We start from the raw sequence: 114,608 nt of genomic DNA, 5'->3' as shown, positions 1-114,608 counted from the left end.
GGGCATCGCCCTGTCGGTCAACTCCAACATGCGTTACGACCAGTCGATCCGGGCGCTGAAATCGCTGCTCGATCGCGGCTGGCTAGGCGAGCCGGTGCTGGCCACCATTGAAATGCGGGCCATCCCCCACTGGCAGGATTTCCTGCACAAGTATCGCCGCGTGGAGCTCATCAACATGGGCATCCACCACATCGACGCCTTCCGCTTCCTGTTCGGCGACCCGGAAAAGATCACCTGCCTTGCCCGCCACGATCCCCGGACGAAGTTCGAGCACATCGACGGCATCACCCAGTATACCTTCCAGTATACGAACGGTCTGATGGCGACCAGCCTCGACGATGTCTGGACCGGCCCCAAGGGCGAAAGTGACGACGACATCTACATTCGTTGGCGTGTCGAGGGGACTGAAGGGCTGGCAAAAGGCAGCATCGGCTGGCCCAAATATCCGGCCCGCACCCCGTCGACCTTCGCTTTCACGACTACGCGCACACCGAAGGCCTGGATTGCACCGAGCTGGGATGCCGTCTGGTTCCCGGATGCCTTCGCTGGGCCTATGGCCCAGCTGATGCGCGCCATCGAGGAGGGCGTCGAACCCGAACTGTCGGGTCGTGACAACCTCAAAACGCTCGCCTGCGTCGAGGCCTGTTACCGGTCGATCGCCGAGGAACGGACCGTGCGCTTCGACGAATTCAGTCTCTGATCAACGACTGCGGCCCGCCCGGAGGAGGATCCGGACGGCGCTGTCAACCACGCGCGAAAGGGAGGAAACAACATGATCCCCGTTGGTATTTTCACCGGCTATTTCCCCTATGCCCTCGCTGAAACCATTGCCAAGCTCAAGGGGCATGGCTTCAGCACGGTTCAGCTCGATCTAGCCTTCAAGGACATCGATTTCGCGCCGGGAACGGTGACCAAGGACAAGTGCCACAAGGTGCGCGACGCTTTCCGCGACGCCAACCTGCCGATCGCCTGCATCTCCAGCTACACCAATATCATCCATCCCGACCTTGCCGAGCGAGGCCGCCGGGTGAGTGCGCTGAAGGAGATCATCCGCCACGCCCGCGATCTTGGCACGCCCTATGTCATCTCGGAAACAGGCACCTACAACACCGAGAGCGACTGGGTTCACGACCCGAAGAACAAGACGGAGGAAGGCTACGAGACCTGCGTCAAGGTGATCGAGGAACTCGCCCAGGAAGCCTATGATCACGGCGCCGTCTTTCTGGTCGAGAACTACGTCAACAACGTCATTGGCTCGGTGCGCGAGCTGCAACGGCTGTTCGCCGACGTGCCACATCCCGGCCTCGGCCTGCTGATGGACCCGACCAATTATTTCGACGACGCCCACATCGGCCACATCGACGAAACGCTGAACGAGATCTTCGACGCGCTCGGTCCACGCATCCGGATAGCCCACGCCAAGGACTGCAAGCGCGCCGAAAACGCCGCCGAAAAGCACGCCCATATCGACGCGTCGGAAGCACATACTTTCCGCGGCGCCGGCGCCGTCGAGCTACCAGCTCCTGGTCTTGGCTCGCTTAACTATGAACTCTATCTGAAGCGCCTCGCGGCATTGCATCCCAACATGCCCTTGATCATCGAGCATCTCGACGAGGCTGACGTGCCGCGTGCCAAGCGCTTCGTCGACGGCGTACTGCGCAAGATCGGCGCCTAAACCGAGTGATCACGCCGATCGGTCGAGCCAGCGACCGGTCGGCCTGAAATCCCCAAAAAGAGAAAGTGCCGGCCGATATGGCGACCGTCGGGAGGAGAACGACGGGCGCCAGAACGCGCCATGGTTCTCGGGAGGAGCTAGTGACCAACATGTCCGCTTTTGTGCAAACTCTGCGGGGACGGCGAGAAACAGCCGTCTTCCTGATGCTGATCCTGGTCTTTCTGGGCCTCAGTTTTGCCAGTGAATTCTTTCTTACCTCGCGCAATCTCGCCAACGTCGGTCGTCAGATCTCCGTGGTCGGCATCGTTTCGCTCGGGCAGGCTCTGGTGATCATTGCCGGCGGCATCGATCTCTCCGTTGGCTCGATCATCGGCCTCAGCGCCGTTCTGGCGGCGCTCGCTACCGCCGCCACCGGCTCTCCCCTCTTGGGGCTGATCACCGCGCTGGCAATCGGAACCGTGGTCGGCGCCGTCAACGGCCTGTTGGTTACCAGGGCGCGCATCAATCCCTTCATCACCACGCTCGGCACGCTATCGGTGGCGCGCGGCGCGGCGCTGCTCGCCACCAACGGATCGCCGGTGCGCTTCGACAACTGGGTGGCATGGCTGGGGTATGGCCGCATCGGCGGCGTTCCCGTGCAGTTCATTCTGCTGGTGTTGTTGTTCCTGGCCGTCTGGTTCTTCGCTGCCCGCACCCGCTGGGGCCGCAATATCTACGCGGTGGGCGACAACGCCCGCGCCGCTCGCCTTGCCGGCGTCGACGTCAAGGGAACCCGCGTCGCCGTGTTCGTCATCTGCGGTGCCCTGTCCGGTCTCGGCGGTCTTCTGCTCGGCGGCATGCTGACCAACGCTAACCCGAGCCTAGGGCTCGGTTACGAACTCGACGTCATCGCGGCTGTCATCCTTGGCGGAGTCGCCATGAGCGGTGGCCGTGGCTCGATCCCCGGAGTGGTAGTCGGCGCGGCGCTGATGGGGCTGCTGCGAAACGCCTTCGTGCTGCTCAACGTCTCCGGCTACTGGCAGACCATCACCATCGGTCTCGTGGTGATCCTCGCTGTCGGCGCCGACAGCTTCACCCGCCGCGGCACCGACGACTGAAACAGGCGCCACCTTGGCATCTCAATGAAATGCGAACCGGCGCTCTGAAGGGAGGAGCCCGAACGGACGCCGGTTCCAAGAGGCGGCACGCAAGCCGCCGCGGGACGTCCCGCACAACTGGAGGAATAGGAAATGACCGCTTTTCGCAAGGGAACGCTGATCGCCACGCTCGCCGGCGCAATGGCTTTGGCGACGGTGGCCTCGGCCAGCGCCGGCGACACCGATCTGCCCGCCGACGCCGTCGCTTTCGGTGCTTCGGTGAAGGCTGAGGGCGCAGCGCCCGAGCCGCTCAGGATCGCCGTTCTCAGCTATCAGGGCACCGCCTTCTGGGAGGCGGCGGACATCGGCATCGCCGCCGCGCAGGCTTATCTTAAGCCGCTCGGCACGACGGTCGACTACATTCAGCTCGGCACGTCGCTGACGCCGGAGATCATGGTGGCTGGCCTCGATGGCGCGCTCGCCAAGCAGTACCAGGGTATCGCCGCGCCGACCATTTTCGATGGTACCGTCTCCAAGGTCGACGAAGTGGTCAACGAGGGCATCCCGCTCATCGCCTTCATCGCCGACTCGGCTGAGCGTTCGAAGCGCACCGTGGGCATGGGCACGCTCGCCTACGATGCCGGCAAGTCGGCCGGCGAGTTCATGCTGAAGCAGTTGCAAGGCAAGGGCAAGATTGCCGTCATCACCGGCTATCTTGGCGCGGCCCAGCACAACGATCGCATGAACGGCGCCCTCGATCTCATCAAGAAGGAAGCGCCGGATGTCGCCATCATAGGTCCCTATGAGAACAAGGACGATGATGCCACCGCCTATACCATCACGTCGGATGCCATCACTTCCAACGCCGACCTGACCCTCGTCTACGTCACCGCCGGCGGATCGGAAGGTGCGGCCAAGGCGGTGCGCGACGCCGGCATGACCGGCAAGGTCGGCGTGGTCGCCTATGACGATCTGCCGTCCAAGCAGCAATACAAGGATGGTGGCGAAATGCTGGCCCTCGTCGATCAGTCGCCGGCCCGCCAGACCTTCGACAGCTTGGTGATGTTGCACAACATGCTGGCCTTCAAGACCGAGTATCCGACCGACGTGGTAGTGCCCTCGCGTGTCGCCCTCGGCAAGGGCGCTCGTCAGTGACGAGCTGGCCGGCGGCCCTCATAAGGTGGCCGCCGGCCCGCTTTTTCGGAGGAGGGAGAGGATGATGCAACAGATCGGCCACGACGCGGGGTCGGCACTATCGGCGGTGCTCGCCATTCACCATCTAGCCAAGGCTTTCGGCAGTGTTCAGGTGCTCGAGGACATCAACCTCGAACTCAATGGCGGCGAGATCGTTGCCTTGCTGGGGGAAAACGGCGCAGGCAAGTCAACGCTCCTCAACATCATCTCCGGCTCTTTTCCGGCCGACGCCGGCGAGATGGTCTTCGTTGGCTCCCCCTTGTCCTGGTCCGGTCCGAAGGCGGCGCTCGATGCCGGTATCGCTGTCGTCCATCAGGAACTGTCGGTGATCCGTGCCTTGACCGTCGCCGAGAACATGTTCCTGGGTGACTATTGCTGTCGGCACGGCATCGTCGACCGGAAGGAAATGCATCGGCGGGCGACCGCGCTGCTCGCCGAGATCGAAGCCTCCCATATCCACCCCGACGCGCCGATGGACAGCCTCCGGGTTGCCGATCAACAGGCCGTGGAAATCGCCAAGGCGTTGCGGTGCGACCTCAAGCTGTTGCTGCTCGACGAGCCGACCAGCTCGCTAACTCCGCACGAAGTGCGCGGTCTGTTCACACTGCTACGCCGCCTGCGCGACCGCGGCGTCGCCATCGTCTTCATCAGCCATCGCATCGAGGAAGCACTGGATCTTTGCGATCGCATCGTCGTGTTGCGCGACGGCCGGTTGATCAGCAATACGCCATCGTCCAAGACCGATCGCGGTCGTATCGTCGCCGACATGGCAGGCCGCCAAGTGCCAATCGGCGCCTCCCGTCCCGATGGCGGTACGGGCGAGGTTGTATTGAGGGCAACCGGCCTGGGCGACGGCGGTCTCGTTCGCGACGTTTCCTTTGATCTCCACCGGGGCGAAATTCTGGGCCTTTTCGGCCTCGTCGGCGCCGGTCGAACCGAAGTGCTCGAAATGATCTACGGTTTGCGACCCATCGTCGAAGGCAGCATCGAGCGTGACGGTGCGTCCTATCGGCCGAAATCCCCGCAAGCGTCGATCCGGGACGGCGTCTCGCTGCTCCCCGAGGGGCGCAAGTTCAATGGCATTCTGCCGTTCCGACCTATCAGGGAAAACGTCTCGGTCTCTGCTCTGCCAAGGCTCGGCCGTTTCGGAGTCCTTGATGTCGCCGCCGAGACCGACATGATGACAAGGGCGACGAGCGAATTCGGCATTGTCATGCGCGATGCCGAGCAGCCGATTTCGACGCTGTCGGGTGGCAACCAGCAGAAGTGCATTCTGGCTCGCTGTCTTTCAGTCGGCCCACGCATTCTCCTGCTCGACGAGCCGACGCATGGCGTCGATGTTCGCACCAAGGAGCAGGTCTATGAGATCATCCGGCGGCTGGCCGACGACGGGATGTCGATCATCGTCGCATCCTCGGACATGCTCGAATTGTTCCAGATCGCCTCACGCATTCTGGTGCTGTCGAACGGCCGGGTCGGTGGTCTTCACAAAGTTGCAGAAACCACGCCGGTCGATCTGATGCGCGACGCCTTCCGGCACCTGAATTGAGCGCGGATATTCTGATAAAGGATGAGTGAGGAGCACAGGCTATTCGCTGAAGTTGTTAGATCCCGATTCTTGACCTTCCGCCAAAGGCTGTCGCAACCATCTCCTATGTGACACTACGAAAAAGCCCGATACGCCCCTCTGCGCCCAGTAAATCTTTCACCGCGTGTACGAGATCGATACGTCGCAAGTTAAGATGAAATCCTGCCCCCGCAACCAAAACAAACGAAAAGCCCCAGCCAACTCAATGAGTTGCTGGGGTTTTGTTTATTTGAAAATCCAGCATCCTCAAAATCAATCACTTAACCCGCAGGTTCAAATCGCAGGGCTTGACCCTCGCAGCCAATATACGGGCTTGAAAAGCGGTCGCATCTCAAGGGCTGGCGACCGTCCTGTGCGCATATCCGGAGGGTCGAGCCTGCCGTCGTTATCCAATTTGTGAGGCAGTTGGTGGCTCTGCCGGCGCCCTCTGCCGACATGCTCCTTTGGATACCGAACCGCGTGGTGCTCGCCGATGACGAGGAAGCGCCGGAGATATGAAGCGCCGCTTCGTAATATGGCCGAGCCGATCTTTCGCGCCTGTGGAATTCTGTCTGAGCGTCAATCCAGACGGCTGCAGGTTGGCGGCGACGGAAATGCACTGAACGAATGGCAGTTCCGTGCCTTGTTTTTAATCATTTTAATTTCAAGGTGATTTATTTCTGTTAACCAGTCTTTGACTCTTTCGGGCAGCTCCGGACCGTTCATGATATTGGAACCGTTCGAAACGCACGCGTCACTTGTGGGTCGGTGCTATGAAAATTGTTGGGCCCGAGCAATCGGGCAGCCAATCCGGCGAGGCTAGCCTCGCCGAGGATTTGCGCACGCTTGTGCGTGCCTTCACTTGCCGTTGGCGGCTAGTGGCAGGCATAGCACTCCTGTGCGTTCTGGCTGGGTTTGCCTTCGTCTGGCTGGCACCCAAGGCCTATACCTCCACCGTCTCCATATTCATCGATCCGCGTGAGCGCAGCCTCGTCGACCTCGGCGTGGCGCCGACTGGTATGGGCTCGTCGTCGCAGGGAGCCGATGGCGCGCTGGTCGACAGCCAGATGGCGATTCTCACATCCCGATCGGTTCTCGGAACTCTGGTCGAACAAGAGAGGCTCGACACCGATCCCTCGTTCATAGCGGTTGCAACTGGGGTACTGGCGGACCTGCGTGGCTTGGCGGGTGCGGTTCTTTATGGACCGGACCGTACTCCCGCGGCCGACGTTCCGCCCTTTGATCGCGCCCTCACCGCCTTGCAGAAGGCCGTGGAAGTTAAGCGCGTGGACAACACCTACGTTCTCAATGTTTCCGTGACCACGAGCGCGCCGGCACGTTCCGCACTGTTGGCCAATGCATTGGCCGACATTTATGTCAACAACGGACAGACCGTTGTCGACGCAAGCGCCCGCGAGTCGGCAGCAAGTCTCGAGGCGCGTCTCGCCGAACTCGGTCGAGCCGCTGAGGAGTCTCAGCGAGCCGTTGAAGAGTATCGTCGCGAAAATGGTCTGCTCGATACCGATGGCGTTCCACTGGCCGAGCGGCAGTTAGGAGAACTGAGCAGCCAACTCGTCAGCGCGTCCGTTGCAACAGAGGCAGCCAGAGTTGCGCTTGAGACGTTGCGCAACAACGGCGCCGGGGCATCGGTGTCGGAGATAGCAAGCCAGTTGCGCGTGGAAATCGGCCAAGCACGCGCCGAGGAGAGCGTACTCTCCGATACCTACGGGCCCCGCTATCCCAAACTCCTTCGCGCGCAAAAGCAGCGAAAGGCCCTCGAAAAGGCGCTCGACGACGAACTCGCCCGCGTTTTTGCCAAGGCCGAAGCCGATTATCGCTCGGCTACCGGGCAGCAGGCCGCGCTCAAGGACATGCTGGCCAAGTCGCAGGAAAATCTCACGCGCTCAAACGCTGCTTCCGTGAAGCTCAAGGAACTCGAGCAGACCGCCAAGCAGAACCGTGAGCTCTTTGACAGCTTTACCACCAAGGCCAAGCAGGCCCGCGAGCAAATCTCGCTGCCGACAACGACGGCGCGCATCATTTCCCAGGCGCAGCCAGCGATGAACCCCAGCGCACCCAAAGCGCTGGTGGTGCTCGCCGCCAGCATCTTCCTCGGCTGCGTGGCTGGCTTTGGTACGGCCTGGCTTCTCTATTTGCTCGTCGGTCCTCCCAAACGACGGCGCCAGTCTTCCGTCTCGCCGTTGCGAAGGCGGAATCTCGCCGCCGCTGAGTAAGATCTCCGTTAGTAAGGTGTAGTCGACAAATGCGCTCATCCAATCAGAAGACGGTTCTCGTTACCGGTGGAGCTGGATTCCTGGGCAGTCATCTTTGTGATCGTCTGCTCCGGGACGGACATAAGGTCGTCAGCCTCGACAATTTTCATACCGGCAGTCGTTTGAACCATCTGCACCATGCCTCGAGGCCCGATCTCGAAGTGATCGAAGCGGATGTCGCCGATCCACTTCCCTACCTTCGGGTTGATGAGATCTATCATCTCGCCTGCCCAGCATCGCCTCCCCACTACCAGGAGAGCCCGATCCGCACGCTTAAGACCAATCTTCTCGGTGCGATCAACGTGCTGAATCTCTCGTTGCGATCGGGTGCCCGTGTATTGCTGGCCTCGACCAGCGAGGTCTATGGCGACCCGTTGGTCCATCCTCAACCCGAGGACTATTTCGGCAACGTCAACTCGTTTGGAGCGCGCGCCTGCTACGACGAGGGCAAACGGGCCGCCGAAGCACTATTCCATGCCTATGCCGCGGAGAAGGGCGCGGATATCCGCATCGCCCGCATCTTCAATACTTACGGACCGCGCATGCAGCCGGACGACGGCCGCGTCGTCTCCAATTTTGTCGTGGAAGCCCTGCGGGACCAGCCAATCACCATTTATGGCGATGGATCGCAGACCCGCTCCTTCTGCTATGTCGACGATCTTGTCGAGGGCTTTGTCCGCCTCATGGCAAGTAACGTCCGGACGCCGATCAACCTTGGCAATCCCGGCGAATTCAGCATGACCAAACTCGCTGCAATGGTCGTCGCAATGACCGGTTCGCATTCATCGGTCTCTTTTATGCCCTTACCGGCCGATGATCCGCGCCGTCGGCGACCTGATATCTCGAGGGCAGAGAGCCTGCTGGACTGGAGGCCTGCTGTTTCGCTGGAAGCAGGCCTCGGGCCAACCATCGCTTACTTCCGGGAGGTCGTCTCTGGACAGTCTCCCGGCGATCGATTCCTGCCTCTTCGGTCAGCCATTTGAATGCAGTCCCTCAGCCGTCGCTCTCTGCTTGCTGCCTGTGCCGGGCTCTCGCTCGCCGGACCGACGCTGTCCGCCGAGCGACGGGTTGCCCTCGGTGAGGTCGCCGCCCGGTCCGGGCGCTATTTCGGCTCGGCGGTGACGCGCGCCGATGTTGCTGTTGGCAGCGAGCATGTCCGTTTCTTCGCCGAGGAGTGTTCGGTCTGGGTGCCGGCTTGGGAAATGAAATGGGGTGCGCTCGTCCAGGCATTGGGGCAAGCATCCGATTATCGCGCGGCCGATGCGATCGTCGACAGTGCAAAGCGAAATGACAAGCGGCTGCGTGGTCACACTTTGATCTGGCATGAGCACTTGCCGGTAGGTGCCGAAGGTCTGTCCAGCGCCGCTGACTGGAAGCGTTTTCTCGCCCCGCACATAGCAGCCGTGGCAGGGCGCTATCGCGATGCGATCTTCGAATGGGACGTGGTCAATGAGGCAATCGAACCCTATGACAACGGTGCGGATCTCATGCGACGCACTCCCTTCTATGCCATGCTGGGCCCGGATTATGTCGCGGAGGCTTTTCGCATCGCCGCAGACGCGGCACCGGCCGCGCGCCTCTACCTCAACGACGATCATCTCTATTACGCCGAGGATTGGCAGGAACGTCGGCGCACCGGCGTGCTTCATCTTCTCGAGCGACTGATCAAGGCTGACGTTCCCATTCACGGCTTCGGCATGCAGTTTCACCTCGATACCCGCCTTCGCTTTAACGAGCAGATTTTCCGCCGCTTTCTTAAACATATTGAAGAGCTTGGTCTGACTATCGCCGTCACCGAGCTCGACGTTACCGAGGCACCTGACGCTGCTCGTCGGTCGATCGTTGCGCGCCGCCAACGAGCCGCGACCGAAGTTGCCAAAGTACTGTCCGTGGCGATCGATAGCTCGGCGCTTGCTGGCGTCGTCACTTGGGGGCTTTCGGACGCCGACAGCTGGCTGCGTGACCGTTCACCCGACATGGCCGACAACCAAGGCCTTCCTTTTGACGATGCCTATAGGCCGACGCCGATGCGCAATACGCTCGCTTCGCTTTTTGCTTCGACCAGGACGAGGCACCCGACATGACCGAATTCATCGACGATACAGCGCATGTTACGATCGACCGTCCGGCGGCCATCAAGTCATGGACCAAGCGTGCCCTAGACATCCTGGGGGCTGCCGCAAGTCTGGTACTGCTGGCGCCGCTCCTTGTCCTTGTTGCGGCTCTGATTCGGCTCGACAGCCCCGGACCAGTATTGTTTCCGCAGGATCGCTACGGTCTTGGTGGCCGGACCTTCCGCATCTACAAATTTCGCACGATGACTGCGACGGCGAGCCGTGAGGCCTTCCGCCAGGCCGCTGTTGGCGATGCCCGCATCACGCGCCTTGGCAACATCCTTCGCCTAACCAGCATTGATGAGTTGCCGCAGCTCTTCAACGTCCTCGTCGGTGACATGTCGCTGATCGGTCCCCGTCCGCATCCGCTCGCGCTTGACGAACACTATCGCCAGGTCATTCCCGGCTACATGAGCCGCTACGCCGTCCGACCCGGCATGAGCGGTCTCGCCCAAGTGACCGGTCATCGGGGCCCGACGCCGACTACCGAGTCCATGGCCGCCCGTGTCGCGCAGGATCTTCGCTATATCGATACTTGGTCCTTCGCTCTCGATCTCCTCATCGTTGTCGCGACGGTTTTGCCCTGGTGGTCGCCGTGGAGATCGGAGGTGCGCGGTGGTGCCTGAGCATGGCAGATCTCGATTCGAATTGATCGTTGGCGTGCACGATCTCTCCGAGGTGCCGGACGCCTGTGGTGACGAACTGAAATCCTGGATGCCGTTTTCGGCAGTGGAGCCGCTTCTCGGCAGTCTTCTCGATGTGAGCCGAAGCACTGGGGCAAAGCTTCGGATCACCAGCGACGATGCCTTCCGCTCCGATATCGATCTGCTCGCCCCCTGGCTCATCCGACACGGAGTTGACGGTATCTTCTTCGTGCCGACCAGCGTCCTCGGCCAGCCCGGCCGCTTGGCGCCCTCCGATCTCCGCGCTCTCGCCGCCCTCGGCATGGAGATAGGCGTTCATGGCGCCCGTCACATCGATTGGACGTCGATACCCGAGCGGGAATTTCTCGATGACGTTAGCGAAGGGCGCAATGTGATCGAGGACATTATCGGCCGGCCGGTCGACATCGTGGCGCCGCCCTTCGGTCGCTTCAATATTCGCATTCTCGATCGTCTGTTCGCCATGGGCTTTCGGGAGGTGCATACCTGCAGGCCCGGCCTCGCGCTGGTGTCGACGGCGATCAAGCCGCGCAACATGCTAAAATCCGGCAATATCCCGATAGTGCTGGCGGTCGCTGAGCGCCAGGGTGGTTGGTCTGACGTCGCCCGCTGCCGGCTGCGCCACTTGTCGACCCGCTTCAGATCACTCTTCGGTGTGTCATGAAGCAGGCCGTTTTTCTTTCCCTGGTCGATCAGGCATTAAACAGCGCTTTCAGCCTCCTGCTCAACCTCGCGTTCATCGCTTTCGCAACGCCCGACGAGTTCGGCCGCTTCGCTTTCCTGCTGGCTGGTAGCTTCTTCGCCGTCTCCGCGCAGAACGCGCTGATCGTCATGCCGCTCAATTACCTGCTTCCAGGCCGCGAGCCGCCTGAAGCCGATGCGAGCCTGTCGATGCTCACCTCGGCCAATCTGGCGCTGACGTTGCTTGTGCTGCCAGCAAGCCTTGGCCTTGCCGCCATTATCGGCGCCGATCCCCTTCTGTCGCTCGCCACCGCCAGCTATTTCCTGACGGGGATGGTCCGTGAATACGCGCGCAACCTCATGGTCGTGAAGGGCCGCATTCACCGCACGCTTATTTACGACGTGATCGCACTCGGCTCCGCGGCCGTGTTCGCGGTTGTATTCTGGCAGGTGCTGGCGCCGCCGGCGGCCGTCCTCGCAGCCCTGTCCGCCGGTAATTGTCTGTCCTTTGTGGTGTGTCGCTTCGACCTCAAGGCTGATTTTCGCCGACTGCCGGCTCACCTTTCTGCCTACCGGCAAGTCTGGAAGGACACGCGGTGGGCGCTGCAGGGGGCTCTTCAAAACGAGGTCATGGCGCGCAGCCACGTCTTTTTGGTGGAAAGGATGCGCGACGCGGCGGCGCTCGGCATGCTCAACGCCGGGCGGGTTGGCGTTTCGCCGCTGCTGCTTGTCGGCACGGCATGGTGCCGGGTCGCCCGTCCCAGAATGGTGGAGGATCTGAAGCGCGGTGAGATCGGAGCGGTGGTGCGTCTTTTCCGCACCGGAGCGGCGATCGTCGCTGGCGCCGCCATCCTCTACGGGCTGTTTCTCCTGTTAGCCTGGCCCTATATCGACGCCTATGCCTTCCGTGACCGCTACGGCGACATGGCGGGCACTCTTTTCTGCTGGTGGCTCTACGCGCTGGTCGCCGGTCAGACGTCGGTGATGGCAGCTCTGATGGAGGCTCGGCGGAAGTTTCGGGCGCTGGCCTTCGTCGGCTTTGTCGGCGCGGTTGTCGTACCGCTGCTGGTGCTCGCGCTGCTGGCCGCCGGCCTCAGCGCGTCGGCCGCCGTGCTCGGGCTTGCCGGCGTTTCCCTTGTCGAATGCGTGGTTTTTGGAGCGCTGACGCTACGGGACCTCAGATCGTCGGCCGCTAAGGGCCGCGAGAGGAACTTCCTATGAGTGATGCGATCACCTATGGCGCGATCGGAACAGGCTATCGTCGTCGGTTCGCCAGGCTGTTGCCTGCCATTGAGCTCGCCTATTTCATGCTGATCTGGCCGCTGATCTACTCCAGGGACTACGTGCCTGCCGATCTTTCCACCGGCCCGGTGGCAGAGGTGCAGCCGGGTATCCTGAACCGGCTTTTTTTCCCAGGTCTTGCCGTCCTCGCGGTGATCTTGCTGATCGCCGAACGTCATCGGATCGGTCGCTTCCGGCCGTTCGGGGCGTGCCTGTTGTTCGTCTTCTTCGGCTATCTGGCTCTTACCGCGGCCTGGGCGCTCGTCCCTGCCATGACGCTGGCCCGGTTGTCGCTCTACATTCTGCTGATCATTAGCCTCATGCCGGCATTACTGTTGTCCGATCGGTTGGATGATATTCTGAGACCGATGTTCTGGGTGACGGTCGTCGTGATCGCTGTCAACGTCGTCTCGATCGCCATCGTTCCCACAACATCGATCGGTTTCCCTGGTATTTATTCTCACAAGAATACGCTCGGGGCCAACGCTACGATCGCAGGCCTGTTCGCCATCTACGCGCTGACGCGTGCCGACCATCGCGTGCGAGTGGCAGGTTTCCTGTGTTTGCCTGCCATCGTCGGTCTGTTGCTCGTAAGTCAGTCCAAAACCTCCTTGGGCATGCTGCTGCTGGCGCCTTCGGCGGCCGTTCTTGCCGTGTCGGTTCGCCGTCGCCTTAGGATCGCGATGCCGATTTTGATGATTGTCCTCACCATACCCTCGGCCTTCCTGATGAGTGGTGGCGTACCAGGGTTTGACTATCGGGACGTGTCTTTGCTGGTGAGTGGAGATCCCACATTCACCGGGCGCACGGAAATCTGGAAGTTCTCGGCGGCCCACATCGCCGAACGCCCTTGGACCGGTTGGGGTTTCCAGTCTTTCTGGGGCATCGGGCCGGAGTCGCCAGCCGCGCGCATGACCGACACCTTCATCGCGCGGACGCCACACTCCCACAACGGCTATCTCGATCTGGCGCTCGAGGGGGGAATGATCGCGCTGTCTCTGCTGCTCGCGATCGTTCTGATGATCGCCTGGTGGATCGATCGGCTGATCGACCAGGACACCGGCGCCGGTATTCTGATGGCATCATGTCTGCTCTATACGCTATGGCAGAACCTGCTCGAGACCGATTGGCTGCACGGCATGACCACCGCGAACGTTCTTTTGGTGCTGATGATGCTGGCGGCCGTGACAATCCGAAATGGGAGGTCTCTGACATGATCTCCGTTTTGGTCGCCAGCATGGGCCGCCCTTTCCTGTTGTCGACGCTCGAAAGCGTGGCGAAAGCCCGCGTTCCCAAGGGGGAAAGTGTCGAGGTTATCGTTGCCGATGACAGCCCGGACGGCGCGGTGTTGCGGCTTATCGCCGGTCGCGACTTCGGGTTGTCGGTGCGTATCGTGGCTGTCGGCGCAGGGAACGTCTCACTCGCCCGCAATGCCTGTCTCGATGTGGGGGAGGGCGATTGGCTGATCTTCGTCGATGACGACGAAACGGTGGAATCGGACTGGCTCGAGGGCCATCTTTCCGCCGCCCGCGACTTTACCGCCGACGCGGTGTTCGGACCGGTGTTTCCCCGTTATCCGGAGGGGACACCGGCCTGGTTTGTCGCTGCCGATCCGCTGTTCCAGGACTGGAATTGGGACGATGACGGTCGCCGCCATCCACATGGGCGCACCGGCAATACGCTGATCCGTCGAACGGCTCTCGGTGGTCTGCGCTTCGATCCGACCTTCGGCCGATCGGGTGGCGAGGATCACGACTTCTTTCTCCGCTTTGCCGCTGCTGGTGGCCGCATGGTGGTGACCAATCGGGCGCGAGCGCACGAGGATATTCCGCCGACGCGTGCCACGCCGGCCTATGCGTTGCGGCGCGCCGTCCGTGGTGGTCAGATCTATGCCGAGACGCGCCTCAAGGATGATGGCAGGGCCGCAAAGCTGGCCTTTGCCCTCGACGCTGCCACAAAGCTTGCCGTTGGTATGGGGCTCTGGCTGGTGTTCAGGTCGTTCGATCGGCCGCGCGCCTTCCGTTACGGAAAGCGGGCCGCTACCAATTGGGGCAAGCTCAAGGGCGTCGTCGGTTCAAAGCCGATGGCGGCATGGGGATGACCCGCGATGCGCAGTCAGGCGGAGATGCTGTAGAGGGTAGCCACCTGCCGCTGATCCTCCACATCTCCTCGGACTATCTCGATCCCGTCCGCCCCCCACCGATCACCGATGCCGTGGTGCGGGTCGTCGACCGCATGACCGACCATCCCCAGGTCGTCATATCGCTGCAGCGCGTGGTTGATCCGCGGCTGGTCGAATGGCGCGATTTCGGAGATTTTAAAGGGCGGCGCTTGATTGTCTATCGCTATTTCGCGCCCCCTTTTGGCATTGGCATGGCAGCCTGCCAGTTCGTGGTGGCGCGGCGGATCGGCCGGTTCCTCACTGCCGAAGGGTTGCAGCCCGATATTGTGCACTGCCACCGCTTCACCTTCGAGGGGGTTGCCGGATGGTTTCTTGCCCGACGCTTTGGGGCCGCGTTGTTCTGCTCCATGCGCGGCGAGGTGGAGCGCAAGGTATTTCGGTCGAAGCCGACTTATCGGCCGTTGTTCCGCCGAATTGCCCGCGATGCCGCCCGTATCTTTTATGTGTCGGCCTGGTATCGGGAGAGTTTCGAACGCTACACGGGCATTGTTCCTCAGAAGACTGAGTTCCTGCCCAATATCGTCTTCAACGCCGCGCCGACCATCGAGCCGATTGCGCCGAATTCGGTGATCGTGTCGCCCATGTCATTACGGGCAATCGACAAAAAAGGACTGCCTGAGCTGCTGGCCGCCTTTGCGCGTGTTCGCGATCGGCTTCCCGGTATTAGCCTTGAGATAATCGGGGAAGGCCCAGAAGAGGCGGCTGCCCGCGTGCGAAGCCTTATAGCGGCTCATGATCTTGAAGAGCGCGTGCAAATCCGGGATTTCATGCCGCATTTGGCCTTGCTCGACCATCTGCGTGGGGCACTCGCCATGGCATTGCCTTCGCATCAGGAAACCTTCGGCATGGTTTATCCCGAGGCGCTGTTCGCCGGCACACCGATCCTTCACACACTGGGATCGGGCATTGATGGCTATCTCGACGGTCTCGACGTGGGTGTCGGTGTCCGCGCCGGCAATGTGTCCGATATTGCGGCCGGTCTGGTGATGCTGGTGGCTGACAACGCCGCCTACCGTGCGAGGATCGCCGCGGCTTCCGGTATTCTCCACGAGCGCCTCGCCCCGGACCGAACGATGAACCGCTACCGAGCGGCCGTGGCAGAAGCCGCTGAAGCGATCAGGGTTCGCCGGCTCGGACGCGCCGAAGATAGATGAGGAATACCTTCGGACCGTCCACGAGATAGCGGCGCCACAGGCGACGTGGCTCGGACAGCAGGCGGTGCAACCACTCAAGACCGAAACGCTGCCAGCTTTGCGGTGCGCGTGGCAGACTGCCGCTCAGGAAATCGACGGCGGCGCCAACGCAGAGAATGACGCCCCCTTTGTCAGGGCGCGCTGCCCGCACATCGGCCGCAAACAACTCCTGCTTTGGGAACGACAGGCACGAGAGCAGGATCTGCCACTCCGCCTGCGCCGCGGCCAGGACCGCGGCTTGCCATTCCGGCGTATCCCGGACGAGCCTTGCTGGAATATCGATCAGGCTGAAGCGCCAATCGGGGAAGCGGGCGGCCATCGCCTCGGCTTGCGCCGGTGTCGGGCCGGCCATCGCAATGACGAGGTCACGATTGCCAGGCGCCGCCAACACGTCGGCCACTCGGTCGGTGCCGGTGCGTGGCGTCAATTCGAGGTGACTCCAACGACCAAGGCGAGCGAGCACCTTGCTGTCACAGAGGAAAAGATCGGCGGAGCGGTAGACGGCAACGGTCTCCATGGGAAGTTGCTGGTCGAGCGCCACCACGTGATGGACATTCGGGGTCACCAGCACGGTGGTTCGATCCCCGCGCGCCGCGTCAACGATCAGGCGAACGATGTCGTCGATCGACCCGGCACTAATGGGAATGTCGAGGAAACGATGGATTTCGATCATGGCCGTTCTCCATCGCAGAGGTGTTCGGCTAGCCGCACCGCGAAGGCGGCAATGCTGAGCGTTGGATTGCATTGGCCCGATGTGGGGAATACGGCCGAGCTGGCGACATAGAGATTGTCGACGCCGAAGCAACGAAGATTCTCGTCGACGACACCGTCCTCCGGACGGGAAGCCATGCGGGCCGTGCCGATCTGGTGCGTTCCATGGGAGGCCAGCGCCAGGATGGCATCAACCGTCTCTTCTGGGGGCTGACGATACTCAAGGTGGCCAACGCCATTGCGCGACAGCCACCCGGCCAGGTGCTCATGAGCGCGCCACACTGCCTCGGCGTCGGCGCGCGCGAAGCGGTAGTCGATCCGGAGTTTTGGAACACCCAGCCGGTCGAAGTCGTCCGTGAGTGTGACACGGCTGTCGGGCTGAGGGCTCTGTTCGGCGTGATAGGACAAGCCATATCGCCGCGCAGCATTTCGAGCAAAGAAGCCGGGCGTCGGAGGCTTGGCGATGTAGCGCCGATAAAGAAAGCGCGTCAGGCTCAGTACAGTACGTGGCAAGTCACTGACAATGTTGACAATATGCGGCCAGATGGCCAGGTCGTCGGGTATGTGTCTCTTCCGGATCGCCTCGGCGATGACCAGTCTGCCAAGAGGCTTCAGAGCAAAAGCGAAGCACACCATCGACAGGAGGCCACTCTTGTGCCGGGAGTCGGCGACCGGAGGCACCACCGGCCAGAAGGAGACGTTGAGCAGGCGCTGCTCCCGTTGCGCCGCGTCGGACGGGATCAGCCGTCGGCGGGCATAGGAGCCGTATTCGTCAATGTAGAAGTCGTAGGCGGCATCAAAGGCGTCGGTGGAGAAGGTGACGTCAGCCACTTCACCAATGACATGGCCCATGTAATAGCGGCCGAGCGGTCCATCCATGCCACCCAACAAGTCAGGGTGCTTGCGCTGGAGAACCAATAACTGCCGGGTGCTTTCGAGGCCGCCGGCAGCCAACACGACGGTCCCCACTGGCAGGCTACGCCGCGTACCATCGCGGTCGGCCACTGTCAGACTGGTGATGCGGCCGCCTTCGAAGGTCATATCGACGACGGTGGCCCCGAGGCGAACGTCAATCAACGTCGAACGCTCGATCTCCCCGGCATGTGCTTTTTGGAAGGCGGCGACGCGCGAGAAACGTTCGAGGCGCGTGTAGTCGACGGCTTCGTCGCTAATGTCGATACCGGCGATCGGTGCCCGGAATACATTGGCGCCAGCCGTGAGGTAATCGACGGCTCGGTCGTAATAGGGAACGATATCCTCGTAGCGGATAGGCCAATTGGCATCGATAAGGCTGGGGCGCGCCTCGAAATCGATGGGATCAAACGGCTGGCAACGCACCGCCCAAAGATTTGAGGTGCCACCGAGTTGCCGGGCAACGGCGATCGACATGTCATCGTGCAGCGCAGGATTGACGATATCGGCGTCGGATAGGGCCTGCTGCAGCCGGTCAGGATGTACCGAACCGGATTCCAGCACCAATACCCGTTTGCCGCGTTGCGCCGCCTCGAGTGCCAAAACGAGTCCTGCTGGGCCGGACCCGACAACGCAGATGTCGTGTTCGGTGATTGGCGGAGTGGTTAAGGATGCAGAGATCAACGATTTCCCCTTTATTCCTTAGCTATCGGTAGCCGAATGGATGGCTTCAAGGGGTCAATAGGACTCTCTCGGCGAGTTGCGCGGCTGCTTTGTCGAGCGGCTCGGCAGCGAGTTTCACATTATCGGCTAGATGGCTTCCTGAGAACATCGAGGACAGCACCACGCCATCTGGATTGACAGCGAAAGCTCGCCGTATCAGGAGGGTCGCAGCGACCGCTGCCGGTGAACCACTGTAGCCGGCGGCGGTTACCTCGGCGGCCAGCGCGGGATGTTTTTTTAGCTGGCTTATCATTCGATCACGGGCGCCGCCGACGCCGAGCACTGAATGGGTAATGAAGCCAGCCGGGCGGTCGAGCGCATCCCGCAACGCCGGAAGCTGTCGGCCCTCCGGATCGTCGGCGATCTGGAAGAAGGTAAACACCGGCAGCGCAGCTGCTGAAAGAACCGCGTCGAGCGAACCGGCCATCGACACGTGGCGCGCATGGCCCCGCTCCACAATCCGCTCGAGCGCGCGGATGACGTCGTCCCGCTCCAAGTCGGCAGGATTGGGATCATGTAACGCGAAGACGTCGAGGTGGTCGGTACGGAGGCGTTTCAGCGAAGACGCGATGGACGTCTCTAGAAAGTCGCCAGAGAGAGATACGCGCCGGTTGCGTGTCGCCTTGATCGAGCGGAAGCGTCGCGACAGCCCGCGTGCAACTGCCACAACCGGCCGTCCAAGATCATAGGCAAGCCGCATCAGCCCGTTGTTTTTCGGCGGCACGAGGCCGGCCTTCGAGCAGAGGAATAGGCGGTCGCGATGAGCTGCTACGAAGGGAGCCAAGATTTCTTCCGCCCGACCAGCGCCATAGGATGGCGCGACGTCGTACCAGGTGACGCCTGTTTCGAAGGCTGCCTCCAGCATTCGCTGGCCTTGCGCTGGCGAGATACGAGAGCCAAGCGACGCGCAACCCATACCAATCGGCGATGTTCTGATGTCCGTTCCCGGAATGACAACCGTCCGCATCGCCTGAAATCTCCGTTCCGCGCAGATATCGAGATCTGCCGCGCAACGGAACGTGCGGCGGCGTTTCCAGCGCGTCAAGCAGCCTATGGGCTTTTTTTAATTGGCCTTTCCGCCTTGCCTGTTTCGGCATTAGTCTCGGCGATGGTCTTCATGCGGGCACGGAGGGCGATCTTGAGCCGCCAGAGGAGATAGTAAATCCGGCCTGTGAGCGTTTTGGCGAAGAGCGCATCGTAAAGCGCGACTTCCTCACAACCGAAACGTCGCTTGTAGTCCATATCGCCGATTGAAAGATCGAAGCAATCATAACCGGTTGCCCGGAAGTGCTCGATGGTGTCGGCAAATAGCTGGAGCCCTGGCGAATAGAGTTTCCAGGCCCCCAGTTTTGAGGCCGGCAATGTTGCCACGACGTGTCGCGCATCGCAGATGCCGAATAGATAAGCAATTGGTTCGCCGTCGGCTTCAAGCTTGGCGAGCCAGCCTTGGCACGTACCGCCTTCGCCTTTGAGAAGGCCGAGATAAAGATCCGACCAGTCATCCTGCGCGAGGATGTCGGTACGTCCCTTTTCTTCGGTGCTTGCTGCTCTCAGCTCCCTAAAAGCTGCGATGTCGGATTCATCTATCTCTGCGCCCATGGCCAGAGAGAATTTTCGCTGGTGTGCCTGGGCAAGCTTTTGTGTTCGGCGACGAAGATTGGCACGAAAATTAGTATGGCGGGCTGCGACGACATCATCAGTGCTACGACCAGCCAGATCGAGTATCCACGCCGAAAGCCGAAGGCGAGCCGCATTGGGGAGACGAACAAAGGGGTTTGGCCGCTGTCCAAACCGATCGGGCAGTCGGTTGCAATACAGAAGGTCGACGTCCGGGACAGCGGCAAGCACCGCCTTGACCACCCCAGGTAGGTCGTCGGCGGTAAGTGAGGGCGCAAGGATGGGGGCACAATAGTCGATAGGGCGGGCATCGGTATAAAGCCAGCGCAGCCCGTGCCGGCGCAATCGCATCATCGGGAAGAGGGCGACGGGGCGGCCGTCCTGCGACCGCACCAGCGCCACCACCGGTTCGCCGACATGGTTAGCCAAGAGCGCGCGAAAGACGAGGCGCATGAAGCCGTAGCTCTGGAATGGCGTGGCGTTGTCCGGGCCGGCGAGTGCCGACCAGTTGTCTTCGAGATGATCGACGCCGTCGTGGATATCGACGAGCCAGTTACCTTCTGAACGCGCCATTCCCATCTCGGTTCACGCATGAATGGAGTCACTATAGCCATATCCGGCACTATCCGGAATGGGTAATGCTAGCCAGCGCGCGCCGTGTTGACGAAATCGAGCAGCTTGACGATACGGCGCACCGCGTCGAGCCCGCCCGGCTCGGCGGCGATCACCGCCAACAGTTGAGTCCTACCTGCCGGGCGAAGTCGCGCCCGATCACGCCGGTTATTGGTTGCCCGTCGGAGCTGACGGGCGCGAGCCCCGACAGGAACAGAAGGTTTCCGCTGCGCACCGCCGGGGTGGCCGGCCGATCGGCGCTTGTGGCGCCGGCAGGACGATGCCGTGCGCCGCCAGCCTTGCCGAGGCGCTCGCCGTCATTTCAGGTCCGAGAAGGCGGTGGCGACGAACAACTCGGACTTGAGGGCTGTCAACTGGCCCGAGCCGCCCGGCGGCGGCCAGATGCCTTCCTTGCTCGCTTGCGCCCGCGCTTTTTGCCGCTCCTCGATCGTCTTGTAGGGCCAGATGTGCACCATTTTCTGCGGCCCCTCTTCGATCGACCCCATGATGGTGAGCAGCGGCGACATCTCGTGGCGGCGATCGATCACCTTGCTCCACGCCGTCTCGGTCTCGGCAAGCCCGCCGGGTGCCAACGTATAGCTGCGGATCTCGTAGAACGGGCCATAGTTTCCCGGCACCATCGGCTTGGCAAACGACAGCGGTTTGAAGGCGGTGGAGACGATGCCGCCGATATGACGGCCGATGCCGTAGGCGTCGTCGGTGGTCATCAGCCGCGCCCGCTCGGCAACCAGAGCCTCAACGCTGTCGTAGGCCGTCAGGAAGGCGAAGCGGTTGAGCTCGCCGAATTCACACGAGAAAGCGCCGAGCGCGACACCAGTCTTCGAGAATGTTCGATAGGTCTCCGGCAGGATCGGCAGGACGGCGCCGAGGGTGTTGGGAAGGAGCTGCAAGATCGTCAGGTCGTAAAGCATCGGGTGTCCCAGCAGGTGGTGGTCCCGGTCGGCACGGCCACCGGTCGGTGTCCCGCGCGGCGGCTCCGTTGCGAGGCGGAACCGTCGGAATGACGGCTATGCAAACGGGTCTCTGCTTGGTACACCAAAAGAATGCCAAGTGCACGCCATTTCAATGCCGCGCCAAACCGCGATGACCGGCCAGCCAAACGGGCGGAATACAAGGGGTGGAAACATGTTTGATCTCGTGGTCGCCGGACGTCTGGTAACGCCGGCCGGACTCATCGATGCCGGCTGGATCGCCGTGTCCGGCGGCAGCATCGCTGCCATCGGCTGTGGCGAGCGGCCGTCGGCGGCGGACGTGATCGATTATGGCGACGCCTTCGTGCTGCCCGGCATTGTCGATGGCCAGACCCATGCCGGCAGCCAGATCGGCTTTGCCGGTATGGCGCCAACGACGCGGGCGGCGGTCATTGGCGGCGTAACCACCATCGTCGACATGCCCTACGACCATCCGACGCCGGTGACGACCGCTGCCGTCCTCGCCGAAAAGGTAGCAGCGATCGATCGCCTCGCCGTCTGCGATGTTGCGCTCTACGGCACGGTCCCCAGGGAGCCGGACCTAGGCGACGTCCGTGACCTGATGGCCGGCGGCGTCGCCGCGTTCAAGATTTCCAGTTTCGAGGCGCACCCGGACCGCTTTCCCCGCATCGGCAACGCCGCGGCTCTGGTCCTGCTCGATGCGCTGGCGACCAGCGACCTGCCGCTCGGACTGCACAACGAGGACCAGGAGATCGTCGCCGCGACCACCACTCGCTTCAAGGCCGCTGGTCTGGTCGGCCCAGAGTTCCACGCGCCGTCGCGACCGCCGGTCGCCGAGCTGGCCGCCACCGCGACGTTCATGGAGCTTGGCGCTGCCAGTGGTGGCCACGCCCACATCGTCCACATATCACTGGCCGACGGCTTCGAGCTCGTCACCGACTACCGAGTACGCGGGCATCGGGCGACGGCGGAAATGTGCGTCCACTACCTCACCTTCGACGCCGAAGTCGATATGCAGCGCTGGGGCGGCCGGCTGAAGGTCAACCCGCCTATCCGCGCCGGCGAGCGGGAGCGCCTGTGGCAAGTGCTCGAAGACGGCGGTGTCGCCTTCGTGTCGTCCGATCACAGTGCCTGGCCGCTTGCCCGCAAGGATGTGACGTCGATCTTCGACGCCGCTGCCGGCATGCCCGGCCTCGAAACCCTGCTGCCGGCCTTCTTCACCGCGGCGGCAGCCCGCAAGGGTGTCGAGGCCGCGGCAGAGCTTACCGCCGACTATCTCTGCGACCGGCCGGCGCGCTTCTTTGGTCTGTCGCGCAAGGGGCGCCTTGCGCCGGGCTTTGATGCCGATCTGACGGTGCTCAAGCCCGGCGACCACGTGTTCGACGCGTCGACAGCGCCGGAAGGGGCGGGCTGGAGCTGCTATGACGGGGCGACTTTCACCGGCATGCCGACGGCGACCTATGTACGCGGCCGGCGCGTCTGGGACGGCAAACAGGTAGCCGCCGACGCCGTTGGCCATGGCCGCTTCGTGCGGCGAGGCTAACGGCGCGCGCTCAGCGGATGCCGGCGAGCTTGTCGATGATGGCAGTCTTGACGCCCTCGATGTGGCTGCGCATGGCGTCGTGGGCGCGCGCCTCGTCGCCGCTCGCCACCGCGTCGAGCAGGGCGGTGTTCTCCTCGGCGCTGAATTTCGGCCGCACCGGGTTGCGATAGGCGTTGAAGACGTGGGTGCGGCGCCGGAGTTCGCGGATCATTGCCGCCAGCAGCCGGTTGCCGGCGGCGTCGGCGATCTCGCCATGCAGCGCGTTGTCGACTTCCCAGATCTCCGCCAGCGTAGGCGATGGCAATTCACCCAAAGCGGCGATCGAAGCGCGAATGCTCGCCACGCGCTCGGAGGGAATGCGTCCGGCGGCCAGCCGTGCCGCTTCCGCCTCGAGGAGCTGGCGCACGTTGAGCAGTTCCACGAAAGCCTCGGTCGAGAACGGGCTTACCGTGACGCCGCGATTGGGCTGCTTGTAGATGAGGCCTTCCGCTTCCAGCCGGCCGAGAGCCTCGCGCACCGGCGTCCGCGACGCATTGAGACGCTCGGCCATCTTCCGTTCGACGATCACGTCGCCGGGCCGCAGCTCGCCACGGATCAGGATGTCGACGAGCTGCTCATAGACCTGCTCGGTCAGGTTCGGCTTGTCCGCCTGCAGCAGGCCCGTGTTCAGAATCGCGCTCATCTCGTCCCCCTTGCGTTCGGCCAATGTCATAGCCCGTGACGTGTGGCGTTGGAAGACATTTGGGATGGCTGCGGTATGCCATCCACGGCCGGTATTCCAGTGGCGGACGATGAAATTTGACATTCATTCGCAAGCGGGCTTGGCAAGGTTGCGCAAACACTTTATACCAATGGTATACCATTGGCGTGCAAATACAGCCGCCCGACGGAAGGAGATTTCGATGGCCATTCGACCCTGGCGGGCGACCGCCATTCAGATGCGTAGCGAAAGGGCGACCCAGGCCGCCGATGCCGCCGCCGCCAGGGCGGTCATCGCCGGCAATCTCGATCGGCTGATCCGCCTGATCGAGACCGCCTCAGCCTCTTCCGCCAAGCCGGACCTCGTGGTGTTTCCCGAATTCGCCTTGCAGGGCCCGCCGCTCGGCCGGCCGGTGGCCGAGTGGATCGATTGGGCCTGCGCCACCATTCCCGGCCCGCTCACCGAGCCGCTGCAGGCGCTGGCCCGGCGGCAGCGCATCTACATCGCCGGCAACCTGTTCGAGGCGCCGCCGGAATGGCCTGGCCGCTATTTCAACTCGTCCTTCCTCATCGATCGCAATGGCGAGGTGATTCTCAACTACCGCCGCGTCAACACCGCGGCCTTCCCGTCCGTGCACGACTTCATGACCGACTATCTGGCCGTGACGCCGTCCGATCAGGTCTTCCCTGTCGCCGACACCGAACTCGGCCGTCTGGCGCTCATCCCCTGCGGTGAGATCAACGTGCCGGAGGTGGCCCGTTGCATGATGATGCAGGGCGCCGAGGTGATCCTGCATCCCACCAATTCCAAGTTCACTGTTGGCCAGGAGGCGGCCAAGGTCGCCCGCGCGGCCGAGAACATGTGCTACCTGATCTCAGCCAACGTCGCCGGTCCGATCGGCTTTTCGCCGGACAATTCCATCCTCGGCGGCCGTTCGCACATCCTCGACCATTTCGGCGACACGGTCGCCTTTGAAGAAGAGGCCGGGGAGGGCGTCGGCGTCACCGGCTTGATCGACATCGAGCGGCTGCGCGCCGACCGCCGTGCCGACACCGGCACTCACAATCCGCTGCTGCGTGCCCGCTTCGAGATGTACCGGCCCTTCTACGGAGCGGCCGAATTCTATCCGCCGGACCAGTTCCTGACCGTTCCCATGGCGGGGGAGCAGGATACCCGGACCGCCGTCGAGATGGCGCGCGCCAACCTCGAGCGACAGCGTGTGCTCGAGCCGCTGACCAACGCCTGACCTATCCCGAATTCACAGGAGAACTTCCATGATCACCGCAGAAGAAAACGAACAGCTCTGCCGCGTCGGCAAGGGCACGCTGATGGGCGACCTGTTCCGCCAGTTCTGGCTGCCGGTCTGCAAGTCTTCGGAGCTGAAGGCCGATGGCGACCCCGTCCGTCTGATGATCCTGGGCGAGAAGCTGATCGCCTTCCGCGACACCGAGGGGCGCGTCGGCGTGTTCGATCACCGCTGTCCTCATCGCTGTGCCTCGCTGTTCTTCGGCCGGAACGAGTTGGGCGGCATCCGTTGCGCCTATCACGGCTGGAAGTTCGACGTGACGGGCAAGTGTCTCGATCAGCCGAACCTTGAGGACAAGAATCGCTATCCGGCCGGTACGCCTGCCTTTGCTTACCGCGTGCAGGAAAGTGGCGGCCTAGTGTTCGCCTATATGGGCGAACGCCAGGAAAACCCGCCGCCGCTGCCGGAGATCGAGGCGATCATGGGCGAGGGGGACGACCGTAACATCGCCCTCACTCATCGTGACTGCAACTACATGCAGGCGCTCGAGGGCGACATCGACACCTCTCATCTCGGCTTCCTGCACGCCGGCGGCATTGACGGCGAAAGGCTCGACTTGTCAGATCCCGAGGTCTTCACCGTCACCGAAAAGGCGCCCAAGATCAACGTCACCGTAGCGCCGTTCGGAACCATGTATTCAGCCCAGCGCGACGCCTATGAAGGCACCGAGCACCAGCGCTACGCCTCCTACATCTTTCCCTTCTGGGTCACTTATCCCGGTGGCGGCCATCTCGAGACCAGCCGCACGGTCAATGCCTGGGTACCGATCGACGACGAGAGCACGATGATCTTCAACATCGACCTCAGTCGCGCGACCGGTGGTGGCAAGAAGTCTCTGAAATACAAGGACGGCACGCCGGTCAATGGACTGGCGCGGCCCGTCGAGTATCTACCGACCACGACCGACTGGAAGGGGCGCTGGCGCCCGGCCAAGGATCGGAGCAACGACTACGGCATCGATCGCGAGTGGCAGCGCAATGGTGACAGCTATACCGGCATCGTCGGCATCCCGCTGCAAGACCAGGCCATCCAGGAGTCGATGGGGCCCGTCGTCGACCGCACCCTCGAACATCTGGCGGCGTCCGATCGCATGGTCATCCTGACGCGGCGCGTCATGCTCGACGCTGCCATCGACTGGCGCGACAATCGAAAGTTGCCCGAGGTGGTCGACCATCCGGAATACTGCCGCGACGCCCGTGGTGGCGACATCATCGTCCCCAAGGGTACGGACTGGCTTGACGGCTATGAAGAGAAGATGGCTGCCGTCAAGGGCTACCGGCCCAACATCCGGGCCGCCGAGTGACCTTCCGAGCCGAGTGTATTTCGATCCGGCGCGGCTGAAACGCGCCGGATTTTCCATGCCGCCAAGGGGCGAGGCCCTGGCGACCAAGTCAAGGACCCGACCCCATGACCGACCGCGTACCGCTGCGCCTTCGTATCGCAGCCATCCGCTACGAGGCCGACTCCGTCCGATCGTTCGAACTCGTCGCAGAGGACGGACGCGTCCTGCCGCCGGTGGAAGCAGGCGCCCACATCGATCTGGCGCTTCCCGGTGGATTCACTCGCAGCTACTCCATCATCAATACCACTGGACCGGCCGACCGCTATCTCATCGCCGTCAACCGCGAAGCCGACAGTCGCGGTGGTTCCGCCCATCTCTGCGATGTGGCGCGGGTGGGGGACCTCATTGACGTGACGCCGCCGCTGAACACTTTCCGCCTGGCAGAGGATGCAGAGGAAACCCTGTTGCTGGCTGGTGGCATCGGCATTACGCCGATATTGGGCATGGTGCGGCGCCTTAAGGCGCTCGGCCATTGCTGGCGCCTCGTTTACGCGGCGCGCAGCCGCGCCGCCGCCGCCTTCCTGCCGGAAATATTAGTTCTGGCCGCTGCCAATCCGGGTGGTGTCACGCTGCACTTCGACGACGAGGCCGGCCGTTATCTCGACGCGGCGGCGGCTATCGGTGCCGCCAGCCCGCAAGCCCACCTCTATTGCTGTGGTCCGGAGCCGATGCTGGCCGCTTTCAAGTCGGCGACCGCCGGGCGGGATCCCGACCGCATCCATGTCGAGCATTTTGCCGGTACCGCTGCGCGGCCGAGCGGCGAATTCACCGTGATGCTGAAGCGGTCCGGCCGCACCATCGTCGTGCCGGCGGGCCGAACGATCATGGAAGTACTGCAGGAGGCGGGCATTCGCGTCGCCTATTCCTGCCGCTCGGGTGTCTGCGGCACCTGCGAGACGCGGGTGCTCGACGGCGTTCCCGACCATAAGGACAACGTCCTGTCGCCGCGCGAACAAGCGTCCGGCAAGGTGATCATGATCTGCTGCTCTGGTGCCAAGAGCGATCTTCTGGTGCTCGACCTTTAGAACCACAGCGCCCCGGACTTGCGTCCAGGGCGTGGTGGTTTGGTGAAATCGTTCGGCCAAGTTCGGCGTTAGCCGCCGGCCTCCACCTTGGACCGGGCGCGCCAGGGGATCATGATCCGTTCGAGCTGCTCCAGCACGGCAAAGAACACGATGCCGATCAGCGAGATCAGGATGACCGCGGCGAATTGGCGGGCGATGTCGAAATTGGCGCCGGCCACGACGATGATGTAGCCCAGACCGCTGTCGGCACCGATGAATTCACCGACGATGGCGCCGATCACCGACATCACCGTGGCCAGCTTGAGTCCGCCGAAAATGCTGGGCAGGGAGTGGGGGAGGCGGAATTTCCAAAAGCTCTGCCAGCCCGATGCGCCCATCGAGCGCGAAAGATAGATCATCTCGCGCGAGACCGACTTGAGGCCCATCACCGTGTTGATGACCACCGGAAAGAAGCTGAGCAGGACGACGATGACGATCTTGGGCGTCATGCCGTAACCGAACCAGGTCAGCAGCAGCGGGGCGATGGCGACCTTGGGGACGGTCTGGCTGGCGGCGATCAGCGGATAGACGGTTCGTTCCATGATCGACGAATAGGCGATCAGCACGGCGAGCGGGATGCCGATCGCCACGGCGAGGGCGAAGCCGATGAGCACCTCGCTGAGAGTCACCAGCGCATTGGGCAGTAGTCGGTGCCAGTAGTTGCCGAACACTTCGGCGATGGCTGAGGGCGCAGGCAGGATGAATGGCGGCACTTCAGCGATCCGGCAGATGATCTCCCACAGGAACACCAGCACGAGGACCGTCCACAGCACCGGCGGCACGGCGCCAAGGATCCGGACCGCGATATTGGGACGAGCTGGCTTCTCGCTGTTGGCGGACGCGTCGGCGGGGGGGATGTCGGCGATAGCGGACATGGCTCAATACTCCTCTCTGAACACGCCGAGACTCTTAAAGATGGCAGTGATTTCATGGATGTATTCGAGGAAGCGCCGGTCCTCGCGCATGGACAGGCGACGCGGACGTGGCAGATCGATGTCGATGATGCGTTCGATCTTACCCGGGCGAGGCGACATCACCACCACGCGATCGCTGACGAAGATGGCCTCAGTGATCGAATGGGTAATGAAGAACACCGTCATGTCGTTGTCGGCGCAAAGGCGCAGCAGATCGATCTGCAACTGATCGCGCGTCATGGCGTCGAGCGCGCCGAACGGCTCGTCCATCAGCAGCAACGGCGGCTTGTGCAGCAGCGCCCGGCAGATGGAAACGCGCTGGCGCATGCCGCCCGACAGTTCCTTGGGGTAGGCATCCTCGAAGTCCTGCAGCGACACCATGCGCAGCAGCGCCCGTGCTCGCTCGCGCGCCTCGCCGAGGTCGAGCTTGCGGATCTCCGCCTGGATCAGCACGTTCTGGATGGCGGTGCGCCATTCCAGCAGCACGTCCTGCTGGAACACGATGCCGGCCTTGGCATAGGGGGCGTCGATCAGCTCGTCGTCGACCAGGATGGCGCCCGATGTCGCCGGCGCCAGACCGGCCAGCAACATCAATAGCGTGCTCTTGCCGCAGCCCGACGGCCCCAGTACCGAGACGAATTCGCCCCGCCGGATCTTGAGGCTGACGTCCTCCAACGCCTGGACGCGGCCGTTGCGGCCGTCGAATGATTTGTGGATGCCCTCGATGGAAACGTGTCGTGGGCGGTCCGGCATGTCCCGTTCCGGGCGCAGCGTCGAAGTATCTGGCATGACGTTCATCATCTCGATGGGATGCGCCCCACTCCCTCATGGTCGTTCCGGTCGTCAGGTGTCGACCGGACCGGACAGTTCAGATTGACCGGATGATGCCGCCATCGATGCGGATCAGGCTGCCGGTGACGTAGGAGGCCGGCGCTCCGGCGAAGAAGGCGGCGATGGCGCCGAACTCTTCGGCCGTGCCGTAGCGACCGGCGGGAATGCTGGCGGCGGCGTCGCGGGCGACGTCCTCGACGCTGCGGCTGCTCCGTCGGGCCGCCGCCTCGTCGAGCGAGGCCACGCGGCTTGTGGCGATGCGGCCCGGCAGCAGCATGTTGACGGTGACGCCGTCGGCTGCGACTTCGCCGGCCAGCGTCTTCATGAAGCCGACGAGCGAGGAGCGTAGCGTGTTCGACAGGGGCAGATGTGGGATCGGCTGGACGACGCCGCTTGAGGCTATGGTCAGGATTCGGCCCCACTTACGCGCGCGCATGGCGGGCAGCAGGGCCGTCGTCAGCGCGATCACCGGCGCCACCATGCGGTCGAATTCGGCCAACAGCGCCGCTGCGGACACATCGGACGCGGTGCCCGGCGGTGGGCCGCCGGTATTGTTGACCAGGATGTCGACGGACCCCTCGAGGGCCGACAGGATGGCCTCGACGGCGCCGGCTGTGCCGAGTTCGGCCGGCGCGAGGCGGCAACGCTTGGCCATGTCGCCGGGCAGGGCGGCCCTTGCGGCTTCCAACCGCTCGGCCGAGCGAGCCGACAGGGTGACAAGCGCCCCCTCGGCGAGCAGCGCCCGGGCAACGGCAAGGCCCAGCCCCTGGCTGGCGCCGAGAACGAGAGCATGGCGGTTGCTGAGTTGGAGGTCCATCTTATCATCCACGGGCGAAGACGGGCGGGACGGCGCGTTGCACCGCCCCGCAGACACTGTTCGCGATTAGTTGCTGGCTGGCAGGTAGCTGCCGTTGTAGATGCTGTCCGGCTTGAGGCCGGGCTTCATGCCGCTGTATTTCTCCAGGAGGGAGATGGTCTGCTCGACGTCCGACTGTGCGACCCAGCCGTAGGGTTTGCCGGCCGAAGCGGCGGTGTGCTCGTACTGGGGCATCACCCTCATCTCGAGCTTGATTTCCGCCTCGTCCGAATCCGGCCGCGCCTTCATGAAGAGGGCGAAGGCGCCATTCTGATCGGCGACGGTCGCGGCCTTGCCCTTCTGGAGGGCGGCCAGGAATCCGCGCACCGCCGCTTCGTTCTTGGCGAGGAAGTCCTTGCGGACGATCACCGAACTGCCCAGCAGATTGACGCCGTAGTCGGCAAACAGCAGCGGCTTTTCGATCGGTGCTTTGGCGGCCACCTTGTCGCCGTCCGGATTGGCCCAGCCGTTGATGAAATCTACATCGCCCTTTAGGAGCGCCACGCGGTCGTTGTTGCCATTGATGATGATGACGTTGACCTTGGAGAAATCGACGCCATTGGCCTCGGCGAAAGCCTTGATCATGCCGTCTTCGAAGTTGGCCGCGTCCGTGCCGAAGCGCTTGCCTTCGATGTCCTTCGGCTGGGTGATCCCCGATCCCTTGAGGCTGATGACCGACGTGGGATCCTTCTGCAGCAGGCCGGCCACCGCGATCAGGGTGTCGGCGCCCGCCGCCTGCTGGGCCTGGGCCAGCGCGCCGAGGCCGGCGATGCCGATCTCGAAGTCGCCGCTGCCGACCGCCTGGATGGTGCCGGTCGATCCGTTTCCATCGACGATGTTGACGTCGAGCCCCTCGTCCTTGAAGTAGCCCTTGCTGGCGGCGACAAACAGCGGAATGTCGACCGCGCCGGCAATCCAGGCCAGACGCAGGTTGATTTTTGTCGGCTCTGCCGCGAGGCCCTGGCTGGCACTCGCGATTCCCAATATGGCCATTCCAATGACTGGCGCCATGGCGCGCACTAGCATGTGTCTCATTTGGTTCCCCGTTATCCGCCATCTCGCGTGGCATTCAGATGGTATGCCAGAGGAATATCAGCTGTCAACCAAGATGTCGAACTGTTAGGCAGGTCGTGCTTGTGGCGCTGAAATGGGCATTTGGGGCAGCATTGGGCAGTTCGGGTACGTCGGCAGTTTCCTTTGATTTGGTTTCGCGCCGTGACGGCAAGGCTCCAGGCGCTGCCCAGGTGGCGCGAGATATACGAGGTCCGTTGCCGTATCCGCCTATTGGCGGCGGGAACGCCCTGGCTGGCGCCTTGCGGCATCAAACGTCGGTCGCCGCCTTCCGACCGGCCGGGATCGTTACCCTGATGCAGATCTCGTGCCTAAATTAAGAAAAAATACTTAGTCCCGGCGTTTGGCGGCAACGAGGAGCTCCCGCCAGCGGCCGAGGGCGTTGTGCAGTAAGGTAGAGGTGCGCCGCGGCGACCGGATTCCGCGCCGGGAAGGGCGGATGGGGGCGGCGGTTCAGGGGAAGGCGTTGTGCGTCAGGATTTGCGGTCGGTTCTCAGAACGCCGGCCCTGATGAGGTTGGCGATCGCCCTCTCATGCACCGGGCTTAGGTCAGCAGCCGTTTCGATCGACTTTTCCGCCAGTCCATCCGGCGGATAAAACTCAGCCGCGCCATAGTAGCCGCGATACATCTCGAACCGACTGCGCAGCAGCCCGTTGCCCATGCCGGTGTCCCGCCGTGCCGCCTGCAGCGCCTCGACGTCGATCATTGCCGAGGTGGCGACGCTCTCGTCCTCGCCGTCGTCGAAGGCGATGAAATCGCCGTTGTAGTCAACGATCTGCGAATGGCCGCCACGCTCGGCGCCGTTGCTCGAAAAGCCGATACCGCCGGCGACGTTGGCCGAGATCAGATAGCACATGTTTTCGGCCGCCCGGCAGATCTTGGCGGCGTCTGATCGCCGATTGGCCGGCTCGTTCGATGGATGCAGCAAGACCTCCGCGCCTCGCATCATCAACACCCGCGACAGCTCAGGCACCAGTACCTCGCCACACGGAAAGATCGCTAGGCGCCCGAGTTCGGTGTCGACAACGGGGAAGATGCCGTCCTCACCATAGGCCGCCCGATACTGGCTCAAGATGTCATGCGGCGACGTCCAACTAGCGGTGTTGATACGCCGGTAGCGCAGGATGACCTCACCCTTCGGGTCGAGCAGGAGCGACGAATTGAAGTAGCGATCGGGCCACTGCGCATCGACCTCGAAGTGGTTGCCGGCGATATAGATACCGAGCCGGACGGCCACCTCGGCGAGACGCTCGGTGATCGGCCCGGGGATGGGTGCACAGGCGCGTTCGATCCAGGCACTCACAGGCGTGGCGCGAGGCGGTCCCTGAAAGACGAACTCCGGCAGCACCACCAGCCGGGGAGGGGTGGGTGAGGCGCAGGCCAGTTCAATCTTGCCGATGGCATTGGCAAGATTGGCCTCGATGATCGCCGTCGCTTCCTCCCGGCTCGTCGCGTCGCTTGCCACCAGGCTCTTCATTTGAATGCACGTGGCGCGCCACGAGGTGATTGCCATTTCCACTACTCCGTTCGGGTTGCGGGGAATCAATTTCCATGCCAATGGTGTTCCATTGGAATACCAAGAATGATTGCGCGTCAATGGCCGGCGTTGTCAGTCGGAAAATGCCATCCGGACCACTGCGGACTTGCCGTCACCAAATGTTTGGCGCACTAGTGGAATACCAGCGATCGACCAATGACATGCTGACGGGAAAGGCAGGAAAGTGACTACAGTGACGAGCGCCGCCACGGACACTCGAGGAGCGGATTTTGCCGCCACCGACGTTACCCTCAGCGAATATGCCTACGGCCAAATCCTCGACCACATGTTGAACGGCCGTCTGCCCGCCGGCTCTGTGCTGCAGGAACGCCGACTTGCCGAAATGTTGTCGATCTCGCGCACTCCGGTACGCGAGGCGCTGGGCCGGCTTGAGACGGAACAGCTGATCACCCGCCGCCAGGGCCGCATGCTCTACGTGGCCGATGTCACCGTGGAGAACTACGTCAATTTGCTCGACCTGCGCCGTATCCTGGAAATGGAAGCGGCGGCGCGGGCGACTGGTCGCGTCAGCGCGGAAGATGCGGCCGCCGTCGAGAAGGCTATCGACGATCTCGTCCACGTCACCGAGATTACGCCGGCTCATCATTGGGCGGTGGACGAAATGGTCCACGGCACCATTGCCGACGCTGTGGGCAATCCGCTGCTGACGGCCTCAATCCGCGATCTCCGGCGGCGTACCCACCTTTTCAACACAGCCCGCATCCCCAATCGCCTGCTTCCCGGCGCCAGCGAGCACATCGAGCTTATTCACGCGGTGATGGGCGATGATCCCGAGCGGTCGCGTCGGCTGATGGGTCTGCACCTCGACAATGTTCGCGACGCGATCATCGACTTTCTCCTCGGTCGCCGCCGGTCATAGCCGTTGCTCGGCGGCGACTGCGTCGCCATCAGCCTAGGGCCGCCAGCCGCCGCTCCTGACGGGAAATCAGCCGCTCGACCTCGACCACAGCCGCCGCCGGCAGCAAAGCGCCCGGCCGACGCTGCGCGGCAGAGGCGATGGCGCCACGACGCTTCAGCACGTGCTTGCGGACCGCCAGCCCGATGCCGGGCTGCTGCTCGTAGCGGACCAGCGGCAGATAGGCGTCGAAAATATCCTGCGCCCGATCCATCTCACCGGCGCCGGCCAGACGACAGACCTCAACCATCATCTCCAGATAGCCGAAGCCGGTCATGGCGCCGTCGGCCCCACGGGCGATTTCTTCGGGCAGGAAGATGCCGCCGTTGCCGCACAGGATGGACAGCCGGCGCCGCCCCTTCGCCTCGGCGGCGCGTAGCGCCGATATCTTGGCCAGCCCGGGCCAGTCCTCGTGCTTCAGCATGACGATATCGCTGTGCGCTTCGACGATGCGGCCGAGCGTGTCGATGCTGATCTGGACGCCGGTCGACAGCGGAAAGTCCTGGAGCACCACCGGAACGCCGGAGCCAACGGTTTCCATTACCTCGCCGTAGTAGGCGGTGATCTGTTCGTTGGTTCGCAGCACCGACGGCGGCGCGACCATCACGCCCGCGGCGCCAAGGTCCATCACCGCCCGCGTCAGATCGCCGATCGCCGCGAGGCCAGGCGCCGACACGCCCACCACCACCGGCCGGTTGCCGGCCCGCCCCAGCGTCCGGCGGGTGATGGCGAGCGCCTCGGTCTGGGTGAGCTTTGGCGCCTCGCCCATCATGCCGAGGATGGTGAGGCCATCGGCGCCCTGCTCGAAATAGAAGTCGGTGACGCGATCGATGCTCGCTTCGTCGATGGTGCCATCGTCGGCAAAGGGGGTGACGGCAATGACGAAGACGCCGCGGCTATCGGAATTAATCAGGGACATGGCCTCTTTCCAGGATGGGCGCCGCGGCGCGAAAGCTGTTGGGGACCGGCTGCGCGCCCGTCGTCGGTTCGCAACAAAGCGGCGCGGCCAGTCTCGCCAACAAGTGGAATACCAGTAGAATACCGAAGGTGTATCGTCCAGTCTCTTTGATGCTGGGCCTGACGCCAATCTGCAAAGGCGTACCGCCGCCGCGCCTCGTTTGGGATGCCGCCACAAAGCACTTGCCGTGTTTCGTCCTTTGGAATACCGTCGATATACCAAATGGGGGTCAGCATGCAGACCATTCTCATTTCCGGCGCAAATCGCGGCATCGGCCTGGAGTTGGCGCGTCAGTTCTCGGCGGCTGGCTGGTCGATCGTCGGCACAGCCCGCCGCCCGGACGAGGCGACCGAGCTTAAGGCGCTGCCGGGGACGGAGGTGCTGCCGCTCGAGGCAACGGACCCGTCGTCGATCGATGAACTGGTCTCCCGCCTCGGCGGGCGGCCAATCGACGTGCTCATCGCCAATGCCGGCGTCGCGATCCACCTGGAGGCCACTCCCGTCGAAGTGACGCGGGAGGATTTTCTCGCCGTGCTGGCCACCAACAGCTTTGCGCCACTGGCGCTGGCTGGGGCGTTGAAACCCAATCTACTCGCCGGCCAGCATCGCGTCGCGGCCGCCATGTCGAGCCTGATGAGCTCGATTACCGCCAACGACTGGGGCACCCAATACACCTATCGAGCCTCGAAGACGGGGCTCAACGCCCTCTGGCGAGCCTTGGCGATGGAGTGGCGGTCGATCGGTATCACCGCGGTGCTGCTCAGGCCCGGCATGGTCGCCACCCGGATGACCGGCTATCGCGGCATCCCGGTGGAAATGAGCGTTGCCGGCATGAAGATGGTTGTCGAGCGCCTGACCCCGGCCGATGCCGGCCGGCTGATCGGCTACGACGGCAGCGATGTGCCTTGGTGACACTGTGGAGGTCCGCCCATGCCGACTGTACTCATCACCGGCGCCAACCGTGGCATCGGCCTCGAATTCGCCCGGCAATATGCGGCCGACGGCTGGCACGTCGTCATGTTGAACCGGACGCTGCTGGCCAGCGCCGCGCGCGACATGCTTGGTCCACAGGCGACCGAGTTTTTCTATGATGCCCTCGATGACGCCAGCGCGGCCGAGGCCGTCCGATCGCTGTCCGGCACGCCCGTTGACGTTGCCATCCTCAATGCCGGCCTCGGCGCTGGCCCGGATCTCCCGCCGGAGGCCATCCGTCGGGACCACTGGGAAGCGACGATGCTGACCAACGCCTATGCGCCGCTGCATCTGGCTGCTCTCCTTGAGCCCAACCTGCGCGCCGGTTCCCACAAGGTTCTTGCGTCGGTGTCCAGCCTTGCCGCGTCCATGGCGGACTATGATGTGCCGCGCCAGTTCGTCTATCGCGCTTCGAAGGCGGCGCTGAATCAGCTCTGGCGCAATCTCTCGGTCGAATGGCGCCCCTGGGGGTGCATCTGTCTGGCGCTTCGCCCAGGCCGCGTCTCCACCCGCATGACCAACTTTTCCGGCGAGCTGACGCCAGCGCAGTCGGTCGTCGGTCTCAGACAGGTTATCAATGATGCGACGGCAGCCGAGAGCGGCTGCCACATAGGCTATGATGGCCGCGTCGTGCCCTGGTAAAGGCGTGCCCGCGTGAAAACCCACCATCGGTTCGCTCTTGTAGGCTGCGCTGGCCTGCGCAATACCTCAGGTTCGCACCCATCCCGCGAGTTGGCCGCCACCTCGTAGAAGTCGCTTTTGCTGTCACATTTCCGGTTAGCAAAATCAGTAACTTACGTCGAATGTTCAAATCAGGCGACATCCCCCTGCAACCATCTTGCCGCGAGGGAAGCGACCATCGCCTGATCGGGTTGTTCTTGTCCAAAAGAGCGATGCGTCAGCCGATCAAGGCGCTGCTACCACTTTTTGAGAGCAACGCCGTATCTGCGGACCGCATAGCCAACCTGACGTGGCGACAGACCGAGTAACCTGGCGGCCTTTGCCTGCGACCAGCCGGCAGCCGTCAGCGCCTCAAGAAGCTCATCTCGCCCCACAGGAAGCCCTGCCTCTGTGGTGGCGTTGGCGGAGAGAGCGCGGGGTTTCTCAGTGAAGGTCTCTGTTGGTGTGGGGGGAGGAGTGGTCTGACAGACTCCGAGCGACCGGCAACAGCCTTGTCGGCAGGAGAAGCTCGCCGCTGACACGACCGGCCCGTTGGCCATGACAGCCGCCCGTTTCACACAATTTTCAAGCTCGCGGATGTTGCCCGGAAAGTTACAGGCAATAAGCAGATCAACGGCGTCCACGCCAAGTGTGTGCCGTCCCCCATTTGCCCTGTCGAAGTCCTCGAGGATACGCCGGGCCAGCTCTGGTATATCCGCGCGCCGGTCGCGCAGCGGTGGCAGCGCCACAGGCACGACGGAAAGCCGATAGTAGAGGTCTGCCCGAAACGACCCGTCGGCGATAGCGGCGGCGAGATCACGGTTGGTCGCGGCCACGATGCGGACATCGGCACGCAACGTGCGTGTTCCCCCCACCCGCTCGAACTCGCCATCTTGAAGAACGCGCAGTAGCTTCACCTGGAAGGCCGGGGAGGTGTCGCCGATCTCGTCGAGAAACAGCGTGCCTCCGGCCGCCAGTTCGAAGCGCCCCTTGCGTTCGCCCGAGGCGCCGGTGAAGGCGCCTCGCTCGTGGCCGAACAGCTCGCTCTCGATCAGCGCCTCCGGCAGGGCGGCGCAGTTGACCTTGACGAGTGGGCCGGTGCGAGCGGAATGCCGATGTAGCATTTCGGCGAACAGGCCTTTGCCAGTGCCACTCTCGCCGAGAATCAACACAGGCAAGTCTGTCGGGGCAGCGCGACGAACGGTGTCGGCCGCCGCCAGCATGGCCGGGTGCTTGCCGACAACGCAATGTGGCCGGTCGCGACCATCGCAAGCGGACTCCCTGATGCCCGCCGGCCTTGCTCCGTGAATAGCTAGGAGCCGTTTCAGTTCCTCCACTGCGTCGGCCGGCGGGTTGCGATCGAGAATGCCTGCGATACGTGCGATGAGGCGTCGCCCATCGTCGTCCCCGACGGGGGCGCGGCGTGCGATGGCAGGGAGTGGACGGTCGAGGACGGAGGCGAGGTCGGTCACGGCATCAATCCCTTTCGACAGAAACGCGATAGTCGCCGCCAATCACCCAAAACTCACGCTCCGAGCGCAGCGGGAAGAAGGTGAGCAGCGTGTTGGCAAACAGGATCTTGGAGAGCGGAACGTCGACCGTCAGGATGGTGTGGCCGAAGCAGTCGGCCACCCAGCGGTCGGTCGTGAACGAGCAGAGGCTGTTGAGCCGCAGGATGAAGTGGTGGCGATCGAGATGGTTGACGATGTGGTGCTCGTGGAAGCCGTCGACGCCGCGATAAAGATGGACGTGGCTTTCGTCGGGGTAGACGAGATAGGCCAGCACCCACTGGACGTATTCGTAGAGCAGGTCGAGCTGCGAGAAGATCGAGTTGGTGTGGAAATCGCTTTCCATGCGCTCCTCGACGTAGGTCAGGAACGAGGCATCTCCGATGGTACCGATCGGGTCATGGTGGAAGCCAGGTAACAGACCAAAGCGACTTTCCACCCAGCCTTTCAGCACGGCGGCCTCGCGGCTGGAGCTGTCGTAGCCCCAGCCGATCAACAGGCGAAGGAACGACGAGCGGAACGGCCGGCGGATGCCGCAGTCGTCGCTCTTCTGAGCAAAATCGAGGCCATAGACCGCCACCATGTATTTCAGGAAGGCATCGGAGGCGTCGGCCATGTTCTCGGCCTTGGCCAGCATTTCGAACAGTGGGTCGTTCATCTCGCGTACGCCGGAGATGTGCAGCGGCGCCGGCTGGTCGTTGAAGCCGACCGAGGCGATCAGCCCGGTTGGTAATCCAACAAGATTGGTACCGTGCGGCAGGCTCACCGGCGTCGTCATGTCAGCAGGCGCAGCCGCCGGCCGCCGCCGCGGCGATGGCCGGGAAGGCGATGCGCGGCACCGGCATCGTTGCCGGGCGGGCGGGTAGCGTTTCCAGCGCGGCAAGGCAGATGGGCGGCAGGCCGAAGTGACGGGCCCCCGCCACCATATAGGCGACGTATTCGGCGCTCGGAGGCGCTGGCGTGCGGCTGTCGTCGAGCTTGTAGAGAACGACGCCAAGCGATCCGTCCGGAGTCTCGACCGTAACAGGAGAATGGAAGTGGCTTCCGGTGCCGTTGAGGCGGACGCCACGCACCTTGTCGAGAAAGTCCGCTTCGCGCGTCGACAGCGCCACGACGATGCCATGCACCGACGCGCCATCCTCGGCCAGTACTGTCTCCTCGCCGCCGTCCCAAAGGTCGTTGTGACCAAAAAAAGCGAGGCGATGATCACGCAGCTCGCCAATTGCCTTCACCACGGCGCCGGGGCAGCACGCGGCAAGGCGTTCGGGATTGAGATCGGCGCCATAAAGAAACTGTAACACCGGACGGTTGACGGCCATGTCCGCCTCCTTACTGGACTGTCGGGTGGGTGATGGTGGCGATGACGCCGACACCTGGCAGCGTCTCGGATGTGTATTCGAGGCCGAGTTGGGCGAGCTTGGCGGCGAACCAACGCGGCAGGTGCTCACAGATTACTTCGACTTCGGCGAAGCTTCCGCCTTCGAGCAGAGGGAACAGGATCTGGCGCGAATTGAGACCGGGCAGCTTGCGCATCACCGCCGCGACGTCGACACGCAGCCGGCCCTCGCCAAGGTTCTCGGGCGGTGGAACTTCCACTTCGCGACCGCAGGCCAACGCCTTCCGCCCGCCACAGCTGGATGTGGCACAGCCGGCGGTGGCGCAGGCCGACGCGCCTTGCTGGGCGGTGATCTCCAACTGCCGGCGCTCGACCATGGCGAGCTGATCGTCGAGGCTGCCTTCGGAGGTCCAGCAGGAGAAGCCCATTTCCTGGCCGAGCAGCGAATAGATATAGCCGTTGCGATCGCCCGAGATCAGCGTCCGGCAATCCCTGAGGCTAGAGGCTACCCGCTCGACGAGGCCGCGCACCAGCGGGATGGAAGCGCCGTCGGGCAAGGCAAAGGCGAATTCGCCGATCTTCGACCAGCGGTCACCGCCGCCTTCATAGAGATGGATGACGCCGTCCTCGTAGAGGCTGACGGGACGGCCGGCGGCATCGGTGTGCACGGCAATCTTCATGGCGTTTCTCTTCAGCTTGGAAATAGGGGAGCGGCGGGCGGCGTATCCACCGCCCGTGGGGCTTCTCACCAGACGTTGAGCAGCCATTCCTTGTTCTTCTTGACTTCCATGTCGTTGAAGAGAGCATTGGCCATCTGCTCGGCGAGCCAGGTGGCGCCGGCATAGCCAACCACTGGGTTGCGGAACATGCCGGCCCGGTCGTAGGTCGGAAAGCCGACGCGCACCATGGGGATGTTGTAGTCGATCGACACGAACCGTCCCTTGGAGTGGCCGAGGATCAGGTCGAGTTCGAGGCCCTTGTTCTTGATGCGGTCCTCAAGATCCCAGAAGTCGGCGTTGGTAACGATCTCCATGGGATAGTCGACGTTGTCCTGCAGTGCCTTGATGCGGGGATCGTTGACATAGCCGGCGTTATCGTCGCCGAGCAGCAGCAACTGCGGCTTCATCTCGAGATCGAGGCAGAATTCGGCCAAACCGATGGCCAGATCCGGATTGCCGTAGATCGCCACCTTCTTGTCGGCGAGGAACATGTGGGCGACATCGGTGATGGCGTCAATGGCGATGCCGCGTTCCCTGACGAGGCTTGCGGGGATCGGTTTACCGGTCACCTGCGACAGCTTTTTGAGCAGCGCGTCGGTGTTGCGGATGCCGATCGGCGTCGGTCCGACGGTCGAGGGAACTTTGAATTTCTTCTCAAGCAGTTGCGCCGCCTTGCCGCCTTCGTAGCGATTGAGTGCGAAGGTGTGGATGGCCGAACCTGTCGCCTGCAGATCCTCGATGGTGGTCGAGCCATGCGAGACGGCCTTGCCATCCGGCATGATCGGCGAATCGAAGCTTTCGATCTCGAACAGCACGGTGGCGTCGATATCCATCTCTTTCAGAAGGTGCTTGAGCTCCTTGACGTCGCCGGGATTCACCCAGCCCGTGATCAGGTTGATCTTGCCGGTTGGGGCTCCCTTCTTGGCGAACTTCTTGACGAAGTCGCGCACGGCGACATCGTAGCCCGACACCATCGAGCCGACGAAGCTGGGCGTGTGGATGGGCAGAAGATGCACCTCCCGATCGGCGAATTTCTCAGCCAGCAGGCCTTCTTCCAGTTTGGTGATCAGGCCGTCGATGTCGTCGCCGATCACTTCGGTCGAACAGGTGGAGATGATCGGCACCACCTTTACATGCGGATAGCGGGAGAGCAGCACATCCACCGCCGTTTCGACGCGGTCGAGAGCGCCGAACACCGCGCCGTCCTCGTGGACCGACGACGAGGCGATCTCGAAGCTCTCTTTCAGATGTTGGGAGATCAGCAGGCGGACAAACATCACGCAACCCTGACCGCCGTGGACGATGCCGATGCAATCCTTGATGCCGATCGACGCATACTGGGCACCGGCTGGCTGGCAGGTGAAGATCGGATTGATGGTGCCGATCCGGTCCTTGACCTTGACTTCGCAATTCATGGGTCGGCTCCTTCAGTAGTTCTGGACGGTCAGCTCTTCGTTCAAAGAGCCGTCGATGGTCAGCCAGTCGATGCGGGCGTGTAGCTTGTCTATGATCGACTGGATCTCGTCGGCGCCGAGGTCGGCGAGCCAGAGGCAGCGCTCCTTGAAATTGCGGGCGAGCAGCACCGCGTCGACCCAGTGGCATTTGTCGAGCGGTGTCGGGTTGTCGACCACCTCGCCGACCAAGAGTTGCGCCGTCTTGCCGAGAATGCCTGCGTTTTGCTTGCGCCGGTCCCAGCCGCGTGAGTTGAACTGCCACAGGCAGTTCTTCATGATGTAGGTCTCCATCTCCGAGATCTTGGCGCGCAGCTCCGGGTCGACATCGGCCAGCGGATCGTGGTCGTAGAGCTTGGGGTAGTTGGCCCGCGCGACGTTCTTCTCTTTGCCTTTTGCCATGACGACCTCCTTCACTCGGCGGCTGCGGGGGCGACACGGCGTTCGAAGGCCGGATAGGTCTTCTGGCGCAGATCGGGAATGGGATCGAACTTGCCGGTGTAGCCGGTGAGCGGCGATGCCTTGGCCTCAGCTGACAGGCAGGCGTCGGACAGCATGCGGCGGGTGACGAAGCCCTTGCCGGTTTCGTAATCGTCCTTGGAGATGTCGATGGCCGACAATTGGTGCATCGGCGAATAGACGGCGTTGTAGATGTCGCGGGCAAAGCGCACCCAGCCCTCGAAACCCTTGTAGGGGCCGTTGTGATAGGCGTGGGCGTTGAGGTAGGGCACGCGCATCTTCTTGGCGACTTCGCCCGGCCGTTTGCCGGTGAAGATCACGTCCGGCTTCAGCGTCAGCATCGCTTCCTGGTTCTCAAGCTCGTTGGGATCGTCAATGGCCAGCGCCCCCTCGCCGCAGCGCGATACGCCCTTCTCCATGTCGCCCTGGTGGCCGAACTTGGTGTAGACCGAGACGACCTTGACCCCCATCTCCTCCTGGATGGCGTGCGCCCAGTGCCACAGCTTGGAACCGCCCGGCCACAGGCAAACCTTCTTGCCCTGGAGGCGCTCCTTGTACCAGTCGAGCTCCGGCTTCCAACGGGCGGTCTCCTCGGCGATGATCGCCTCGGCGCGGTCCTCAATGCCAAAGAACAGGCCAATCTTGCGCAAGCTGTCGCCGAGCGCCTTATGCCCGAAACCGTCGATGTCGAGGCGCGGGATGCCGTAACGGACGCGCAGTTCGTCGCAGAGGTATTCGGCCGAGCGGGCACATTCGAGTACGTTGAGATGGGCCCGGTGCATGCCGCGCAACGAGTCATAGGTGCTGTTGCCGGTGAAGGTGGACAAAACCTGGATGCCCATGCGCCTGAAGAAGTCGAGCATGACTTCCTGGTCGCCCTGGATGTTATACTCGCCGACGTAGTTGATGACGTAGTCGGAGGTGATCTCCGGCTCGAGGGTGCCAACCTTCTGGTTGAGCCAGGCGATGTTGATCTTATGGTGGCCGCCCGACTGCGACGGACCGCCGAAGCCCGGCGAGTTGCAGACGAAGATATCGACCTCGGGCCGCTCCGCCATTACCTCCTCGGCGATTGCCGACATATCGTCGCCGATCAGCGCGGTGGCGCAGGTCTGGTAGATGGTCATTCGCTTGATGTCGGGGAAGGCATCGAAGGCTTCGAGGATGTTCTGCTTCAATAGTTTTTCGGCGCCGAAGACGATATTTTTTTCCTTTACGTCCGAGGCGAAGGTGTACTTCAGTTGAAAGTTGTTGTTGTCGGAGATGTAGCGCTTGGTCTGCCAGGTGTCGTAGGTGCAGCCGACCGGGCCATGGCTGAGATGGATCACATCCTTCATCGGCGTGCCGATGACGTGCTTGGCGCCGCAATAGGCGCAGCCGCGTTCGGAAATCGTGCCGGGAATGGTGTTGAGGTAGCCCTTGGGCAGGCAGGAAGTGAGGTCTTCGCCCGGTCCTTTGACCACGGCGTGCAGCTTGCGCTCGGGGATGACCTTGCTGACCTCGAATTCATGATACGGCATGGGAAACGTCCTCTGCATGGGGAGGGAGGGCGCCACCGCGGCAAACAGGTGCCGCGGCAGATAGCCAGGCGGTCAGCTCAGTTGAGCATGCCGTATTTGACGACCATGGATTCGAGCTGGTCCATGGTCAGCGGCCGCGGAATGACGAAGTCTTCGTTCTCGATGATCTTGCGGCCGAGCTCGCGATATTCGTTGGCCTGGTTCTGGGCGGGATCGAACTCGGTCACCGTCTTCTTGTTGAACTCGGCCTTCTGGACGATGTTGTCGCGCGGCACGAAGTGGATCATCTTGGTGCCGATAGCCGCCGTGAATTCCTCGAGGAATTCCTTCTCACCGTCGACGTTGCGGCTATTGCAGATGATGCCGCCGAGCCGGACTCCCGACTGCTTGGCATATTTGACCAAGCCCTTGCAGATGTTGTTGGCGGCGTAGATGGCCATCATCTCGCCGGAGGCGACGATATAGACCTCCTGCGCCTTGCCATCGCGGATCGGCATGGCGAAACCACCGCAGACGACGTCGCCAAGCACGTCGAAGAAGATGAAGTCGAGATCCTCGGTATAGGCCTCGTTCTCCTCCATCAGGTCGATGGCGGTAATGACGCCGCGACCGGCACAGCCGACGCCCGGCTCCGGGCCGCCGGATTCGACGCAACGGATGTCACCGAAGCCCTTCCTCATCACCTTGTCGAGGGTGACCTTCTCGGCGCCGTGGATGCGTAGCGTGTCCATCACCGTCTCCTGCGGTTTGCCACCGAGGATAAGGCGAGTGGAGTCGGCCTTGGGGTCGCAGCCGTGGATGAACACGTGTTTGCCGTGGAAATAGGAGAGAGCGGCTGCCGTGTTCTGCGTGGTTGTGGACTTGCCGATGCCGCCCTTGCCGTAGATGGCTACCTTGCGCGTCGTCATATCGTTTTCTCCAGGGGGAGGACTTGGGAGGGCGGTGGATAGCCGCCGATGACGAGATCAAGGATCGCAACTGTCGTGCCACGACTTTAGTATTAGAAAGCAAGTGAATGGCTCCCATGCATTTTTCGAAAGCATGTCTCTAGAAGATTGATTTGAAAGGCGTTCCTGTTGTTGAAAATGGTTCGCATCTTCTTGGTATTCACATCGACGTAAAATCAGATTGGGAACTTACATTTTGGGAAATCTCGTACCCTGAGCGCACCACGTCGGACTTTTGAAAGTTTTACATTTTCGGAAATTTACCCAGCCGAATTCACCGAAAGGGGCAATTCCTTCTCCGGCTCAGCAACAATTAAAAACGCCCCGGCGGAGGGATCCGACCGGGGCGTCGAAGACTGGGGTTGAATGGATTTAGCGTCTGGGTAGCTGCGGCGTGCCGGTACGGAAGGTCTTATAGCTGATGCCGTAGCGCTCCATTCTGAGGCCGAGCATGCGTCGGGTCAGTCCAAGCTCATTGGCGGCAATGCCGACGTTGCCGTTCGAGGTCTTGAGCGCGTCAACGATCATCTCGTATTCGACCGCGTGGATCTTGCTTTCGAGACTGACGCCAAAGGTGGTGCCGGTCTCGTCCGGCGTCTGTAGCGATGGCGGCAGATTGTAGCCATGGATCACGTCGTCGTCGGACAGGATAACCGCTCGCTCGACGACATTTTCGAGTTCGCGCACGTTGCCGGGCCAATGATAGGCCATCAACATGTTGAGGGCGGGCGTCGAGATGCGCTTGATGGTCTTTTGATTGGCCTTGCTCGATTGCGCCACGAAATGGTCGGCCAGCAGGATGACGTCAGAATCGCGATCCCGGAGCGGCGGCACGGTGACCGGCACGACGTTGAGGCGGTAATAAAGGTCCTCGCGGAATTCTCCGCGCTCGATCATGGCGACGAGGTCGCGGTTGGTTGCGGCGATGATGCGGACGTCGACTTTGAGCGGACGGGAACCACCGACCCGCTCGATCACCCGTTCCTGCAGCACCCTGAGCAGCTTGGCTTGAACAGCCAGAGTCAGCTCGCCGACTTCGTCGAGGAAAATCGTTCCGCCATCGGCCTGTTCGAACGAGCCCTTGTGGGCGGCAAACGCGCCGGTGAAGGCTCCCTTTTCATGACCGAACAAGCCGCTTTCAGCGAGGTTCTCGGGGATGGCCGCGCAGTTGAACTTGACGAACGGGCCATCGGAGGCAGCGCTCGAATAGTGGATGGCGCTGGCCACCAACTCCTTGCCGACGCCACTTTCACCGAGGATCAACACCGTTGCCCGGCTCATGGACACCTTGCGGATTAGCTCATAGACCTCCTGCATCGGCTTGGAGTTGCCGATGATGTTGGCCGGCTGATAACGCTCCTTCAGTTCGCTCCTGAGGCGCAGGTTCTCGGTCTCGAGCGCTACCTTGTCGACGTTGGCGATGAGATAGAGCTCGGCGAGCGGCGCTATCATCAGCGCGATGGCGGCTATGAATTCGGCGTCCTGCTTGAGGAGAAGCTGGCTGCGATAAACGCGTTCTCCAGCGATGGTGCCGAGTACTTTTTTCCCCAGCATGATCGGCACGCAGATGAAGGCCGCCTTTCCGCGCCGCTCGCTTTCCGGCGAACCGGTGCGGTTGAGGAAATCAGCGCTCTCGGCGAGGCGTGGCACGACGATGGCACTGCCGCTTTCCACCACCTTGCCTGTGATGCCCTCGCCGGGCGCATAAATGCCGCGCTTCCTCTCGTCGTCGGAGAGGCCGAAACTCTCGTGGATGAAGATGGTGTCGGAGCGGCGGTCATAGAGCGTGATGATGCCGCGATCCATGTGCAGGCTGACGCGCATGATATCGAGGATTATATGCAGGGCATCCGACAGGCCGGAACTCTCCGAAACCACCTGGTTGAGGCGGTAGAGAACCGGCAGCGTATTGACCCGGCATTCGCCGGTACCGCAATGCGAATAGTCGTCGACCGGCGTGCCGAAGCTAAGGCTGGCGTCGAGCTGATCGGCAGAAAAACGAGCGTCGTTGGCCACTCTTCGGTGTCCCGTTGTCCCGCCTCCCGATGTTTCCTCAAGACTTTTGATGCAAACAGCGGACCAGCGACGCCTGATGGAGGGCTCAAATTGCGTGCAAATATCGGGGAAGCGCTCTATCCTCCTACTGCTCTGAAATCGCTAGGAAATTCTCGTTCAATCGCGTGGCTGCCGCGCCAAAGGTTTTGAGCCGGGCACCAACGTCGGCCTCAAGCGTCGCTGCCCGCTGTCCGAGTGCCATGTCGAGGCTCGCTCGATAGGCGGGAATCGCCTGCCAATCGGGCACAGTTCGAGGCGTGATCTCAACGTGATACTGAAAGCCGTAGGCATATCTGCCCCAGCGCATCGCCTGCACTGGCGCGGCGGCGTTTCCGGCTAGGATAACCGCCCCGTCGGGCAGTCGTTTTACCTCGGCGCCGTGCCACTGGAAGCAGTCGACCTCGTCCGGAAAGCCTTTGAAGACTGGATCGTCTCGTCCGGCCTCTGTGAGCCTTACGCTTGCAAGGCCAACCTCCGGCGCTGCCATCAGGCCGACGGAACCGCCGAGCGCATCGGCGAGCAGTTGATGCCCAAGGCAGATGCCGAGATAGGGCCGGCCCAGATCGCGAACGAAGCGGCGGATGGCGGCCTTCTCCGCGACGAGCCAGGGCAGTTCGGCTTCCTGCCAGACGTCCATCGGCCCGCCCATGGCAACGAGAAGATCGAAGGGATCGAGCGGCGGAATTGGCTCATCCTCATCGAGTTCCACCGTCTTGATTGTATGACCGGCCGCCGTCCACAGGGCGGTGAAGGTGCCGGGATGCTCGACGCCGAGATGCTGAAAAACAAGGATACGCATCCCATCAACCGATCTGGAAGGCAGAGAGGGTAGCGGGCACCTCAACGCCGGGCTGGTTGCGTGGGTCGGGCTCGGGGGCGCCAACTGTGAGATGGATCGGCAGCACGCCAGCCCAGACCGGAAAGCTGTAGTCTTCCTCGTTGTCCTCTGGCGGACCGGCCCGCAGCTTGGCCGACGCCTCGCTAAGGGGCAGAGACAGAATGGCGGTGGCGGCGATCTCCTGTTCGGTGACCGGCCGCAGATGCTCCCATTGGCCCGGCACGTAACCATCGACGAAGCGCTTCAGCAGGCGGGTTTTTTCGGTAGGCTCGGTCACCGCCTCGGGCTGGCCGAACACCATGACCGAGCGATGGTTGATGTTGAAGTTGTAGGCCGCGCGCGCCAGCACCAACCCGTCGAGGATGGAAACGGTGAGGCAAACCTCCGCTTCGTTGGTCGCCTTCATCATGCGGCCGTGGGCGGCGCCATGCCAGTAGATGCGATCACCCTCGCGCCACTGCAGCGTCGGAGTCACAATGGGGGCGCCGTCGTGGATGTAGCCAACGTGGGCGACCGGCATAGCATCAAGAATAGCGTAAATGGTCTCTCGGTCGTAGTGGGCGAGCCAACGGTAGCGATTGACGCGGGTGCGAGCGCTGGGAGCGGTCGGCGGAGCAGCATCGGGCACGGAGAAATTCCTCTCGGAGTTATGGAATACTCTGGCAACTGCATAACGCAGGCCACTTGCGCCATCCGAAATTTACAACTTTAAAGGGTGATTAGGTGTGCCTCGACCGGGTCCTTGGCGAGCAAGCAGATCCTGGCCCATAGCGCGTCTCTCCACGCGGGAGAAACAATTGACTATCAACGTCTTAGATCCAACACCCAAGATTGGTATCTATAACCCCAAACCGACAGCGCCCGTCCTGTGTATGCCATTGGGAAGGAAAGGAAAGCCAGGGTCGAGCCCAATGATGCTCGCAGCTATATGGATCACTGAAAGCCACATCTCCGTACCTTGAAGACCGGGCGGCTGACCGTCCGCGAAGGCAAAGCCGGCACCTGCCTGCCAACGTTCGGACGTCCGCAGCAGGATGTCTTCAGCTATAGCTTCCACCTCGGCGCGGCGATGATCGGTCTGCCGAAGGCAGAGTGTGAGAGGATGAACGGTGTCGAGGATATTGCAGGCGTTGTAGGCGGCGCCTGCGAACCCGCCATTTGTCCGGTAGTGCAGGAGGACGGTACCGATGGTCGCTTCGGGATAGGGGAGGGGCATGCCGAACTGGGCGTAGGTGCCTCGGGTGAGCCGGTAGAAGCCGTTGACCGGCTGCAGCCAGCCGTCGGCATCGGTAGGCCTGCCCCAAAGTCCGGTCGTCCGGTCCGCCCGCATGGTGAGCCAACCGAACAGGGTTGAAAGCTGCCCCCGAGCGGAGAAATAGCGGGCGTTGAGGTAGAGCCCGGTGCCGATGGCATCGACAGCGGCGCCGGCGCCCCAGGCATTGTTCGTCCACGGCAGGGTCTCGAGCCAGGCGCAGAGGGACGAAGCGTCGATGTCGACAGCGGAGACGAGATGGAGCGGCTGCGCACCGAGGATTTCCAGCGCATAGCCGACGGCCAGCACATTATAGAGCGCCAGCGGGTCGTTTCGCAGCGGAGTGCCGACTGCGGGTGGTCGGGCCGGGTCGGGGAACAGCCCACTCGCCGCGTCCTGCAGCGCCTGCAATCGCGCGAGTGTGGCGGAGCGCACCGGGCCGCCAGCACCATTTCCCTCCGGGAGCAGCGCTTCCTCGACCGCGCCGAAGCCGGCGGCGATTTCCAGTGCATCGCAAAGATGGCGGGCGCTTGGTCGGACGACGCCGTCGGCCTCGGGCGAGAGATAGTCGTCATCGGTCCGGTGGCGCGACAGGATCTGCCGCCAGTCCGCCGCGACGCGCGCACCGAGGGCGCTGAGAGCCCGTTCCGTTTCTGTGCGTCGGCTCGGTGTGGTCCGGCGAGTTTCGCCGCGCTGGCGGACCACCTTGGCCGGAACGCCCGCAACGATCGCGAAGGGTGGCACGTCCCGCGTGACCACGGCACCGGCGGCGATCACCGCTCCACGGCCGACGCTGACGCCGTCGACGATCACCGCGTTGGCGCCGATCCAGACGTCATCGCCGATCTCGATGCCGGTGGAGATCAGACCTTGGTGATGGATGGGGCGATCAGGATCCTCGAAGCCATGGTTGAAGCCAACGATCGAGACGAGCGAGGCGATCCTCACGCCATTGCCGCAACTCACCTTGCCGGAAATGCAGGCGTAGGCGTTGATGGTGCAATCATCGCCAAAGGCGATATCGCCGCGTACGATCGCATGAGCAGCGATCCACGACCGTTCGCCAAGAACCAGACGCTCCGTGAACACGTCCGCGCCCGGAGCGACAAAGGCGGTTGCTGCTATGCGCGCACCGGCATTTCGCGTCAGGTCGGCGATCCGGGCCTGATGGGCCGGATCGGTGATGTCCGCATCGGTTCGCTCCCAGCTAAGGACGGCGATGCGCGCCTTACGGTTCGCTTCGGCGGCGATGCCGGTGTCCGCATGCGATTCGATCATGTTCGGGGTCTCTCATGGAAGCGGATGCGGCGAGGGCTCGGGCCGGTTCCGGCGCAGGCCTCGAGCCACATGGAAGAGGATCGGTGGAACACGTCTCTCATGGAAAATGCGTCGATATTTTTCCACATAGAAACTTTTTCCTGATCATCCTAGTATGCCCACCACAAGGGCAGGTAATCGGATCGCTGCCGTCTGGCGTTGCGCCGACCGAGGGGAAGGTTGGAATGGGCAAGCACAAACCACCGCGTTCGGCGACTCTCAGCGATATTGCCGCGGCGGCGGGCGTTTCCGTCGGCACCGTGTCGAAAGCGCTCAACGCTAAGGTCGGTGTCAGCCCTGCCAACCGCGAGCGAATCATGCGGGCGGTGGAGGCCGTCGGCTATCGCAAGTCGGACGGGCGCCCCCGACAATCGACCGGTCTCGGCACGGCAACCATCGTCACCTACGATCGATATGTCGGAAACGACAGTTTCTACGGCGAGATCCTGCGCGGCATCACCGAGGAGGCCGAGCGCATCGGCTTGGGGCTCTGCGTCGAGATGCTGTTCCACGGCGAACCGACACCCGATCCGTCTAGCCTGTTTCGTCGCGGCTTGCCGGAGAGCGTCATCATGATGGGGCTCGACCAGCCGGTGCTGGTCGATGCCGTCGCGGCCATCGGTTGCCCGGCGGTGATCATCAACGGCATGGATCCCGCCATGCGGATCGACAGCGTTTCGCCCGACTATCACTTCGGCGGCTGGGCGGCGGCGCGGCATCTCCTCGACATGGGGCACAGGAACCTGCTGCACGTCACCCATCCGTTCCGCGAATCCCTCACGCTTCGCCTTGAGGGATTCCGCAAGGCGCTCGAGCGGTCTGGCATTGCTTTCGATGCCGACCGCCATCTGCTCGACACCGACGACGCCGGGCTGACCAGCACCGGTGCGCAGCAGGCGGTCACGAGGCTCATCGAGAGCGGCAAATTCGAGGCGACGGCGCTTTGCTGCGTGTCTGACATGCTGGCCATCGGCGCCATGCGAGCAGTGCTCGCCGCCGGTTACCGGGTGCCTGAGGACGTGTCGATCACCGGGTTCGACGACCTTCCCATCAGCGCGCATTGCGAGATTCCGCTCACGACGTTCCACATCGAACGGGCCGAAATGGGGCGGGCAGCGGTGCATATGCTGATCGAGGGCGCGGCCAACCCGCTCCGCAACGGTCGCCGGCTCAGCCTCGGCGTCCAGCTGGTGGAACGGGCCTCCGTGGCAGCGCCACCCCGCTGAATTCCTCATTTGCCGATCCTCACGAGGATGCGATCCTCGAAGGGAATGGCAACGCGATAGAGCGTTTCCGGCCATGCCAGGCGCAGCCGCGGATCGGATATGGCAATCGCCTCGACCGTTGCCGCTCCTCCACCCTCAACCTCGATCGTGCCGAGGCCAGGCAGTATCAACTCGCCCGCTGCGATTTCCGGACACCGCGCCAGCATGAGATGCAGTGTCGCGGGACCGCTCGGCGACCTCACGTCTTCGATCTCGATATGCTCGCCCTTGACGAAGCGGACGGTTCGGCGCGCCGTCGTCACGCCGGCCGCTGGCGGAAAGGCGCCGGCGAGGTCCATCGAGACACGGCTTTCTCTCTCGCCCGGCGCGAAGACCACGTCGCGGGCGCCATAGGCGGCGCCGTAGCCTTCCTCGGCTCCGCCGAAAAGCGGCAGGTTGTGATAGGCCGCCCGGATGGTCCAGATTTCGTGACGGGCGGCGGAGAAGGTCTTGGCCGTATAGGTTTCCACGCCGACGTCGATGAGCAAGGGGGCGCCGTTCTTGAACAGGATCAGCGAGCCGGCATCGGCGTGGCCGTGGCTGTCGCCGTTGTCGCCGGCCTTGACGGCAAGGTCGAAGGTGGCGTCGCGCAGGACGAACAGCCCGACGCTGGGATAGTGGATGTCCTTTTGCGCCTGTGGCGCGGCCGGGCGATGGGCGGCGATCCGTTCGGTGGCGAACGCTGACTGTAGCCGGTAATAGAGATTGATCTCGTCGGGCAGGTCGCGATCGGTCGATGTCGCCCAGTCGGCCGCGGCGAAGTCGGCTAGGCGATCCGAGCCTACGGCGAGGCCGAACAGATATTCGCGGGCGCCGGCCTGACCGGCCAGTGGCGAGCAGTCGGCGAAGTTGAAGTAGTAGGCGCCGCGCGCGTGGATGTTGACGATATACTCCGCGATGTTGCGGATCTTGTCGGAGCGGGTCGCCGCCGCAAAAGCCCCGCCCGTAACACTGTTCAGGATGTCCATGGCGTTGAACAGGCAGAGGCCCGCGTGGCGATAGTATTGCGCGCCCTCCTCGCAGCAGCCGTCGTCCGCGTAGTCCTTCAGGAATGCGTCGAGGCCCTCGGCGGCTTTGATCACCACCTGACGGCGCAGATCGGGCGGGTAGTCGCCGGTCATTGTGGCGAGCAGAACGTTCTGGGTGCACCAGACCGTCCAGTTGCACATCGGCTCGTCGCCATGGCCCATCCACCAAAAGTGACGGCCGAGGTAGGGAGTGAAAATGCGCGCGTTGATTTCGCGGCGGATGCGCGCCCGGATCAGCGGGCTGACGGCGTCGAGTTCGGCGCCGAGCAGGTGATCGATGACTGCCAGTTGCGCGCCGGTCTCGCAGGCGAACAGGTCAAGGACTGGCGTGTCGACATCCGGCAAGATGGTCGTCGGCGTGTCGCGAACCAGCGTGTTGTGAGCTGGAAGCTGCCAGCCGCTTTCTTCGCAGAGAGCGAAAATGCCGTCGATGACCAGATCGAGAAAGCGACCGTCGTGGGCAACGCATTCGGCCATGACCGCGGCGTTGAGGGTTCGTCGCCGCGTGAGGTAGATCGCTTCGAAGCGCGCGCGGTCGCCGTTGCGGCGGAAATCCATATAGGCGGAGGCGGGAAGCGGCGGAAAGGTGGTATCGCCCTGGCTTTCGCCGCGCGCCATCAGGGCGTTGCGAACATCGGCCGGCAGACAATGCCACGCCGCACGATCCCCCGCCGACGGCGCCGGAACGAAACGGTCGATCGTCGGCGGCAGATTGGCCAGGCATTCGACGAACATGATGCTCTCCCCCGTCCTCTTCCGAAGCGGCGTCTCCGCTCCCCTGTCGCTTGAGTCTGAATGTTTTCCAATATGAGGAAAAAGAAACAAAATTGGAAAGATGGAAAATATGCGTATTTTTTCGATTGCGTTTCGACGTTTTGTGGAGTTTACACTCGTCTAGACGTGGCGAGAATATCGCGATGTGGAGATCGTCGCCATGCCCAGCCTATCCGTTGGAGAGGTGCCACGGATGGGTGGAAAGTGGAAATTTCTGGAAAATTTCCACTGGGTCAGTTGACACGAAACGGAAAAGATTCTCGGGGAGGAAGCAATGGCGGTCACCGCTCCAGTTCGCAAGCCGCGCCCCATGACGGCCGCTCGCCGGCGGTTGCGCAACAATGTGGTCGCCTACAGCTTCATTGCTCCGAATTTCGTCGGCTTTGCCGTGTTCACGCTCGGGCCGATCCTGTTCGCCTTCGCGCTGGCCTTCATGGAGTGGGACGGTTCGAACGAGATGACGTTTGCCGGGCTCAGAAACTTCTGGCGCCTGTTCTCCGACGATGTATTCCAGACCGCGCTCTGGAACACGCTGATCTACACGGCGGTAACCGTGCCGCTGACGCTGGTCTGTTCGCTGCTGCTGGCGGTGCTGCTCAACCAGAAGGTCTTCGGCCGCAATTTCTTTCGCACCGTCATGTTCTTCCCTTACGTCGCCTCGCTGGTCGCGGTCGCCGTGGTTTGGAACATGATCTTCAATCCGGCCATGGGCCCGTTCAACATGCTGCTGGTGGCTTTGGGCCTCGATCCGGCGCATCTGCCCGGCTGGTCGGCCGACAAGAACTGGGCGATGGTCACGGTCATCCTGTTCTCCGTGTGGAAGAACATGGGCTACTACATGGTGATCTACCTTGCCGGTCTGCAGGGCGTGAATCCCGAGCTCTACGAGGCGGCCGGCATCGACGGCGCCAACGCCTGGGACAAGTTCCGCCATGTCACCATTCCACAACTGAGCGCGACGACCTTCTTCGTCAGCATCATGCTGACCATCCAGTGCTTCAAGGTCTTCGACCAGATCTACATGTTGACGCAGGGCGGGCCGGGCACATCCACGCTGGTCCTCGTCTACCACATCTACAACGAAGCCTTCATCTCCTGGGACCTGGGATACGCCAGCATGGTCGCCCTCGTTCTGTTCCTGCTCGTTCTCATCGTCACGGTCGTCCAGTTCCGTGGCCAAAGGGACAAGTGATGGTTCGGGTCGGAGGAAACGCCATGAAAATTCTCGGTCGCAAGGTCAAGCCAGCCCGCATCCTCGTTTACGCCATCCTGATCGCAACGACTGTGACCATGCTGGTGCCCTTCGTATGGATGCTGTCGGCATCGCTGAAGCTCAGCAAGGACGTGTTCTCCTTCCCGGTGGAGTGGTTTCCCGCCGAGCCGGTGTGGCGCAACTACATCGATATCTGGACCAAGGTACCGCTGGCGCTGTTCATCTGGAACACGTCCAAGCTGACCATCATTGTGACGGCGCTGCAGCTTCTCACCTCGAGCTTTGCCGCCTATGCCTTCGCCAAACTCGACTTCAAGTACAAGAACGCGCCCTTTCTCGGCTACATCGGCACCATCGCCATGCCCTGGCAGGTCTACATGGTGCCGCAGTTCATCCTGATGCGCGAGTTCCACCTTAACAACACGCATCTGGCGCTGATCTGCCTGCAGGCCTTCACCGCCTTCGGCGTGTTCCTGATGCGGCAGTTCTACCAGAGCATTCCCGACGAACTCTGCGAGGCCGCCCGCATCGATGGCATGAACGAATACCAGATCTGGTGGAAGATCATGCTGCCGCTTTCCAAGCCCGCGCTGTCCACGCTGACGATCTTCACCTTCGTCACCACCTGGAACGACTTCCTCGGGCCGATGATCTACCTCACCAAGACCGAACTCAAGACGATCCAGATCGGCCTTCGCATGTTCATCGCCCAGTATTCGGCCGAATACGGACTGATCATGGCGGCGTCGGTCGTGACCCTGATCCCCGTTCTCATCGTCTTCCTCGCCCTGCAGCGTTTCTTCGTCGAAGGCATCGCCTCGAGCGGCCTCAAGGGCTGAGCGCAGCGAAAGGACCATCATGACCGCGTGTATTTCGCCGACGATCGACCCGGTGACGAACGAGCAGGTGGCCAGCGCGCTCGACCTTGCCGTCGATCTGGTGCGGCGCAACCTGCCCGAATTCACTCAAGCTGCCCGCAATCACTCGAGCGTCGGCAATTTCTACCCCACCTGCGCCAACGACCAGTGGACCTGCGGCTTCTGGCCTGGCCAAATCTGGCTCGCCTACGAGCGCTCCGGAGACCAAGCTTTTCTTGATGCCGCCCGCGTGCAGGTCAAGGATTTCCATCATCGCGTGGAAAATCGCATCGCGGTCGACCATCACGACATGGGCTTCCTCTATTCGCCGAGCTGCGTCGCCGCCTACAGGCTGACCGGCGACCGGCTGGCCCGCGCAGCGGCTATTCTTGCCGCCGACCGGCTCATGGATCGCTTCCAGTCGGTCGGCGGCTTCATCCAGGCATGGGGAGCCTTCGGGGCGCCGGAGAACTATCGCTTCATCATCGACTGCCTGATGAACCTGCCGCTGCTCTATTGGGCGACCGAGGAGACGGGCGACGGCCGTTACGCGGAGGTGGCCCGCATTCACACCGCTACCTGCCTCGAAAACTCCATCCGGCCGGATTTTTCGACCTATCATACCTTTTTCATGGATCCGGTGACCGGCCAGCCGTCGCACGGGGCGACCTGCCAGGGCTACAGCGACGATTCCCCTTGGACGCGCGGTCAGGCCTGGAGCATCTACGGCGTGGCGCTGGCCTACAAGATTGAGCGCACGGCGGAAAAGCGTGCGCTGTTCGACCAACTGCTCGACTTCTATTTGCACAAGCTTCCCGAGAATCTCGTTCCCTACTGGGATCTGATGTTCACCTCAGGCACCGAGGAGCCGCGCGATTCCTCGAGCGCCTCGATCGTCGCCTGCGGTCTTCTCGAAATGGCGCTTCACGTCGACGAGACGGTCGCTTCAGCCTATCGCGACCTTGCCCGACGCATGGTGGCGAGCCTCGTACGCACCTATGCCGTCACCGATCCCGCTGTTTCAAACGGCCTGGTGCTGCACGGAACCTATTCCAAGAAGACGCCCTTCAACACCTGTACGCCCGAGGGCGTCGATGAGTGCGTCATCTGGGGCGACTATTTCTACATGGAGGCGCTGACGCGCCTTTCTTCCAACTGGGTTTCCTACTGGTGAGGCATCTATCGTGAATCCCCAGGCGTTCTTCGAAGGATCCGACCGTCTGTTCATGCGCGGCGCCGCCGACCGCGACCGGATCGCTGCCTTCATGCGCGAAACCTATCCGGACGAGGTGGCTCGCCTTGTCGCCTCCGCCGACATGATCGTCGACCGTCGCTTCGTGTTCGAAGAACGATGGGACATGGAGCGCACCCACGTTCCCGAAGTCTTTCCGGGCGAGATCGACTGGCTGCATCAGCCCGGCGACGACCCGGAGTGGATCTTCGCCTTCAACCGGATGCGCTTCTGGATCACGCTCGGCCGCGCCTATGCGCTGACTGGCGACGAGCGCTACGCCGCCGCCTTTGCCGATCAGCTCACCCATTGGGTGCGGACGGTCAAGCGGGATGACCCGGCGAACGCCAAGGCATGGCGGACCATCGAGGCCGGCATCCGCATGGAATATTGGGTCAAGGCCATGGCCTGCTTTGAAGGCAGTCCGGCCATCACGTCCGAGGTGATGGAAGCTTTCGTCACCTCGATGACGGAGCACGCCGAATTCCTCATGGGTGTGTGGAACAGCTACAACCTCATGAGCAACTGGGGTGTTCTGGCGAACCACGGCCTGTTCATCGTCGGCGCCGCCGTACCGTGCCCGCGCGCCGACGACTACCGGCGCGAGGCCGCTCGCCGCCTCGCCGAGGAAGCGCGCATCCAGATCGATGACGATGGCTTCCAGTGGGAGCAGAGCCCGATGTACCACAACGAGGTAACGTCCTGTTACCTCGACGTGGTGACGCTGGCCGACCGGGGCGGCTACGAGCTGCCGGATCCGATCCGCCGTAAGACCCAAGACCTTTGCCGCGTTACTGCGCTGTCCGGCAAGCCGGATGGTCACGAGCTGTCGATGGGCGACAGCGATGACATCGACCAGCGCGACTTGGTGGTGCGCGGTGCGGTGATTTTTTCCGATCCAATGCTGAGGGCGTTTGGCGGGCCGGTCATGGATGTCGATGCTGTCTGGGATCTCGGTGCCGATGCGATCGCCGCCTATGACGCCATGCCGGCTGAGCCGCCGCGCTCGACCGACACGGCGCTTCATCACTCCGGTAACTTCTATCTCCGCGATCGCTGGGGCGAGGATGCCACGTTCGTGCATTTCCATTGCGGCACGCTCGGCGCCGGACATGGCCATTCCGACAAGCTGCACTTTGATCTGTTCGCCCGTGGCGAGGACATCCTCGTCGACGCCGGCCGCTACACCTACGTCAACAAGCCGGAGCGCTTCGAATTCAAGAACGCATCGGCCCACAATACCGTCACGGTCGATGACGAGGAAGTCTACACGCCCGTCGACAGCTGGGGTTGTTCGCGCCTGTCGCGGGCCGTCAACCGCCGTTTCGTCGCCGGGGATCGCTACGCCTATGCCGAGGGCGGGCATCTCGGCTATCAGGAGCTCGCGTCGGGCGGCGTCTTCGTCAATCGCCGGCTGTTGTTCCTGAAGCCGGATATCCTGGTGATCTGCGACGAGTTCCACACCGCGTCCGCTCACGCCTATCAGCGCTACTTCCATTTCGACAGCCGCGGCCAGGTGGCCGGCGATGGTCGCCGCTTCGCCTATGACAGCGCCAGCAACGCGGTCGATCTGCTGCTGGTCGGCGCCGCTCCGCAGGGACGACTGGTCGAGACCCGACTGTCTCGCCGTTACAACGAACTTGAAACCAATCTCACGCTGCGCGTCGACGACCACGGCATCGGCCCGCTCCACCTGTTTACCGTCATCGGGCTCAACCCGGCAGGTCGGCGCGAAACGCTGTCGGCCGAGACGGTGCCCGTGAGTTCGAACTTCAAGAGCGTGAGGTTCGACGATGCGACGATCCAAGCCCTCAACATCACCAAGGGGGAGCGGGCGTTCACGGTGGTGATCGCCCATCGCGAATACGCGAGCCCCACGGACACCTTCAACGCCGATGGCTGCACGGGCTTTGGCGAAGTCTCCGTCTTCGATCGCGGAGCCGGCGAAACAAGCGTTGGAACTATTCTCGTCCGGTAACGGGCGCTGCTGAGCAATCGGAGGACCGTCATGGCGAGCATTTCGCTTCGCGACATTCAGAAAAACTACGGTTCCCTGACCGTCGTGCATAAACTCAGCCTCGAAATCCAGGACAAGGAGTTCATTGTTCTTGTTGGACCGTCGGGGTGTGGCAAGTCGACGACCCTCAGGATGATCGCAGGGCTGGAGGAGATCACGTCCGGCGAGCTCTACATCGGGGACGCCCTCGTCAACGATCTTGAGTCCAAGGATCGCGACATCGCCATGGTGTTCCAGAACTATGCGCTCTACCCGCATATGACGGTCTACAAGAACATGGCCTTCGGTCTCGAGCTTCGGAAGGCACCCCGCGCCGAGATCGACGCCAAGGTCCGCGAGGCCGCGAGGATTCTCGACATCGAGCACCTGCTCAACCGGAAACCGAAAGCACTGTCCGGTGGCCAGCGCCAGCGCGTGGCGCTCGGGCGTGCCATGGTGCGCAATCCGGCCGTGTTTCTGCTCGACGAGCCGCTCAGTAATCTCGACGCCAAGCTGCGCGCGACGATGCGGGTCGAGATTTCAAAGCTTCACAAGAGCCTGGGCACGACTTTCATCTACGTCACCCACGATCAGGTGGAGGCGATGACCATGGCCGACCGCATTGTGGTGATGAAGGACGGCTACATCCAGCAGGTCGACACGCCGCAGAACCTTTACGACAATCCCTGCAACATGTTTGTCGCCGGCTTCATCGGCTCGCCGCAGATGAACATGCTGCCGGTACGGCTCGAGCGGGCCGCCGTCGGCTTTGCCGCCCGCTTCGGCGAGAATCTCATCCCGCTGCCCGAGCGCGCCGGTGAAGCGGTGCTGGCGCCCTGGGTTGGGCGCGACTGCATGCTCGGCATCCGGCCGGAAGACTTGCACGATGAGGCCTCCTCCTACATGAGGCAGGCGACCACAACCCCGATCAGGACGACGGTCGAACTCGCCGAGCCCATGGGATCGGAGGTTCATCTCCATCTCCTGGTCAACGGAACCAAGCTGGTGGCCAAGGTGCCGCCGCGCTGCAAGGCGCGCGACGGTGACGCAGTGACGCTCGGCATCGACACTACCAAGCTGCATCTGTTCGACGGGGAAAGCGAGAAAACCATCTTCAACTGAGGTCGAGGGAGGTCGGTATGTGGAGGTTCGGCGCCCGCCGTGGCGACGTGAAGGAGATCGACAGGAACGCGCCGCCCAGGAGGGGCGTGGCGCTTTTCGTCGAAATCTTTGCGCGTGAATGGTGGGAGCTGTTCAAACTCAATCTGCTCATGGTGCTGTTCGCCTTGCCGGTCGTCACCATCCCGGCGATGCTGGCGGCGACGACGCGCATCACGACCACGATGATCCGCGACGAGAACCATTATCTCTGGCGGGATTTTTGGGAGAGCTTCCGGCGGGAGTTCTGGCGCGCCACCCTTGTCGGCTGGATCTTCGGGGCGACTGTCGCTCTCGGCGTCGCTGCCATCGTGGTCTATGCGAGAGCCACGACTGAGGAGCCGCTTTTCGTGCTGGCGGTCGTGGTGTCGCTGTTCGGCACCATCTTGCTCCTGCTCATGGCCACACACAGTTTTACGCTGATGATGCTCACCGGTCTGCCCATCCCGCGGCTGCTCGGCACGGCGTGTCTGATGACCATGGCCGGCTTCGTGCCGGGGCTCGCTGCGCTGCTGCTCTGTGCCACGGTCTGGCTGGTCCATGTCGCCGCCTATCCGGTCAGCATCTTCATTCCGGCCACCTTTGGCTTTTCGTTTTGCGCGCTGGTGATGACCTTCCAGAGCCAGCGTGCGCTCATCCGCTACCAGTCGCTCGCCCATGGGGCGGCCGGTGCGGGAAGCATAGTTTGACAAGGGGTGCCAGCTGCATCCGAAATCGAGGGAGAGAGAGATGAAACACCTGAAAGCCTTCGCGGCGACGATGTCCGCCGTCGCCTCGGTCGCGATTGTCGGCCACGCCTTTGCCGCCGACACCGAAACCATCAAGTGGGCGCTGTGGGATTGGGATAAAACCGCCTATTATCAGCCCCTTATCGACGCCTACCAGGCCAAGCATCCGAACGTGAAGATCGACTATGTCGATCTCGGCTCGACTGACTACCAGACGATGCTGAGCACACAGCTGACCGGTGGCGCCGACGACCTTGATGTTTTGACCATCAAGGACGTCCCCGGCTATGCCACCGTGGTCCGCGCCGGTCAGCTTGAGGATCTGACCGGCTACATGAAGGACAATGCCATCGATCCGGCCGCCTATTCCGGGCTGATCGAGCAGATCACCATCAAGGACAAGGTCTACGCTCTGCCGTTCCGCAGCGATTTCTGGGTCGTCTATTACAACAAGGATCTGTTCGACAAAGCCGGCGTTCCCTATCCGTCGAACGACATGACCGTGGCGCAATATGACGAGCTGGCACGGAAGATGACCAGCGGCGCCGGCTCCGACAAGGTCTACGGCAGCATCTTCCACATCTGGCGCAGCACCGTCGAACTATTCGGTATCCTTGACGGCCAGCACACGGTCGTGGATGGCAATTACGACTTCCTGAAGCCCTGGTACGAGCGGGCGCTCAAGCTGCAGAGCGACGGCATTGTTCCGGACTATTCGATGCTGAAGACGTCAAACACCCACTATTCGGCGCCCTTCTTCAACAACACAATTGCGACGCTGCCGATGGGAACATGGTTTGCCGCGACGCAGATCACCAAGGTCAAATCCGGCGAATCCAAGTCGGTCAACTGGGGTATCGTCAAGTATCCGCATCCGGATGGCGTCAAGGCGGGCACCACCATTGCCACCATCACGTCGCTCGCCGTCAACAAGCAGTCGAGCCACAAGGAGACGGCCCTCGACTTCCTCAAGTTTGTGACGGGCCCTGAGGGCGCGACCATCGTCGCCTCGACCGGCACCATTCCTGCCGTGCGTGACGCCAAGGTGATCGACACCATCACGTCGATCGAAGGCTTCCCGAAGGACGAGAACAGCAAGGCGGCGCTCACCATCGAGAAGGGCTATCTCGAGATGCCCGTTCATCCCAAGGCGCCGCAGATCGAAGTGGCGCTCAACCGCGTCCACGATTCGATCATGACCAAGAACGAGACGGTCGAAGAGGGCATCGCCGAAATGAACAAGACGGTGGGGAACATCATCGGACAGTGACCTGTCGATGCGACAATAAAGGAAATAGGGCTTCGCGGCGGGATTTTGCCGTCGCGGCGCCTATCTGAGGATCGACAATGCCTATTCACCTGAAAATCGTTGGCGCGGACGGTGTCGCGCACGCCGAAGCCCACGGCGAGACCGAAGTCCAACTGGTCTATTCGGCCGCTTATGTGCCGGGTGATCGTATTGTCCTGCATACGGACAGAACGTCAGCGCATATCCGCGTTCGCCTGGACGATTCCGGCGCCTGTCCACTGCTGTGGCTGCCGGAGGGGAGCTTCGAATATCCGCTGCCCTTCGGCGACGCCAGGAAAGCTTTTGCCCCCTTCGCGTTTGCTGGCGAGCGGCACTTTCTCGAGGCGCGGCTCGCCACTGCCGAAGAAGTCGCAACGCGTCGCGACCTGGCGCTGAACCCATTCGACTTTATCGATAGCACTGCCTTTCCGCATGCTTCCGCCAATTCTGCGACCCGCGGCGAGGCCCTGTTCGCGGCCCGCAACGCCATCGACGGGCTGACCGCGACCGGTGGTCATGGCGAGTGGCCCTATACTAGCTGGGGAATCGGTCGCAATCCCGAAGCGGCGCTGACTGTCGCATTCGGCCGCCAAGTGCTTATCGATGAAGTGATATTATATACCCGCGCCGACTTCCCCCACGACGCTTGGTGGGAACGGGCTATCCTTTCCTTTTCCCAGGGACCCGATCTCGCGATCGATCTGAGAAAAACCGGTAGCGGTCAGCGGCTGTGCTTTCCGAAGCGACCTAGCGAATGGATACAGCTTCACCATCTCGTCAAGGCTGACGTTCCATCACCTTTCCCAGCATTAACATCAATCGTGTGCTTGGGATTGGATGTCCACCCGGATTGTAATGTGGCTGGTTAGTGCATCCCCTGTTGTCTGGTTACCGGTCAATCCGGCCAGTTCAAGATGCTGTCCTCGCGCGCCCGCCAGATCTCTTCAAGGGGCGTCTCGATGATGTCATTGGAGGCGGCGGCTTTGTCGAGTTCCTCGGCAAGGCGCTCGGCCACCAAGAATTCCTGTCCCGGGTGCAGATTGCAGGGGTCGAGGAAGAAGTGGCCATGCTCTACTTCGTGATCGCGCACGATAATGGGGCGGTCACCCGAGGCGAGGCGGATGGCGAGGTCCCAGGCCGAGATATGGGCGGCCTGTGGATCGACGCTGACCTTCAGGCGATCGAGCGGGTTCTGGGTGGGGTCCGGGACGATGGTTGCCGTCACGCCCGGCCGGCCGGCTAGTGCTTCGCTCCACACCTCGAGCGCGGAACGCTCCCTGGCCCGGATGCCCTGGTGGTCGCGGCTCTTCCATGCGGTCATCGCGGCCATGACGCCGATGATCGATTCCTTGCCCACTTTCATGCCGCGGCCGATGCCCCGGTTCTGCAGATAGGTGGCGCGCACCAGATCCTTGCTGCCTGCGACGATGCCCGATGTCGGTCCACCCAGGAATTTGTGGCCCGACCAGATCACGATGTCGGCGCCCAACGCGAGCGCGGTTGTCAGGTCATATTCCGACGCGGCGTCGACGATGACCGGAACGCCCTTGTCATGGCAGACCTTGATGAAGGTCTTGATCGGGATCTGCGCATAGTCGACGACGTGGTGCGAGATGACGAAGACGGCGGCAGCAGTGTTGTCGTTGATCGAGGCGGCGAGCTGATAGGCTGCGCTGGCCGTCGCCTGGCCCACCGACACCACCTTGGCGCCGGAAAGCCGGATCATCTGTTCGACCGGCGCGCCGAAGCTGATCATATGGCCGGCTAGGATCACCACCTCGTTTTTGACCGCGCCGGTATCGGGCAGGCGCTCGATGGCCAGAAGGTCCGATCCTGTCATGGCGGCGGCGACAGTGAGCGTGATGCCGGCGGCGCATGAGGCGGTGACGAAGCCGGCTTCGGCGCCGGTCAGGTCGGCGATGACCTTGCTGGCCTCTTTGTGCAGCGCGGCCATCTCGAAGAACTGGGGTAGCCCGCGCGTCATGGCCTCGATGGCCTGCGGGACGACGATGGAAGCGCCCAGGGCCGTCATGGTGCCGGAGACGTTGACGACCTGGCGTAGCCCCAGATCCTGGCGGATATCATTGGACACGGCAAAACCTCGACCTGATGGGGATGGGTGGGCGATCTTTGCTAGACGCAATTTCGGGCGGTAAACCGGTTCCCACTTTTCCTGGAGTTGCTTCAGTCCGGCCATTTCAGAATGCCGGCTGACGACTTGACCGGGACAGCCATGGCATTGGCCGGGCGCGGAGCGTTCAGTATCTCGGCGAGCCGCGTGGCGACCACTTCCGCCTCGCCGGGGTGCAGGTTGCAGGGATCGAGCCAGAAGACGCCCCGTTCGGCCTGATGCCCTCGCACCATGATCGGCGGCGAGCCGGCAGCCAGTGACGAGACCAGTCCGTAGGCGGTGAAGCCACTGGCGGGCAGGACGCGGATTTCCAGGCGGTCCAGGGGGTTGTCGGTGGGATCGGGCGTGATCTCGGCCTTGATGCCGTCGCGGCCGGTCAACACCGCTTGCCAGCGCTCGAGCGCGGCCTGTTCGCCAGCGCGAATTCTTCCGTGGTCGCGGACTTCCCAGGCGTCGAGCGCCGCCATGACGCCGGCGATGGTTTCCTTGCCCACCTTCATGCCACGGCCGACACCCCGGTTTTGCAGGTAGCCGGCGCGCACCAGGTCCTTGCGTCCTGCGACAATGCCGGAGGTCGGACCACCCAGGAATTTATGGCCGCTATAAATGACGAGGTCGGCCCCTTCGGCGAGAAAGCGGCGGAAGTCATATTCGGAGGCCGCATCAACAATCACCGGCACGCCCCTGTCGTGGCAGATGCCCGCGAATTCGGGCAGGGTCAGCATGCCGTAGGATATGGTGGAGTGAGCGACCACATAGAGGCCGGCGGCCGTCGCGTCGGTGATGGCATCGGCAACCTGATAGGGCTGGGTGGAACTGACGGAACCGGCAAACACAGGCCTGCCGCCTGCCAGTCGGATCGCCTGGTCGATGCTGTTGCCATAGCCGACATTATGGCCAAGCTGCACGATGACCTCGGTCTTCAGCCCGCTCGTATCGAGCGGCAGGCCCTCGATGGCCAGCAATTTCTCGCCCGCCATGCTGGCGGCCACCGCCATGACGATGCCGCCGGCGGCGGAAGCGGTGACGAAGCCCGCCTCCGCGCCGGTCAGGCGTGCGATGGTGGCGCTGGCGCGGCGCTGCAAGTCATCGATCTCGACGAATTCGGGAGCGATCTCGGCCATGGCCCGGATCGCCTCGGGAACCATGATCGAGGCGCCCAGAGCCGTCATCGTGCCGGAGACATTGATGATCGGACGCAAGCCAAGCCGTTCGCGGATCGGGACATTGCTGGGATCGTTGATGGCGGATGCCATGGTGCTCGAACCTATCTAGTTACGGAGTTCGAAGATGGCTTCGATCTCGACCGTGATGTTGTTGGGCAGCGAGGCGACGCCGATGGCCGAACGGGCGTGCTGGCCGATCTCGCCGAAGACGTCGGTGAACAGGTCCGAGCAGCCGTTGATCACGTCGGGGTGGCTGGTGAAATTGTCCACCGCGTTGACGAGGCCGAGCAGCTTGACCACCTGGCTCACCTTGCCCAGGTCACCGACCGCGTTGGCCAGCACCGACAGCAGATTGAGGCCGGTCAGTTTGGCATGCTCATAGGCGGCGGCGGTGCTGACGTCGGCGCCCACCTTGCCGGTGTACAGCGTGCCGTCGGCCTCGCGCGGGCCCTGGCCCGAAATGAAGATCAGAGAGCCGGTACGGATGAAATTTCGAAAATTGCCGATCGGCTTGGGAACAGGCAGGAGCTGCAATCCAAGCGCTTCAAGGCGCGCCGCATTTGGCATTGGTCGTCTCTTTTCATTTGGAGCAATTCCAGCAAAAACGGGGTCAAGGTCTTGCGTCCGGAATTGCGGGAAAACACAGCTCTAGTGGGCTGTCGCGCTGAACCGCGACAGGAAATTGCGAAGTCGCTCGTTGCTGGCGACTTCGGCCATCAGCGCGTCGGGCGCGCCCTGGGCCGAGACCAGCCCATCGGCCATGAAGACGATGCGGTGGCTGGCATCGCGGGCAAAGGCGATTTCGTGCGTCACCATCAACATGGTCATGCCATCCACTGCCAGCCGTCGCACCACGTCGAGTACTTCATTGACCAGTTCGGGATCGAGCGCCGACGTGATCTCGTCGAGCAGCAGGATCTTGGGATCCATCGCCACGGCGCGGGCAATGCCGACGCGCTGCTGCTGGCCGCCGGACAGTTCGGAGGGCAGGGCGTGTGCCTTGTGGGCCAGCCCGACGCGCGATAGCCAGTGCTTGGCGATTTCCTGGGCTTCCTTGACAGGCTTCTTGCGCACGCGGCGCAGGCCCAGCATCACGTTCTGTTCGGCGGTCAGGTGGGGAAACAGGTTGAAGCCCTGGAACACCATGCCGGTTTCGGCCCGCATGGCTGCGAGATCGACTTCGCCCCGCCGCTTGCGGCTGGCACTGTCGACATAGCCCACTTCGCGGCCATCGATCTGGATCGAGCCACCGTCATAGACCTCGAGAAAATTGACGCAGCGCAGCAAGGTTGTCTTGCCGCTGCCGGACGGGCCGATCACGCTGACGACTTCGCCGGCGGCAACATTGAGATCGATCGATTTCAGCACCTGGTTGCTGGCGAACGACTTGCTGAGCTTGTCGATCTGCAAAAGGTTGGTCGCGGTCATGCAACTCACTCCCGGATATATGAATAGCGCCGTTCCAAAACCTTGCTCAGGGTGGAGAGGCTATAGTTGATCGCGAAATACATCAGCGCGCCAAGGACATAGAGCGGCAGGGGCTCGTAGGTGCGGCCGATGACCTGGTTGATGGCCTGCATTAGATCGACGACGCCCAGCAGCGAAACCAGGGCGCTGCCCTTGACCGCGTCGGTCACGCCGTTCAGCCAGGGCGGCAGGAAGCGGCGCATGGCCTGGGGGAAGATGACGTAGCGCAGGCGCTGCGGGAAGATCAGGCCGATGGCCATGCCGGCTTCCATCTGGCCGCGCGGAATGGAGGTCACCGCGCCGCGCACATATTCGATGACATGGGCGGACTTGAACACGGTGAGCGCCAGCACCGCTGCCCAGAACGAGCTGAGATTGAACCCCAGCGGCGGCAGCCCGTAATAGACCACGAAGATCAGCACCAGGATTGGGATGCCTCGGATGCAGTCGCTCATGAGGCGGATCAGCCAGCGCAGCGGCCAGGGCCCGTATATCAGGCCGACGCCTAGAAGCACGCCGACGATCAGAGACAGCGTCACCACGATGGCGGACACCAGCAGCGTCACGCCGAGGCCGGTCATCAGATAGGGCAAGGAGTAGAAGATCGCGTCCATCTCAGCGCTCCACCCGGAAGCGTCGTTCAAGCAGTCTCAGCCCAAACAGGATCGCGTAGCCGGTAACGACGTAGATCACGGTGGTGACGGCGTAGACCTCGACGATGCGGAAGGTCTTGTTGTTGATCCACTGCGCGCCATAGGTGAGTTCAGGCACTGCGATCACCGAAGCGATTGACGTGTCCTTGAACAGCGAGATGAAGGTGTTGGAGAGCGCCGGCAGCGTGATGCGCGTCATGGTTGGCAAGCGCACGTAGAGCAGGCGCTGCCACGGCGTCAGTCCCATGGCCTTGCCGGCATCCAGCAGCCCCTTGGGCACGGCGTCGAGACCGGAGCGGAACACTTCGACGAGATAGGCGCCGGCATAGAGCGACAGCGTGGCGACGAAGGACACCGGTGGACTGTAGGAGATGTTGACCGCCGTCGGCAGGCCGTAGAACACCAGGTAGACCAGCAGCAACAGCGGCACGTTGCGAATGAATTCGACATAGGCCGAGATGATCGCTCGCGCGGTCCGGCCGGCCGATACGTACCAGATCGCCAGTGCCAGGCCGATGACCGCGCCAATCAGGATGGCGATGAAGGCCAGCCCAAGGCTCAACATCAGGCCGTCGAACAGCTTGTCGGAATAGCGCCAGACCTGGTTGAAGCTGAGTTGATATCCCATGCCGCCTGCCTTCACCCGTTGCGGAAACTGCCAGCCGGTGCCCGAGGGAACCGGCTGACCAAGGTGTGTTAGATCGTCGGGAAGCCGGGGGTGCGTACCGGGGCGTCCAGGCCGAAATATTCCTTGAAGGCGGCGTCGTAGAGCGCGGTCTCGTGGCCGAACATGGCGATGGAGAAGGCGGTGTCGACGAACTGCAGCCAGTCGAGATCGCCCTGGCGCAGGGCCGCGCCATAGAGCATGGCGCGCCATGACTTGCCGCTGTCGACATAGCGGTCCGGATTGCGGGCGACGAGCCACTTGACGGTGGAGAGATCCACGGCGGCGGCGTCGACGCGGCCCGCTTCCAGCGCCTGGATCACGTTGGCCTGGGTGTCGATCTGCATGACCTGGGCCTTGGGCAGCACTTCATGCACGCCTTCCTCGGCGTCGACATTCTGCAGGATGGAGACGCGAGTGTTGGCGCCGCCCGCCAGCAGCTCGTCGAACTTCTTCATCGAGCCCTTGGGGCTGGTCAGCAGCGACACGCCCTCGACATAGTAGGGGCGGGAAAAGGCGATGATCTGGGCGCGGGCGCCCGTCATGGTCATAAACTGGATCGAGATGTCGACCTTGCCGGTGACCACGTTGGGCACGCGCTGGGCGGCGTCCTGAAGCACGAATTCGATCTTGCTCTCGTCGTCGAACAGCGCCTTGGCCAGGATCTTGCCCATGGTAATATCCATGCCGACAAGTTTGCCCGCCTCATCCTCGAAGTGCCACGGCGCATTGGTGCTGCCGGTGCCGACGATAAGGTGGCCCCGATCGATGATGGTGCGCAACAGGCTGCCGCTGGCCGATTGCGCGGCCGCCTTCTGTGTACTCAAGGCGGCCAATCCGATTCCGCCGGCTACCGCGGCGGTTCCCATGCCGAGTTTTAGAAATTCCCTGCGTTTTGAAACGTCCGTCATTTTCCCCTCCATTGCGGTCCCTGATTCCGCCGAAAATTGCCTGAACGAGTTTGTCTTGTATATCGGACAACGATCCGATATTTAGGACGCTAATGACAAAGCTCGCAGTTTGCAAGTGCGACGCAACAGGAGGAACGATGAGCGACTTGGCGATGATGGAAGGCAAAGCCGAAGGCAGCCGCGAACGCGGCATTGATCGGGTTCTCAAGCTATTGGCATATCTCAACGAAGCCGGCCGGCCGGTGCGTGTGGCGGAACTGCCCAAGGCGCTCGGCGCCCCGCGTTCGACCATCTACGAGCTGGTGCGGGTGCTGACGGACTCGGGCATGCTGGAATTCAGCGGCGACGACAACAAGGTCTATTTCGGCAAGCTGATCTACCTCTACGGCATCAACTACGTGCGCGAGAACGACCTGGTCCGGCGCGGTTCGGCCGAGGTCGACGCCTTGTCCCGCCTGACCGGGGAGACCAGCGAACTCTGCGTGCTGAACCGCAACCGACAGGCCATCGTCTATACCCATCCAGGGTCACGGCCCATGCGCATCAGTTCGCAGGCCGGTGGCCAGATCCCGCTGCCCTGGACGGCATCGGGCCGCCTGATGCTGGCCCATATGACGCCCGCCGAGATCGAGGCCCTGGTACTGCCCGAGGACCTGGTGCTGCCCGACAAGCGCTTGGTGAAGATGGAAGCTTTCGTCGCCGACTGCATTGCCGCGCGCGGCAGCCCCATTGTTGCGACAAGCGGGCTGATCAACAGCTTCACCCAATGCCTAGCGTCGCCGATCTACGGCGTCAACGGGCAAGTCCAAGCCACCATCTGCCTCGTCCTACCGATGGACATAGCCGATGAACATCGCGCGGACCTGCAGGAGATGCTGATCGCTAGCGCGCGAAAATTATCAATGGATGCCTGAGTTTAGCCTGTGAACGGCTGGTGGGGTTTTGCGACGGTGACGCGCAGGGCCTAATCCCTCCCCGACAAGGAATTCGCAGGCCAAAAACTCCAATCCAAAACACTCCAGTTTCCAGCGAACGGACCAGGCAAGATAGTGATTGACCGACCGTCACCGTCCCACGGTAAAGGCGCGCCAGCTACCAAATTCTGAGATGTCATGGGCACCGTCGAGGGCGATCGGCTCGGCGAGGAACCCTTTGGCGGTGCGACCGTCCTCGAGTTCGACACTGCCGATGGCGAGTGGCGGCGGCACATTGGCGACAAAAGCGCCAAAGGCGGCCGGGGTGAGGCGCCAGACCTCAACTTCGATGCCGACACCCGAGCCGGCGGTGACGCGCTTGAGACCGGGCTTGGCGGGACTCTGGCTGGAGAGCTCGTAGAGCCGGTAGCTGGCGCTGGTGCGGGTCGCTTCGACGAACGTGGCGCCGAGATCGATGAGTTCGCGGTTAAGCGGCATGCCACGGAGATGAGCGCCGACGACCACGAGATCGATGCCGTCAGGTTTGTCGTCCGGCTGTTGCCAGCCATCAGCCCCCGGCAGCACGCCACTGTCCCTATGAAGAGCGGCGGCGAGGCCTGCCGTCAGTCCATCACGTCCGGCGACAGCCAGCAACGTAACGCTCATAGGGCGTCCGTCGGCGCGGCGGCCTGTCGGAACGGCAATGCCGCAGAGATCGAGCAGGTTGACAAAATTGGTGTAGGTGCCGAGGCGAGAATTCTCACGGATCGGCTCGGCATCGAGTTCGGCGCGGGTGAAGTGGCGCGGCGCCGTCGGTACGCATAGGAGGTCGACCGAGGTGATCAGGGGTGCGACTTTCCGCTTGAGATCCTGAAGGGCATAGAGACCGTCGAAGGCGTCGGTGGCCGATAATGCCTTGGCGCCTGAATAGATAAGGTTCGTCACCGGATGGAAGCTGTCGGCATGATTGTCGAAGAAGTCGCGCACCGCGGCATAGCGTTCGGCCACCCAGGCGCCTTCATAAAGCAGGTCGGCGACGCGGTAGAAATGCGTGAAGGGCAGCTCGACGATGCGGTGCCCGAGAGATCGGAGACGGTCGAGGCTGGCCTCGAAGCCGGCAGCCATGACGTCGTCGCCAAAGAAGCGGCGATCTGCCTGGGCTGGTACGCCGATGACAAGCGTCGCCGGTGCCGCCAGCACTTCGATCGCGACGGCGCGGCTGTAGGCATCAGAGGGATCCGGTCGGGCAGCGACGGCAAACACCCGGTAGGCATCGGCGGCGGTCAGTGCGAAAATCGACACACAGTCGAGCGTGCGGCAGGCAGCAAGAACGCCGGTACAGGATAGGGCGCCGAAGGTTGGCTTCAGGCCGACGATGTTGTTGAGACCGGCCGGAATGCGCCCGGAGCCGGCGGTGTCGGTGCCGAGGGCGAAGCTGACGATGCCTTGCGCGGTTGCAACAGCGGAACCGGAGCTCGACCCACCCGGCACCAGCATCGGATCGATGGCGTTGATCGGCACGGGATGCGGGGTCCGGACTCCGACAAGACCGGTGGCAAACTGGTCGAGGTTGGTCTTACCGACGACAAGGGCGCCGGCTGCCTTGAGGAGCGCCACGACGGTGGCGTCGGCGACCGGCGTATGGGCAAAGTCGGGACAGGCGGCGGTGGTCGGCATGCCCGCAACGTCGATGTTGTCCTTGACGGCGAAGGGAATACCCCAGAGGGGCTTTGCTGTCGGATCGAAGGTACCGAGCGCCGCCGCCTCGGCCTTGAGGGCAGCGGGGTCGGCGAGATGAAGGAAGATGCCGGGATCGCCGACCTCGGCGATGCGATCAAAAACCCGATCGATCACGGCTTCGGGGCTGCCACCGGCGGCGTAGTAGGCGTGGAGCGCGGCGATGTCGAAAGCGGGCACGGATGTCATGAAGCGGTTTCCTCAAGAATAATGACCGGTAGCTGCCACTGGATCAGAACGACGCACCCGGAGCGGCTCCACACCGAATGCTCACTGCCTTCGGCGTTGACGATGAAACTGCCGGTGCCGTAATCGCCGGCCTCGTCGGATTGTTCGCCCTCAAGCACCAGGATGGTTTCCAGCCCGGCGTGGCGATGGCGCGGCACGCTGGCGCCAGGCCCGTAGCGCAGCAAAGCGACGCCCGGAACGCCGACCTCGAAGCGGTGGATCCAATGGATATCGACACCGTCGCGGAACCGTTCGAAGGCGAGGCCATCCCAACTTCCAGAGGCGAGAAGGCGCGTCGTTTCAGGCATCGAGCGCCTCCAGGATGGCTTCGACGCTTGCCGTCCAGCCGACGATGGCGCCCTGCGCCCGGATCATGTCGAGCGTCGCCGCCTTGAATTGAGGGAAATAGCTCTCGGTGGCGTCCTCGGCGAGCAGGCACTCATAGCCTCGATCATTGGCCTCGCGCATGGTCGTCTGGACGCAGACCTCGGTGGTGACGCCGGCAACGATCAATTGGCTCACGTGCCGCTTGTCGAGCTCGTCCTGAAGCCCCGTCGCGTAGAAGGCGCCCTTGCCTGGTTTTTCGATGACGAGTTCGCCGGGAAGCGGCGCCAGATCGTCGAGGATGGCGGTGCCGGGTTCGCCGGCGATCAGGACGCGCCCCATGGGGCCTTCGTCGCCGATGCGCAAACTGGGATTGCCGCGATTGCGCTTGGCGGCCGGCAGGTCGGAGAGATCGGACCGGTGACACTCCTGGGTATGGATCACCGGTATGCCGGCGGCCCGGCAGCCCTCGATCAGCCGTTTCACCGTCGGCACGATGGCGGACAGACGGCCGACGTCATTGCCGAGGCTTTCGCCAAAGCCGCCGGGCTCGATGAAGTCGCGTTGCATGTCGATGACGATCAGCGCCAGCTCGCCGCGTCGCAACGGAAAGGGGTAGGGAAGGGCTCGAATGTCGGTCATCAATGGTGTCCCGCCATATGGGCGCCGATCGCTGCGACATCGGCGGTCTGCGCGTTGGTCTCGTAGGTGATGCGCCCCTCGGACATGACGAGGATGCGGTCGGAAAGCTCGATAAGCTCGTCGAGATCCTCGGAGATCAGCAGCACCGCCGCGCCGGCGTTGCGGGCGCGCATGATGCGGGCGCGGATCTCGGCAACGGCCGAGAAGTCGAGCCCGAAGCAGGGGTTGGCAACAATGAGGAGGTCAACTTCGCCTGTCAGCTCACGCGCCAAAACGGCGCGCTGAACATTGCCGCCCGACAGAGCCGCGATGGGCGATGCCAGTGATGCCGTCTTGACCTTGAAGTCGGCAATGAGATCGGCAGCGTAGAGACGCATGGCCTGCTTCGATAGCTTGAAGGAACGGCCGCCGCCGGCCGTCCGATCGAAGGCACGAAAATAGAGATTTTCGGCGACGCTCATCTTCGGAGCACAGGCGTTCTGCAGTGGTTCTTCGGGAATGAAACGAACCTTGTGCTCGACCGTGTCGGCTCGGTGCGCCGCATAGGGCTTGTCGTCGACCAGGATCCGACCGGATATGAGCGGTCGCTGCCCCGCCAGCATTTCGGCGAGCTCCTTCTGACCATTGCCGGAGATACCGGCGACACCGACGATTTCACCGGCGCGGACGTCGAGGTTGGCGATTTCGACGACCTTCAGACCGGAGCGGTCGGGCGCCACTGCCTGATCGATCCTGAGCACAGAGCTGGCGCTGGGGCTGGCGGGAACCCGATCGTCAAGCTCGGCAAGCTTGACGTCGCCGATCATCATCGCCGCCATCTCGGCCGTCGAGAGATCGTCGACCCGGCCACTGCCGATCAGACGGCCGCGGCGCAGGATGGCCACCGTGTCGGCGAACTTTCGTACCTCGTGGAATTTGTGGCTGATCATCAAAACAGTGAGTTCGCCGCGCTCCGTCATGCCGCGCACCAGACCGAGCATCTCGTCGGCCTCGGCGGGCGTCAGCACGGATGTCGGTTCGTCGAGCACCAGGAAGCTGCGACCGAGATAGAGCTGCTTGACGATCTCCAGCTTCTGCTTCTGGCCGGCGGCGAGATCGCGGACTGGCCGGTCGAGCGGGATGTCGAAGGGCATGCCGGCCATGAAGTCGGCCAGCGCGCGGCGCTCTTTCGCCCAGTTGATCACCGCCGGCACCTCGGCGCGGCTGATCACCAGGTTTTCGGCCCCCGTGAGCGAGGGCACCAGCGTGAACTGCTGGTAGACCATGCCAAGCCCGTAAAGCGCCGCATCGCGCGGTGAGGCGATCTCGACCTCGCGCCCGTCGATCATCAGCGAGCCGGATGTCGGCCGGTAGAAGCCCATGATGCATTTGACCAGCGTCGACTTGCCGGCACCGTTCTCGCCGAGCAGGGCATGAAAGCCACCGGCGGGAAAGCGCAAGGACACGTCGTCGAGGGCGGTGAAGCCCCCGAAGCGCATGGTCATGCCGAAGGTCTCGACGCTCACCGCCTGGCCGGCAACGGGTAGCGGGCGATCGCGAATAACGGGCATGGTGGCGCTCCTTTGTGGATCGAGGCGGCGACGGCGTCAGCCGAGCGCGGCGATAAGCGTGTCGGACTCGGAGACGGCGCCAAACACGCCGCCCTGCATCTTGACCATTTTGACGGCCGCGAGGTGGTTGCCATGGTCGGTGGCGCCGCAGCAGTCTTCCAGCAGCAGGCACTCGAAGCCGCGATCGTTGGCTTCGCGCATGGTGGTGTGGACGCAGACATCGGTGGTGATCCCGGTCAGCACCAGGTTGTCGATGCCCTGTTGCCTCAGGATCAGCTCGAGGTCGGTGGCGCAGAACGAGCCCTTGCCCGGCTTGTCGATGATCGTCTCCCCGGGAAGCGGCGCCAGCTCGTCGATGATCTCCCAGCCGGGCTCGCCCCGCACCAGAATGCGGCCGCACGGGCCGGCGTCGCCGATGCCGGCGCCGATGCGCTGCGAGCGCCAGCGCTTGTTCTTCGGCAGGTCGGACAGGTCTGGCCGGTGTCCCTCGCGGGTGTGCAGAACGTGGTAGCCCTTGGCACGAAAGGCGGCGAGTACCAGGGAAATCGGTTCGATCGGCGCCCGGGTCAGCGACAGGTCGTAACCCATGGTGTCGACGTAGCCACCCTTGCCGCAGAAATCGGTCTGCATGTCGATGATGATAAGAGCGGTATTTTCCGGTCGAAGATCACCGTTGTAGGGCCAGGGATAGGGATCGGCGGCGAGGGTGCGGGGCGTTGCGGTCATTTCGGGTTTCTCCGAACGGTCAAAGGGGTCTCCTCGCGGAACGGCGATGGCGTGCGGCAAAGGCCGTTCATCCTGCGCTCCTTCGGCGGGGGTTACTTGGTGAGCGACAGGGCACCCGGCATGCCGGGCACCGGCCGGTTCGGCGAGGAGGTGGCAATCATTATGATCAGCGTCAGCGCATAGGGAGCGGCGTAGAACAGATAGTAACCCGAGGTGACGCCGACCGACTGCAAGGCTGGGCCAAGAGCCCCGGCGCCGCCGAACAGCAGGGCGGCGAGGAAGCAACCGATCGGGTTCCAGCGGGCGAAGATGACAAGAGCTACGGCCATCAGCCCCTGACCGGAGGAGATGCGCTCGTTCCAGGCGCCGGGGTAGTAAAGCGACAGGTAGGCGCCGCCGACGGCTGCCAGCGCCCCACCGACGGCGGTGGCGACAAGGCGCACCAGATCGGGGTTGATGCCCATGGCGCGCGCCGCGTCGGTCGAATCGCCGACAACGCGCAGAGTGAGGCCGATGCGGGTGTCGGCGAGCACCCAACGCAAGGCGAAGGCCAGCGCCACGCCGGCGAGAAACAGCACGTTGATGTCGAGCGCGGCCCGGATCTGCGGCATATCGGACCAAAAGCCGAGAGGCACCGAAGGCAGGTGGGGCGCTGCCGGCTGGATGTAAGGCTTGCCGAGGAAGAAGGCGAGGCCGAGGCCGAACTGCATCATGGCGATGCCGATGGCGATATCGTTGACCTTCGGCCAGCGGCAGATGAAGCCGTGCACGAGGCCGAATATCGCGCCGGCCACCATGGCGCCGGCGACGCCGAGCCAGGGCGAGCCGGTTATGACGGCGATCGCGTAGGCGGTCATGGCGCCGAACACCAGCGTGCCCTCGAGGCCCAGGTTGATGCGGCCGGACCGCTCGGTGATCGTCTCGCCGAGGCTGACGAAGATGAAGGGCGTCGATACCCGGATGGCGCCGGCGAGGATGGCGAGGGGCACGCCCCAGAGGCCGATGGCGGTGCTGTCCATCAGGAGTTCCTCTTCCACAGTTCGGGGTTGAACAGTTTGAACCGGCCATAGAGGGTTTCGCAGGCCAGAATGACCACGAACAGCGTTCCCTGCAGCACCAGCACAGTGGCATCGGGCAGGCCCATGCGTCGCTGGATCAGGCCGCCCGAGGCGTTGATGCCGCCGATCAGGATGGCGACCGGGATGATGGCCAGCGGATTGTGGCGGGCGAGGAAGGCGACAAGGATGCCGGTGTAGCCGTAGCCGGCGATGATGGCCCCGTTGGCGCTGCCCTGGACGGCGGCCACTTCGATCATGCCGGCGAGGCCGGCGCAGCCGCCGGCCAGCGCCGTGAAGCTGACGATCAGACGTCCGACCGGCAACCCCTGCACCTCTGCCGCCCGGGTATTGCCACCGGCGATCCGGGCGGCGAAGCCCCAGGTCGTGGTCTCGATCAGCAGGTAGGTGAGGACGCAGGCAGCGATGCCGATGGCAAAGCCCCAGTGAACGTCCATGCCGGGCAACGAGCCGATCATGTAGTCGGCTGGCAACGGCGGGGTCGACGGCTTGTTGAGGCTGGCCGGATCGCGCAGTGGCCCCTCGACCAGTTGGTTCATGACGGCGATGGCGATGTAGGACATCAGCAGCGACGAGATGGTCTCGTTGACGCCGCGATAATGGCGCAGCGCGCCGACGCAGCCGATCCATACGCCGCCGGCCAGCATGGCGGCGAGCGCCATGCCGACGAGGGTGGGAAACGGCGGCAGCAGATGGGTCAGCGGCAGGGCGGCGGCCGCCGCCGCGACCCCACCGAGGGCAAGGGCCCCCTCGCCGCCGATGACGACCAGGCCGAGCCGGGCCGGCAGCGCGACGCAGAGGGCGGTCAGCAGCAGCGGCGCTGCCCGGCTGAAGCTGTTCTGGATGGAAAACCAACTGGCGAAGCCACCGGTATACATCAATTGAAACAGCATCAGCGGCGACTTGCCGAGCGCCAGGATGAACAGCGAGAACAGCACGAGGCCGATCAGGATGGCGCCGAGACCGATGACCACCGGCTCAAGGCGCCGGGCGGTCCATTCGGCGAGAGGCCCGGTCCAGGAGCCAGAAGCTGGGATGACAGCCTCGTCGACGTGGTCCATTCCAATCGTCATCGCGCTCTCCGTTCAACATGTCTCGGGGCTTTGGCTTGAACCTCAGGAGGCCGAGCCGATGACGCCATCGACGAGATAGGCCATGCTCTCGAGCTCGATGGCATCCTCAGGATAGGCGGCGCCGGCGGCGATGACCTCGTTGCCCTTGTTGTCCTTGAGCGGCCCTTTGAAGACGGAAAATTTGGTCTTCATGATCTCGGCGAGCGTCGCCTCGAACTTGTTGCGCGCCTCAGTGGACACGGCCGGGCCAAGCGGGCTCATCTTGACGAAACCGTCCTTCAGGCCGCCGCGCACGAAGTTGCCGAGCTTCTCGCCGGCCAACGCCTTCTTGGCGAAATCGGTGTAGACATTGCCCCAGGCCCACTCGGCGCCTGTGAGATATTTATCCGGCGCAAGCGGTGCCTGGTTGGCGTGATAGCCGCAGACGAACGCGCCGCGGCCGGCGGCGGTCTGCACCGCTACCTTTGGGCTGTCGACGTGGCAGGTGATGACGTCGGCGCCCTGATCGACCAGCGCGTTGACGGCTTCGGCTTCCTTGACGGCGAGCGACCATTCGCCTGTGAAGATCACCTGACATGTTATAGCGGGATCGACCGAGCGTGCACCGAGCAGGAAGGCATTGATGTTCTGCAGCACCTGCGGGATCGGCTTGGCGGCAACGAAGCCGATCTTCTTGGACTTGGTTGCGTAGCCGGCGGCGATGCCGTTGAGATACTGGCCCTGATGGATATAGCCGAAATAGGAACCGACGTTCTCGGGATGCTTGCCCGCCTGCCAGAGACCGCCGCAATGACGGAACTGAATATCGGGATGTTTGGCTGCGACGGCGAGAACATGCGGGTCGAAGTAACCGAAGGATGTTGGAAACAGCAGCGTGGCGCCATCAAGGTTGATCATCGATTCCATCGTCTTCTGGACGTCGACGGTCTCGGGCACGTTCTCCTCCTCGACGACGGTGATACCGTCGAGGGCCTTGATGACGGCGGCGCCCTCGGCGTGAGCCTGGTTGTAGCCGTAGTCGTCCTTGGGCCCGACGTAGATGAAGCCGACCGTCAGGCCGCCAGCGGCGAGAGCGCGTCCGGAAACAAGGCCCGGAACCGCGCCGAAGAGCAAACCGGCGCTGGTGGTTTTGAGAAAACGACGTCGGTTGAGGGATAGGCGATCGAACATGAGCAGGCACTCCCAGGTCACGGTTCAAGCGAACGAAGAAGTGTATGCAACTGACATGCCATCATATAAGTGTTTGTTTGTAGGCAATTATATCAAGCATGACCACCATGTGAGATGAAAGTGCATGCAATTTTAACCCGCTTAGCTCATTTTATAATCGATGCTCGCATCAGGTGCCCTGTGACGCATTCCGCTGAAAGCTCGGCGATCCTGAACGGCGCTCCCCAAAAAATTACAAATATATAACAATGGTTTGATCGGGCATTTGACATCTCCTTCGTCACTCATCATGTGTATGCAGATAAGGAGATTCGCTGTGAAGCAGGCGCGGAGTCGCGAAGTAGTTCGGTCTGGGACGACCGTGGAGCACATGGTGCGGGCCATCTCCGGCCTGATCGTTACCGGTAGCCTCAAGCCCGGCGAAAAGCTGGATGAGGGATCGCTCGCGAGCCGCTTCGACGTGTCGCGCACACCGGTGCGCGAGGCTCTGCGTCAACTCGGAGCCATGGGCCTTGTCAAGCGCGAGCCAAACCGTAGCGCGGTGGTCACAACGGTGGATGCGAACCACCTCAACTCCATGTTCGAGGCGATGGCGGAATTGGAAGGCATTTGCGCGCGCCTTGCCGCCTTGCGCATGACGATTGACGAACGGCGCAACGTCGAGGCAGAGCACAGGGCGTCGCATCGGCTGATCCAGGATGGTGCCGAGGAGGACTACGCAGCCTACAACACGCGCTTTCACACGGCGCTCTATCTCGGCGCTCACAACGAACATATCTATGATCTGGTAACCCAGACGCGGGCGCGTCTTGCCCCTTTCCGGCGCGCCCAGTTCCATTTGCCCGGCCGTCTCGTCCGCTCGTTCGAAGAGCATGACGCAATCGTCACGGCCATCATGCGGGCCGATGCAGCGGCCGCCGGCAACGCCGCCTATGCCCATGTGTCAATCGTTCGCACGGCGGCGGCGAGCGTCGTTGCCAACCCTCAGGTGTTTGCCGATCTCTAGATAAAATGATGTCGGGAACGCCGATTGGCCATGGCGACCGCCTCATTGCCAGCGTGCCCGCCATTCGCCGTTGGAATCTCTTCGATTCCCCTCATCGAACCACCCGACGCCTAGATATCGTAGACCTGAGGTGCGGTGAGGGACGACACGAAGCGCTTGGTGCGCTCTTGCGCTGGGTCGGTAAAGATCTGTCGCGCCGGTCCGGTCTCAACGACGACGCTCGCCTCCAGGAAGACGACGTTCTGGGCTATGCGGGAAGCGAGCCGGAGATCGTGCGTGGCAATCACCATGGTCGTGCCCTCGGCAGCTAGCCGGCTCAGCACGTCGACCACCTCGAGCGCCAACTCCGGGTCGAGAGCGGAGGTCGGCTCGTCGCAGAGCAGCACGCGCGGCGACATGGCAAGCGCCCGAGCGATGGCCACGCGCTGTTGCTGGCCACCCGACAGCGTCGCCGGCCAAGCGTCTGCCTTGTGCGACAAGCCGACCTTCTCGAGCAGCTCGCCAGCTCGCTGCCGCGCCTTGTCCTTCGGCCATTTCAGCACCGTGAGCGGTCCTTCCATGACGTTCTCAATGGCGGTGCGATGGGGAAATAGCTGGAAGTTCTGGAACACCATGCCGGTCTGGCGGCGGATGGATTGGATGGCCGGCCAACCAGGCCGGTGGCCCGGCCGGAAGGTCAGGCTCTCGCCGCCAAGGATAAGCGTGCCGGAAGTTGGGATCTCCAGCAGGTTGATGCAGCGCAGCAGCGTACTCTTGCCACCGCCCGACGGACCGACCAGCGCCGTCACCGTGCCCTCGGCGATGGTGACGTTGATGTCGGCGAGCACGGTAGTATCGCTGAAGCGCTTGACGATATTCCTGAGTTCGATCACGGGTTCGCCTCCAGGCTACCGCCATAGCGGCCGAAGCGGTGTTCGAGTCGCTGTTGCAGATGGGACAGCACCGAACTCAGCGCGAGGTAGATGAAGGCCGCCTCGATATAGAGGATCAGCGGCTCGTAGGTGGTGGCGACGATGCGCTGGGCGGCCTGGAACAGCTCGGGCACTGTGATGGCGGCGGCGAGTGAAGTATCTTTGACCAGCGAGATGAAGCTGTTGGACAGCGGCGGCACGGCGATCTTGGTGGCCTGTGGCAGGATGGTGCGGATCAGGCACTGCCGCCAGCTCATGCCAATGGAATAGGCCGCTTCCCATTGCCCCTTGGGCACGGCGGAAATCACCGCGCGGATGATCTCAGAGCTATAGGCGCCGACGTTGAGCGTGAAGCCGATCAGCGCCGCCGGAAAGGCGTCGAGATAGATGCCAAGGCTCGGCAGACCGTAGAAGATCACGAACAGCTGCACGAGCAGCGGCGTGCCACGGAACACCCAGACAAAGAAGCGGGCCAGAAGGGCGAGCGGCAGCGGCCCGAACAGCCGCACCAGCGCCGTTATGAGGGCGAGCCCAAGGCCAAGGGCGAAGGACAGAAGGGTGAGCGGGATGGTGAAGACGAGCCCGGCCCAGAGCAGGGAGGGCAGTGACTCCGCCATGAGATGAAGCCAGGACGGCACCTCGGGACTCCTCGGGACGTGAGCAACGCGTTGAAGCGCCGGAGCGGCGGGCAGCCACCCCGGCGAATTCAGGACGATTGCAACTGAAAATGCAACGCCGTCATACGGCCCTGATTGGCGGATGGATTATTTCGACACGTCCTGTCCGAAATACTTGTCGGCGATCTTCTGATAGGTGCCTTCGGCCCTGATGTCGTCGAGCGCCTTGTCGATGGCGGCAACCAGTTCCGCCTGACCCTTGCGCACGATGATGCCGGAGGCGTCGGCGTCTTCCTTCTGGGCGGCGATCTTCACCGGTGCGTCGGGCTTGTGCTTCTTGAAGTCCAGGAAGGACAGGCTGTCGTTGATGGTGGCGTCGGCGCGCTTGGTCAGCACCAGCTGGATCGACTCGTCGAAGCCGGTGGTCCCGACCAGTTCAGCCCCCGCCGCGGTGGCCAGCGCGCCGAAGTTGCTGGTCAGCGACTGGGCCGATTTCTTGCCCTTGAGATCGCTGAAGCCCTTGATGCTCTCGTCGTCAGAACGGATGATCAGCACCGCCTTGGAGACGATATAGGGCTTGGAGAAATCGTATTTCTCCTTGCGCTTGTCGGTGATGCCGACCTGATTGATGACGGTGTCGTAGCGGTTGGCGTCAAGGCCGGCGATCAGGCCGTCCCACTTGCCCTCGATGAACTCCGGCTTGACGCCGAGCTTTCCAGCGATCGCCTCGCCGATCTCGACATCGAAGCCAACCAGCTTGCCGCTCTCGTCGTGGTAGGTGAAAGGCGCGTAGGTACCTTCGGTGCCGATACGCAGCACGCCGGCCGTCTTGACGGCGGCGAGGTCGTCAGCCGCCACGGCTGCACCGGCGAACACGAGATTAACGGCGGCGGCAGCCGCCCACAGTCGAACAGATTTCATCGTCTTCAGGCTCCGGATATGGAGTAAAATTATTCCGATTGCCTATCCTCGCATCAATTCCGCCGGCGGTATGGGCAGGAAATGGGCGAAATTTCACGACGATGTAGAATTTTTTTCCAAAGAAGGCGGAGGGGAGACGGTGCCCGTCGTCATCGGGGCCGCACCCGATGAGAAGCTGCCGACCAGCGTCAGACGATCTGCCTGGGCGAGGTCGATATAGCACGGGAGGCCAGCGCAACCCCGGCTGCGAGGGCGTCATTGAGACCCCGTTTGTCAGCCATGGCCCGCAGGAAGCCGGCGTTGAAGATGTCGCCCGCTCCGATGGTGTCGATCACTTTGACCTTAGGCGACGCCGCGTGGTGGTGCTTACCGTTCTGCCAGCCATCAGCACCGTCGGGCCCGCGCTTTATGACGACAATGCTGCCGAGTGGCATCGCCGCCGCAAGATCGTGAGCCGCAGCGGCGACCTCAGCTTGACCGGAGAGCGAAGTTGCCTCGATCTCGTTGATGACAAGACATTCGCAATGCCGCAGCCATTCGCGCATCGTCGCCTTGACGTCGTCCGTCCAGCCCTCAGGTGGCCAGCCTGGATCGAGCGCGACGCGGGCGTCGAGCCGCTTCAGTTGCGATAATAGCTCGGACTGGGCGGTGGCGATGCGTGGACACAGGAAGGAGCCGGCGCACAATACCCAGTCCCCCGGCTGCACCTCGGCCGACAGCCGGGCCGTCACCTCTGCGGGTTCCCAAAGCGCAAGATGGCCGGCGGACGTCAGGAAGGTACGCTCGCCGCTCGGATCGACGATACCGACGGAAATGGTGGTCGGCGCCGCCACCGGCGTGCCGGGCAGCGAGTCGGACCCCAGTTGCTGCGCCAGCCAAGTGCCGAACACGTCGTCGCCGCGCGCGGCGATGAGGTTGCAGCGCGCGCCGATCGCTTTCAGTGCCAGCGCCGTATTGCCGGCCGAACCGCCGAGACGCAGTTCGGAATGCGGCAGAACTACCTCAGTACCGATCGCCGGCCAGGCGGGCAGCGTGCCCATGATCAGGTCGACGTTGAGGTTGCCGACGACGTGGATCGTCGGCATAGCGCACTCTTCTGTCATACCGTCACCTTGCTCGAGCGCACCGGTACGCCGATGTTTTCGGCGGTGAGCAGCGCCGTTGCCACCACCATCTCCTGCAGCGCGTAGAGCGCGGCGACGCAGGCGGCGAGGCCTTCCGCCCGTCCGAGCGTGACGGTGACCGTTCCAGCAATGGCCGGTTCGCCGCTGGCGTCGAGGACGATGGTGGACGCGCCGGCTTCGACAGCTGCCCTGGCCAGGGCAGGAATCTTGTCCTTGTCGGGACCGGCGCCGCGCAGCAACACGACGGCCGCGCCCGGCCGCAGGAACTCGGTCGGACCGTGGCGGAACTGGCCACCCTCAAGGGCGATCGCCGGCCGGCGGGCCAGCTCCATGGTGGCAAGCGCGCCGCCCTCGGCGATGCCCTGCAGGGCATGCTGGGCAACGAATACGGTAATGTCGCTGGCCGCCAGTGTCCGGGCGAGGTCGGCCGGCAGGATGACGGCCGGCTTGGCGATCTCGGCCTTGACCGCCGTCGCCGGAACACCGAGCGCGTCGAGCAGGGCGGCATGCAGGACAACGGTGAGGAGCGTGCTGCGGGTGGCGGCGTAGGCAACCTCCGGACCACCAACGGCAACCAGCGACGGGATCGCCTTGGCGAGTGGGCTGTCGCCGTCGAGGGTCATACCGAACCGCTGCTCTTCGCCGGCTGGCCGGCCAAGCAGTTCGATGATCTCACCGGAGCCACCCGACTGCGATACCAGCAATGCGGTGCGCGGGCTTGATGGCAACGGCGCCAGCAGCGCTTCCGAGGCGACCAGCGTGCGCGCATCAATGCCGAGACCGCGATACAGCACCTCGGCGGCGCGGTTGACGTTGTGCGAGCCGCCCATGCCGTAAAGGACCAGCCGGCCGGTGGCGCGGATGCTCTTGGCGATCTCCAGGGCGAGCGGACGAACGGCGGCGAGCGTGGCGACGGCGTCGTCGCGCTGGCGGGCCATCTCGCGCTTCAAAAGCACGAGGCCGGGTTTGTCGGAAGTGCTCATTGTCGAATGTCCTTCAGTCATGCGTGAAACGGAGATTGGCCGTCGAGGCGGAGGCCGCTCGCCGCGTCGAAAACGTGGGCGCGGCCGGGTGCGATGCCGAGCCGGACGGAGCTGCCGGGCGGGGCGGTGAGACGGCCGCGAAACAGCGAGGTGAATTTCTGGCTGCCCCAGCGGGCCAGCATCTGGGTTTCCGAACCGGTTGGCTCGAGCACGTCGACCGTGGCGTCGACGCCGTCGTCGGTGAGGATGAAATCATCCGGACGAACGCCGTAGACCACGTCACGCCCCTCGAGATCGCCTCGCGCGGCGAACGGTAGCTTGAGGCCATCGCTGGAGACGAATTGTCCGTCACGATAACAGCCGCGGAAGAAGGCCATGCCGTTCGAACCAAGAAATCCGGCGACGAACAGGTTGACCGGGTGGTCGTAGAGATCGAGCGGGCTGCCGATCTGCTCGACCTTGCCGTCGCGCAGCACGACGATGCGGTCGGCCATAGTCATCGCCTCGATCTGGTCGTGCGTCACGTAGATCATGGTGGTGGCGAGCCGGTGATGTAGTGCCTTGATCTCGCCGCGCATCTGCACCCGCAGCTTGGCATCGAGGTTGCTGAGCGGTTCATCGAACAGGAAAACCTTGGGGTTGCGGACGATGGCGCGACCCATGGCGACACGCTGACGCTGGCCGCCGGACAGTTGCTTGGGATAGCGGCTGAGCAACTGTTCGATCTCGAGGATGGCGGCGGCCTCATGGACGTGCCGCTCGACCTCGGCCTTGGCGACCCCGCGCTGAACCAGCGAGAAGGCCATGTTGGCAGCCACCGTCATATGCGGGTAGAGCGCGTAGTTCTGGAACACCATGGCGATATCGCGGTCCTTGGGCTCGACATCGTTGACGCGGCGTTCGCCGATGGCGAGCGTGCCGCTGTCGATGGTCTCAAGGCCGGCGATGATGCGGAGCAGCGTCGACTTGCCGCATCCTGACGGTCCAACCAGAATCACGAACTCGCCGTCGGCGATTTCGACGGAAACGTCCTTGATGACCGGATGGCTTCCAAAGGACTTGTTGACTGACGCGATGCTGACGGAAGCCATCGTTATTTCCTTTTCATATCCCGAAGGAAGGTCGGCGGCTGAACAGTCCGCCGTACCGCCTCATCCCTTGAGGCCGGTGTAGGCCAAACCTTCGATGAACTGTTTCTGGGCGATCACGAACACCACCAGCACCGGAATGGCGGTGAGCGAGGCCGCTGCCAGCTGGATGTTCCACATCGGTCCGCCGTAGGCGTCGACGAACTGTGTCAACGCCTGCGGCAGGGTGAACTTGTCGGGCGAGGACAGGAAGACGATCGGCTCGAGGTAGAGGTTCCAGCTGTAGAGGAAGGTGAAAATGCCCACGGCGGCGAGCGCCGGTTTGGCTAGTGGCAGGGCGATGCGGCGATAGATCGCAAAACGGCCGAGTCCATCGATGCGGGCGGCATCCTCGAGTTCATGCGGCAGGCCGGAGAAGAACTGGCGCATGATGAAGGTCTGAAGCGCGCTCGGCGCGCCGAGCATCGGCACCAGGATCAGCGGCCAGTGGGTGTTGACGGCGCCGACGTCGAGGAACATCTGGAACAGCGGCACGATCGTCACCTCCGAGGGGATCAGCAGGCCTGTCAGGACCAGCATGAACAGGAGGTTGGCGCCGGGAAAGCGGATGCGGGCGAAGGCGTAGCCGGCCAGTGACGAGAAGGCGAGCGTACCGGCGGTCACCGCCACGGCGATGTAGAGGCTGTTGAAATACTGCCGGGCGAACGGCTGCAGCTCGAAGACGCGGCCGTAGGCGTCGGTGACGAACTGGCGAGGCAACAGCGTCGGCGGGAAGGCGAAGATCTCAGATACCGGCTTGAACGACGAGGTGATCATCCACCAGGTCGGAAATAGGAATGGGATGCACAGCACCGCCATCAGCGCGTAGAGGGCGAGGGCGAGACGGGAGCGGGACTTAATCATTGTCGTAGACCCAAGCCTTGCGCAGCGACCACTGCAGGTAGGTGAGCGCGCCGACGATCAGCAGCAACAGCATGGCGAGGCTGGCGCCGTAGCCGAAGAAGTGGAACTGGAAAGCCTGCTGGTAGAGATAGTAGACGAGCACCGTCGTCGACGTTCCTGGCCCACCCTCGGTCAGGACGGCGATCTGGGCGAACACCTGCAACGAGCCGGCGACGGTGATGATCGAGGTGAGCAACACCGTTGGGCTAATCAGCGGCACGGTGATCTTGAAGAACTGGGTCCAGCGGCTGGCGCCGTCGACACGGGCCGCCTCGTAGAGTTCCTGCGGCACGTTCTGCAGCGCCGCCAGGAACAGCACCATGTTGAGGCCGACGTTCTTGACTACCTGGACGACGATCACCGACGTCATGGCGGTGGTCGGCCCGCGCAGCCAGTTGGGTCCATCGATCGACAGCATCCGCAGCACCGCGTTGATGCCGCCGTCCTGCTGCAGCAGGAAGCGCCAGACGATCGCCCAGGCGACCAGCGAAACCACCACCGGCGAGAAGAAGATGGTCCGGAACACGACGGTGCCGGCAAGCTTCTGGTTGAGCAGCACGGCGAGCAGCAGCGCCAGCGACAGGTTGAACAGGACGAGACCGACCGAGAAGCAGGCCGACGCCCAGAGCACACCGGGCAAGGCCGGGTCGGTGGCGAGCTTTTCGTAATTGCCGAGACCGACGAACGAGAAGGTGCCGGCGAGGACGTTCCATTCGTTGAGACTGTACCAGGCCATCAGTGCCAAGGGGGCCAGCACGAAGACGGTAAGGCCCGTGATCTGCGGCAGGATGAACAGATAGCCGGTGAAATGGTCGCGCCGCGCCGGTGTCCACCAGGAACGGCGGACGTCCGGTGAGATCGACGGCAGAGGATGGTCCTGGGCCAATTGCGCTTCCTCGAGACACCGGCGACATCGCCATTGCGGCGGCATCGGTCCGGCGTCGTCCAGCGGGACTAGGGGGAGAGACCCGGGCGGAGGTCTTGGGACTCCGCCCGGGGATCGTCGATCAGTGGGCGAGCAGCGGCCCGATCTTGGCGCAGGCGCCGGATAGCACCGCCGTCAAGTCGGCTTCGGGTGTCCAGGCGGCGTCCAGCGAAGCGCGGATCTGCTGGGCGATCTGGGCGTTGTTGGTGTGGCTCGGCGAAACCTTACCCGTGGTGATCCCTTTGACGACGACCTCTTCAAGCTGGCTCTTGGAGAGCAACGGGTTGGTCTTGCCGAGCGTCTCGGCGTTGAGCTGGCTGAGCCGTGGCGGCGGGAAGAACTGGGCCAGCTTCAGCGAATTTTCCGGACTGGACAGGAAGGCGAGGAAGGCGGCGGCATCCTGCGGATGCTGGCCGTTCTTGAACACGCCGATACCGGCCTGACCGATCACCGAATAGCTGCCCTTGGGGCCGGCGGGCAGCGGTACCAGATCCCACTTGAAGGCGCCGTCCTTCAGCAGGGATGCCCGGCTGATCTGGGTGATCGAAAAGGCTGTGTCACCGGCGAAAAAGTCGCCCGACGTACCCGGTCCGGGGATGGCGCCATCCTTGAAGATTGCCTTGTGCAGGAAGGTCATCGCGTCCGCCATATCGGGGCTGTCGAGCGCGCAGGTCTTGCCGTCCGCGCTCCAGGGGCGAGCGGCCCAGCCATCCCAGATTGTTGTGAGCAGCGTCCAGTCCTTGTAGTCGAAGTCGCGGATTTCGACGCCGTTCTTGCCGGACTTGGCATGGACGGCAGCGGCTTCGGCCGCGACGGTCTGCCAGTTCCAGCTACCGGCGGCGATCAGGTCAGCCGGCGTCTTCTGGCCCGCGGCGGCTAGGACGTCGAGGTTGGCGAATATGGCATACGGAGATGTCGAGAACGGATAGGCAAAGAGCTTGCCGTCCTGCCGCCATAGCGCGGTCGCGCTCGGTGACAGATCGGCAAAGTCGTAGCCTGCTGTCGACGACAGCGTTTCGTCGAGCGCGAGGAGGGCGCCGGAACCGACGAAATCGGGCGCGGCCGACTCGAGGATCCAGGCAAGATCCGGTGCGTTGCCGCCGGCGATCTGGGTCGTCAGCGTCGTCGTGTAGTTGTCGTAGGGAATGGTGTCAAAGGTGATCGTGCCAATCTCGGGATGCTTGGCTTTGTAGGCATCGGCGATGCCATTGAGCAACGCGAGATGCTTGGCATTGCCGGTCCAGACGGCCATGCGCAGCGAAAGTCCATCGGCCGCCTGCGCCTGCGTCATAAAGGCGGTTGGTGCGAGTGCCAAGAGTGCGGTCAAACAGAGTGTTGTTGTTATAGTTTTCTTCATTTTGCCCCTCGTAGTTCTGAAGGCTTCAGTAGCCCACGACATCAGGCCAGCGCAGTTCCATGCCTTGGCTGGTCAGAAGAGTTTGAAATTCGGAAAGCAGACCGGCGTCGGCGCGCACCGCATGCGGTGTCGTTGCCTTGCCGAGGCAGAAGGCGGCGAGCATGCCCACCGCTTCGCCGATGTTCCATTCGATCGGATGCAGGCGATAGCAGCCGTTGGTAATGTGAGTGGTGCCGATATTCTTGGAGGCCGGCAGCAGGTTCTGCATGCGCTGCGGCAGTAGAGCGCCGAGCGGGATTTCGAATGGGCAGGAAGCCACGTCGATGAAGTTGTCGCCGCCGGTCGACGGATGCAGGTCGATCCTGTACATGCCGACACCGACAGAGTCAGCGTAGTGTACGGCGCCGCGCTCGCCGCGCACGGCGTAGGAAAGATCCTGCTCGACGATGGTGTATTCGGCGCGAATACGCCTCGATTCGCGGATGTAGGGCGCCTGGGCGAGACCATCGATTGTGCCGGTCACATCGCTGCGTAGCCGGAGGCCGGGATAGCCGACGCCACCGTCGGGGCGCGGTGCCTCGGTCTGCATCCAGTAGAGTACTGAGCGCGACAGATCGGAGGCATTGGCAAGATGCTGCCGCGCCTCATCCTCGGACACGCCGAAGATCGGCCCATCGCAATAATCGAGCAACGGCCAGTTCACCAGCGTGATGTCGCTGTCATAGGTGCCGGGAACGAAGTTCCGCCGCGCCGCGATGCGGCGGTAGATCCACAGGTCGTCGTCGCCCGGGGTGAGCCGCTGGTCGGAGACCACCGCCATCGGGTCGTCGTCGGCATTGGGTGTGAAGGCACTGGTGACGGTTTCGAGCGTCCGTGCGTGCGGCGACTGCCAGCTCAGTTGGTTGGCGCCCCAGAAGGAGGGCCTCAGAGCCCGCCATCTTTCGTAGTTGTTGGGCTTGTCGATGGTGTAGTCACCGCCGGCGATGTGGTCCATGGCAAAGCAGTAGGAGACCGCCTGCATGTTGAGCGGCTGCGCCTCCGTCGGCGCCGATGGTTCTCCGGTGTCGCTCCGTGCTTCGAAGCCGGTGACGAATTCGGTGCCCGAGAGCGGCAGGAGGTCGCCGGTTTCGGTGGCATCGACAACGTAGCGACCGGTCAGGGTGATCTGCTGGCCGCTGTCGCGGTGGGCGACCGTGACGGCCCGAACACGATCGCCGTCGACGTCGACCGCCACCGGCTTGAATGGCTGCAGAACAGTGAGGCGCCCGGAACTGCGGTAGGGCGCCAGCATCGCTTCCATGACCGCGAGCGAAACGCGCGGTTCGGGGCAGAGGCGGCTCACCGAGCCGGCACCGGGGTTGAACTCGCGCCAGGCGCGCGCTGTCGGCGTCAGGGGATAGTTGCGCCGGTAGTAGTCGCGAATGCCATCCCTCAGCGCCCGGTAGCTGGCGGTAATGCCGAACTGTTCCACCCAGGACGCTTCGTCAGGGGGGACGCCCTGACTGGTCAGTTGGCCGCCGATCCAGTCGTATTCCTCGGTCATCGCCACCGTCAGTCCGGAGCGGCTGGCGGCCAGGGCACAGGCAACGCCTCCGAGACCTCCGCCGATGATGACAAGATCAACCTTCAGTTCTTTCACAGCGCACCTATTGTTCGCGTTTTTCAAGGGTTTGGCCTTCGACCATGGTCGGCCGCAGCAGGATCTGCCGCTCGATGGAGCGGTTTTCGATGATGGCGCTCAGCGTCCGTACGGCCTGGCGCCCCATTTCTTCGCGGGGCAGCTCGAAACCTGAAAGCCGGAGCGAGGGGAGGGACAACGATGCCGCGCTTCCCATGGCGACGACGGAAAGTCGGGAGGCGAGCTGCCGGGTATCGATTTCGCGGGCCAGCGCCAGCGCGTCGCCGGCGACTTCGCAGAACAACACCGTGGTTCCCGAAGCCAGCGCCCGCTCGATGATCACCGACGGTTCGACCATCGGGGCGGTACGGTCGCCGGTGAGGCCGAGCGTGGCTACCGTTTCGCTGAATCCCTGCCAGCGGTCGATCAGGGACTCGGCGCCGGCACCGTCACCGACGTAGAGAAGGTGGCTATGACCTAGGTCATGGGCGCGCCGTACCAGATCGCGAGTGACGGTGAGATAGTCGGCGCCGACGTAAGGAATCTGTTCGCTATCGTCGTCACGACGGCCGATCGTCACGAATGGGTAGCCATCGGCCGCCAGCTTGGCGAGTTCGTCGCGGTCCTGCTCGCGGCCGATGACAATGCAACCGTCGGCGAGGCGGAGTCGGCTCTCCTTGCGGAAAAGCTTGCGTCGGCCATCTTCGACCGGCGTGCTGGTAAACAGCAGGAGGTCATAGCCGAGACGCTCGGCCTCCTCTTCGATGCCGAGCAGAAACGGCGTGTAGAAGTCGGCTTGGGCGTTGGGGAACACCGGTTCGTAGGTGAAGACGCCGAGAAGCTGATTGCCCTTTTTGTGCATCTGGCGGGCCAGGGGGTCGGCAACGTAGCCGGTTCCCTGGATCACGGCCATCACCCGCTCGCGGGTCTCGGCGGACAGACGCGCCTGCTCGGCGCCACCGTTCAGGATGAGCGAGACCGCCGCTTGGCTGACGCCTGCCAGCTTGGCGATATCGCGTTGTGTCAGTCTACCTTTGGTGCGTGCCATCTGCTAATCAACCAGCTAATACGTATTAGCAAGAATATTGCTCGCTGTTGGATGGCTTGTCAATACGGCTTTGTTGAAACGCCGGGCGTATACTCGGAAGGGTAGATAGCCCTGGCGCTGCTTCGCTAAATGAGCGAGTTGATTTCTCCACCAGGAGCTGATCCACGTTTTGGACCTGCCGCCAAACCAGCAGCGAGCGAGGCGGTGGAGTGAGAGAAAACTATCGAGCATCGGTCGACGTCAAAATCTGATGGTCGACCGATAGTTGGCGAGAGTTAAGGATAAAGTTCCGCAGGTAATCCTTCGGTTGGATCAGTACCTCTCTGGATAAAAAACGCCCGGAGCGGGAGGAACGCTCCGGGCGCGAGGTCGCTCGGGAAGCAGCGTCAGGCGGAGGCCGCGGCCTTCAGGACTGTCTCGGTGACGACGCTGTCGTCTTCGAGGCTGCGGACCGGAGCGATGCCCTTTTCCTTGAGTACGGCGTGGTAGGACTTGACGGCTTCGAGCGGCTTCATGCCACCGTCGGCCACCGCGCGCATATGGCGGACCATGTCGGGCTGGCTTTCGGCAAGGTTGATCTTGCGGCCGAACAGCGCGACGCGGGCACCGTATTTTTCGGCCTGGAACAGCAGCTCGAAGGTGTCGCGCGTTGTGCCGGCACCGCCACCCAGCACGCCGACCACCAGTTGCGGGTCATAGGAAGCGAGTTCCTCCAGCGCCTTGGCGCCGTTGTAGGGATATTTCAGGAACTGCGGGCGGTCGGCCTGGAGCACGCCGGATAGACAGCGGGCCAGATTGTCGTTGACGAACGAGCCGACGTCGGCCGGCGCGATACCGCATTCGACGTTGGGATTGAACACTTCCAGGAAATATTCGATGCCATTCTTGGACGCGTCTTCGCGGAAATCGCTGAAGGCTTCGAGCGACCTGAGGTCGGCCTCGATGTCGTTGACGAAGGTGATCGAGTAGAGGCCGAGGTTGCCGATCTTGGCTTCGGCGATCTGCTTCAGGGACGGCGTGCGGAACGGGCGCGACGGGCCGAGCTTGCCGTAGCCGTTGGGCCGGGCGCCCCAGATGTCGGTGGTGTCGTTGGCGCGGAACGCCGGCCGCACCGGGCTGCCCTTGAAGGCCCCAGCTTTCTGCAACAGCTCGAGGTTGGAGCAGGACACCAGCATGATGTCGAGCAGATCCTGGTGAACCAGCTCGGTGATCATTTCCAGGAACTCGGCCCGCGTCCGGAAGCGGACGAACTTGCCTTCCTTGTCGCGAATTGGCCCGGTTCCCGGAATCGGGTTGGACATGTCGCCGTCCTTGGCGTCGGCGATAATGAAATCGCCCTTGGCGTAGTTGCCGGCCCGGATCTTGGCGAGCTTGGCATTCATGCGGAACATCGAATTCTCCTTGGGTTTTGGTTTTGGGGGTTGGACTTGGTCCGTCGCCGGTTCTCCGGGACGGTTTGGAGGAAAGGTCAGTTCTCACCGGGAGCGGCGATGCGGCGGCCATCGGGGTCAAACAGGTGCAATCCCGCCGGATCAACGCGCAGTCGGACAAGGTCGCCAGCGGTGACGGTGGGACCGCCGACCGCCTGCAGGACCACTGGCGTGCCGTCGGTGAGAGCGATGTGGACCAGCGTCAGGCCGCCGAGGTGTTCGGCAAGCGTCACGCGGCCGCCGAGGGCGCCGCCCTCCGAAAGCATCAGGGCTTCCGGGCGGATTCCGACGCGCAGCTCGTTCCCCTCGCCGAGCGGCACCGGCCACGGCAGTGCGATGATGGATCCATCGGCAAGGCGCGCCTCGCCGCCGCCGTCCGTCGCGCGGACAATGCGGGTGGACAGGATGTTCATCTGCGGCGAGCCGATGAACCGGGCAACGAACAGGTTCTGTGGACGTTCGTAGAGGCGAACCGGCGACGCCACCTGCTCCAGCTTGCCCTTGTTGACGACGGCGATCTTGGTGGCCAGCGTCATCGCCTCTACTTGATCGTGCGTCACGTAGATCATGGTGGTGCCGAGCTTTTGATGCAGCTCGGCGATTTCGACCCGCATCTGCATGCGCAAGGCGGCATCGAGGTTGCTGAGCGGTTCATCGAACAGGAAGACTTTAGGGTTGCGGACGATCGCCCGCCCCATGGCGACGCGTTGGCGCTGGCCACCCGACAGCTGGCGAGGATAACGGTCGAGCAGATCGGTGAGGCCGAGTATGCTGGCGCTGGCCCTGATCTTGTCCGCCGCCTCCGCCGCCGGCACTTTGGCGAGCCGCAGCGAGAAGCCCATGTTTTCCGCCACCGTCATATGCGGATAGAGGGCGTAATTCTGGAACACCATGGCGATGTCGCGATGCTTGGGCGGAACGTCGTTCACGACTTCGCCGTCGATCACCACTTCGCCGTGGCTGATGGTCTCAAGGCCGGCGATCATGCGGAGCAGGGTCGATTTGCCGCAGCCCGACGGTCCGACCAGGACAACGAAGGCGCCATCCTCGATCTCGAGGTCGATGCCGTGGATCACCTCGAACGAGCCATAAGCCTTGGTGACGGATTTGAGGGAAACGGGCGCCATCAATGCCTCCGGTCGGTTTCGTCAGCGGCCGCGTTTAGGCGGGCGATCTCTCCCATCGCGCCGAGAACCGGCCTGTGACGGGGGAGGGAATGAACGAGCAGGCAGCCCGCGGTGAAGCTGTCTCCGAGACCGACGGTCGAGGCCGGCTTCGACAGGTAGGGGGCGGCGACCACCACCACTTGCCGCCCATCGGGCAAGCCCTCTGATGGCGGCCGCGGCAACGGTTCGAAAGTGGCGCCAGCGGGGACGCGCGGCTGAGACGAAGGGGACCCGGCCTCTGCGCGGGACGCCGCGAGCAGACAGCCCATGGCGAGCGCATCGAACTCGATAGACGGGTCGCCACGGGTAATCGCCAGCGCCCAGCCATCGGCGTGGACGACGAGGCGATCGACACCGAGCCGGCGCGACAGCTCGTCCGCCTGGGCCAGTGGATCCTCGCCTGGCACCAGACCGCGCAGTTCGTTCTGATTGAGTCCGATCGACGTCACCTCGGGCGCCAAGCTTTCCAGCGTGGCGTCGAGCGTGCCCGGCCAAGGATAGGCGCCGAGTTCGAGGTGGACGACCGACAGGCCGGCGCCGCGCCAGGCCCGCGCCGCCGCCGACAGGCGGGCGAGCGCTGGTGGCAGATCGGCAAGAGGAACGGTGTTGGGCGATGATAGCAGGCCGGCACGCAGTTGGTGCCCGTTGGCGGCGACCCAGCGGTCGAACATCGCGTCCTCATGCAAGGCCTCGTCGGCGAAGCGGACGATGATGCGGGTCGATCGGTCCGGTACGAAGCCAGGTAGGGAGCGGCCGGCGGTATACTCGACGATGTAATGGGCCGGTTTGTCGCGGAGCGCCGGCCAGCGACGTTGGGGCGAGCCGAGCATCGTCTCGCTTTCAGCCAAGCCGATGCCGGGGTGCAACGCGGCGAGCTCCTCAGGACCCGTCTCCCCGAGAGCGAGCAGAGACGGCGCACCGATTGCTGCCAGTGTCCAGGCTGCCTGCGCCGAGGTGCCGCCGATCGCCATACCACCTGGCAGCGTATGCGGATCGAAGAAGGCGGCGCCGTCCGGCCAATCATCCACGAGCATTTCGCCGCCACGGCCGACTTTGGCGCGCGCCATGAGCTCGGCAAACAGGCGGCGGGCGCCAGCTTCGGAATGTTCGGCCAAGATCGGTGCCACGGCATGCAAATCGATGCGCCGGTCGAGACATACGGCAAAGCCTGTGACGAGCCTCGTCGCGGCGGCGGCGATCATCGGCACCTCGGCGGCGAGCCGATCATAGGCGCCGGTCCAGTCGATCGATGACACGGGAAGGGCCAGGGAGCTGTTCATGATCGTCATTCCTTGACCGCGCCCTGCGTCAGCCCCTGGATGATCCAGCGCTGAAAGGCGAGTACCAGCATGACCAGCGGTAGCGTCACCACCACCGAGGCGGCGGCGAGATCACCCCAGGGCACGTAGTAGAGGTTGGTGAAGTTGGCGATGCCGACGGGAATGGTCTGGCGCTCGACGCCCGAGGTGAAGGCGAGCGCGAACATGAATTCGTTCCAGGCCATGATGAAGGCGAGCAGGCCGGTGGTGACGAAGCCGGGCAGCGACATCGGCAGGATGACCGAGATCATCAGGCGTAGAGGTCCGGCGCCGTCGATAATGGCCGCCTCGTCGATCTCGCGGGGGATGGTCTGGAAGTAGCCGAACAGCACCCAGATCACCAACGGCAGGCCGAGCGAGAGGTAGATGATGACGAGAATGGTATAGGTGTTCATCAGCCCGAGCGCCGAGGCCGTCAGGTAGAGCGGCGCGACGATGGCGATCTGCGGAAACATCGATACCGACAGGATCAGGCCGAGGATGCCGAAGTGATAGTAGACGCGCAGCCGGGCTAGCGCGAAGGCAGCGGCACCGCCGATGGCGAGGCAGAACAGCGTGGTGAGCCCGGCGACGATGGCCGAGTTGATGATGTAGAGGTGGAACTGCTTTTCGACGAAGATATTGCGGAAGTGGTCGAGCGTTCCCGGCCAAGGCAGAAAGTTCGGCGTTGGCGAGGATAGCAGCCGATCCTCCTGGAACGAGGTGGAGAGCTGCCAGAGGAAGGGCGCCACTGACCAGACGACGATCAGAGTCGAGGCGATGTAGAGCGCAATCCTGGTCATCAGGAGCTGCAGGCGCCAAGAGGAGAGCATTTTCACCTCCTCAACCGTTGTCGCGCCGCATGCGGCGGACGATGAAAAGGCCGAAGCAGAGGGCGATGAGCGCTTCGGTGATGAACATGGCCGCCGAAAGGGCGCTGCCGTAGCCGAAGTCCAAACCGGAGAACAGCACCTTGTAGGACAAGGTCGACAGCACCTCGGTGGAATCGGCCGGCCCGCCGCCGGTCAGCACGTAGACGAGATCGAAGATGCGGAAGGCGTCGAGCGCACGGAACATGCCGGCGATCAGCAATGGCGTGAACAGGAGCGGCAGCCGGATCGACCAGAACGACTGCCAGGGACCGGCGCCGTCGATGCGGGAGGCCTCGACCAGCGAATGCGGGACCGTCTGCAGCCCGGCGAGCAGCAACAACGCCATGAAGGGCGTGGTCTTCCAAACGTCGGCGATGATGATGGTCAGGAGAGCGGTCCGACTGTCGCCGTACCAGTTGATGTAGTTATCGATCAGGCCGCTTTGCAACAAAAGCCAGTTGATGACGCCGTGCTGGCCATCGAACAGCCAGCCGAACATCTTCGAGGTCACTACCGTAGGGATGGCCCAGGGAACCAGCATGGCGGCCCTCACCCAGCCTCGTCCCTTGAAGGTCTCATAGAGAACCAGTGCCATGGCCAGGCCGAGCGCGGTCTCGAGCAGTGTCGAGGCGGCGGTAAACAGCATGGTGTGCTGCCAAGCCGACCAAAACTGCGGATCGCCCGTCAGGCGGATGTAGTTGGAAAGACCGACGAATTCGTCTTCCTGGGTCGATAGCATGGTATTGCGCAAGGAAAGGCGCATGCCGTCGAGAACGGGATAAACGGAGACGGTGGCGAGGGTGAAGACCGCGGGCAGGAGGAAGAGCAGAGGTGCCCACCTTTCGGCGCGACTCCTCCGCCCTAGCCGTGTGCTCCGTCGGCTGCCGGCCGCAAGGCCAGCGGACGGAAGCGTTGTCATGCGCCGACGATGCTCTCGATCTTGGTCTTGGCTTCCTTGAGGGCTTCGGCGACATTGCCGTTGGTGACCGCCTTCGAGACGGCCGACTGCAGCGCCAGCGAGACCTGCGAGTATTTCGGCGTGACCGGGCGTGCCGTGGCGCCGACGAACACCGGCTTCAGCGTCTGCATGAACGGCTGAGCCTTGCCAAGCTCGGCGCTGTCGAACACCGCTGGTCGGCTGGGAGCGAGGCCAAGTTCGGTGGCGAACAGCAGTTGCGTTTCTGGGCTCGACAGCCACTTCAGGAACTCGACCGACGCATCCCGATTCTTGGTGGAAGCGTTGACGCCATACTGATAGCCGCCAAGGCAGGCAGCGCTCTTGCCCTTGGCGAAGTGCGGCAGCGGCACGACGCCGACCTTGTCGACCACCGACGAAGCCGTCTTGTCCTGGCAGATGGAATAGACGTAGGACCAGTTGCGCAGGAAGGCGACGTCTCCGCCGGTAAACGGCGTGCGCGAGGGTTCCTCGTCCCAACTGCGGACATCCGGCGGGCTGATCTTGTACTTTTCAATTGTGTCGTACATGAACTGCACGGCTTCGATCGCCGCGTCATCGGCGATGTGCACGGTCTTGCCGTCATCGCCGAGAATGCTGCCACCGTTGGACGTTACGAACTCGACGAGGTCGCAGATCAGCACTTCGGCCTGTTTGGCCTGCCAGGAGAAGCCGGTCTTCACCTTGCCCGCCTTGACCAGATCGGTCGCCGCGGCGACCAGTTGTTCCCAGGTCTCGGGCGCCGAGGAGACGAGATCCTTGCGGTAGTAGAGCATGCCGCTGTCGACGTACCAGGGCAGGGCCGTCAGTTTGCCCTGCCACTTGCAGGCAGCCAGCACGCCAGGGAAATAGGCGCCGGCTTCGTCGGCGGTGACATATTCGTCGAGCGGCAAGGCCCAACCGGCGCCGGCGAACTCGGCGATCCACACGACGTCCTGAGTGAAGACGTCCGGCGAGCCATCCTTCTTGGCAAGACGCTGCACCAATCCCTGATGCACTTCGGTAGAGGAACTGGGAGGCGGCAGCTCGTCGTAACGGACGAGAATGCGGCTCTGGGATTGGTTGAAGACATCCACCATCTCGGCAACGGTACGCTTGCCGAAGAACTTGGCGCTGGCGAAAGTAACGTTGGTGCGGTCCGCGGCGGAAGCGATCGACGTGAACTTCAGGATCGCTGGCGCGGCCAATACGCCGCCTGTGGTGATGCCTGCCACTTTCAGGAACTGACGGCGCCCGACAGCCGCGGGCTTACCGACATGATCGTCATTGTCAGTCATGCGTTCTCTCCCTACGCTCGCGGGGTTTCGTCCGATTGGCGAAACTTCTCTCATGAGCACGCTGATAAAAGCCGCACAAACTCGAACTGTCAAGCATAAAACAGCAGATACAATCGCGTCATGATGCGTCTTATTGCTGCTTTGTGACGCGAAACCCGGTGTGCTACGGTCCTGACAAAATCCGGTATTTGCAACGTCAGGCCGAGCTACGATGACGACAGAGGACCTTGAGAAGAGTGGTTCGGATGCAACGTTGCCCGCGCGGCGACGGGCCGATATTCTTCGTCTTGCCCAGCAATTGGGGCAAATTACCGTCACCGACATGAGCACGCGCTTCGACGTGTCGCTCGACACCATCCGTCGTGACCTCGACATACTGGCCGAGCAGGGACTGGTGAGCCGCATCCACGGCGGCGCTCTTCCTGCCTCTAGCATGGCGACTGCAGACACTCCCTTTGATCTCCGCATGAAGTCGCACCATGCGGCAAAAACACGCATTGGGCAGGCGGCGGCCGCGTTGATCGCCGACGGCGAGACGCTGCTGGTCAATGGCGGCACCACCACCATTTCTTTCGCTGCGGCGTTGGACATGCGGCGGCGCCTGACCATCGTCACCAACAATCTCGGGCTGCCGCCGGTCGTCCCGCCGGCCGCCATCCTCAACCTCTACCTGCTCGGCGGCGAGATCCGGAGCGGTGCCCATGTGACGCTCGGTCCGATCGGTTTCGTCGGTACCGGAGCCATCACCGCCGACACGGCCGTCATCGGCGTTGGCGGCGTCGACGCCGGCGGTTTCTGGACCAGCCATCTCTCCGAAGCCACCATGATGGCCGCGATGATCGAGGCGGCGCGGCGGACGATCGTCCTGGCCGATAGCCGCAAATTCGGGCGCCACGCCTTCGCCAAGGTCGCCTCTCTCGAGCGCGTCTTCGCGCTGGTCACCGACGCGCCGCCGCCGCTCGATATCCAGACCGCTCTCGAGACCGCCGGCACGCTCGTCGTCGTTGTGCCGGACGACGGCGAGGCGGGCTCTGGCTAGAGCTTCGGTCAACCTGCCTCGATCTTGACGGCCCCGGTCATGATCGCCACCACGTCGGCCATGGTATGGGTCTTGGGTGATACGACCGCCGCCCGTCGACCGAGGCGCATGATGCAGATACGGTCGGCGAGTTCGAAAACGTTCGGCATGTTGTGGCTGATCAGCACAACCGGCAGGCCACGCTCGCGGATCGCCCGGATCAGTTCCAGCACCTGACCGGTTTCCCGCACGCCCAGCGCGGCGGTGGGCTCATCCATGATGACCAGCTTGCGGGCGAATACCGCCGCCCGGGCGACGGCGACGCCCTGGCGCTGGCCTCCCGACAGATTCTCGACGCGGCTGGCGATCGACGGCAGGCGGAATTTCAGTTCCGCCATGGCCTTTTCCGCCTCCTCGCGCATGCGCCGCTTGTCCAGATGTCGAAAGACACTGCCAAGAATGCCCGGCGACAGCAGTTCGCGTCCGAGGAAAAGGTTGCTCGGAATGTCGAGCGCTGGTGCCACGGCGAGATCCTGGTAGACCGCCTCGATGCCGCGATGGCGAGCGTCGAGAGGCCCCCTGAAGTGCACGGGCTGGCCATCGAGCAGGATTTCGCCGCTGTCCGGCATCACCGCGCCGGTCAGCGTCTTGATTAACGTCGATTTGCCGGCGCCATTGTCGCCGACGACAGCCAGAATTTCGCCGGCGCGCAGATCGAAATCGACGCCGTCGAGGGCGACGACGTGACCGTAGCTTTTGACGATGCCGCGGGCTTCAAGCACGTTGCGGGCGGATTCTGCGCCTCGGGTTTCCTGGGTAGCGGTGAGCGCGGACATCAGCGCCTCCTGCGGGAAAGCTGGTCGAAGGCGACGGCGACGATCACCAGAATGCCGGTGACGAGGTCCTGCCACAGCGGGTCGATGCCGGCCAGCGTCAGGCCGTTGCGGAGAACGCCGACGATGAGGGCGCCTATCAGCGTCCCCACGAGGCCGCCGCGTCCGCCGAACAGGCTAGTGCCGCCAATCACCACGGCGGTGATCGAATCGAGGTTGGCGGTTTGGAGTGCGTTGGGATCGGCGTTCGGGATGCGGCCGAGGGCGAGCCAGGCGGTGATGCCGTAGATAAGGCCGGCCAGGGCATAGACCTGCAAGAGGTGGCGCCGAATGGGGATGCCGACCAGCCGCGCCGCTTCGGGATTGTTGCCGATGGCGTAGACGTGGCGTCCCCAACGCGTTTCGTTGAGCAGGTACCAGACCATCGCATAAAGCAACAGCATGGCAACCACGCCGTAGGTGAGGATGAAGCTGCCGACGCGGAAAGTGTTACCCGTCAGCCCGAGAAAGTCATCCTGGACCGGAAAGGCGCCGCCCTTGGAGATGAGGCGCAACGCCGCCGTCAATATGCCGAGAGTGCCCAGGGTGACGATGAAGGGTGGCAAGGCGAGCCGGCTCACCAGTCCACCGGCGACAAGGCCCGAGAGCGTGCACAAGACGATTGCGAACAGCATCGACAGCATCGGATCGTAGCCGAGATTGACGAGCTTTCCCGCTACGATGGTTCCGAGCACGCAAATGGCGCCGACGGCTAGATCGATGCCGGCGGTCAAGATCACCAGTGTCTGGCCGATGGCCAGCGTGCCGACCACAATGGTCTGCTGCAGAATGATCGATATGTTGTGTGGGGCCAGAAAACGCGGATTGGTGATGGCGAACACCAAACAGAACGCCAGCAGAACCAGAATTGGCCCAACCGCCGGGATGGCCTTGGTTCGGGAAAATAGCCCGTCGTCAGTGCCCGGGGCGGACGGGGTTGCGCTGCTCATGGGGACCTCGCAACAGAAATGAGATGAAGACGGACCGGCGGAGGGGAGATATTCCGCCGGTCCGTGAAGGCATCAGTCGGTCGGTCCAGGGGAAGGCAGACCCGCTTGACGCCAGATGTCCCTATGGCCTCAGGCCGGGGTCAATCGCCCCAGCAGTTCTTGAGGCCCCACTCGCTATCCTTTGAGTCGAGGCCCGGCATCGGCTTGTCGGTGATGAGGTAGGAGCCGGTGTTGACAAAGCCGGACGGCTTCTTGCCGCTTGCGGCATACTCGGCAACCGCGTCGACACCCATCGATGCCATCTTGTAGGGGAATTGCATCACGGTCGCGGCGATGATGCCGGCCTTGACGTTGCGCACGCCGGCACAGCCGCCGTCGATCGAGGTCAGGACCACGTCCTTTTCCTTGCCGAAAGACTTGAGCGCCGCGTAACCGCCGGCCGCTGCTGGCTCGTTGATGGTGTAGACGACGTTGATATCGCCGTTCTTGGACAGAAGGTTCTCCATGCCGACCTGGCCCTTGTCCTGCGCACCATTGGTAATGGCGGCGCCGGCAATGGCTGGATCGCCTTCGGCGATGCCAAAGCCCTTCAGGAAGCCGTCATGGCGGAAGGTATCGACCGTGCCGCCAGGCGTTCCATCGAGCATGGCGATCACCGGCTTCTTGTCGCCGAGAGCCGCCTTGGCATAGGCGCCCTGCTGGACGCCGGCCTGAAGATTGTCGGTTGCAAACGTAGCGTCGACCGCGTCGGCCGGGTCGGTGGCGGTGTCGAGTGCGATCACCAGCACGCCGGCATCGCGGGCCTTCTTGATGACGTTGAGCATGCCCGAGGAGTTGTTCGGTGTCACCAGGATGCCCTTGGCGCCAGCGGAAATCAGGTCCTCAATGGCTGCCACCTGGCCTTCATTGTCGCCGTCGAACTTGCCGGCACGGGCGATCAGCGTCAGCCCCTTTGTCTTGGCTTCCGCCTCGGCCGCTTGGCGCATCTTGACGAAGAATGGATTGACCTCGGTCTTGGTCACAAGGCCAACAATGACGCCATCAGCCTTGGCGTAGGACACGCTGACTGCTCCGGCGAGGCCGAAAGCGAGAGCGAAGACGGCACAGCCCGCCGTGAGCCGCGACAGTGCGCGACGAGACCCGTCGTGACGATAAGTCTGCATAGTTTCCTCCCGGTTTTTTGTTCGGAGCCGATTCCTCTTCGGCTCCATGGCCTTCCTCCAAGGCCAATTCGATTTGACACCTATTAAGGATGAAGTCAAACGTAAACGAGCTATATTTGTATACTTCTATCCAAAAGTAGCTCTGGGCGGGAGGGCTCCAATGGAGGGCATGCCGTTATCGCGCTGTGGCTCGGCGGCCTTCACGGGGTGTCGGAAGTCCCGCCGGCCAGTGGACCGATGCGGCGCATCGCCGCGTGCACCGGTTCCAGCCCGGCCAGTTCGCAATAGGTGGAAAATAGCGGCTGATAGCGCGCTGCTCGCTCCGCGTCGGGATGGAAACGCCGCCGCGATCGCGCCCCGAAGCGCGCGGCGCCCTCGACGAAATCGGCGACGACGCCCGCCGCGACGGCGCCATGGATGGCGGCGCCCGTCGCCGTGGCGTGGGCGATCACTGGCAGTTCGATCTCCCGGCCGAGGATGTCGGCCATGATCGCCACCAGCAACGGATTGGTTTCGGCAAGACCGGAGGTCATCACCACCCGCCGCGTGCCAAGGCCGCCGGCGGTGGCCAGCTCCAGAACCTGACGCGTTCCATAACAGATCGCCTCCATCAGCGCCCGATAGATGCCAGCGGCGGTGGTGTCGAGACCGAAGCCCATCAGCAGCCCGGACAAACGGGAATCCGCATAGGGAACGCGATTGCCATTCCACCAGTCGAGCCCGACGAGGTGATTGTCGCCGGGTGCGATCGCCGCCGCCTCCGCGTTGTAGGCAGCAAAGCTCGCCGCGAGATCGGGACCGCGCGGAAAGGTCCGGACGAACCAGGCGAGGAGGTCGCCAAAGGCCGCTTGCCCTGCCTCATAGAGCCAGAAGCCCGGCAATGAACCATCGTATGCGACGCCTTCGAGACCGGCCGGCAACGCGAGGCGGTGTTCGGCGAGAAAGAGGTAGGCCGCCGACGTGCCCAGCGCCCCGACCATGGTGCCGTCCTCGACGGCGCCAATCGCCGGCAGAACGGCGTGCGAGTCGATAATCGCCACCGCGACCGTCGCTGGCCCTCTGATGCCGGTGCGCTGGCGCCATTCGCCGGTGAGTTCGCCGGCGGGGCTACCGGCCGGCAACGGCCGGGCAAGGCGGGCGTCAAGATCGGGCACGATGCCGGCGGGATATCCCTCTTGATAAGAATACTGTGCCTTGTAGGCTGCGAAGCCGAGATTGCGCGCCTCACAGCCGGTGAGCCGCATCACCATCCAGTCGCCGGCCTCAATGAAACGTTCGGTCGCCGCCCATACCGCCGGTGCCTCGTTGGCCACCTGCGCTGCTTTGGCAAGGAGCCATTCGCCCGACAGTCGGCCGCCGAAGTCATCGAGGAATGCGCCGCCGGCGGCGTTGATCGCATCGGCGTAACGCTGGGCGGCGCTATGCTTCCAGAGCTTCACGTAGGCGTGCGGCTCACCGGGCATCAACTCCGACAATGGCGTGCCGTCGGCCGTCGTCGGCAGTGGCGAGGAGGCGGTGAAATCGACACCGATCGCCAGAATATGGCGATCTTTTCCGAGGCGGGCCAATACCTCTTCGGCGGCAATGAGATAGTCGCGAGGGTCTTGCAGGGCAAAGCCGGACGGCAACGGCGTTCCGTCGGCAAGCGATCCGCTCATGACACCATGGTGATAGGACGAGGCATGGTGATCGACTGCGACGCCCGATTCGACATCGATCAGCACGCCGCGCACCGACAGCGTCCCGAAATCGAGACCGATGAGATAACGCCCGATCATTTCCTCGCTCCCCCGATCGACGCCTGCATTCTGCTCGGCGCCGCGAAAACCTACGGCGGCGTTGCGCACATGCTAGGGCGCAACCTCCCGTTTGGCCTCAAGAAAGCCCGCACATGATCAAAAGTCAAGACCATTTTGTATATTTTTATACATAAGTAATGGTGCAGGGTAGCCCTTGGCGCTTTATTCGAACACGAGTATTGGCTACATCAGGGCTAGCAGGAGATATTCGGATGCCTCCCAGAGACGGTGCTGGCGATAACGCCGCGCTGACCAATGCCAGCGGCATCTTTTCGTTGATCGCCACCGGCGCGGCCGTCTCGCGTTCGGCGCTGCTCGAGCGGTCGGGGCTGTCGCGGGTGACGGTGACCCAGAGGCTGAATGCGTTGATTGCCGCCGATCTGGTCGAAGAGGCGGCAAGAACCTTGCCCAGTGGGGGGCGCCCGACCCGCGTGTTGGCCGTCAACCGACAGATCGGCTATGTGCTGGTGGCCAATGTCGGCGAGGCGCATCTCCACCTGGCTCTGATGTCGCCAGAACCGGCGCTCATCGCCCAGAGCACGCTGCGCTACGACGTGACCGAGGGACCGGCGGCGACGCTCGACAGGATCGCCGATGGATTCCGTAGCCTGCTGTCGGACGCGGACGGCGGGAATGGAATACTGCTGGGCATTGGTTTGAGCCTGCCGGCACCGGTGGACTACAAGCGCGGCCGCGTCGTCGGGCCATCGATCATGCGCGGCTGGGACGACGTTGACATCATCGGCCCGATGGTCGGGCATTTCGGCGTGCCGGTCTACGTGGACAATGACGTCAACCTGATGACCTTGCATGAGTATCGCCGGCATTTCGATCTCGCCGACGACATGCTGTTCATCAAGGTGGGAACCGGCATCGGTGCCGGCTTCATCGCCGATGGCAAGATGTTCCGCGGTGCCCACGGCGCCTCCGGAGATATCGGCCACATTCAATTCGAATCCGAGGACGCGCCGCTGTGTCGCTGCGGCAAACTCGGCTGCGTCGAGGCGCGTGCCGCCGGTTGGGCCATCGCCCGCGACCTGCGCGCGCTCGGCTTCCAGGCGGACAACGCCCGCGACGTCATAGCCCTCGTCGAGCAACAGGTGCCCGAGGCGATCATGCTGCTGCGCAAGGCCGGCCGTGTCATCGGCGAGGTGACGGCCGATGTCGTCAGCATCCTCAATCCCGGCCTTGTTGTGGTGGGCGGAACGCTGGCACGCGGCGGCGACTTCCTGCTATCGGGCATCCGCGAGTTGGTCTATCAGCGCTGCCTGCCGCTGGCGACGCGGGAACTCAACATCGTCCTTGCCCCGCCGCAGGCCGATATCGCCCTATTTGGCACCGGCCAACTGGTGGTCGATAATGTCTTCTCGCCCGCCGGAGCATCCGACCTACTCAATCGCATCGTCGCGACCTCCGATCGTCCAGAGCGTGCCAGACGTCGTATGGAACGAGCCGGCTGAGGGGCCGAAGCGCGGCCCGAGGATCGTCCCGCTGTTCGGACGACGCCGGCGTGACCCTGTTGCCAAGGCGAGCGATGCAACGAGCGGGACGCGACGCTGCCTTGCCGACGCGTCGTCTGCATTCAGGTCATCGGCCGGTAATCCACATCATAGCCGAAGTAGCGTGGCCCCACGAGGTCGATGCCTTGGGGTGTGCGCCACAGCGGGTTGCAGGGCAGGGCGAGCACCTTGAGGCGCAGGCCGTAGCGGAGCGCGTCGGCGGTGACAGGATTGCCGCTTTCGGCCTCCAGCGCGGTGATCAGGTCGGGCGTCGTCACGATGATCTCGCCGTCACGTTCGGCCACCAGGAACTCGTTCTGGAAGTCGAGCCGGAAGTCGTGGCCCTTCCACTCTTCGACACCCTCGAAGCGGGCCTTGCCACGGGCGAAGCCGCCGACGGTGCGCCGTTCGATATCCTTGATGCGGCCGTGGAAAATCACACTGGCATCGAGCTCGTCGACGATGGCGGCGACCGGATCGCGGTGACCGGCCCGTGCCACCCGCAGCGTCGCGCCAAGTTTGGCCGTCAGGCTGAGGGTGCCGCGCACCACGCATTTCTTGGCGGTGGCGCCATCCATCGAGTAGAAGGCGAGCAAAGCCGAGCCGCCCATCTCCACGGTGGCGGCGCGGGCGAGGCGCTCGGTCCAGGCGTTGGACACGGTGTCGAGCACCAGCGAGTTGCCCTTGTCGTCGCAGAGCACCATCGGCGTCGCCTTGACGCCATACATGCCGAAGGTTTCCATCTGCAGTTCGGGAAAGGCGCGGCCCATGCCGTCGCCGTCGACCAGGGGCAGCCCGGTTTCGGCGGCCACGACGAACGGCGTCGTCGAGTTGACGCCGCCGGCTTCGCCGCACAGCACCGCATCGATCTTGCGGCCGAGCAGTTCTTCGAGCTTGCGGAAGGCGACGATCAGTTCGCGGCCGGCCGGGATCTTCTCGGTCATCACCGTCGGGGCGCCCATCATGCACACAGGCACGACCAGCGCGTCGTCGGCGAGTTCGTCGACGTCGATGATCTTGACCGGCGCGTGCCGGCGGATTGCCTCCTGGGCCATCAGCTTGCCGACGTAAGGGTCGCCACCGCCACCGGTGCCGAGAATGGCGCCACCCGTGGCTATGTCTTCCATATCCTCGGCCTGGACGATGCGTTTGATCTTCATGGCTTTCATCCTTGGATAGACGCTTGCGAGGCGGCGATGGGCACGAAGGTGAGCTCGGGATAGCCGAAGGCCTTGGGGCCGACGACGTCGAGCGCCTTTTCCGTTTTCATGAGCGGATGGACCGGCAGGCCGAGCACGGCAATGCGCTGGCCATAACGCAGCACCTCGGTGGTGATCGGCTCGCCGGTGTCGAGGTCGAGATTGACGATGAGGTCGGGCACCATCACCTTTGGCTCGCCGTCGACCCAGAGCACCAAATTTTCGTTCTGGATGGCGATACGCGCCTCCGAGCCGGCGAAGTCGTTGATCCCGGACAGGATGGCGTGGCCGCGCGCGAAGCCGCCGGTCAGCTCGCGCCTGACATCGGTGATCTTGCCCGTGAAGTAGAGACCGCCGCCGGTCACTTTGAGGACCTCTTCGATGACGTTGCGCCGCGCCTTGCGGGCATCGAGCACGGTATGGCCGATCCTCAGCGCTTCGCTGACCGTGCCGGGAACGGCCGTCCGGCGAACGTACTCCATGGTCATCGGCGCAGAGGCAAGCCCAGCCGTGGCGCCCATGGCAACGGCGGCATCGCGGGCGAAGCGCTCCAGCCAGAACATGTCGATGACCTGGCGGAAGACGACGACATTGCCCTTCTCGTCAGCGATGGCAGCCGGTGCCGTCGGCGCGCCATAGATGAAGAAGGTGGTCATCTGCACTTCGGGAAAGGCGCGCCCCATGCCGTCGCCATCGAGTACCGGCAGGCCGGCATATGCGGCGGCGATGATCGGCTCGAGGCTATTGGAACCGCCGATTTCCGCCGAGATGAGCGCCGACATCTTGACGCCGGCGGCCTCCTCGACGGCCCGCATGGCGTAATAGCACTCGTGGCCTTCCTCGAATTTTTCGATCCCGACGACGGGCGCGCCAATGCCGCCGACCTCGCCGACGAAGGCGTCGTCCGGCAGGGTATCGAGATCGATGATCCGGATCTCATGTCCGGACCGGATCAGCTCGCGTGCCCGCAGCATGCCGATGTAGGGATTGCCGCCGCCACCGGTACCGAGCAGTGCCGCGCCAAGCGACAGCGGGTGTAGATCGGCCTCGCTCAGAAGATAGCCTTTAGGCGACATGCAACTCTCCAACGGCCTTGACGCGAACGCGGGTGGCATTGCCGGGCAGGTAGGCGAGCGGCACGTCTTCGACGTCGACGATCTCGATGCTGTCGCGGGAGGCGCCGGCATTGACGGCCGCCTCGATCGCCTGCGCTTTCGCATCGGCGAGCGCGGCATCGCGACCGATTTCCGCCAGCGCGTAGACGCGGTCGACCTCGCCCGATACCTGGGCGATGGCCGCACCGACGGCATTGGCCACGGCGAAGTGGTCGGGCTTGATCAGTTCGAGGCCGGCGATCGGCTTGTCGACCAGGATCGAGCCACCGCCGACGACGATCACCGGCAGCGGATCCGGCGACAGGCGAGAGCGCTCGACGCAATCCTCAAGCATGGCGGCGATGCGCGCCTCGGTGGCGGTGATCAGAGCCTGTGGGAGGTGAGCAACCTTGGAGCGGTCGCCAAGGTCGTATTTGCCGGCGGCAACCACCACGTCCGATGTGGTGAGCGTCTTGCCGCCGAAAATCAGCGCTTCGGTGACGATGCGATAGCCGACCGAGGTCGGGCCGACCTTGACGCCCATGTCCGTCTCGACCACGTGCGAACCGCCACCGAGGCCGATGGAGAACACGTCGGGCATGCGGAAGTTGGTGCGGACGCCGCCCACTTCCACGGCCACCGTCGCCTGGCGCGGGAAGCCCTTGTGCAACGAGCCGACGTCGGAAGTGGTGCCGCCGATGTCGACGACGATCGCATCCTTGACACCGGAGAGGAACGCCGCCCCGCGCATCGAGTTGGTCGGGCCGGAGGCGAAGGTCAGCACCGGGAATTTCTCGGCGAAGGCGGCCTCCATCAGCGTACCGTCGTTCTGCGTCAGGAAGAACTTGCCCTTGATGCCGGCCGACGTGATGGCTCCGCGGAAGGCCTCGATGACTTGCTGCGACAGGTCGCGCAGGCAGGCATTCATGATCGCGGCGTTCTCGCGTTCGAGCAGGCCGATGCGGCCGATCTCGGACGACAGCGTGATATGGGCGCCTGGGATCGCCTTCTCGAAGATGGCGGCCGCCTGCTTCTCGCATTCGTCGCTGACCGGAGAGAACACCGAGGTAATGGCGATGGTGTTGACGCCCTTGGCCTTGATGTCCTCGGCAATGCCGATCAGCTCGGCTTCGTCGAGCGGCGAGATCTTGCGGCCGTCGAACTCGTTGCCGCCATGGGCGAGATAGCTGAGATTGCCGATGGCTTCGCGGAGATCTGCCGGCCAGTCGACCATCGGTGGCAACGAGGCGGTCGCCGGCAGACCAAGGCGTACGGCGGCTGTCTTGGCAAGATCGCGCCGCTGCACGACGGCATTGGTGAAGTGGGTGGTACCGATCATCACCACGTCGATGTCGGCGGCGGCCTTGCCGGATGCTTTCAACACGTCGGCAAGTGCATTGACGACGCCGGTCATCACGTCGGCCGTTGTCGCTGCCTTGACGCCGGCAAGCACGCGCGCGCCATCCATCACGACGGCGTCCGTATTGGTGCCGCCGACGTCGATGCCTATTCTGATCATCTGTCAGGTCCTCTTGGGAACTTCGGTTGCTTTTTGGCTCTCCCGGAGGGCGAGCAGTTTTTCCGCCGTCGGAATCTCTCCGTCGATCAATGGAATGACCGGCCTCATCGCCTCCTCTTCGGCCGAGATCACTGGCACCGAGGCGATCAGCAGGCGCGTGTAATCGTGCTCGGGATGTTCGAACACCTTTGCCGTACGCCCGCGCTCGACGATGCGACCGCGGTAGAGCACGCCGACCTCGTCGGCGAAATTGCGCATCAGGCTGAGGTCGTGGGAGATGAAGAGGTAGGTGAGGTCGAGTTGTTGCCCGAGTTCGGTGAGTAGCTCGATCACCTTGGCCTGCACCGATACGTCGAGCGCCGACGTCGGCTCGTCGAGGACGACCAGCTGTGGCGCTACGGCAAGCGCCCGGGCGATGGCGACGCGCTGCTTCTGGCCGCCGGAAAGCTCGTGCGGATAGCGATCGGCGAAGCTGGCCGGCAGTTGCACCATCTCAAGGAGTTCGGAGATTCGCCGTCGCCGGTCGGCGCGTGGGTGGCCGTGTGCTTCGAGCGGCACGGCGATCGATTGGCCAATGGTCCGTCGGGGATTGAGCGACGAACCAGGATTCTGGAACACCATCTGCACCTGGCGCGAATGGGCGCGGGTGCCGAGCTTGCCAGTGATGTTTTCGCCAGACAGCAGGATGTCGCCGCCCGTCGGTTCCAGCAGTCCCATGATCATGCGGGCAATGGTCGATTTTCCGGAGCCACTTTCGCCGGCAAGGCCGTAGACGCCGCCGCGCCGAATGGTGAAGGACACATGATCGACCGCCGTCACCTCGCCGGCGCGACCGCCGAAGGCGTTGGTGACCGGGAAAGTCTTGACGAGGTCGACGACTTCGAGGAGCGAGTTCTGCCGCGTGTTCATGGCGTCGCCTCCGTCCGTTCGGCAGGCCGGACACCGGTGAGGCGAGGCACCGCGTCGATCAGCGCCCGCGTGTAGGCGACCTTGGGGGCTGCGAACAATTGAGCCGTCGGCGCTTCCTCCACCACCACACCCTTGTGCATGACGTAGACGTAGTCGGAAGTCTCGCGCACCACGCCGAGATTGTGAGTGATCATCAGCAACGCCAGTCCCCGCTCCTCGACGAGATCCTTGAGCAGCTTGAGGATCTGGGCCTGGGTAGTGACGTCCAGCGCCGTACCCGGCTCGTCGGCGATCAGCAGGCGCGGTTCCGACAGGAGGGCCATGGCGATCAGCACCCGCTGGCGCATGCCGCCCGACAACATGATCGGGTAGGAACGAGCCACCCGCTCGGGTTCGCGCATTCTGACCTGGGCCAGCACTTCGAGGACGCGCTGCATGCGCTGGCTTCGCGATCGCGAACGCCCAAGGCGACGATCGGCATATTTCAGGATCGTCGTCATCTGATCGGCGATGGTGAAAACCGGATTGAGCGAACTCATCGGATCCTGGAACACCATGGACATGTCGGTGCCCGTAAGCTTCAGGCGCTCGCGCCGAGGCATCGTCAGGAGATCACGGCCGTCGTAGAGGATGGCGCCGGAGCTTATGGCGGCCGGCGGCATGTGCAGAAGGCCCATGATCGACTTCATGGTCACCGTCTTGCCGGAACCGCTCTCGCCGACCAGCGCGACATGGCTTCTGGCGGGAACGTCGAGGTTGACCCCATGTAGCACTGGCTGCGTGCGGCCGTATGTCGTGAATTCGACGGAGAGATTGCGGACGGAGAGCAGGGCCTCGCTCATCGGACGTTCTCCACGTCGTAGAGGTCGCGCAGCCCGTCGCCGAGCAGGTTGAAGCCGAGGGCAATGAACAGAATGGCTGATCCGGGCAGGACCGATTCCCACCAGTAGTCGGGCAGGAAGGCCGAACCGGATGCCACCATGGTGCCGAGGTCGGGCGTCGGCGGCTGGATGCCGAGACCCAGGAAGGACAGCGACGCACCGACCAGGATGACGAAGCCGCAGTCGAGCGACGTCTTCACGGCGAGGGCCGAAACGCAGTTGGGCAGGATTTCTCGAAAGAGGATGTGGAACTTGCTGGCGCCAAGCGTTTCCGCCGCCTCGACGAATTCCCGCGTCCTGAGCTGACGGGTGATCGAGTAGATGAGGCGGGTGTGCCAGGTCCACCACAGGGCGGCGATGGCCAGCATCGAGTTGATGAGGTCGGGCGACAGCACCGCTGCCACCGCCAGCGCCATGACCAGCGGTGGGATGGCGAGGGCGATGTCGGTGAAGCGCATGATCACGATCTCGACCCAGCCACCGAAGTAGCCGGCCATCAAGCCGAGGATCGTTCCGATCGGGATGGCGGTTCCGAGAACCACCACGGCCAGCATCAACGAGATGCGGAAGCCGAAGATGACGCGGGTGAAGATGTCGCGGCCGACATTGTCTGTGCCGAACCAGTAGTCCGTCGATGGCGGCAGATGACGGGCGCGGAAATTGACGACGGCGCCAACGTGATCGGGATGCGGCGTGATCCACGGCGCGAGAATGGCGGCGAGGACGCAGACGGCCACGATGATGAGGCCGATCATCGCCGTGGGATTGCGCGAGAAGCGATACCAGCTCTGGTAGGCGCTGGAGAGGCGCGGCGCATCTTCGGCAAGGGCAAGCTCGTCGCTCATTGGCGGCTCCCCCGGATGCGCACGCGCGGATCGACGAGGCCGACCAGAAGGTCGATGACGAGATTGACCAGAACGAAGAACACACCGGAGACCATCACCACGCCCATCACGGCATTGAGGTCCTTTTGAAGGATGGTGCGGATACCGTAGGCAGCCATACCCGGCCAGGCGAACACCAGCTCAACGACGAAGGCGTTGCCGATCAGCGACGCGAACTCGAGGCCGAGGATGGTGAGTGGCGGTACGAAGCTCGGACGCAGCATGTACTTGCAAACGCGGACCCACTCGGGCACGCCGAAAGCGCGGCTCGCCTCGATGTAGTCCTGACTTGAGACGTCGATCATCGAGGACCGGGTGATGCGCGCCATCTGGCCCATGGTGGCTGCGGCAAGCGCAATAGCCGGTAGCAGCAGATACCGCAGACCTTCGAGAAAGGCGTCGGGGCGTAGGGCGATCAGCGAGTCGATCAGCACAAGCCCGGTGTGGGTGGGAGCGAAATCGAAATTGGGCGGCAGGCGGCCGGTCGTCGGCAGGATGTGCAGCACGTAGCCGGCGAGGATCTGCAGCAAGAGGGCCAGGAAGAAGCTTGGGGTCACCGCCGAGAAGATGGCGACGATTCGCACCACGTTGTCCGGCCAGCGATCCTTCCAGTAGGCGGCCACCACGCCGAGCGGCACGCCGAACACCACGGCGATGAAGATCGTGGCCAACACCAGTTCGAGTGTCGCCGCGAAGGTGTCCCGGATATCGTCGTTGACCGGCCTCTCGGTCAGCAGCGAGCGGCCGAGGTCGCCGTGAGCGAGGCCGGCGATGAACAAGCCGTATTGCTGAACGATCGGCCGGTCGAGGCCGAGTTTCTTCTGGAGGTCGGCGACCTGTTCCTGCGTGGCCGTCGGTCCGAGCGCCATGCGGGCCGGGTCACCGGGAACGGCACGGGCGATGATGAAGATCACCATCGATAGCCCGACCAGAACCAGCAACGACCAGAGGACACGCCGCAGGAGAAAGCGAAGGAATTCCAAGGAGCGATCTCCATGGCCTTGGGAAGATTGGACCGGCGCGTCACTCGGTCAGCGCGCCGGTCCGGCAGTCACGGGAGCAGGGGGTCTCCCGTGAATTCACGAGGCGGGCGTAAAGCGCTCGCCTGCGTTTTCGGGACCGCCTACTGGCAGGTCCAGTGATACTTGGTGAAGTCATAATCGAAGGACTGCATCGGCACGGCCTTGAAGCCGTCGAGGCATTTGTCCATGGCGTGCTGAACGGTCTGGGTCTGCAGGAAAACGTCGGCCTGCAGATCGACGATCTTGTGCTGAAGTGTCTTGTAGAGCGTCGCCTGCTCCGCCTTGTCGGTGGTGGCACGCGCGTCGTCGATCAGCTTGTCCACCTCGGGATCCTGCAACCACTCCATGGACGCCCAGGTGCCGGCGGCCTTGGAATGATACTGCGTGAAGAACATCGAGTCCGGCGAGGGGTAGGTCGGCGAGAAGAAGATCTGGTTGACCGCCGGGCTGGTCTCGACCTTGCTGGCGATCTCGGTAATGCGGTTCCAAGGATCGGCCTGCTGGGTGACGACGAAGCCGAGCTGTTCGAGATTGGCCTGCATCAGCAGGCTGATCTCTTCCTCGAACTTGGTGCCGGCGACATAGCCGAGGACGATCGGGATCTTCTGGCCGGCGTATTTCGACTTGGCGATCTCCGCCTTGGCGGCTTCGATGTCATATTTCGGAGCCGGCAGATCGGCGGCGTAGAAATCTGCGAAGTTCTTGGGCAGCGGGCCGTTGAGTTCGCCGCCCGGCAGGATCACCTCGCGGACGGTGGCATAGTCCGTGGCAAGCGCGATGGCCTTGCGGATATGGATGTCGTCGGTCGGCGCCACCTTGGTATTGAGCTTGAGGTAGAATCCGGTCGGTGTGTCCTCGGCGACGATTTTGAAGCGCCCCATGGCTTCGAGCGCCTTGTAGGTCTCAGGCGACTGGTATTGCGAACTCATCGTCAGTTCGCCCGACGCAGCAAGCGAGCGCACGGTGGCTTCGTCATTGGTGACGATCCAGCGCACCTCGTCGATGGGGCCGGCCCCGAAACCCTTATAGTAGGCCGGGTTACGGTCGATGGTCATCTGCGAGCCGCGGTCCCAGCTGGTCAGCGTGTAGGCGCCGGCACCGGCGACATGGGTGGCAAGATAGGTCTGGCCGTCATCGCTTCCGACGTTCGCCTCGACCACCTTGGAGTTCAGCACCATGATCGCCGGCACCGTCGACAGGAACGGCGCGAAGGTCTTCGACAGCGTGAACTTTACCGTATGCTCGTCGATGGCGGTCACCGAGCCGGGCTTTAGAACATCGGCAAACAGATTGGCCGGACCCTGATTGATTTTCAGCAGGCGCTCGACGGAATAGACGACATCGGCGGCGGTGACCGATGTGCCGTCTGAAAACTTGGCGTCGGCGCGGAGCTTGAAGGTGACTTCCTTGGTGTCGGGTGACACCGTCCAGCTCTCAGCGAGTTCAGGGACGAGATTACCGGCGGGGTCGACGTTGACGAGGCCGTCGTAGAGGTTCACCGCCGCCATGTAATCGGTGTAGTCGGAAATCTTGGCCGGATCGATGGTGCCGAAGATCTGTACGGTGTTCATGGTGACGACGGTCTTGGCCTGGGCAGCCGCGGCCAGGCCCGAAGCCGTGACCGCGGCGAAGACCGTGAAAAGGAAGCGTGACTTGCGGTTCATGGATTAGGACCCCTCTTGTTGATTTTAAGCCGCCGCTGTTTTGCCGGATCGGGCAACTTGGCCCGCTCTTGATCGCGGTCGTTTCGGACGATTTCCGTCTCTTGAACTTGGGGTCGATGTTGCGGAAGCCGCGAATGGTTCTCAAGCGACCAAACGGATAGGTTTTGCGTAAAAAGGTATAGGTCTTGAGCGGCAATGCTCTTTCAACCGACGAGTCCGAGCGCCCGAGCGGCGGCGATGGCTTCCTTGCGTCGGCGACACCCGAGCTTGCGGTAGACATTGCCGAGGTGGAATTTCACCGTCGCCTCGGAGATCTGCAGCATCTTGGCGGCGAATTTATTTGAGGCCCCTTCGGTGACCATCATCAGCACCTTGGCCTCCTGGCGCGACAACCCGTTGCGCGAGCCGATACCGGAGTTGCCAAGACCGAAGTCTCGAAGGCGGCGCAGAACCTGACGCGCCTCGCTCAGCGCCGACAGAAAATCGGCGATGCGCCGGTTGGCCAGGAGATCGGCGAGGAACACCTGTTCTTCCGATAATGACCCGACGCAGCCGTTGCGCGCCGCCATTTCAAAGGTGGCCTGCAACTGGGCGCGGGCGCGAGTGAGGTCACGCTGCCGCTTGAGAACATAAGCGCTCCAGATCTGCACGCCGATCCTCTGGCGCGCCGTCAGCGCCAGATTGGCTTCTATGGCGGCGAGGCATTCGATGAGATCGGGTCGGGTCGGCGTCTCGAACACCGTGTGCCGCAGCCAGCAAAGTGCGATGGCAATTTCGTCGCGGTTGCTGAGGCGGGCGAGTTGGCGGGCGTTCGAGGCAACCGCCTGCGTTACCTGGGTCGGCAACTGGGCGAGGCGATCGGCCGCTTCGCGCCAGCGGTTGCCGTTTTGCATCACCGTCACTTCGCGGCTGTCGATCATCATCTGGAACTGCCGGTTCTGAACCTGGTAGACGCGCCAGCGGTCCAGGAAAGAGCGGGCGGCAATGGTCGAGTAGCGCCGCGACAGAGCCTGACTGCCATACTGCAGTGCGAACTCGACGAGCGTCGGCCAGATCTCGCCATGTGAGAACAGCTCGAGGTCCCGGTTGAGAAACAGGATCAGCGCCTCGTCGTTGCCCTCCTCGTAG

Annotated in this window: 104 protein-coding genes (2 of these 104 running past the window's edge); 34 read left to right on the top strand and 70 right to left on the bottom strand. The window is 63.2% G+C overall.

Annotated features, from left to right (window positions below; genetic code table 11):
* The 14 genes from AB6N07_RS22075 to AB6N07_RS22010 all read left to right on the top strand — a co-directional run.
* A protein-coding gene (locus AB6N07_RS22075; protein WP_370675207.1) for a Gfo/Idh/MocA family protein crosses the window boundary here: on the top strand, positions 1-700 show its 3' portion. It extends 398 nt beyond the left edge of the window; only the last 700 of its 1,098 coding nucleotides appear in the window; its start codon lies off the left edge, out of view; the stop codon is at positions 698-700.
* A gap of 72 nt (positions 701-772) precedes the next feature.
* The gene (locus tag AB6N07_RS22070) at positions 773-1,675 is read left to right on the top strand and encodes a sugar phosphate isomerase/epimerase family protein (protein WP_370675206.1); all 903 of its coding nucleotides are present in this window, start codon (positions 773-775) and stop codon (positions 1,673-1,675) included.
* Positions 1,676-1,824: 149 nt separating this feature from the next.
* Positions 1,825-2,772, top strand: a complete 948-nt coding sequence (locus AB6N07_RS22065; RefSeq protein ID WP_370678299.1) for an ABC transporter permease — start codon at positions 1,825-1,827, stop codon at positions 2,770-2,772.
* Positions 2,773-2,904: 132 nt separating this feature from the next.
* Complete coding sequence (locus AB6N07_RS22060) at positions 2,905-3,906, top strand: sugar ABC transporter substrate-binding protein (protein ID WP_370675205.1); 1,002 nt, start codon at positions 2,905-2,907, stop codon at positions 3,904-3,906.
* Between the two features lie 61 nt (positions 3,907-3,967).
* On the top strand, positions 3,968-5,494 hold the full coding sequence (locus tag AB6N07_RS22055) for a sugar ABC transporter ATP-binding protein (RefSeq protein WP_370675204.1): 1,527 nt from the start codon (positions 3,968-3,970) through the stop codon (positions 5,492-5,494).
* Between the two features lie 791 nt (positions 5,495-6,285).
* A complete protein-coding gene (locus tag AB6N07_RS22050; protein ID WP_370675203.1) occupies positions 6,286-7,746 on the top strand; it encodes a GumC family protein in 1,461 nt (486 codons plus the stop codon).
* 29 nt (positions 7,747-7,775) lie between these two features.
* Positions 7,776-8,768 (top strand): UDP-glucuronic acid decarboxylase family protein, encoded by a 993-nt coding sequence (locus tag AB6N07_RS22045; protein WP_370675202.1) that lies wholly within the window; start codon positions 7,776-7,778, stop codon positions 8,766-8,768.
* Entirely contained in the window at positions 8,769-9,869 is a 1,101-nt protein-coding gene (locus AB6N07_RS22040) for an endo-1,4-beta-xylanase (RefSeq protein WP_370675201.1), read from the top strand.
* Positions 9,866-10,525: a sugar transferase gene (locus AB6N07_RS22035; RefSeq protein WP_370675200.1), complete on the top strand. Its 660-nt coding sequence runs from the start codon at positions 9,866-9,868 to the stop codon at positions 10,523-10,525. Before AB6N07_RS22040 ends, AB6N07_RS22035 begins: the two co-directional genes overlap by 4 nt.
* 34 nt (positions 10,526-10,559) lie before the next feature.
* On the top strand, positions 10,560-11,225 hold the full coding sequence (locus tag AB6N07_RS22030) for a polysaccharide deacetylase family protein (RefSeq protein WP_370675199.1): 666 nt from the start codon (positions 10,560-10,562) through the stop codon (positions 11,223-11,225).
* Positions 11,222-12,463 carry a lipopolysaccharide biosynthesis protein gene (locus AB6N07_RS22025; protein WP_370675198.1) on the top strand — a complete coding sequence of 414 codons (1,242 nt, stop codon included), beginning with the start codon at positions 11,222-11,224 and terminating at the stop codon, positions 12,461-12,463. Before AB6N07_RS22030 ends, AB6N07_RS22025 begins: the two co-directional genes overlap by 4 nt.
* Positions 12,460-13,740, top strand: coding sequence for an O-antigen ligase family protein (locus tag AB6N07_RS22020; protein ID WP_370675197.1), 1,281 nt, complete (start codon positions 12,460-12,462; stop codon positions 13,738-13,740). Before AB6N07_RS22025 ends, AB6N07_RS22020 begins: the two co-directional genes overlap by 4 nt.
* Positions 13,737-14,624, top strand: a complete 888-nt coding sequence (locus tag AB6N07_RS22015; protein WP_370675196.1) for a glycosyltransferase family 2 protein — start codon at positions 13,737-13,739, stop codon at positions 14,622-14,624. Before AB6N07_RS22020 ends, AB6N07_RS22015 begins: the two co-directional genes overlap by 4 nt.
* Positions 14,615-15,859 (top strand): glycosyltransferase, encoded by a 1,245-nt coding sequence (locus AB6N07_RS22010; protein WP_370675195.1) that lies wholly within the window; start codon positions 14,615-14,617, stop codon positions 15,857-15,859. The genes AB6N07_RS22015 and AB6N07_RS22010 overlap by 10 nt, the downstream gene beginning before the upstream one ends.
* Here AB6N07_RS22010 and AB6N07_RS22005 read toward each other — a convergent pair.
* The 5 genes from AB6N07_RS22005 to AB6N07_RS21985 all read right to left on the bottom strand — a co-directional run bounded on the left by AB6N07_RS22005 (position 15,822) and on the right by AB6N07_RS21985 (position 21,405).
* Complete coding sequence (locus AB6N07_RS22005) at positions 15,822-16,571, bottom strand: WecB/TagA/CpsF family glycosyltransferase (RefSeq protein ID WP_370675194.1); 750 nt, start codon at positions 16,569-16,571, stop codon at positions 15,822-15,824. The genes AB6N07_RS22010 and AB6N07_RS22005 overlap by 38 nt on opposite strands.
* On the bottom strand, positions 16,568-18,205 hold the full coding sequence (locus tag AB6N07_RS22000; protein WP_370675193.1) for an FAD-dependent oxidoreductase: 1,638 nt from the start codon (positions 18,203-18,205) through the stop codon (positions 16,568-16,570). Before AB6N07_RS22000 ends, AB6N07_RS22005 begins: the two co-directional genes overlap by 4 nt.
* A 46-nt stretch (positions 18,206-18,251) precedes the next feature.
* Positions 18,252-19,211 (bottom strand): aldo/keto reductase, encoded by a 960-nt coding sequence (locus tag AB6N07_RS21995; RefSeq protein ID WP_370675192.1) that lies wholly within the window; start codon positions 19,209-19,211, stop codon positions 18,252-18,254.
* A gap of 83 nt (positions 19,212-19,294) precedes the next feature.
* Positions 19,295-20,440 (bottom strand): GNAT family N-acetyltransferase, encoded by a 1,146-nt coding sequence (locus AB6N07_RS21990; protein WP_370675191.1) that lies wholly within the window; start codon positions 20,438-20,440, stop codon positions 19,295-19,297.
* Between the two features lie 350 nt (positions 20,441-20,790).
* Positions 20,791-21,405 carry an NIPSNAP family protein gene (locus AB6N07_RS21985; RefSeq protein ID WP_370675190.1) on the bottom strand — a complete coding sequence of 205 codons (615 nt, stop codon included), beginning with the start codon at positions 21,403-21,405 and terminating at the stop codon, positions 20,791-20,793.
* A 214-nt stretch (positions 21,406-21,619) separates the two neighbouring features.
* On the opposite strand from AB6N07_RS21985, the gene AB6N07_RS21980 reads away from it, so the two are divergent.
* Entirely contained in the window at positions 21,620-22,969 is a 1,350-nt protein-coding gene (locus AB6N07_RS21980; protein ID WP_370675189.1) for a dihydroorotase family protein, read from the top strand.
* A 10-nt stretch (positions 22,970-22,979) separates the two neighbouring features.
* Here AB6N07_RS21980 and AB6N07_RS21975 read toward each other — a convergent pair whose 3' ends face one another.
* Entirely contained in the window at positions 22,980-23,651 is a 672-nt protein-coding gene (locus AB6N07_RS21975) for a GntR family transcriptional regulator (RefSeq protein ID WP_370675188.1), read from the bottom strand.
* A gap of 220 nt (positions 23,652-23,871) precedes the next feature.
* Here AB6N07_RS21975 and AB6N07_RS21970 point away from each other — a divergent pair, with 220 nt between their 5' ends.
* From AB6N07_RS21970 to AB6N07_RS21960, 3 genes are all read left to right on the top strand, one after another.
* The gene (locus AB6N07_RS21970; RefSeq protein WP_370675187.1) at positions 23,872-24,915 is read left to right on the top strand and encodes a nitrilase-related carbon-nitrogen hydrolase; all 1,044 of its coding nucleotides are present in this window, start codon (positions 23,872-23,874) and stop codon (positions 24,913-24,915) included.
* 28 nt (positions 24,916-24,943) lie between these two features.
* On the top strand, positions 24,944-26,278 hold the full coding sequence (locus AB6N07_RS21965; protein WP_370675186.1) for a Rieske 2Fe-2S domain-containing protein: 1,335 nt from the start codon (positions 24,944-24,946) through the stop codon (positions 26,276-26,278).
* Between the two features lie 104 nt (positions 26,279-26,382).
* Entirely contained in the window at positions 26,383-27,342 is a 960-nt protein-coding gene (locus AB6N07_RS21960) for a 2Fe-2S iron-sulfur cluster-binding protein (RefSeq protein ID WP_370675185.1), read from the top strand.
* 68 nt (positions 27,343-27,410) lie between these two features.
* Here AB6N07_RS21960 and AB6N07_RS21955 read toward each other — a convergent pair whose 3' ends face one another.
* From AB6N07_RS21955 to AB6N07_RS21935, 5 genes are all read right to left on the bottom strand, one after another.
* Positions 27,411-28,256 (bottom strand): ABC transporter permease, encoded by an 846-nt coding sequence (locus AB6N07_RS21955; RefSeq protein ID WP_370675184.1) that lies wholly within the window; start codon positions 28,254-28,256, stop codon positions 27,411-27,413.
* A gap of 3 nt (positions 28,257-28,259) precedes the next feature.
* Complete coding sequence (locus tag AB6N07_RS21950) at positions 28,260-29,048, bottom strand: ABC transporter ATP-binding protein (protein WP_370675183.1); 789 nt, start codon at positions 29,046-29,048, stop codon at positions 28,260-28,262.
* A 115-nt stretch (positions 29,049-29,163) separates the two neighbouring features.
* Positions 29,164-29,943 carry an SDR family NAD(P)-dependent oxidoreductase gene (locus tag AB6N07_RS21945; protein ID WP_370675182.1) on the bottom strand — a complete coding sequence of 260 codons (780 nt, stop codon included), beginning with the start codon at positions 29,941-29,943 and terminating at the stop codon, positions 29,164-29,166.
* A gap of 66 nt (positions 29,944-30,009) precedes the next feature.
* Entirely contained in the window at positions 30,010-31,017 is a 1,008-nt protein-coding gene (locus AB6N07_RS21940; RefSeq protein WP_370675181.1) for an ABC transporter substrate-binding protein, read from the bottom strand.
* 509 nt (positions 31,018-31,526) lie between these two features.
* On the bottom strand, positions 31,527-32,567 hold the full coding sequence (locus tag AB6N07_RS21935; RefSeq protein ID WP_370675180.1) for a nitrilase-related carbon-nitrogen hydrolase: 1,041 nt from the start codon (positions 32,565-32,567) through the stop codon (positions 31,527-31,529).
* A 217-nt stretch (positions 32,568-32,784) separates the two neighbouring features.
* Here AB6N07_RS21935 and AB6N07_RS21930 point away from each other — a divergent pair, with 217 nt between their 5' ends.
* A complete protein-coding gene (locus AB6N07_RS21930) occupies positions 32,785-33,471 on the top strand; it encodes a GntR family transcriptional regulator (protein ID WP_370675179.1) in 687 nt (228 codons plus the stop codon).
* A gap of 28 nt (positions 33,472-33,499) precedes the next feature.
* Here AB6N07_RS21930 and AB6N07_RS21925 read toward each other — a convergent pair whose 3' ends face one another.
* On the bottom strand, positions 33,500-34,426 hold the full coding sequence (locus AB6N07_RS21925; protein ID WP_370675178.1) for a dihydrodipicolinate synthase family protein: 927 nt from the start codon (positions 34,424-34,426) through the stop codon (positions 33,500-33,502).
* 273 nt (positions 34,427-34,699) lie between these two features.
* On the opposite strand from AB6N07_RS21925, the gene AB6N07_RS21920 reads away from it, so the two are divergent.
* Together AB6N07_RS21920 and AB6N07_RS21915 are read left to right on the top strand one after the other, a co-directional pair.
* Positions 34,700-35,377 (top strand): SDR family oxidoreductase, encoded by a 678-nt coding sequence (locus AB6N07_RS21920; RefSeq protein ID WP_370675177.1) that lies wholly within the window; start codon positions 34,700-34,702, stop codon positions 35,375-35,377.
* A gap of 18 nt (positions 35,378-35,395) precedes the next feature.
* A complete protein-coding gene (locus AB6N07_RS21915) occupies positions 35,396-36,079 on the top strand; it encodes an SDR family NAD(P)-dependent oxidoreductase (RefSeq protein WP_370675176.1) in 684 nt (227 codons plus the stop codon).
* Between the two features lie 275 nt (positions 36,080-36,354).
* On the opposite strand, the gene AB6N07_RS21910 is transcribed toward AB6N07_RS21915, so the two are convergent.
* From AB6N07_RS21910 to AB6N07_RS21855, 12 genes are all read right to left on the bottom strand, one after another.
* A complete protein-coding gene (locus AB6N07_RS21910) occupies positions 36,355-37,569 on the bottom strand; it encodes a sigma 54-interacting transcriptional regulator (RefSeq protein ID WP_370675175.1) in 1,215 nt (404 codons plus the stop codon).
* A 4-nt stretch (positions 37,570-37,573) separates the two neighbouring features.
* Positions 37,574-38,383, bottom strand: a complete 810-nt coding sequence (locus AB6N07_RS21905) for an NAD(+)--dinitrogen-reductase ADP-D-ribosyltransferase (protein ID WP_370675174.1) — start codon at positions 38,381-38,383, stop codon at positions 37,574-37,576.
* Position 38,384: 1 nt separating this feature from the next.
* A complete protein-coding gene (locus AB6N07_RS21900; RefSeq protein WP_370675173.1) occupies positions 38,385-38,924 on the bottom strand; it encodes a gamma-glutamylcyclotransferase family protein in 540 nt (179 codons plus the stop codon).
* A 10-nt stretch (positions 38,925-38,934) separates the two neighbouring features.
* Positions 38,935-39,621, bottom strand: a complete 687-nt coding sequence (anfO, locus tag AB6N07_RS21895; protein ID WP_370675172.1) for a Fe-only nitrogenase accessory protein AnfO — start codon at positions 39,619-39,621, stop codon at positions 38,935-38,937.
* Positions 39,622-39,686: 65 nt separating this feature from the next.
* Positions 39,687-41,075: a Fe-only nitrogenase subunit beta gene (gene anfK, locus AB6N07_RS21890; protein ID WP_370675171.1), complete on the bottom strand. Its 1,389-nt coding sequence runs from the start codon at positions 41,073-41,075 to the stop codon at positions 39,687-39,689.
* A 12-nt stretch (positions 41,076-41,087) separates the two neighbouring features.
* The gene (gene anfG / locus AB6N07_RS21885) at positions 41,088-41,513 is read right to left on the bottom strand and encodes a Fe-only nitrogenase subunit delta (protein WP_370675170.1); all 426 of its coding nucleotides are present in this window, start codon (positions 41,511-41,513) and stop codon (positions 41,088-41,090) included.
* Positions 41,514-41,524: 11 nt separating this feature from the next.
* Positions 41,525-43,090 carry a nitrogenase iron-iron protein, alpha chain gene (anfD, locus tag AB6N07_RS21880; protein ID WP_370675169.1) on the bottom strand — a complete coding sequence of 522 codons (1,566 nt, stop codon included), beginning with the start codon at positions 43,088-43,090 and terminating at the stop codon, positions 41,525-41,527.
* Between the two features lie 77 nt (positions 43,091-43,167).
* Positions 43,168-43,998: a nitrogenase iron protein gene (gene nifH, locus AB6N07_RS21875; protein ID WP_370675168.1), complete on the bottom strand. Its 831-nt coding sequence runs from the start codon at positions 43,996-43,998 to the stop codon at positions 43,168-43,170.
* A gap of 411 nt (positions 43,999-44,409) precedes the next feature.
* On the bottom strand, positions 44,410-46,053 hold the full coding sequence (locus AB6N07_RS21870; RefSeq protein ID WP_370675167.1) for a sigma 54-interacting transcriptional regulator: 1,644 nt from the start codon (positions 46,051-46,053) through the stop codon (positions 44,410-44,412).
* A gap of 124 nt (positions 46,054-46,177) precedes the next feature.
* Positions 46,178-46,891: a type 1 glutamine amidotransferase gene (locus AB6N07_RS21865; protein ID WP_370675166.1), complete on the bottom strand. Its 714-nt coding sequence runs from the start codon at positions 46,889-46,891 to the stop codon at positions 46,178-46,180.
* 4 nt (positions 46,892-46,895) lie between these two features.
* Positions 46,896-47,558, bottom strand: a complete 663-nt coding sequence (locus AB6N07_RS21860) for a pyridoxamine 5'-phosphate oxidase family protein (RefSeq protein WP_370675165.1) — start codon at positions 47,556-47,558, stop codon at positions 46,896-46,898.
* Between the two features lie 210 nt (positions 47,559-47,768).
* Positions 47,769-49,460, bottom strand: coding sequence for a DapH/DapD/GlmU-related protein (locus tag AB6N07_RS21855; protein ID WP_370675164.1), 1,692 nt, complete (start codon positions 49,458-49,460; stop codon positions 47,769-47,771).
* 224 nt (positions 49,461-49,684) lie between these two features.
* Between AB6N07_RS21855 and AB6N07_RS21850 the strand changes: the two genes are divergently transcribed.
* Positions 49,685-50,725 carry a LacI family DNA-binding transcriptional regulator gene (locus tag AB6N07_RS21850; RefSeq protein WP_370675163.1) on the top strand — a complete coding sequence of 347 codons (1,041 nt, stop codon included), beginning with the start codon at positions 49,685-49,687 and terminating at the stop codon, positions 50,723-50,725.
* A gap of 5 nt (positions 50,726-50,730) precedes the next feature.
* On the opposite strand, the gene AB6N07_RS21845 is transcribed toward AB6N07_RS21850, so the two are convergent.
* Positions 50,731-52,527, bottom strand: a complete 1,797-nt coding sequence (locus AB6N07_RS21845) for a heparinase II/III family protein (protein WP_370675162.1) — start codon at positions 52,525-52,527, stop codon at positions 50,731-50,733.
* A 313-nt stretch (positions 52,528-52,840) separates the two neighbouring features.
* On the opposite strand from AB6N07_RS21845, the gene AB6N07_RS21840 reads away from it, so the two are divergent.
* The 8 genes from AB6N07_RS21840 (at position 52,841) to AB6N07_RS21805 (ending at position 61,906) form a co-directional block, all read left to right on the top strand.
* Positions 52,841-53,758, top strand: a complete 918-nt coding sequence (locus AB6N07_RS21840) for a carbohydrate ABC transporter permease (RefSeq protein ID WP_370675161.1) — start codon at positions 52,841-52,843, stop codon at positions 53,756-53,758.
* A gap of 23 nt (positions 53,759-53,781) precedes the next feature.
* Complete coding sequence (locus tag AB6N07_RS21835) at positions 53,782-54,618, top strand: carbohydrate ABC transporter permease (protein WP_370675160.1); 837 nt, start codon at positions 53,782-53,784, stop codon at positions 54,616-54,618.
* A gap of 19 nt (positions 54,619-54,637) precedes the next feature.
* A complete protein-coding gene (locus tag AB6N07_RS21830) occupies positions 54,638-55,810 on the top strand; it encodes a glycoside hydrolase family 88 protein (RefSeq protein WP_370675159.1) in 1,173 nt (390 codons plus the stop codon).
* A gap of 10 nt (positions 55,811-55,820) precedes the next feature.
* A complete protein-coding gene (locus AB6N07_RS21825) occupies positions 55,821-57,845 on the top strand; it encodes an alginate lyase family protein (RefSeq protein WP_370675158.1) in 2,025 nt (674 codons plus the stop codon).
* A gap of 30 nt (positions 57,846-57,875) precedes the next feature.
* Complete coding sequence (locus AB6N07_RS21820; protein ID WP_370675157.1) at positions 57,876-58,985, top strand: ABC transporter ATP-binding protein; 1,110 nt, start codon at positions 57,876-57,878, stop codon at positions 58,983-58,985.
* A 17-nt stretch (positions 58,986-59,002) separates the two neighbouring features.
* A complete protein-coding gene (locus AB6N07_RS21815; protein ID WP_370675156.1) occupies positions 59,003-59,710 on the top strand; it encodes a DUF624 domain-containing protein in 708 nt (235 codons plus the stop codon).
* A 40-nt stretch (positions 59,711-59,750) separates the two neighbouring features.
* Positions 59,751-61,019 carry a sugar ABC transporter substrate-binding protein gene (locus AB6N07_RS21810; protein ID WP_370675155.1) on the top strand — a complete coding sequence of 423 codons (1,269 nt, stop codon included), beginning with the start codon at positions 59,751-59,753 and terminating at the stop codon, positions 61,017-61,019.
* 77 nt (positions 61,020-61,096) lie between these two features.
* Positions 61,097-61,906 (top strand): carbohydrate-binding protein, encoded by an 810-nt coding sequence (locus AB6N07_RS21805; protein WP_370675154.1) that lies wholly within the window; start codon positions 61,097-61,099, stop codon positions 61,904-61,906.
* A gap of 26 nt (positions 61,907-61,932) precedes the next feature.
* Here AB6N07_RS21805 and AB6N07_RS21800 read toward each other — a convergent pair whose 3' ends face one another.
* The 7 genes from AB6N07_RS21800 to AB6N07_RS21770 all read right to left on the bottom strand — a co-directional run bounded on the left by AB6N07_RS21800 (position 61,933) and on the right by AB6N07_RS21770 (position 68,029).
* Positions 61,933-63,129, bottom strand: a complete 1,197-nt coding sequence (locus tag AB6N07_RS21800) for an aminotransferase class V-fold PLP-dependent enzyme (protein WP_370675153.1) — start codon at positions 63,127-63,129, stop codon at positions 61,933-61,935.
* A gap of 92 nt (positions 63,130-63,221) precedes the next feature.
* Positions 63,222-64,424 carry an aminotransferase class V-fold PLP-dependent enzyme gene (locus AB6N07_RS21795; protein WP_370675152.1) on the bottom strand — a complete coding sequence of 401 codons (1,203 nt, stop codon included), beginning with the start codon at positions 64,422-64,424 and terminating at the stop codon, positions 63,222-63,224.
* Positions 64,425-64,439: 15 nt separating this feature from the next.
* Positions 64,440-64,901, bottom strand: a complete 462-nt coding sequence (locus tag AB6N07_RS21790) for a RidA family protein (RefSeq protein WP_370675151.1) — start codon at positions 64,899-64,901, stop codon at positions 64,440-64,442.
* An 81-nt stretch (positions 64,902-64,982) separates the two neighbouring features.
* Positions 64,983-65,762 carry an amino acid ABC transporter ATP-binding protein gene (locus AB6N07_RS21785; protein WP_370675150.1) on the bottom strand — a complete coding sequence of 260 codons (780 nt, stop codon included), beginning with the start codon at positions 65,760-65,762 and terminating at the stop codon, positions 64,983-64,985.
* A gap of 5 nt (positions 65,763-65,767) precedes the next feature.
* Positions 65,768-66,415 carry an amino acid ABC transporter permease gene (locus AB6N07_RS21780; protein WP_370675149.1) on the bottom strand — a complete coding sequence of 216 codons (648 nt, stop codon included), beginning with the start codon at positions 66,413-66,415 and terminating at the stop codon, positions 65,768-65,770.
* A 1-nt stretch (position 66,416) separates the two neighbouring features.
* Positions 66,417-67,082: an amino acid ABC transporter permease gene (locus AB6N07_RS21775; protein ID WP_370675148.1), complete on the bottom strand. Its 666-nt coding sequence runs from the start codon at positions 67,080-67,082 to the stop codon at positions 66,417-66,419.
* 68 nt (positions 67,083-67,150) lie between these two features.
* The gene (locus AB6N07_RS21770; protein WP_370675147.1) at positions 67,151-68,029 is read right to left on the bottom strand and encodes a transporter substrate-binding domain-containing protein; all 879 of its coding nucleotides are present in this window, start codon (positions 68,027-68,029) and stop codon (positions 67,151-67,153) included.
* Between the two features lie 137 nt (positions 68,030-68,166).
* On the opposite strand from AB6N07_RS21770, the gene AB6N07_RS21765 reads away from it, so the two are divergent.
* Positions 68,167-68,943: an IclR family transcriptional regulator gene (locus AB6N07_RS21765; RefSeq protein ID WP_370675146.1), complete on the top strand. Its 777-nt coding sequence runs from the start codon at positions 68,167-68,169 to the stop codon at positions 68,941-68,943.
* Between the two features lie 150 nt (positions 68,944-69,093).
* Here AB6N07_RS21765 and atzF read toward each other — a convergent pair whose 3' ends face one another.
* The 8 genes from atzF to AB6N07_RS21725 form a co-directional block, all read right to left on the bottom strand.
* Entirely contained in the window at positions 69,094-70,869 is a 1,776-nt protein-coding gene (gene atzF / locus AB6N07_RS21760) for an allophanate hydrolase (RefSeq protein ID WP_370675145.1), read from the bottom strand.
* A complete protein-coding gene (locus tag AB6N07_RS21755) occupies positions 70,866-71,216 on the bottom strand; it encodes a cupin domain-containing protein (RefSeq protein WP_370675144.1) in 351 nt (116 codons plus the stop codon). The genes atzF and AB6N07_RS21755 overlap by 4 nt, the downstream gene beginning before the upstream one ends.
* The gene (locus AB6N07_RS21750) at positions 71,209-71,874 is read right to left on the bottom strand and encodes a cysteine hydrolase family protein (RefSeq protein WP_370675143.1); all 666 of its coding nucleotides are present in this window, start codon (positions 71,872-71,874) and stop codon (positions 71,209-71,211) included. Before AB6N07_RS21750 ends, AB6N07_RS21755 begins: the two co-directional genes overlap by 8 nt.
* Positions 71,874-73,424: an ABC transporter ATP-binding protein gene (locus AB6N07_RS21745; RefSeq protein ID WP_370675142.1), complete on the bottom strand. Its 1,551-nt coding sequence runs from the start codon at positions 73,422-73,424 to the stop codon at positions 71,874-71,876. The genes AB6N07_RS21750 and AB6N07_RS21745 overlap by 1 nt, the downstream gene beginning before the upstream one ends.
* A 36-nt stretch (positions 73,425-73,460) precedes the next feature.
* The gene (locus AB6N07_RS21740) at positions 73,461-74,150 is read right to left on the bottom strand and encodes a cysteine hydrolase family protein (protein ID WP_370675141.1); all 690 of its coding nucleotides are present in this window, start codon (positions 74,148-74,150) and stop codon (positions 73,461-73,463) included.
* A 92-nt stretch (positions 74,151-74,242) separates the two neighbouring features.
* Positions 74,243-75,169: an ABC transporter permease gene (locus AB6N07_RS21735; protein ID WP_370675140.1), complete on the bottom strand. Its 927-nt coding sequence runs from the start codon at positions 75,167-75,169 to the stop codon at positions 74,243-74,245.
* The gene (locus tag AB6N07_RS21730; RefSeq protein WP_370678298.1) at positions 75,169-76,287 is read right to left on the bottom strand and encodes an ABC transporter permease; all 1,119 of its coding nucleotides are present in this window, start codon (positions 76,285-76,287) and stop codon (positions 75,169-75,171) included. Before AB6N07_RS21730 ends, AB6N07_RS21735 begins: the two co-directional genes overlap by 1 nt.
* A gap of 54 nt (positions 76,288-76,341) precedes the next feature.
* Positions 76,342-77,469, bottom strand: a complete 1,128-nt coding sequence (locus tag AB6N07_RS21725; protein WP_370675139.1) for a BMP family ABC transporter substrate-binding protein — start codon at positions 77,467-77,469, stop codon at positions 76,342-76,344.
* 316 nt (positions 77,470-77,785) lie between these two features.
* Between AB6N07_RS21725 and AB6N07_RS21720 the strand changes: the two genes are divergently transcribed.
* On the top strand, positions 77,786-78,475 hold the full coding sequence (locus AB6N07_RS21720; RefSeq protein ID WP_370675138.1) for a GntR family transcriptional regulator: 690 nt from the start codon (positions 77,786-77,788) through the stop codon (positions 78,473-78,475).
* Positions 78,476-78,585: 110 nt separating this feature from the next.
* Here the strand turns inward: AB6N07_RS21720 and AB6N07_RS21715 are convergent, their stop codons facing one another.
* The 17 genes from AB6N07_RS21715 to AB6N07_RS21635 all read right to left on the bottom strand — a co-directional run bounded on the left by AB6N07_RS21715 (position 78,586) and on the right by AB6N07_RS21635 (position 97,007).
* Positions 78,586-79,347, bottom strand: a complete 762-nt coding sequence (locus AB6N07_RS21715) for an amino acid ABC transporter ATP-binding protein (RefSeq protein ID WP_370675137.1) — start codon at positions 79,345-79,347, stop codon at positions 78,586-78,588.
* The gene (locus tag AB6N07_RS21710; RefSeq protein WP_370675136.1) at positions 79,344-80,024 is read right to left on the bottom strand and encodes an amino acid ABC transporter permease; all 681 of its coding nucleotides are present in this window, start codon (positions 80,022-80,024) and stop codon (positions 79,344-79,346) included. Before AB6N07_RS21710 ends, AB6N07_RS21715 begins: the two co-directional genes overlap by 4 nt.
* 126 nt (positions 80,025-80,150) lie before the next feature.
* A complete protein-coding gene (locus tag AB6N07_RS21705; RefSeq protein WP_370675135.1) occupies positions 80,151-80,924 on the bottom strand; it encodes an amino acid ABC transporter substrate-binding protein in 774 nt (257 codons plus the stop codon).
* A gap of 188 nt (positions 80,925-81,112) precedes the next feature.
* Positions 81,113-82,009, bottom strand: coding sequence for a carbohydrate kinase family protein (locus AB6N07_RS21700; protein WP_370675134.1), 897 nt, complete (start codon positions 82,007-82,009; stop codon positions 81,113-81,115).
* Between the two features lie 14 nt (positions 82,010-82,023).
* Complete coding sequence (locus AB6N07_RS21695) at positions 82,024-83,031, bottom strand: SIS domain-containing protein (RefSeq protein ID WP_370675133.1); 1,008 nt, start codon at positions 83,029-83,031, stop codon at positions 82,024-82,026.
* 17 nt (positions 83,032-83,048) lie between these two features.
* Complete coding sequence (locus tag AB6N07_RS21690) at positions 83,049-84,122, bottom strand: ABC transporter ATP-binding protein (RefSeq protein WP_370675132.1); 1,074 nt, start codon at positions 84,120-84,122, stop codon at positions 83,049-83,051.
* 60 nt (positions 84,123-84,182) lie between these two features.
* Positions 84,183-85,022 carry a carbohydrate ABC transporter permease gene (locus AB6N07_RS21685; protein ID WP_370675131.1) on the bottom strand — a complete coding sequence of 280 codons (840 nt, stop codon included), beginning with the start codon at positions 85,020-85,022 and terminating at the stop codon, positions 84,183-84,185.
* Positions 85,015-85,947, bottom strand: coding sequence for a carbohydrate ABC transporter permease (locus tag AB6N07_RS21680; RefSeq protein WP_370675130.1), 933 nt, complete (start codon positions 85,945-85,947; stop codon positions 85,015-85,017). The genes AB6N07_RS21685 and AB6N07_RS21680 overlap by 8 nt, the downstream gene beginning before the upstream one ends.
* 121 nt (positions 85,948-86,068) lie before the next feature.
* Positions 86,069-87,313 carry a sugar ABC transporter substrate-binding protein gene (locus AB6N07_RS21675; RefSeq protein WP_370675129.1) on the bottom strand — a complete coding sequence of 415 codons (1,245 nt, stop codon included), beginning with the start codon at positions 87,311-87,313 and terminating at the stop codon, positions 86,069-86,071.
* Between the two features lie 55 nt (positions 87,314-87,368).
* Positions 87,369-88,982, bottom strand: a complete 1,614-nt coding sequence (locus AB6N07_RS21670) for an FAD-dependent oxidoreductase (protein ID WP_370675128.1) — start codon at positions 88,980-88,982, stop codon at positions 87,369-87,371.
* Positions 88,983-88,989: 7 nt separating this feature from the next.
* On the bottom strand, positions 88,990-90,009 hold the full coding sequence (locus AB6N07_RS21665; protein ID WP_370675127.1) for a LacI family DNA-binding transcriptional regulator: 1,020 nt from the start codon (positions 90,007-90,009) through the stop codon (positions 88,990-88,992).
* A 386-nt stretch (positions 90,010-90,395) separates the two neighbouring features.
* Entirely contained in the window at positions 90,396-91,400 is a 1,005-nt protein-coding gene (locus tag AB6N07_RS21660; protein WP_370675126.1) for a hypothetical protein, read from the bottom strand.
* A 77-nt stretch (positions 91,401-91,477) separates the two neighbouring features.
* Positions 91,478-92,566, bottom strand: coding sequence for an ABC transporter ATP-binding protein (locus tag AB6N07_RS21655; RefSeq protein WP_370675125.1), 1,089 nt, complete (start codon positions 92,564-92,566; stop codon positions 91,478-91,480).
* A complete protein-coding gene (locus tag AB6N07_RS21650; RefSeq protein ID WP_370675124.1) occupies positions 92,566-93,885 on the bottom strand; it encodes an ADP-dependent glucokinase/phosphofructokinase in 1,320 nt (439 codons plus the stop codon). Before AB6N07_RS21650 ends, AB6N07_RS21655 begins: the two co-directional genes overlap by 1 nt.
* A 5-nt stretch (positions 93,886-93,890) precedes the next feature.
* Positions 93,891-94,736 carry a carbohydrate ABC transporter permease gene (locus tag AB6N07_RS21645; protein WP_370675123.1) on the bottom strand — a complete coding sequence of 282 codons (846 nt, stop codon included), beginning with the start codon at positions 94,734-94,736 and terminating at the stop codon, positions 93,891-93,893.
* Between the two features lie 10 nt (positions 94,737-94,746).
* The gene (locus AB6N07_RS21640) at positions 94,747-95,694 is read right to left on the bottom strand and encodes a carbohydrate ABC transporter permease (protein ID WP_370675122.1); all 948 of its coding nucleotides are present in this window, start codon (positions 95,692-95,694) and stop codon (positions 94,747-94,749) included.
* Positions 95,691-97,007 (bottom strand): ABC transporter substrate-binding protein, encoded by a 1,317-nt coding sequence (locus AB6N07_RS21635; RefSeq protein WP_370675121.1) that lies wholly within the window; start codon positions 97,005-97,007, stop codon positions 95,691-95,693. The genes AB6N07_RS21640 and AB6N07_RS21635 overlap by 4 nt, the downstream gene beginning before the upstream one ends.
* A 211-nt stretch (positions 97,008-97,218) precedes the next feature.
* Here AB6N07_RS21635 and AB6N07_RS21630 point away from each other — a divergent pair, with 211 nt between their 5' ends.
* Positions 97,219-98,046, top strand: a complete 828-nt coding sequence (locus tag AB6N07_RS21630) for a DeoR/GlpR family DNA-binding transcription regulator (RefSeq protein WP_370675120.1) — start codon at positions 97,219-97,221, stop codon at positions 98,044-98,046.
* A gap of 8 nt (positions 98,047-98,054) precedes the next feature.
* Here the strand turns inward: AB6N07_RS21630 and AB6N07_RS21625 are convergent, their stop codons facing one another.
* The 4 genes from AB6N07_RS21625 to AB6N07_RS21610 all read right to left on the bottom strand — a co-directional run bounded on the left by AB6N07_RS21625 (position 98,055) and on the right by AB6N07_RS21610 (position 102,788).
* A complete protein-coding gene (locus tag AB6N07_RS21625; protein WP_370675119.1) occupies positions 98,055-98,861 on the bottom strand; it encodes an ATP-binding cassette domain-containing protein in 807 nt (268 codons plus the stop codon).
* On the bottom strand, positions 98,861-99,847 hold the full coding sequence (locus AB6N07_RS21620; RefSeq protein WP_370675118.1) for an ABC transporter permease: 987 nt from the start codon (positions 99,845-99,847) through the stop codon (positions 98,861-98,863). Before AB6N07_RS21620 ends, AB6N07_RS21625 begins: the two co-directional genes overlap by 1 nt.
* A gap of 140 nt (positions 99,848-99,987) precedes the next feature.
* Complete coding sequence (locus AB6N07_RS21615) at positions 99,988-100,974, bottom strand: substrate-binding domain-containing protein (RefSeq protein ID WP_370678297.1); 987 nt, start codon at positions 100,972-100,974, stop codon at positions 99,988-99,990.
* A 236-nt stretch (positions 100,975-101,210) separates the two neighbouring features.
* Complete coding sequence (locus AB6N07_RS21610; protein WP_370675117.1) at positions 101,211-102,788, bottom strand: FGGY-family carbohydrate kinase; 1,578 nt, start codon at positions 102,786-102,788, stop codon at positions 101,211-101,213.
* 233 nt (positions 102,789-103,021) lie between these two features.
* On the opposite strand from AB6N07_RS21610, the gene AB6N07_RS21605 reads away from it, so the two are divergent.
* Positions 103,022-104,269 (top strand): ROK family protein, encoded by a 1,248-nt coding sequence (locus AB6N07_RS21605; RefSeq protein ID WP_370675116.1) that lies wholly within the window; start codon positions 103,022-103,024, stop codon positions 104,267-104,269.
* 122 nt (positions 104,270-104,391) lie between these two features.
* Here the strand turns inward: AB6N07_RS21605 and AB6N07_RS21600 are convergent, their stop codons facing one another.
* The 9 genes from AB6N07_RS21600 to AB6N07_RS21560 all read right to left on the bottom strand — a co-directional run.
* Positions 104,392-105,468, bottom strand: a complete 1,077-nt coding sequence (locus tag AB6N07_RS21600) for a DUF917 domain-containing protein (RefSeq protein WP_370675115.1) — start codon at positions 105,466-105,468, stop codon at positions 104,392-104,394.
* 5 nt (positions 105,469-105,473) lie between these two features.
* A complete protein-coding gene (locus AB6N07_RS21595; RefSeq protein ID WP_370675114.1) occupies positions 105,474-106,583 on the bottom strand; it encodes a DUF917 domain-containing protein in 1,110 nt (369 codons plus the stop codon).
* Entirely contained in the window at positions 106,573-108,120 is a 1,548-nt protein-coding gene (locus tag AB6N07_RS21590; RefSeq protein ID WP_370675113.1) for a hydantoinase/oxoprolinase N-terminal domain-containing protein, read from the bottom strand. Before AB6N07_RS21590 ends, AB6N07_RS21595 begins: the two co-directional genes overlap by 11 nt.
* Positions 108,121-108,123: 3 nt before the next feature.
* Complete coding sequence (locus tag AB6N07_RS21585; protein WP_370675112.1) at positions 108,124-109,029, bottom strand: ATP-binding cassette domain-containing protein; 906 nt, start codon at positions 109,027-109,029, stop codon at positions 108,124-108,126.
* The gene (locus AB6N07_RS21580) at positions 109,026-109,871 is read right to left on the bottom strand and encodes an ABC transporter ATP-binding protein (RefSeq protein ID WP_370675111.1); all 846 of its coding nucleotides are present in this window, start codon (positions 109,869-109,871) and stop codon (positions 109,026-109,028) included. Before AB6N07_RS21580 ends, AB6N07_RS21585 begins: the two co-directional genes overlap by 4 nt.
* On the bottom strand, positions 109,868-110,755 hold the full coding sequence (locus tag AB6N07_RS21575; RefSeq protein ID WP_370675110.1) for an ABC transporter permease: 888 nt from the start codon (positions 110,753-110,755) through the stop codon (positions 109,868-109,870). The genes AB6N07_RS21580 and AB6N07_RS21575 overlap by 4 nt, the downstream gene beginning before the upstream one ends.
* Positions 110,752-111,777, bottom strand: coding sequence for an ABC transporter permease (locus AB6N07_RS21570; protein ID WP_370675109.1), 1,026 nt, complete (start codon positions 111,775-111,777; stop codon positions 110,752-110,754). Before AB6N07_RS21570 ends, AB6N07_RS21575 begins: the two co-directional genes overlap by 4 nt.
* Before the next feature lie 140 nt (positions 111,778-111,917).
* Positions 111,918-113,480, bottom strand: coding sequence for an ABC transporter substrate-binding protein (locus tag AB6N07_RS21565; RefSeq protein ID WP_370675108.1), 1,563 nt, complete (start codon positions 113,478-113,480; stop codon positions 111,918-111,920).
* Between the two features lie 203 nt (positions 113,481-113,683).
* A protein-coding gene (locus AB6N07_RS21560; protein ID WP_370675107.1) for a response regulator transcription factor crosses the window boundary here: on the bottom strand, positions 113,684-114,608 show its 3' end. It continues 1,433 nt past the right edge of the window; only the last 925 of its 2,358 coding nucleotides appear in the window; its start codon lies beyond the right edge, outside the window — the gene reads right to left on this strand; the stop codon is at positions 113,684-113,686.

Origin of the sequence: Pleomorphomonas sp. PLEO (genome assembly GCF_041320595.1) — a bacterium.
Classification (GTDB): Bacteria; Pseudomonadota; Alphaproteobacteria; order Rhizobiales; family Pleomorphomonadaceae; genus Pleomorphomonas.
The sequence above is the reverse complement of the archived record's forward strand: the minus strand, read 5'-3'. Positions and strand labels throughout refer to the sequence as shown.

Excerpts from the sequence above, each read along its gene's own strand:
- AB6N07_RS22070 (WP_370675206.1), top strand. The coding sequence starts at position 773 with ATGATCCCCGTTGGTATTTTCACCGGCTATTTCCCCTATGCCCTCGCT.
- AB6N07_RS22065 (WP_370678299.1), top strand. The coding sequence starts at position 1,825 with ATGTCCGCTTTTGTGCAAACTCTGCGGGGACGGCGAGAAACAGCCGTC.
- AB6N07_RS22060 (WP_370675205.1), top strand. The coding sequence starts at position 2,905 with ATGACCGCTTTTCGCAAGGGAACGCTGATCGCCACGCTCGCCGGCGCA.
- AB6N07_RS22055 (WP_370675204.1), top strand. The coding sequence starts at position 3,968 with ATGATGCAACAGATCGGCCACGACGCGGGGTCGGCACTATCGGCGGTG.
- AB6N07_RS22050 (WP_370675203.1), top strand. The coding sequence starts at position 6,286 with ATGAAAATTGTTGGGCCCGAGCAATCGGGCAGCCAATCCGGCGAGGCT.
- AB6N07_RS22045 (WP_370675202.1), top strand. The coding sequence starts at position 7,776 with ATGCGCTCATCCAATCAGAAGACGGTTCTCGTTACCGGTGGAGCTGGA.
- AB6N07_RS22040 (WP_370675201.1), top strand. The coding sequence starts at position 8,769 with ATGCAGTCCCTCAGCCGTCGCTCTCTGCTTGCTGCCTGTGCCGGGCTC.
- AB6N07_RS22035 (WP_370675200.1), top strand. The coding sequence starts at position 9,866 with ATGACCGAATTCATCGACGATACAGCGCATGTTACGATCGACCGTCCG.
- AB6N07_RS22025 (WP_370675198.1), top strand. The coding sequence starts at position 11,222 with ATGAAGCAGGCCGTTTTTCTTTCCCTGGTCGATCAGGCATTAAACAGC.
- AB6N07_RS22020 (WP_370675197.1), top strand. The coding sequence starts at position 12,460 with ATGAGTGATGCGATCACCTATGGCGCGATCGGAACAGGCTATCGTCGT.
- AB6N07_RS22015 (WP_370675196.1), top strand. The coding sequence starts at position 13,737 with ATGATCTCCGTTTTGGTCGCCAGCATGGGCCGCCCTTTCCTGTTGTCG.
- AB6N07_RS22010 (WP_370675195.1), top strand. The coding sequence starts at position 14,615 with ATGGGGATGACCCGCGATGCGCAGTCAGGCGGAGATGCTGTAGAGGGT.
- AB6N07_RS22005 (WP_370675194.1), bottom strand. The coding sequence starts at position 16,571 with ATGATCGAAATCCATCGTTTCCTCGACATTCCCATTAGTGCCGGGTCG.
- AB6N07_RS21995 (WP_370675192.1), bottom strand. The coding sequence starts at position 19,211 with ATGCGGACGGTTGTCATTCCGGGAACGGACATCAGAACATCGCCGATT.
- AB6N07_RS21990 (WP_370675191.1), bottom strand. The coding sequence starts at position 20,440 with ATGGGAATGGCGCGTTCAGAAGGTAACTGGCTCGTCGATATCCACGAC.
- AB6N07_RS21985 (WP_370675190.1), bottom strand. The coding sequence starts at position 21,405 with ATGCTTTACGACCTGACGATCTTGCAGCTCCTTCCCAACACCCTCGGC.
- AB6N07_RS21980 (WP_370675189.1), top strand. The coding sequence starts at position 21,620 with ATGTTTGATCTCGTGGTCGCCGGACGTCTGGTAACGCCGGCCGGACTC.
- AB6N07_RS21975 (WP_370675188.1), bottom strand. The coding sequence starts at position 23,651 with ATGAGCGCGATTCTGAACACGGGCCTGCTGCAGGCGGACAAGCCGAAC.
- AB6N07_RS21970 (WP_370675187.1), top strand. The coding sequence starts at position 23,872 with ATGGCCATTCGACCCTGGCGGGCGACCGCCATTCAGATGCGTAGCGAA.
- AB6N07_RS21965 (WP_370675186.1), top strand. The coding sequence starts at position 24,944 with ATGATCACCGCAGAAGAAAACGAACAGCTCTGCCGCGTCGGCAAGGGC.
- AB6N07_RS21960 (WP_370675185.1), top strand. The coding sequence starts at position 26,383 with ATGACCGACCGCGTACCGCTGCGCCTTCGTATCGCAGCCATCCGCTAC.
- AB6N07_RS21955 (WP_370675184.1), bottom strand. The coding sequence starts at position 28,256 with ATGTCCGCTATCGCCGACATCCCCCCCGCCGACGCGTCCGCCAACAGC.
- AB6N07_RS21950 (WP_370675183.1), bottom strand. The coding sequence starts at position 29,048 with ATGCCGGACCGCCCACGACACGTTTCCATCGAGGGCATCCACAAATCA.
- AB6N07_RS21945 (WP_370675182.1), bottom strand. The coding sequence starts at position 29,943 with ATGGACCTCCAACTCAGCAACCGCCATGCTCTCGTTCTCGGCGCCAGC.
- AB6N07_RS21940 (WP_370675181.1), bottom strand. The coding sequence starts at position 31,017 with ATGAGACACATGCTAGTGCGCGCCATGGCGCCAGTCATTGGAATGGCC.
- AB6N07_RS21935 (WP_370675180.1), bottom strand. The coding sequence starts at position 32,567 with ATGGCAATCACCTCGTGGCGCGCCACGTGCATTCAAATGAAGAGCCTG.
- AB6N07_RS21925 (WP_370675178.1), bottom strand. The coding sequence starts at position 34,426 with ATGTCCCTGATTAATTCCGATAGCCGCGGCGTCTTCGTCATTGCCGTC.
- AB6N07_RS21920 (WP_370675177.1), top strand. The coding sequence starts at position 34,700 with ATGCAGACCATTCTCATTTCCGGCGCAAATCGCGGCATCGGCCTGGAG.
- AB6N07_RS21915 (WP_370675176.1), top strand. The coding sequence starts at position 35,396 with ATGCCGACTGTACTCATCACCGGCGCCAACCGTGGCATCGGCCTCGAA.
- AB6N07_RS21905 (WP_370675174.1), bottom strand. The coding sequence starts at position 38,383 with ATGACGACGCCGGTGAGCCTGCCGCACGGTACCAATCTTGTTGGATTA.
- AB6N07_RS21900 (WP_370675173.1), bottom strand. The coding sequence starts at position 38,924 with ATGGCCGTCAACCGTCCGGTGTTACAGTTTCTTTATGGCGCCGATCTC.
- anfO (WP_370675172.1), bottom strand. The coding sequence starts at position 39,621 with ATGAAGATTGCCGTGCACACCGATGCCGCCGGCCGTCCCGTCAGCCTC.
- anfK (WP_370675171.1), bottom strand. The coding sequence starts at position 41,075 with ATGAATTGCGAAGTCAAGGTCAAGGACCGGATCGGCACCATCAATCCG.
- anfG (WP_370675170.1), bottom strand. The coding sequence starts at position 41,513 with ATGGCAAAAGGCAAAGAGAAGAACGTCGCGCGGGCCAACTACCCCAAG.
- anfD (WP_370675169.1), bottom strand. The coding sequence starts at position 43,090 with ATGCCGTATCATGAATTCGAGGTCAGCAAGGTCATCCCCGAGCGCAAG.
- nifH (WP_370675168.1), bottom strand. The coding sequence starts at position 43,998 with ATGACGACGCGCAAGGTAGCCATCTACGGCAAGGGCGGCATCGGCAAG.
- AB6N07_RS21865 (WP_370675166.1), bottom strand. The coding sequence starts at position 46,891 with ATGCGTATCCTTGTTTTTCAGCATCTCGGCGTCGAGCATCCCGGCACC.
- AB6N07_RS21855 (WP_370675164.1), bottom strand. The coding sequence starts at position 49,460 with ATGATCGAATCGCATGCGGACACCGGCATCGCCGCCGAAGCGAACCGT.
- AB6N07_RS21850 (WP_370675163.1), top strand. The coding sequence starts at position 49,685 with ATGGGCAAGCACAAACCACCGCGTTCGGCGACTCTCAGCGATATTGCC.
- AB6N07_RS21845 (WP_370675162.1), bottom strand. The coding sequence starts at position 52,527 with ATGTTCGTCGAATGCCTGGCCAATCTGCCGCCGACGATCGACCGTTTC.
- AB6N07_RS21840 (WP_370675161.1), top strand. The coding sequence starts at position 52,841 with ATGGCGGTCACCGCTCCAGTTCGCAAGCCGCGCCCCATGACGGCCGCT.
- AB6N07_RS21835 (WP_370675160.1), top strand. The coding sequence starts at position 53,782 with ATGAAAATTCTCGGTCGCAAGGTCAAGCCAGCCCGCATCCTCGTTTAC.
- AB6N07_RS21830 (WP_370675159.1), top strand. The coding sequence starts at position 54,638 with ATGACCGCGTGTATTTCGCCGACGATCGACCCGGTGACGAACGAGCAG.
- AB6N07_RS21820 (WP_370675157.1), top strand. The coding sequence starts at position 57,876 with ATGGCGAGCATTTCGCTTCGCGACATTCAGAAAAACTACGGTTCCCTG.
- AB6N07_RS21815 (WP_370675156.1), top strand. The coding sequence starts at position 59,003 with ATGTGGAGGTTCGGCGCCCGCCGTGGCGACGTGAAGGAGATCGACAGG.
- AB6N07_RS21810 (WP_370675155.1), top strand. The coding sequence starts at position 59,751 with ATGAAACACCTGAAAGCCTTCGCGGCGACGATGTCCGCCGTCGCCTCG.
- AB6N07_RS21805 (WP_370675154.1), top strand. The coding sequence starts at position 61,097 with ATGCCTATTCACCTGAAAATCGTTGGCGCGGACGGTGTCGCGCACGCC.
- AB6N07_RS21795 (WP_370675152.1), bottom strand. The coding sequence starts at position 64,424 with ATGGCATCCGCCATCAACGATCCCAGCAATGTCCCGATCCGCGAACGG.
- AB6N07_RS21790 (WP_370675151.1), bottom strand. The coding sequence starts at position 64,901 with ATGCCAAATGCGGCGCGCCTTGAAGCGCTTGGATTGCAGCTCCTGCCT.
- AB6N07_RS21785 (WP_370675150.1), bottom strand. The coding sequence starts at position 65,762 with ATGACCGCGACCAACCTTTTGCAGATCGACAAGCTCAGCAAGTCGTTC.
- AB6N07_RS21780 (WP_370675149.1), bottom strand. The coding sequence starts at position 66,415 with ATGGACGCGATCTTCTACTCCTTGCCCTATCTGATGACCGGCCTCGGC.
- AB6N07_RS21775 (WP_370675148.1), bottom strand. The coding sequence starts at position 67,082 with ATGGGATATCAACTCAGCTTCAACCAGGTCTGGCGCTATTCCGACAAG.
- AB6N07_RS21770 (WP_370675147.1), bottom strand. The coding sequence starts at position 68,029 with ATGACGGACGTTTCAAAACGCAGGGAATTTCTAAAACTCGGCATGGGA.
- AB6N07_RS21765 (WP_370675146.1), top strand. The coding sequence starts at position 68,167 with ATGAGCGACTTGGCGATGATGGAAGGCAAAGCCGAAGGCAGCCGCGAA.
- atzF (WP_370675145.1), bottom strand. The coding sequence starts at position 70,869 with ATGACATCCGTGCCCGCTTTCGACATCGCCGCGCTCCACGCCTACTAC.
- AB6N07_RS21755 (WP_370675144.1), bottom strand. The coding sequence starts at position 71,216 with ATGCCTGAAACGACGCGCCTTCTCGCCTCTGGAAGTTGGGATGGCCTC.
- AB6N07_RS21750 (WP_370675143.1), bottom strand. The coding sequence starts at position 71,874 with ATGACCGACATTCGAGCCCTTCCCTACCCCTTTCCGTTGCGACGCGGC.
- AB6N07_RS21745 (WP_370675142.1), bottom strand. The coding sequence starts at position 73,424 with ATGCCCGTTATTCGCGATCGCCCGCTACCCGTTGCCGGCCAGGCGGTG.
- AB6N07_RS21740 (WP_370675141.1), bottom strand. The coding sequence starts at position 74,150 with ATGACCGCAACGCCCCGCACCCTCGCCGCCGATCCCTATCCCTGGCCC.
- AB6N07_RS21735 (WP_370675140.1), bottom strand. The coding sequence starts at position 75,169 with ATGGACAGCACCGCCATCGGCCTCTGGGGCGTGCCCCTCGCCATCCTC.
- AB6N07_RS21730 (WP_370678298.1), bottom strand. The coding sequence starts at position 76,287 with ATGGACCACGTCGACGAGGCTGTCATCCCAGCTTCTGGCTCCTGGACC.
- AB6N07_RS21725 (WP_370675139.1), bottom strand. The coding sequence starts at position 77,469 with ATGTTCGATCGCCTATCCCTCAACCGACGTCGTTTTCTCAAAACCACC.
- AB6N07_RS21705 (WP_370675135.1), bottom strand. The coding sequence starts at position 80,924 with ATGAAATCTGTTCGACTGTGGGCGGCTGCCGCCGCCGTTAATCTCGTG.
- AB6N07_RS21700 (WP_370675134.1), bottom strand. The coding sequence starts at position 82,009 with ATGCCGACGATCCACGTCGTCGGCAACCTCAACGTCGACCTGATCATG.
- AB6N07_RS21695 (WP_370675133.1), bottom strand. The coding sequence starts at position 83,031 with ATGAGCACTTCCGACAAACCCGGCCTCGTGCTTTTGAAGCGCGAGATG.
- AB6N07_RS21690 (WP_370675132.1), bottom strand. The coding sequence starts at position 84,122 with ATGGCTTCCGTCAGCATCGCGTCAGTCAACAAGTCCTTTGGAAGCCAT.
- AB6N07_RS21685 (WP_370675131.1), bottom strand. The coding sequence starts at position 85,022 with ATGATTAAGTCCCGCTCCCGTCTCGCCCTCGCCCTCTACGCGCTGATG.
- AB6N07_RS21665 (WP_370675127.1), bottom strand. The coding sequence starts at position 90,009 with ATGGCACGCACCAAAGGTAGACTGACACAACGCGATATCGCCAAGCTG.
- AB6N07_RS21660 (WP_370675126.1), bottom strand. The coding sequence starts at position 91,400 with ATGTTCCGCATGAATGCCAAGCTCGCCAAGATCCGGGCCGGCAACTAC.
- AB6N07_RS21655 (WP_370675125.1), bottom strand. The coding sequence starts at position 92,566 with ATGGCGCCCGTTTCCCTCAAATCCGTCACCAAGGCTTATGGCTCGTTC.
- AB6N07_RS21650 (WP_370675124.1), bottom strand. The coding sequence starts at position 93,885 with ATGAACAGCTCCCTGGCCCTTCCCGTGTCATCGATCGACTGGACCGGC.
- AB6N07_RS21645 (WP_370675123.1), bottom strand. The coding sequence starts at position 94,736 with ATGCTCTCCTCTTGGCGCCTGCAGCTCCTGATGACCAGGATTGCGCTC.
- AB6N07_RS21640 (WP_370675122.1), bottom strand. The coding sequence starts at position 95,694 with ATGACAACGCTTCCGTCCGCTGGCCTTGCGGCCGGCAGCCGACGGAGC.
- AB6N07_RS21635 (WP_370675121.1), bottom strand. The coding sequence starts at position 97,007 with ATGACTGACAATGACGATCATGTCGGTAAGCCCGCGGCTGTCGGGCGC.
- AB6N07_RS21630 (WP_370675120.1), top strand. The coding sequence starts at position 97,219 with ATGACGACAGAGGACCTTGAGAAGAGTGGTTCGGATGCAACGTTGCCC.
- AB6N07_RS21625 (WP_370675119.1), bottom strand. The coding sequence starts at position 98,861 with ATGTCCGCGCTCACCGCTACCCAGGAAACCCGAGGCGCAGAATCCGCC.
- AB6N07_RS21620 (WP_370675118.1), bottom strand. The coding sequence starts at position 99,847 with ATGAGCAGCGCAACCCCGTCCGCCCCGGGCACTGACGACGGGCTATTT.
- AB6N07_RS21610 (WP_370675117.1), bottom strand. The coding sequence starts at position 102,788 with ATGATCGGGCGTTATCTCATCGGTCTCGATTTCGGGACGCTGTCGGTG.
- AB6N07_RS21605 (WP_370675116.1), top strand. The coding sequence starts at position 103,022 with ATGCCTCCCAGAGACGGTGCTGGCGATAACGCCGCGCTGACCAATGCC.
- AB6N07_RS21600 (WP_370675115.1), bottom strand. The coding sequence starts at position 105,468 with ATGAAGATCAAACGCATCGTCCAGGCCGAGGATATGGAAGACATAGCC.
- AB6N07_RS21595 (WP_370675114.1), bottom strand. The coding sequence starts at position 106,583 with ATGTCGCCTAAAGGCTATCTTCTGAGCGAGGCCGATCTACACCCGCTG.
- AB6N07_RS21590 (WP_370675113.1), bottom strand. The coding sequence starts at position 108,120 with ATGATCAGAATAGGCATCGACGTCGGCGGCACCAATACGGACGCCGTC.
- AB6N07_RS21585 (WP_370675112.1), bottom strand. The coding sequence starts at position 109,029 with ATGAACACGCGGCAGAACTCGCTCCTCGAAGTCGTCGACCTCGTCAAG.
- AB6N07_RS21580 (WP_370675111.1), bottom strand. The coding sequence starts at position 109,871 with ATGAGCGAGGCCCTGCTCTCCGTCCGCAATCTCTCCGTCGAATTCACG.
- AB6N07_RS21575 (WP_370675110.1), bottom strand. The coding sequence starts at position 110,755 with ATGAGCGACGAGCTTGCCCTTGCCGAAGATGCGCCGCGCCTCTCCAGC.
- AB6N07_RS21565 (WP_370675108.1), bottom strand. The coding sequence starts at position 113,480 with ATGAACCGCAAGTCACGCTTCCTTTTCACGGTCTTCGCCGCGGTCACG.